Here is a 111,424-nt window from a genome sequence, read left to right on the forward strand (position 1 = left end):
GGGCAAGCTGCGCTACCGCGAGCACGACGGCGCACCGCTGCGCGTGCTGGCCAAGGACCTGCCCGGGCTCAACTCGCTCGACTTCGACCGCCGTAACGGCAAGCTCTACGCCTCGCAGGTGTTCCTGGGCGACGCGCTGTGGGAAATCGACCGTGCGGGCCAGAAGCCGCCCCGGCTCATCAAGAAGGACATGGGCGGCTTCAACGGCTTCGAGGTCGGCCCCGACGGCATGCTCTACGGGCCGCTGTGGTTCAAGGGCCAGGTCGTGAAGATCGACCCCGCCGACGGCCGCATGGCGGTGATCGCGGATGGCTTCCAGGTGCCGGCCGCCGCCAACCTCGACGGCAAGGGCAACCTCTGGGTGGTCGATGCGCGCAGCGGCGAGCTGGTGCGGGTGGAGCTGGCCAGCGGGCGCAAGACCGTGGCCAAACAGCTGCGGCCCTCGCTCGACAACCTGGCCATCGCATCGGACGGCACGATCTACGTGTCGAACATGGCCAACAACGAGATCCAGGCCTTCGACCCCGCCACCGGTGCGCTGCGCACGCTCACCAGCGGCAAGGTGGCGGTGCCGGCGGGCATGAAGATCGACGGCAACGACCTCTGGGTGGCCGACGTCTTCGGCTTCCGCCGGGTCGACGTGCGCACGGGCGAGGTGCAAGACGTGTTCCGCATGCAGCGCGACCCGGAGCTCGACTATCCATTCGCGGTCGGCCTGTCGCCCAGGCTGTTCGCGCTGAGTTCGTGGTTCACCGGCTCGGTGCAGCTGGTCGACCGCCAGACGCTCAAGACCGTGGAAGTGATCCACGGCCTGAAGGCGCCCTTCGACGCCATCCCCATGCCGGACGGCAGCGTGATCTACGCCGAGATCGCCACCGGCAGCATCACCCGCGCCAGCGGGCCGAAGTTTGCCGAAAAGTCAGTGCTTGCCAGCGGCCTGAGCGGCCCGGTGCAGATGGTGCTGGGCCAGGACGGTGCGCTCTACGTGACCGAGGCGGCCGGCAAGCTGCTGCGCATTCCGCTGGACGCCAGCGCGCCGCTGCGCACCGTGGCCGACGGACTGGCGCTGCCCGAGGGCCTGGCGCAGACCCCGTGGGGCAGCTTCATCGTGGCCGAAAGCGCGGCGCGCCGGCTGGTCGAGATCGACCCGGCCGACGGCAGCCGACGCACCGTCGCGGACAACCTGCCGATCGGCCTGGCGCCCGGCCCGGGCCTGCCGCCGCCTTATGTGGTGACGGGCGTTGCCGTGGGCGCCGACGGCACCGTCTACATGGCGGCAGACCGCAACAACGCGATATATCGAATTCGCGCCGCAAGGTAGGTAACAAGAAGTGTAATTTCCCTGTTTACTTTTTAAAACAAACATTACAAACTGATCGGGACGTCCCAACGGCGTCCCGATCGCATCCGGTTGTCGGGGTCTGCGAGGCGTTTTCTTCTTGAAAGGGAGCTGCATGACTCCGCTTGTCGCAGGCCAATTGCTCTCGCCCGAATACACCCCGGGCATGGTCGCCCTCTCCTTCCTCATCTCCTTCGCCGGCTCGCTGGTGGCCTTGATCTGCGCGCGGCGCATGATCGGGGCCGACGGCAAGCCCAACCTCGCCGTCGTGGCCTGCGCCGCCGTGGCGCTGGGCGGCATCGGCATCTGGTCGATGCATTTCATCGGCATGCTGGCGTACCGGCTGCCGGTGCCCGTCTCTTACAACATGCCGCTCACGGTGGTGTCGCTGGTGGCGGCCATCCTGATCTCGGGCATTGCGCTCTACATGGCCGGCGGACGGCGCCACTTCAGCCGCTCGGGCTGGCTGGCGGGCAGCCTGCTGGCCGGGCTCGGCGTGTGCGTGATGCACTACATGGGCATGTACGCCATGAACATGCGCGCATCGATTTCCTTCGACATCGCGACGGTGGGGCTGTCGGCGCTGATCGCCGTCACCGCTGCCGCCGCCGCGCTGTGGCTGGCGTTCAACCTGCGCAAGTTCACGCACCAGGTCGCGGCCGCCGCGGTGATGGGCGTGGCGGTGTGCACCATGCACTACGTAGGCATGAGCGCGGCCAGCATGATCTGCACCGCGAGCGCACCCGCCGACGCATTGGCCATCGGCGGCAGCTACATGGGCCTCATCGTGTTCGGCACGGCCGGCGCGGTGCTGATCTTCATCTACTGGGTGGTCACCGGCAACAGCCTCGACACGCCGGTCGCCGCCGGGCGGCGCCCGCACCCGGGCTGACGCGCGCCGGCTGACCAGCCAATTGGCGCAAGCGGGCGCGAGGGCCCGCTTCTACAGTCTGTGCAGAACGAAAACACACGATCCGCACAGACTCCCATGCCCGTCATCGAATCCCGGCTGCACGCGGCCAGCGACACCTTCCAGGCCAACCGCACCGGCATGCTCGCGCTGCTCGAACAGGTGCTGGCGCACGAGGCCCGCGCCGCGGCGGCGTCGGGCGCGTCGGCCGAGCGCTTCGCAAGGCGCGGGCAGCTGCTGCCGCGCGAACGCCTCGCGCTGCTGCTGGACACAGGCGCGCCCTTCCTGCCGCTGGCCACGCTCGCGGGGCTGGGCCACGACAACCCTGATCTGTCGAAGAGCGTGCCCGGCGGCGGCCTGCTGTCGGGCATCGGCCAGGTGTCGGGCGTGCGCTGCATGGTCAACGCCTCCGACTCGGGCATCGACGCCGGCGCGCTGCAGCCCATGGGCCTGGACAAGCAGCTGCGCGTGCAGGAGATCGCGCTGGAGAACAAGCTGCCCTATGTGCAGCTGGTGGAAAGCGCCGGCGCCAACCTGATGCAGTACCGCGTGCAGGACTTCGTGCGCGGCGGCAACATCTTCCGCAACCTCGCGCGGCTCTCGGCCGCCGGGCTGCCGGTGGTGACGGTGACGCACGGCTCCTCGACCGCCGGCGGCGCCTACCAGACCGGCCTGTCCGACTACATCGTGATGGTGCGCGACCGCACCCGCGCCTTCCTGGCGGGCCCGCCGCTGCTGAAAGCCGCCACCGGCGAGATCGCCACCGAAGAAGAACTGGGCGGCGCCGTGATGCACACCCACATCTCGGGCCTGGGCGACTACCTGGCCGAAGACGACCGCGACGCCATCCGCATCGCGCGCTCGATCCTCGGCGGCATCGACTGGGCACGCGACGAAGCGCCGCGCCAGTTCGCGCCGCCGCGCTACGACGCCGAAGACCTGCTGGGCATCATGCCCAGCGACGGACGGCGGCCGGTGGACATGCGCGAGGTCATCGCGCGCATCGCCGACGGCTCGGAGTTCCTGGAGTTCAGCGAACACTACGGCAGCGCCACTGTCTGCGGCCACATCCGGCTAGAAGGGCATGCGGTCGGCATCGTCACCAACAACGGCCCGATCGACTCCGACGGCGCGACCAAGGCCACGCACTTCATCCAGGCCTGCTGCCAGTCGCGCACGCCCATCGTCTACCTGCAGAACATCACCGGCTACATGGTGGGCCGCGCGCACGAGGAGGCCGGCATCATCAAGCACGGCGCCAAGATGATCCAGGCCGTGACCAACGCCAGCGTGCCGCAGATCACGCTGCACTGCGGCGCCTCCTACGGCGCAGGCAACTACGGCATGTGCGGCCGTGGCTTCGCGCCGCGCTTCTGCTTCAGCTGGCCCAACGCGCGCACCGCGGTGATGGGCGGCGAACAGGCCGCGAAGACCATGGCCATCGTGGTGGAGGCCGGCATGGCGCGCAAGGGCGCCGTGGACCACGCGAAGATCGACGCGATGCAGCAGCAGGTCGTCGAGCGCTTCGACCGGCAGATGAGCGTCTTCACCACCAGCGCGCTGCTGCTGGACGACGGCGTGATCGACCCGCGCGACACGCGCGCGGTGCTGGCCGAGGTTCTCTCGGTATGCCGCGACGCCGATGCGCGCGTGCCGCAACCCATGCAGTTTTCGGTGGCACGGCCATGAGCACGAATTTCCGGAAGATCCTGGTTGCGAACCGCGGCGAGATCGCGGTGCGCGTGATGCGAACCGCGCGTGCCATGGGCTGGCGCACCGTTGCCGTTTACTCCACCGCGGATGCCGACGCCGAGCATGTGCGGCAAGCCGACGAGGCGGTGTGGATCGGCGAATCGCTGCCCGCGCAGAGCTACCTGAACATCGCCGCCATCATCGACGCGGCACGCACGAGCGGCGCCGATGCGGTGCACCCCGGCTACGGCTTCCTCGCGGAGAACGCCGCGTTCGCGCGGGCCTGCCGCGACGCGGGGCTGGTGTTCATCGGGCCTTCTCCGGAAGCCATCCGCGCGATGGGCGACAAGGCCGGCGCCAAGCGGCTGATGCAGGCGGCGGGCGTGCCGTGCATTCCGGGCTACCAGGGCGAAGACCAGGGCGCCGCCAGGCTAGCGGCGGAGGCTGAGCGCATCGGCTGGCCCGTGATGATCAAGGCGACGGCGGGCGGCGGCGGGCGCGGCATGCGGCTGGTCGCGTCAGCCGCAGGCTTCGCGGAGGCGCTGCAGAGTGCGCAGTCCGAGGCGCTCAATGCCTTCGGCGACGCGACGGTGATCCTGGAGCGCGCCATCGTCGCGCCGCGCCACATCGAGATCCAGGTGTTCGCCGACCGGCACGGCAATGCGATCCACCTCGGCGAGCGCGACTGCTCGGTGCAGCGGCGGCACCAGAAGGTGATCGAGGAAGCGCCCTCGCCCGCCGTGTCCGACACACTGCGCCAACGCATGGGCGCCACCGCCGTCGCCGCTGCCAAGGCCATCGCCTACGAGGGCGCGGGCACGCTCGAATTCCTGCTCGACGCCGACGGCCAGTACTGGTTCATGGAAATGAACACGCGCCTGCAGGTGGAGCACCCGGTGACAGAGGCGGTGACCGGCCTGGACCTGGTCGAGCTGCAATTGCGCGTGGCGTCAGGCGAGCCCCTGCCGCTGGCGCAGCAGGACGTGCGCATCGCCGGCCACGCCATCGAAGTGCGGCTGTGCGCCGAAGACCCGTTGCAGGGCTTCATGCCGCAGAGCGGCACGCTTGCCGCATGGCGGCCTTCACCGGCGCTGCGCACCGAACATGCGCTGCGCGACGGCGCGGCCGTGCCTCCGTTCTACGACTCGATGATCGCCAAGCTCGTGGCGAGCGGCCGCACGCGCGACGAAGCCCGCCGCAAGCTGATCGCCGGCCTGGCCGACACCGTGGCGCTGGGTGTCGCGACCAACCAGCAGTTGCTGCAACGCGCGCTTTCGCACGAGGTGTTCGCCGGCGGCGGTGCGACGACCGCCTTCATCGCCGATCACCTCGATGCGCTGCTTGCGCCCGATGCGGCTACCGACACACAGGCTGCCTTGCTGGCCGCGCTGCTTCTGCAACTGGGCGAGCGCGGATGGCCCTCCCCGCTCGCGCACACGCTGCCGAACGCGCTGCGCTTTTCGCTCGACGACGCGGTGCATGCCGCCCGCGTGACGCCACGCGGCGCGGGCCGCTTCGACATCGCGCTCGACGAGACGGCGCCGGCACAGGTCGCATTGCTCGCGCCGCCCGGCGACGGCACGGTGCGCTTTTCATGCGGCGGGCTTTCGGAGCAGGCCTTCGTCGTGCGGGACGAGGGCCGCGTGAGTTTCCATTTCCGCGGCCGGGCCTTCCAGCTGGACGACCTCACGCATGCCGCCGTCGCGCGCGCCGATGCGGCGGGCGGCGACGGCCTGCTGCGCGCGTCGATGAACGGCCGCGTCATCGCGCTGCTCGCGGCCGAGGGCGACACCGTCGCCGCCGGGCAGCCGCTCGTCACGCTGGAGGCCATGAAGATGGAGCATGTGCATTGCGCCCCGCGCGCCGGCCGCGTCGCCGCGCTGCACGTGGCGGTGGGCGCGCAGGTCGCGGCCCGCCACGTGGTGGCCGAGATTGCCGACGCCTGATGAAACCGGTCGCAGCCATTTACGCAGTTTCCAGAAAGCAATTCGAATGAACGCATCTCCTGCGAGCTACCGCTCGATCTTCACGCCCGGCCTCTTCGGCGGGCAGGTCATCGTGGTGACGGGCGGCGGCTCGGGCATTGGCCGCTGCACGGCGCACGAACTCGCATCGCTCGGCGCGCAGGTCGTGCTGGTCGGCCGCAAGCCGGAGAAGCTGGAAGCGGTGAAGGCAGAGATCGAGGCCGCGGGCGGCAAGGCCGCCACGCAGGCCTTCGACATCCGGCAGGAAGACGCGGTGCAGGGCGCCGTGGCCGCCATCGTCACGGCGCATGGCCGCATCGACGGACTGGTGAACAACGCGGGCGGCCAATACATCACGCCGCTGGCGGACATCTCGGCCAAGGGCTGGGAGGCGGTGATCCACACCAACCTCACGGGCGGCTTCCTGGTCGCGCGCGAGTGCTTCGTGCAGAGCATGCGCGCGCACGGCGGCGCCATCGTCAACATCGTGGCCGACATGTGGGGGTCGATGCCCAACATGGGCCACAGCGGCGCGGCGCGCGCGGGCATGGTGAGCTTCACCGAGACCGCCGCGCTCGAATGGGCCGCGAGCGGCGTGCGCGTGAACGCCGTGGCGCCGGGCTACATCGCGTCGAGCGGCATGGACCACTACCCGCCAGAGGCCGGCGACATGCTGCGCGCCATGCGCAAGACCGTGCCCGCGGGCCGCTTCGGCACCGAGGCCGAGACCTCCGCCGCCATCGCGTTCCTGCTGAGCCCCGCGGCCAGCTTCATCAGCGGCAGCGTGCTGCGCGTGGACGGCGCACGGCCGCAGGTGCGCATGGGTTGGCCGATGGCGCTGCCGGACGCGCAGGCACGGCAGCGCCCCGCCGTGAAGCCCTTCGACGGATTCCACCTCGCGCAGACGCCGCGCGTGTTCCAGGACAAGTGAAGAACGAAAGACCGGAGACACACCTCATGCAGTACACGCACGAACACCTCGAGATCCAGAAAACGCTGCGCCGCTTCATCGACGAAGAAATCAACCCGCGCGTGGACGAATGGGAAGAGGCCGAGATCTTTCCCGCGCACGAGGTCTTCAAGAAGCTCGGCAACCTCGGCCTGCTGGGGCTGAACAAGCCCGAGGCCTTCGGCGGCGGCGGGCTCGACTATTCGTACGCGATGGCCATGGCCGAGGCGCTGGGCCACATCAGCTGCGGCGGCGTGCCGATGGCCATCGGCGTGCAGACCGACATGTGCACGCCGGCGCTCGCGCGCTTCGGCAGCGACGAGCTGCGCCGCGAGTTCCTGGCACCGGCCATCGCGGGCGACATGGTCGGCTGCATCGGCGTGAGCGAGCCCGGCGCGGGCAGCGACGTGGCGGGCCTGAAGAGCCATGCGCGCAAGGACGGCGGCGACTACCTCATCAGCGGCCAGAAGATGTGGATCACCAACAGCCTGCAGGCCGACTGGATGTGCATGCTGGTCAACACCAGCGACGGCCCCGTGCACCGCAACAAGTCGCTCGTGATGGTGCCGATGGACAGCCCCGGCATCGAGAAGGCGAAGAAGATCCGCAAGATCGGCATGAATTCGAGCGACACCGGGCTCATCTACTTCGACAACGTGCGCGTGCCGCAGCGCTACCGCGTGGGCGAGGAAGGCCAGGGCTTCGTCTACCAGATGCAGCAGTTCCAGGAAGAGCGGCTGTGGGCGGCCGCGAGTTCGCTGGAGCCGATGGAAGACTGCATCGCGCAGACCATCGAATGGGCGCAGCAGCGCGGCATGTTCGGCGCCACGCTGGCCGACCAGCAGTGGGTGCAGTTCAAGCTGGCCGAACTCAAGACCGAGGTGGAGGCGCTGCGCGCGCTCACCTACCGCGCCTGCGATCTGCATGTGCAGGGCCAGGACGTGCTCGAACTCGCGTCGATGGCCAAGCTCAAGACCGGGCGCCTCACGCGGCAGGTGGCCGACACCTGCCTGCAGTTCTGGGGCGGCATGGGCTTCACGCTGGAGAACCGCGTGTCGCGGCTGTACCGCGACGGCCGGCTGGGCTCCATCGGCGGCGGCGCGGACGAGGTGATGCTGGGCATCCTCGCGAAGACCATGGGCATCGCCAAGCGGCCGCCGCGCGGTTGAACACGGCATGGACGCCGAACTGCAGGCCGACCGCGCGGCGCTGGCCGACACCGTGCGGCGCTTCGCCGAGAACGAGATCGCACCGAACGTGCAGGCGTGGGACGACGCGGGCGAGTTTCCGCGTGCGCTGTACGCGCGCGCCGCCGAGCTGGGCTTGCTAGGGCTGGGCTACCCCGAAGCGCTGGGCGGCACGCCCGCCTCGTATGCGCTCAAGCTGCCCGCGTGGGTCGCGCTCGCGCGCCACGGCAAGAGCGGCGGAGTGCTCGCGAGCCTGTTCTCGCACAACATCGGCCTGCCGCCGGTGGTGCTGCACGGCAGCGAAGCGGTGCGCCAGGAAGTGGCGCCGCCGGTGCTGCGCGGCGAGAAGATCGCGGCGCTGGCCATCACCGAGCCCGGCGGCGGCTCCGACGTGGCCGCGCTGCGCACCACGGCGCGGCGAGTCCCGGACGGCGATGGCGATCACTACGTGGTGAACGGCGAGAAGACATTCATCACCTCGGGCATGCGCGCCGACTGGATCACCGTGGCGGTTCGCACCGGCGAAGGGCGCGGCGCGGGCGGCATCTCGATGCTGCTGGTGCCGGGCGATGCACCGGGCCTTTCGCGCACGCGCCTGTCGAAGATGGGCTGGCTGTGCTCCGACACCGCCACGCTGCACTTCGACAACGTGCGCGTGCCGGCGCGCTACCTGCTGGGCGACGAAGGTGCTGGCTTCCGCATGATCATGGGCAACTTCAACGGCGAGCGCATCGGCCTTGCCGCGGGCGCCCTGGGCTTCGCACAGGCCTGCCTCGACGAAGCGCTGGCCTGGGCGCGCGAGCGCAGGGCTTTCGGCATTGCGCTCATCGAGCATCAGGCGGTGCGCCACAAGCTGGTCGACATGCAGATGCGCATCGCCTCCACCGAGGCCTGGATCGAGGCGGTGTCGGCGGAAGGCGACGCGCTGGATGCCGCCGGGCGCTTCAACGCACCCGAATGGGTAGCGCAGATCTGCCTGCTGAAGAACCACGCCACGCAGACCATGCAGTTCTGCGCCGACCAGGCGGTGCAGATCCTCGGCGGCATGGGCTTCATGCGCGGCACGGTCAGCGAGCGCATCTACCGCGAGGTGAAGGTGATGATGATCGGCGGGGGTGCCGAGGACATCATGAAGGAGTTGGCGGCCCGGCAGCTGGGCTGGTAGGGGCCCCCCGCATCCTCTCTGTTCAGCCTTCGCTCTTGCCGCCGGCAGTGTCGCGTGCCGCGGCGCGCAGCTTGTCCTTCTTGCTCGGCCGCTTGCCCTTGATGCCGCCCGTGCCCGACGCATCGACCACCGGCGGCGCCACCTCCGTCGGCTCGAAGCCTTCGACCTGCTCGCGCGGCAGGCTCAGGCCCTGGCGCTTCTCGATCAGGCGGAAGTGCGCCTCGCTCGCCGCGCTCACGAAGCTGATCGCCAGGCCGCTTTCTCCCGCGCGGCCGGTTCTGCCGATGCGGTGGATGTAGTCGGTCGGCGAACGCGGCAGGTCGTAGTTGATGACCACCGGCAACTGCGCGATGTCGATGCCGCGCGCGGCCAGGTCGGTGGCGATCACCACGTCCCAGCGGCTCTGCTTGAACTGCGCAAGGATGTCGGTACGGGTGCCCTGCGCGATGTCGCCGTGGAAGGGCACGGCGTAGATGCCGTTCTTGTAGAGCTTCTCGGCCACGGTCTGCGCGGCATGCTGCGTGGCGACGAAGACCAGCACACGGTCCCACTCGCCTTCGTGCTGCTTGAGCAGGTGGCGCAGCAGCTGCGTGCGGCGCGCGGCGTCGACCTCGATCACGCGCTGCACGATGTTGGGCTCGGTACCGGGCTCGCCCTGCACGTCGATGACGGCGGGGTCGCGCAGCGTAGCGTCGGCCAGCGCCTGGATGGCGGGCGGAAAGGTGGCGGAGAACAGCAGGTTCTGGCGCTGCTTCGGCAGCATCGCGAGGATGCGGCCCAGCTCTTCGGCAAAGCCGAGGTCGAACAGGCGGTCGGCCTCGTCGAGCACCAGCGTGGCGACGGCGTCCAGCCGCAGCGCGTTGTGGTCGGCCAGGTCGAGCAGCCGGCCGGGAGTGGCGACGACGATGTCGGCGCCGCCGCGCAGGCTCATCATCTGCGGGTTGATCGACACGCCGCCGAAGGCGACGACGATCTTCAGCCGTTCGGGCAGGTGCTGCGCGAGGCTGCGCAGGGTCTCGCCGACCTGGGCCGCGAGTTCGCGCGTGGGCACCAGCACCAGGGCGCGCACGCGGCGCGAGGAGCCCTGCTGGCGCTCGGCGCCCAGGCGCTGCAGCAGCGGCAGGGAAAATGCGGCGGTCTTGCCGGAGCCGGTCTGCGCCGAGCCCCGCACGTCGCGGCCTTGCAGAATCGCGGGGATGGCCGCGGCCTGGATGGCGGTCGGTGCGGCATAGCCGCTTTCGGCGGCGGCGTGCACGAGCGCGGGGGCCAGGCCCAGTGAATCGAATGGCATGTGAGCAGACAGAGAGAGAAACCCGGTAACAGAGAAGAGATGGATCGAATGGCGACGACGAAAAGCAATCAGGCCGGCAGCACCCTGGTGTATTCCACCGAGGCGGGCGGGCGCATGTGCCCCGGCTGCGGGGCGCCGGTGGCGCAGTGCCGCTGCAAGGAACTCAAGGCGCGCCTGCCGGCCGCTGACGGCATTGTGCGTGTATCGCACGAGACCAAGGGACGCAAAGGCAAGGGCGTGACGGTGGTCAAGGGCGTCGCGCTCGACACGGCGGGCCTCACGGCGCTGGGCAAGCAGCTGAAAACGGCCTGCGGCTCGGGCGGCACGGTGAAGGACGGCGTGATCGAGATCCAGGGCGACCACCGCGAACTGGTGATCGCGGCGCTCGCCAAGCAAGGCTACACGGTCAAGCGCGCCGGCGGCTAGAAGGAGAAAACCGCCGATGAACCCCGAAGACCTGCAGCGGCTCGTGACGCTCCAAATGCCTTTCGGCAAGCACAAGGGCACGCTGATTGCCGATTTGCCCGGAAATTACCTGACCTGGTTTGCACGCGAGGGTTTTCCCTCAGGAGAAATTGGCCGGCTGCTCGCCTTGATGCATGAAATAGACCACAACGGGCTCTCGGACCTGCTCAAACCGTTGCGAAACCGCCCGTCGGGCCGCGATGTTTCTCAATAACACACGAATTTCCCACCCTTTTTGCAATTGCGCTGGATAATCCGGCTTACGTGTCTGTGAGCCTTGTCTCCCGTGCACGTATTTTGGTGATCGGTCAGTTTCGCGCCACAGCGCATTTTGTTTGTTGTGATTCTGGGACTCCATCGCTTTGTTTTGTTGGTTTGAATTAGGAGTCCCTCAATGGGCAAGAAACTCTACGTAGGCAACCTCGCCTACTCCGTGCGTGACAACGACCTGGAACAGGCTTTCGGCGAGTTCGGCTCGATCGTCAGCGCCAAGGTCATGATGGAACGTGACACCGGCCGTTCGAAGGGCTTCGGCTTTGTCGAAATGGGTTCGGATGCTGAAGCACTCTCCGCCATCGAAGCCATGAACGGCCACTCGCTGCAGGGCCGCGCCCTGACGGTGAATGAAGCCCGTCCGATGGAAGCTCGTCCCCCCCGCACCGGTGGTGGCGGCGGCTACGGCGGTGGTGGCGGCGGTGGCGGCTACGGCGGTGGTGGCGGCGGCTACGGCGGCGGCGGCGGTGGCCGCAGCGGTGGTGGCGGCGGCTACGGCGGCGGCGGCGGTGGCCGCGGCGGCTACTAAGCCCTCACCCACACTCCGAGAGCTCCGGCTCTCCGAATGAAAAGAAAGCTCCTTCGGGAGCTTTTTTCGTTTCAGGGCGAGCGAAGCCGGGACAACCCTTGCCCTGCGGTACGCATTTGTTCGTACCGTGCCGGTCAGCCAACGGTCAGGCCCGCAGAACGACCCTCGTCTCTCCATAACAAGAGGAGAGAGACAGTGCGCATCAAGAGCCAGGCAGACTTCTTTTCAGGAGTCATGTTCACCACCGTGGGGGGCGCATTCGCGATCGGCGCGACCACCTACACCATCGGCAACGGCGCCCGCATGGGCCCCGGCTACTTCCCGTTGATGCTCGGCATCCTGCTGGCCGTGCTCGGGATCATCATCATGTTCCAGGCGATGGTGGTGGAGACCACCGACGGCGACCCGATCGGCAAATGGGCCTGGAAGCCGCTGGCCTTCGTGCTCGGCGCCAACCTGGCCTTCGGCGTGCTGCTGGGCGGCCTGCCCAGCATCGGCGTGCCGGCCATGGGCATGATCATCGCGATCTACGCGCTCACGATCATCTCGAGCATGGCGGGCGAGCACTTCAAGCTGCGCGACGTGCTGATCCTCGCGACCATCCTGGCGGCCGGCAGCTATGTGGCCTTCATCTGGGCGCTGAAGCTCCAGATCCAGGTCTGGCCCACTTTCATTTCGGGCTGAGGAGAGAAACACCATGGACCTGATCCACAACCTCTCCATCGGTTTCGGCGTTGCCTTCACCTTCACCAACCTGCTGTATTGCCTGGTCGGCTGCATCCTGGGCACGCTGATCGGGGTGCTCCCCGGCATCGGCCCGGTCGCGACCATCGCGATGCTGCTGCCCGCCACCTATGCGCTGCCCCCTGTGTCGGCGCTGATCATGCTGGCCGGCATCTACTACGGCGCGCAGTACGGCGGCTCGACCACCGCCATCCTGGTCAACCTGCCGGGCGAGTCGTCCTCGGTGGTCACCTGCATCGACGGCTACCAGATGGCCAGGCAGGGCCGCGCGGGGCCGGCGCTTGCCGCGGCGGGCCTGGGCTCGTTCTTCGCGGGCTGCGTGGGCACGCTGATCCTGGCCGCCTTCGCGCCGCCGCTGACCGAGCTGGCCTTCAAGTTCGGCCCGGCCGAATACTTCTCGCTGATGGTGCTGGGCCTGATCGGCGCCGTGGTGCTGGCTTCGGGCTCGCTGATCAAGGCGGTGGCCATGATCGTGCTGGGCCTGCTGCTGGGCATCGTCGGCACCGACGTGAACTCGGGCGTGGCGCGCTACAGCTTCGACATCCCCGAGCTGACCGACGGTATCGGCTTCGTGGTCATCGCCATGGGCGTGTTCGGCTACGGCGAAATCATCGGCAACCTCTCGCAGCCGGACGACGAGCGCGAAGTGTTCACGCACAAGGTCAAGGGCCTGTGGCCGACCAAGGAAGACTTCAAGCGCATGACGCCCGCGGTGCTGCGCGGCACCGCGCTGGGTTCGGCCCTGGGCATCCTGCCGGGCGGCGGCGCGCTGCTGGCTTCGTTCGCCTCGTATGCGCTGGAGAAGAAGATCAAGATGCGCCCCGGCGAAGTGCCCTTCGGCAAGGGCAACATCCGCGGCGTGGCATCGCCCGAGTCGGCCAACAACGCCGGCGCGCAGACATCCTTCATCCCGCTGCTGACGCTGGGCATTCCGCCCAACGCGGTGATGGCGCTGATGGTGGGCGCCATGACCATCCACAACATCCAGCCCGGCCCGCAGGTGATGACCAGCAACCCGGAACTGTTCTGGGGCCTGATCGCCTCGATGTGGATCGGCAACGCGATGCTGATCATCCTGAACCTGCCGCTGATCGGCATGTGGATCAAGCTGCTGACGGTGCCCTACAAGTTCCTGTTCCCCGCCATCGTGCTGTTCTGCGCGATCGGCGTGTACTCGACCAACAACAACACCTTCGACGTGTGGATGGTGGCGGCCTTCGGCTTCATCGGCTACCTGTTCATCAAGCTGCGCACCGAGCCGGCGCCGCTGCTGCTGGGCTTCATCCTGGGGCCGATGATGGAAGAGAACCTGCGGCGCGCGCTGCTGCTGTCGCGCGGCGCATGGAGCGTGTTCGTCACGCGGCCGCTGTCGGCCGGCCTGCTGGTGGCAGCGGTGGCGCTGCTGGGCATCGTGCTTTTGCCCGCCATCAAAGCGAAACGCGAAGAAGCCTTCGTCGAAGACTGATCTTCTCCGCAGCCGGAACGAGCCTCCGCCCCGGCGGGGGCTTTTTCATTTGAGGAACGCGTCGTAGGCCGTCTTGAGGATCAGCGCGCTCACCACCACGATGAACACCACCCGCACGAAGCCCGCGCCGTGCCTGAGCGCCACGCGGGTGCCCAGCAGGCTGCCCGCCACGTTGGCCACCGCCATCACCAGCCCGTAGTGCCACCAGACGTGGCCCTTGGCGGCCAGCAATATCAGCGCGGCGGCGTTGGTCAGGGTGTTGATGATCTTGGCCGAGGCCGAGGCGTTGAGGAAGTCGTAGCCCATCCAGCGCACGAACAGGAACACCAGGAAGCTGCCGGCGCCCGGGCCGAAGAAACCGTCGTAGAACCCGATGGACAAACCGATGGTGCAGGCCGCCAGCGTCTCGGCGCGGCCGCTGAAGCGCGGCGCATGCAGCCGGCCCATGTCCTTGCGCGCCAGCGTGTAGAGCAGCACGCCCAGCAGAATGACCGGCAGCGCGCGGCGCAGGAAGTCGCCCGGAAACAGCGTGACGCCCCAGGCGCCCAGCATCGAGCCGACAAAACCGAGCAGCGCGGCCGGCCACAGGGCGCCCCAGCGCATCTGCACCCGCTGGCTGAATTGCGCGGCGGCGGCGGCCGTGCCCCATATCGACGCACTCTTGTTGGTGCCCAGCAGCGTGGCCGGTGGTGCACCTGGGAACACGGCAAACAACGCCGGCACCAGGATCAGCCCGCCTCCGCCCACGATCGAATCGACAAAACCCGCGAGCAGCGAGGCCCCCGTCACTACCAGCATTTCCATAGGGGGCGGATTCTCTCACCTGGTGGCGCTACCAAAACAGTAGCAGGAGACGGCGTCGTTTCAGGCCGTGCGGGCATAAAAAAGGCGCCGACCAGCGGCGCCTTTCAAACTCAAACACGGCATCTCGTACGGAGCCTTTGAAGCATTTTTTTCTAGTTGCTTGGAAACTGTCTCCTCGGACCCTCGGCAGCACGAGCAGGGCCCGTTCGCGAGTGGCGTGACTTTAGGGCGTGCACCGGCCCAGTGCATTAGGAATTACCCGCTTTGCATTAACTCGGGAGGCAGATTCGCAAACCAAAGTGTTTCTGCTAGTTAACGACGTGGCACGACTTGTGCACGTCCGGCCACAGTCCAACACTCGAAGAAGAAACGACCATGGCACTGGCATCGCAAGCCTCCATCAACGCGGCAGACACCGCCTGGATGATGACCTCGACCGCGCTGGTGCTGCTGATGACGCTGCCCGGCATCGCGCTCTTCTACGCGGGCATGGTGCGCCGCAAGAACGTGCTGGCCACGATGGCGGCCGTGGTGGCGGTCGCCGCGGCGGTGTCGCTGACGTGGTTCGCGGTGGGCTACTCGCTGGCTTTCACCGAGGGCTGGCCGTGGCTCGGCGGCGCGGGCCGCTTCTGGTTCTCGGGCTTCGAATACCTGAAGGACGCCGGCCAGGTGGCGGTGAGCCACGTCGCGCCCAACGTGCCGGAGTCGGTCTACGCGATGTTCCAGCTGACCTTCGCGATCATCACCACCGCACTGGTGCTCGGCGCCTTCGTCGAGCGCATGCGCTTCTCGGCGGTGCTGTGGTTCGCGCTGCTGTGGAGCGTGCTGGTCTATGCGCCGATCGCGCACTGGGTGTGGGAGCCGGGCGGCTGGCTCGCGCAGATGGGCGCGCTCGACTTCGCGGGAGGCTCGGTGGTGCACGTCAACGCGGGCATCGCGGGGCTGGTGTGCGCCTATGCGCTGGGCCCGCGCAAGGGTTACGGGCGCGAGGCCTTCGAGCCCTACAACCTGGCCTTCACCATGATGGGCGCGGGCCTGCTGTGGGTCGGATGGTTCGGCTTCAATGCGGGCTCGGCGGTGGCGGCCGACGGGCGCGCGGGCCTGGCGATGCTGGTGACGCACATCGCGGCGGCGGCCGGCGCCATGAGTTGGATGCTCGGCGAGTGGATCGTGCGGCGCAGCCCCTCGCTGCTGGGCCTGTGCTCGGGCCTGGTGGCCGGGCTGGTGGCCATCACGCCGGCGGCCGGCTTCGTCACGCCGCTGGCGGCGCTGGCCATCGGCGCCATCGCGGGGCTGGCCTGCTACTGGGGCGCAACCGGGCTGAAGCACATGCTGGGCGCGGACGACTCGCTCGACGTGTTCGGCGTGCACGGCATCGGCGGCATCGTGGGCGCGCTGCTCACGGGCGTGTTCGCCGACGCGCGAATCTCGGGCGCCACGGGCGACGTGCTGACGCAGGCGATCGCGGTCGGCAGCGTGGCGATCTACAGCGCAACGGGAACGGCGGTGGTGCTGTTCCTGGTGCATGTGATGGTCGGGCTGCGCGTGGAGGCCGACAGCGAAGTGCTGGGCCTCGATCTTGCACAGCACAAGGAACAACTGGGGAGTTGATCCACCGACGGAGGAACCATGCCATCCATGTCCGAAAGCGAACGCATCGCCCTCGCCGCCCGCCTTCACGTGGCGCTGCGGCGAAAGCATGGGCGCGTGACCGACACCGAGTGGATGGCGACCAACGCCGAGTACGCCGCCGAAATCGTGCGCATGACGCGCGCGCACGCGGCCGACACCAAGGACGAGGAGCTCTACCAGCTCGCCACGCGGCTGGAGCAGGCGATGGAGCCGCTGGCGCGCGCGGCCCGGCTGGCGGCGCGGCAGCCCGACGGCCAGCCGCCCACGCCGCCGCCGCGCTATGTGGGCGGGCTGCGCTGAGGCGCCCGCCGGCCCCGGCTCGTCAGCTCACTCGAGGGCTTCGCAGGCCGCCACGATGCGCTTGCAGGCCTCTTCCAGCTGCGGCATCGACGTCGCATAGGAGATGCGGAAGTACGGCGCCAGCCCGAACACGCTGCCCGGCACCACCGCCACCTCGAAGTCCTGCAGCAGGTAGCGGCAGAAGTCGCTGTCGCTTTGCAGCACGTCGCCGCCGCGGGTGCGCTTGCCGAGCACGCCGGCGCAGCTCGCGAAGGTGTAGAACGCACCTTCGGGCACGCGGCAGCCCAGGCCCGGCGCGCGGTTCAGCGCGGCCACCACGAAGTCGCGGCGCGCCTGGAAGTCGGCGCAGCGCTCGGCCACGATGTCCTGCGGACCGGTCAGCGCCTCGATGGCCGCGGCCTGGCTGATCGACGACGGGCATGAGGTCGTCTGGCTCTGCACCACGGCCATGGCCGCGATCAGCGCGCGCGGACCCGCGCCATAGCCGACGCGCCAGCCGGTCATGGCATAGGCCTTCGACACGCCGTTGACCGTCAGCGTGCGCCCGCGCAGGCAAGGCTCCACCACCGCCGGCGTCGCGAACGCGAGCCCGTCGTAGAGGATGTGCTCGTAGATGTCGTCCGCCAGCACCCACACGCGCGGATGGCGCAGCAGCACTTCGCACAGCGGCTCGAGTTGCGCGGCGCTGTAGGCCGCGCCGCTCGGGTTCGACGGCGAGTTCAGGAAGATCCAGCGCGTGCTCGGCGTGATCGCGGCTTCCAGCTGCGCGGCGTCGAGCCGGAAGCCGTTCGCCTCGGTGCAGGCCACCGGCACCGGCACGCCGCCGCAGACCTGCACGATGTCGGCGTAGGAGGTCCAGTACGGTGCGGGCAGGATCACCTCGTCGCCGGGGTCCAGGCTGGCCATCATCGCGTTGAAGATGACCTGCTTGGCGCCCGCGCTCACGCTGATCTCGTCGAGCGCGAATTCGAGCGCGTTGTCGCGCCTGAACTTGAGCTGCACCGCAGCCTTCATCGCCGGGCTGCCGTCGAGCACGGTGTAGCGCGTGTCGCCGCGGCCGATGGCGCGCACCGCGGCGTCGCGCACGTTCTGCGGCGTGTCGAAGTCGGGCTCGCCCGCGCCCAGCACGATCACCGGGCGGCCCGCGCGCTTCAGCGCGTTGGCATGGTCGGTGATGCGCAGGATCTCCGAGACGCCGATGGCGCGCACGCGCTGTGCCGGCTCGAAGACGCCAGGGGCCGTTGCTGCGGTGTCCGTGGTGGTCACTTGGCGTAGGCCTCGAGCGGCTTGTCGTTGGGCTCGGCCATCAGCTGCTTGAGCGTCGCGCTCATCGGCAGGTTCAGGCTGGTGTTCTTCGGCGGAATCGCGGCCACGAACCACTTGGTGTAGATCTTCTCGAGCTCGCCGCTCTTCATCATGCGGCGCAGCGAGTCGTCCACCGCGGCCTTGAAGGCCGGGTCGTCCTTGCGGAACAGCAGCGCGATCGGCTCCGAGCCCAGCGGCTCGCCGACGATGCGATACGAGGCGGGGTCCTTCGAATTGGCGATGATGCCGGCCAGCAGGTTGTCGTCGAGAGCGAAGGCGTCGACGCGGCCCGACTCCAGCAGCAGGAAGCTTTCCAGGTGGTCCTTGCCGAGCATGGTCTTGTACGACACGTTGTTCGCGCGCTCGCTCTTGCGCAGCAGCTGCACGGCGGTGGTGCCGGTCGATGCCGACACGTTGCGGCCGGCCAGCTGGTCCAGCGTGGTGATGCCCGAGCTGACCTTGGTGGCGATGCGCACTTCGCTCACGTAGGTGGTGAGGGCGAAGGCCACCTGCTGCTGGCGCGCGGTGTTGTTGGTGGTCGGGCCGCAGCCGATGTCGAGCGTGCCGTTCTGCACCAGCGGGATGGTGTTCTGCGCGGTCACGGCCATGTATTCGAGCCTGGCCTGCGGCGCGATGTCCTTCAGCACGCGTTCGCACAGCTCGACGTGGTAGCCCACGTACTTCTCGCCCGCGCCCAGCATGTAGGCCATGGGCGGCGAGGCTTCGCGCACGCCGAGCACGGCCTTGCCGCTGGCCTTGATCTTGTCGAGCGTGCCGGTGGCGGTCTGCGCGGCGGCGCCGAACGCGAGCGCGAGCAATGCGACGGCCGCGGCGGTCTTGAAGGGAATGTTCATGGGTCCTATCTCCTGTGGTTTTGTGATCTGCAAGGCGAAGGCTGCCCCCGGGCAGCGGACAGCCCATTCGCAAGACATCGCGCAAACCGGCTTTGCCGGGCCGGCGATGTCGCCCCCCGGTGAGGGGGTTGGCGCCGCGACACGAAGTGCGCGGAGCCTGGGGGGGACCGACTCAGCCTTCGATGTCGAAGGTGACGCCCTGGGCGAGCGGCAACGCGGTCGAATAGTTGATGGTGTTGGTGGCGCGGCGCATGTAGGCCTTCCAGCTGTCGGAGCCGGCTTCTCGGCCGCCGCCGGTTTCCTTCTCGCCGCCGAAGGCGCCACCGATCTCGGCGCCGCTCGGACCGATGTTGACGTTGGCAATGCCGCAGTCGGAACCGGCGCTCGACATGAAGCGCTCGGCCTCGCGCACGTTGAGCGTGAAGATCGACGACGACAGGCCCGCGCCCACCGCGTTGTGCCATTCGATGGCCTCGTCGAGCGAGCTGTAGCGCACCACGTACAGGATGGGCGCGAAGGTTTCGCGCAGCACCGGGCCGTCGTGCGACTTGAGCTCGACCAGCGCGGGGCGCACGTAGTAGGCGTCCTGGGTGCCGATGCCTTCCACGCGCTGGCCGCCGTGCACCGTGGCGCCGATCTCGCGGCTTTCGCCCAGCGCCTTCTGCATGCCGTCGAAGGCGGCGCGGTCGATCAGCGGGCCGACCAGCGTGCCGGCCTCGCGCGGATCGCCGACCCGCACGTTGCCGTAGACCTTGGCGAGCTTGGGCACCAGCTGGTCGTACACGCTGTCGTGCACGAACAGGCGGCGCAGCGTGGTGCAGCGCTGGCCGGCCGTGCCCATGGCCGCGAAGGCGATGCCGCGCAGCGTGAGGTCCAGGTCGGCCGAGGGCGTGACGATGGCGGCGTTGTTGCCGCCGAGTTCGAGGATGGCGCGGGCAAAGCGCGCGGCCAGCTTCGGCCCCACCTGGCGGCCCATGGCCGTGGAGCCGGTGGCCGAGAGGATCGGCACGCGGTGGTCGTCGACCAGCACTTCGCCGATGTCGCGCTGGCCCAGCAGCAGGCCCAGCAGGCCTTCGGGCGCGTCGCCGAAGCGTTCGATGGCGCGCTGCGCGATGGCATGCACGGCCAGCGCGGTCAGCGGTGTTTTCTCGGACGGCTTCCACACCACCGAGTCGCCGCACACCAGCGCCAGCGCCGCGTTCCACGACCACACGGCCACCGGAAAGTTGAAGGCCGAGATCACGCCGCACACGCCCAGCGGATGCCAGGTTTCCATCATGCGGTGCTCGGCGCGCTCGGTGGCCAGCGTGAGGCCGTAGAGCTGGCGCGAGAGGCCGACCGCGAAGTCGCAGATGTCGATCATTTCCTGCACTTCGCCCGCGCCTTCGGACGGGATCTTGCCGGCCTCGAGCGTGACGAGCAGGCCGAGCTCGCGCTTGGCGGCGCGCAGCTCTTCGCCCAGCAGCCGCACCAGTTCGCCGCGGCGCGGCGCGGGCACGTTGCGCCAGGCCTTGTAGGCCTCGTGCGCGCGGCCGATGGCGTCGGCGGCCTCGGCCGGCGTGGTCTGCGGCACCTGCGCGATCACCTCGCCCGTCACCGGCGAGCGCACCGCCAGCGCGCCGCCGGTGTACGCCTCGCGCGGCACGCCCAGGCGTTCCAGCAGGCGTTCGATTTCGGCGGGCAGGGAGGTGTGGGTTTCGGACATGTGCGCTCCAGCGGAGAAGAAAAAGAAAGGCAACAGGGCAAGGCTCGAAGCGGCCAATGTCTGCGAATTCCGCGCGGTTGCCTAATGAAAATATGGAAGGACTTGATGCGTTTCGCGAAGGAACTGTGCCACGCCACCTGCGCTCAGCGCACGAGCCGCACGGCCGCCGACACCCACAGCATCACCAGCACGCCGTTGCTCGCGGCGAACAGCACGAGCCGGTGGATCACGTGGTTGTACGTCAGGTGCACCACGCTGTGCAGCACGCGCAGGGCGACGTAGGCCCAGGCCAGGGCAACGGCCGCCGTGGAAGGCGCTGCCGCCATATAAGAGAGCAGGCACACCACATAGAACAGCACCGGGATTTCCAGCAGGTTCATGTAGTTGCGGTTCGGAAGGCGCACCGCATCGGGCACGGCCGCCGATTCGCCGAGCCTGAAGTCGTGCGGCCCCACCTCGCGGCGCATGGCCGCGCGGATGCGCCTGAAGGGAATCAGCAACAGGACGAGGCTGGTCCAGCCGGCGAGGGCGAAGACGGGGTAGAGGATGGAAGGGTTGTTCATGAGGCCCTCATTCCGAGGCCTCGGGCACGCCGATGCGCTGCCCCGCCGGCGAACTCGCCAGGCTCTGCGCCGGCCTTCTCAGCGTCGCGTCGAACGGATTGATCTTCGGCCCGATGGCGGTGGCCTCGCGCTTGAGCAGTTCGACCACCGTCGGCATGCGGTCGGCATTGAGCCGGTCTGCGATGGTGCCCACGCTCAGCGCGGCCACCGCGCGGCCTTCGCGGTCGAGGATCGGCACCGCCACGCCGGCCATGCCTTCGAGCAGGCCGGTGTTGCGCCCCGCGTAGCCCTGCTGCCGAACGCGCTCGATCTCGGTGCGCAGGTAGACCTCGTCGTACACGCCGTACTCGCGCACGCGCGACAGGTTGAAGCGGATCACTTCCTCGCGCTCGGCCTCCGGCAGGAACGCGAGGATCGCCAGCGCGCCCTGCCCCACGCCCAGCGCGATGCGCCCGCCGATGTCGCCGGTGAAGGAGCGGATGGGAAACGGGCCTTCGCTGCGGTCCAGGCACACCGCGTCGAAGCCGCTGCGCGCCAACAGGAAGATGCTGTCGCCCAGGCTCGCGCACAGCCGCAGCAGCACCGGCCGGCAAATGGAACGCAGGTCGCCGGGGTTGCCAGCGCTCGCGGCCAGCGCGAAGAAGTCGATGCTGAGCCGGTAGAGCTTGCTGCGCTCGTCCTGCTCGACCATGCCCTCGGCCATGAGCGACTGCAGCAAACGGTGCGTGGTGGCCTGGGTGAGGCCCACGGAACGTGCGATCTGGGTCACGCGGCCGCCCTCGGCCTGCACCGCGCCGAGCGCGCGGATCACCGAGAAGACGCGCGGCACGCCGCCGCTGGCCGCCGATGGGGTTTCCATACCTTCTTCCTTTGGAATTTCAATGATGCCTTCAGCGCATGATATTCCATTGAACGGAATAAATTAAAGAAAGATTCTGATTAATGGAATACCCGAGGCGATCTGGCTCAATGGTTGCAATAGAGTGAATTGAAAGACGCAAGCTGTCCATGGCATGCACCAAGCTGAGACAAGCTGCCCGCAGCCATCTTTTTCGCCACCGCAGAAAGGCCTGTTCCATGTCATTCCTCCGGCTCGCCGACGTGACCAAGTTCTACGGCGCCACCCGCGCGGTGTCGGCCATGAACCTGGCGGTGGAAAAGGGCGAGTTCGTCTCGCTGCTCGGCCCCTCGGGCTGCGGCAAGACCACCACGCTGCAGATGATTGCGGGCTTCGAGGCCGTGAGCAGCGGCCGCATCGAGCTCGCGGGCAAAGACATCACGCATGCCAAGGCCAACACGCGCGGCCTGGGCATCGTGTTCCAGACCTATGCCCTGTTCCCGCACATGACGGTGGCCGACAACGTGAGCTTCGGCCTGGAGATGCGCAAGATGCCCAAGGTCGAGCGCACCGAGCGGGTGAAGCAGGCGCTGGCGCTGGTGCACTTGGAGGCGCACGCCGGGCGCTATCCGCGCGAGCTTTCGGGCGGCCAGCGGCAGCGCGTGGCGCTGGCGCGCGCGCTCGTCATCGAGCCGCCGGTGCTGCTGCTCGACGAGCCGCTGTCCAACCTCGACGCCAAGCTGCGCGAGGAAATGCAGTTCGAGCTGCGCCAGATCCAGCGCAAGGTCGGCACCACCACGGTGATGGTCACGCACGACCAGAGCGAGGCCATGTCCATCAGCGACCGCGTGGTGGTGATGGAAGGCGGCCGCGCCACGCAGATCGACCATCCGCAGCGGGTGTACGAGCATCCGAGCACGCGCTTCATCTCCACCTTCGTGGGCAAGGCCAACCTGCTCGACTGCCGCGTGTCGAACAGCAGCGCCACGCGCACCTGCGTGGAGGTCGGCGCGCTCTCGCTCGACGTGGACGACACCGGCTTCGGCATCGACGCCGCCGCGCTGCTGAGCGTGCGGCCCGAGAAGCTGCAGTTAGTGCCGCCGGGCCGGGGCCGCGTCGACGGCGAGGTGCAGGAGCGCTTCTTCCTCGGCAGCCAGTGGCTCTACCGTATCGCCACGCCGGTCGGCGACCTCACGGTGCTGTGCCCCAACGACGGGCGCGACGCGCTGGAAGAAGGCAGCCGCACCGGCATCGACTGGCCGGCGCACTGCATGCGGCTGCTGCCGGCCGAAGAAAAGGCTGTCGCAGCATGAGTGCCTTGAAAAGCAAAGCCACCCCGTGGTGGCTCTCCGGCCCCGCGCTGCTGTTGTTCACCGCGCTGCTGCTGGTGCCGCTCGCGCTCACCGCCGTGCTGTCGTTCAACGTGTACGACCCGGCCACCGGCCCCAAGTCGGGCGAGTTCACGCTCGCGCACTACGCGCTGGTGTTCTCCGATTCGTACTACCTCGGCATCTTCTGGCGCACCTTCTGGGTCTCGGCGCTGGTCACGGTGATCTGCGTGGTGGTCGGCGCGCCCGAGGCCTATGTGCTCAGCCGCATGCGCAACCCGTGGCGCTCTGTGCTGCTGCTGGTGGTGCTGGCGCCGCTGCTGGTTTCGGTGGTGGTGCGGGCCTTCGGCTGGAGCATGCTGCTGGGCCCCGAGGGCGCGGTGAACGGGCTGCTGGGCCTGCTCGGCATCGGGCCGGTGAAGATCCTCTACACCAACGCGGCCGTGGTCATCGCGCTGGTGCACGTGATGCTGCCCTTCATGGTGATCCCGGTGTGGACATCGCTGCAGAAGCTGGACCCGGGCGTGGAGAACGCGGCGCTGTCGCTCAACGCCACGCCCTTCACCACGCTGCGGCGCATCGTGCTGCCGCAGGTGATGCCGGGCATTCTTTCCGGCAGCCTGATCGTGTTCGGCCTGGCCGCGAGCTCGTTCGCGATTCCGGGGCTGCTGGGCGGGCGGCGGCTGAAGATGGTCGCGACCATCGTCTACGACGAATACCTCAGCGAGCTCAACTGGCCGCTGGGTGCGGCTGTTGCGCTGGTTCTGCTGGTAGCGAACCTCGTGGTGATGCTCAGCTACAACCGCCTAGTAGAAGGCCGCTACAAGAAAGCGCTGGGCTGAAGCGATGAACAAGAACGGCCCCATCGCCCTCGCGTTCAACGCGCTCGTCATCGTCTTCATGCTCGCGCCGCTGGTGGTGGTGTGCATCGTGGCGTTCACGCCCGAGAACACGCTGACCATCCCGACCACGCACTTCTCGCTGCGCTGGTTCGAGGCGGTGTTCGCGCACCCCGACTTCATGCAGTCGTTCTGGAACAGCCTGTGGCTGGCGCTCGGCTCGGCCACCATCGCGACGCTGCTCGCGGTGCCGGCTGGCATGGCGATCACGCGCTACGAGTTTCCGGGGCGCGATTTCCTCAACGGCCTGTTCCTGTCGCCGCTGATCGTGCCGCACCTGGTGCTGGGCGTGGCGCTGCTGCGGCTGTTCGCGCTGGTCGGCGGAACCGGCAGCTTCGGCTGGCTGGTGATGGCGCATGCGCTCATCGTCACGCCCTACACGCTGCGGCTGGTGGTGGCGGCGCTGGTAGGCTTCGACCGCAGCGCCGAGCAGGCCGCGCTGTCGCTGGGCGCGAGCCAGGCCACGGTGTTCCGCCGCATCACGCTGCCGATGATCCTGCCGGGCGTCACGGGCGGCTGGATGCTGGCCTTCATCAACAGCTTCGACGAAGTGACGATGTCGATCTTCGTTACCGCGCCAAGCACGGTGACGCTGCCGGTGCGCATGTACATGTATGCCACCGAGTCGATCGATCCGCTGATGGCGGCGGTGTCGGCGCTGATGGTGGCGGTGACGGCCTTCGCGATGGTGCTGCTGGACCGCATCTACGGCCTGGACCGCGTGCTGGTGGGGCGCAGATAAATGACGAGAACTTCAAACGCCCTGCTTCACCGCGTGGCCGAAACCACCGGCCGCGAGGCCGTGCACTTCACGCTCGACGGCGCTCCCGCCAGCGCGCTGGCCGGCGACACCGTGCTGACCGCCGTGCTCACCCAATGCGCCCAATTGCGCCGCAACGAATTCAGCGGCCTGCCGCGCGCGGGCTTCTGCATGATGGGCGCATGCCAGGACTGCTGGATCTCCAAGGACGACGGCGAGCGGCTGCGCGCCTGCTCGACCTTCATCGCGCCCGGCATGGCGCTCGTCACCGGAAAGAACGACGCATGACGACGACAGGCGAACTCCGACCCGCGATCGTCGGCGCCGGCCCGGCCGGCGTGCGCGCGGCGCAGACGCTGGTGGCGCACGGCCTGCGGCCGGTGGTGATCGACGAGGCGCCGCGCGCCGGGGGCCAGATCTACCGGCGCCCGCCCGCTGGCCTCGCGCAGCGAACCGCGCGAACGCTCTACGGCTTCGAGTCGAAGCGTGCCGATGCGCTGCACCAGGCCTTCGACGCATTGCAGGGCCGCATCGACCACCGCCCCGACAGCCTGGTGTGGAATGCGCAGGACCACCAGCTCGACGTGCTGCACAACCCGACGCGCGGCACCAGCCGCGTGCCCTACAGCCATCTGATCGTGGCGACGGGCGCCACCGACCGCGTGCTGCCGGTGCCGGGCTGGACGCTGCCGGGCGTGTACACGCTGGGCGGTGCGCAGGTCGCGCTCAAGTTCCAGGGCTGCGCCATCGGCCGGCGCGTGGTGTTCATGGGCACCGGGCCGCTGCTGTATCTGGTGGCGTACCAGTATGCGAAGGCCGGCGTGCAGGTGGCGGCGGTGCTCGACACCGCGCGCCTGGCCGACCAGCTCGCCGCCACGCCCGCGATGCTGGCGCAGCCGGCGGTGTTCGCCAAGGGCGTGTACTACGTCGGCTGGCTGCGCGCGCACGGCGTTGCGCTGCACGGCGGCGTGCGCCCGTTGCGCGTGCTGGGCGACGAGGCGCAAGGCCGCGTCACCGGCGTGGCATGGCAGGACGGCAATGAAGAGCGCACGCTGGCCTGCGATGCCGTCGGCTTCGGCTACGCGCTGCGCTCCGAAACGCAACTGGCCGACCTGCTCGGCTGCCGCTTCGACTACGCGCCGCTGCACCGCGCGCATCTGCCGGTGCGCGACGCGGCGGGCCGCGCGAGCGTCGAGGGCGTGTACCTGGCCGGCGACGGCGCCGGCATCATGGGCGCGGACGCGGCCGAGTGGGCCGGCGAGCGCGCGGCGCTGGCGCTGCTTTCGGACAACGGCGTGGCGGTCGACACCGCGCGCGCCGCCGACCTCGAGCGCAGGCTCGACCGGATCACCGGCTTTCGCCACGGCCTGGAGCGCGCCTTCCCAGTGCCCGGCGACTGGGCCGCGCACGCGCCCGACGAGCTCGTGATCTGCCGCTGCGAAAACGTCACGGCCGGCAGCCTGCGCCAGACGATCGCCGATGCCGGCGCCAGCGAGATGAACCGGCTCAAGGCCTTGTCGCGCGTCGGCATGGGCCGCTGCCAGGGCCGCATGTGCGGCGTGGCCGCAGCCGAGATCCTGGCGCATGCCACGCAGCAGCCGCTGCGGCAGGTCGGACGGCTGCGCGGGCAGGCGCCGATCAAGCCGATACCGATCCGGCTCGTGCCTGCGGAAGGAGCCGGCACATGAGCGGCATCAGGAAATTGCAGACCGAGGTCGCCATCGTCGGCGGCGGCATCGTCGGTTCTTCCGCCGCGCTGGCGTTGCGGCGCATGGGCGTCGACGTGGTGCTGCTGGAGCGCGACTTTTGCGGTTCGCGCTCCAGCGGCGTGAATTTCGGCGGCGTGCGGCGCCAGGGCCGGCCCCTGAGCCAGTTGCCGCTGGCGCAGCGCGCGCACCGCATCTGGGGCCGGCTGCCCGAGCTGCTGGGCACCGACGGCGAATACGTGCGCTCGGGCCATTTCAAGATCGCGCGCAGCGAGGCCGACATGGCGTCGCTGGAGCGCTACCGCGCGCTCAGCAGCGACTTCGACCTGGGCCTGGAGCTGATCTCCGCCGCGCGGCTGCGCACCGAGTGCCCCTGGCTCGGCACGCGCGCCGTGGGCGGCTCGCTGTGCATCGAGGACGGGCAGGCCAATCCGCGCCTGGTGTCGCCGGCCTTCGCGCTGGCGGCGCGCCGCGCGGGTGCGCAGGTCTTCGAGCGCCACAAGGTCGACGAGGTGACGCACGACGGCGCGCTGTTCACGGTGCGCTCGGGCAACGAACTCGAAGTGCGGGCGCCGGTACTGCTCAACTGCGCGGGCGCCTGGGCCGGTGCCATCGCCAGCCAATTCGGCGAGACGCCGCCGATGCGCTCGCGCAGCCCGCTGATGGCCGTGACCGAGCCGGTGCCGCGCTTCATGACATGGAGCCTCGGCGTCGAGGGCGGCGGCATCTACTGCCGGCAGGTGGAGCGCGGCAACCTCGTGCTCGGCGGCGGCACCGGCATCACGCTCGATGCCGACCGCGCACGCGCCGAGCGCGACGGCATCGCCACGCTCGCGATGCAGGCGGTGGAACTGCTGCCCGCGCTGCGCCATGCGCACATCATCCGCACCTGGGGCGGCACCGAGGGCTACCTGCCCGACCGCGAACCGGTGCTGGGGCCCAGCCGCACCACGCCCGGCCTGTTCCACGGCTTCGGCTTCGCGGGCGCGGGCTTCCAGATCGGCCCGGCCGCTGGCGAGGTGCTGGCCGAGCTGGCGCGCGACGGACGCAGCGACACGCCCATCGACGCCTTCGCCATCGAGCGCTTCGACGAACAACCCGTTTCTTCACCCGTCCCCACCTGAACCTGATTGGAGAGCATCACCATGTCCCGCACCGCCAAGTCCCCGACCTCCGTCCTTCTCCTGGCCGCCCTGCTCGCGGCTGCCGGCAGCGCCGGCGCACAGACCAAGACCATCTACATCGGCATGAACGGCGGCACCATGGAGAAGGCGTACACGCAGTACGTGTTCCCCGCCTTCGAGAAAGCCTACGGCGCCAAGGTGGTGGTGGTGCCCGGCACCTCGTCCGACATCCTCGCGAAGGCGCAGGCCAACAAGGACAAGCCGCAGATGCACGTGATGTTCCTGGACGACGGCATCATGGTGCGCGCCATCGGCATGGGCCTGTGCCAGAAGCAGAAGCCCAGCCAGTCGCTCAGCGAGATCTATCCCGCGGCGCGCTTCAAGGACGACATGGCCAGCGGCGTGAGCCTGGGCATGACCGGCCTGGCCTACAACGCCAAGATGTTCAAGGAGAAGGGCTGGGCGCCGCCCACTTCGTGGATGGACCTGGCCGACCCCAAGTACAAGAGCAAGGTGGTGTTCCAGTCGATGTCGTCCTCGTCCTTCGGGCTGCACGGCTTTCTGATGTTCAACCGCATCCAGGGCGGCAACGACAGGAACGTGGAGCCGGGCTTCAAGGCCTGGCCCACCACCATCGGGCCGAACGTGCTGGAGTACATCCCGAGCTCGGCCAAGCTGTCGGAGATGGTTCAGACCGGCGAGGCGGCCATCTTCCCGCTGACGCCCACGGCCGTGGCCGCGCTCAAGACCAAGGGCATTCCGGTGGAGTACGCGCCGCCCAAGGAAGGCGCAGTGGTGCTGATGGTGGGCCAGTGCGTGATCGCCAACAACAGCGAGCCCGAGCTGTCGCAGAAGCTCGCCGAGTTTTTGCTGAGCCCGGTGGCGCAGGCCAACGTGCTGCAGTACGGCGCGCAGATCCCGACCAACCCCAAGACCCCCGCCGAGGGTGAAGGCGCGGCGCAGGTGGCGGACATCAACAAGTGGATGAAGACCGCGGTGACCATCGACTGGGAGAGCATCAACGCCAATCGCCCGGCGTGGAACGCCCGCTGGAACAAGACGATCGAAAAATAGGGCTCGCCCCCAGGCTACGCGCACTTCGTGTCGCTGCGCCAACCCCCTACCGGGGGCAACACCTGAGGCCCGGCAAAGCCGGTTCCTCGGTGTTTCTGGTGTTGGACGGGAGCTATTGCCGGGCCGTCCTGCGCAGCAGCACCGGCAGGCACAGCAGATAGAGCGATGCACCCGCCAGCCACACGATGCCCGGGAAGCGCGTGCGGAACGCGAAGTAGAGGGGGCTGATGAGCAGCGGGCCGAACACCGCGGCCAGGCTGGTGATGCTCGCGAGCACGCCCTGCAGCCGCCCCTGCTGCGCCTCGCCCACGCGCGCCGACAGCGTGGCCTGCAGCGCCGGAGCGCAGACGCCGCCCATGCACAACAACGGCAGCATCGCGATGGCCATCCAGCCCTGCGTGGCGAAGGCGATCAGCGCATAGCCCGTGCCGTCGGCGATGGTGCCGATGGCGATGGCCGCGCGCTCGCCCCAGCGCTCGACCACCGGGCCGGCGACGAAGCCCTGCACCAGCGCATGCAGCAGGCCGAAGACCGCGAGCGAGAGGCCGACCATGGTGCCGTTCCAGGCGTAGCGGTCCTGGCCGTAGATCACCCAGGTCGTGCCGGCGACCTCGCCCACCAGCACCAGCAGCAGGAACACGCCGAGCAGGGGCAGCAGCGCCGGAAAGCTGTTGGCCCAGCGCAGCGGCGCGAGCGGATGCAGCACGCCGCGGTCGAAAGGTTTTGTGGCGAGCGCCGGCGGGCGCGACTCGCGCAGCACCAGCAGGCCGACGAGGAAGGTCACGCCGTTGAGCACCGCAGCCGCGATGAACGGCAGCCGCACGCCGTGGTCGCCGAGCACACCGCCGATGGCAGGCCCGGCGATGAAGCCCAGTCCGAAGCAGGCGCCCATGCGGCCGAACCAGCGCGCGCGCTGGTTCTCGGGCGTGAGGTCGGCAATGGCGGCGGAGGCCACGGCGGTGCTCGCGCCCGTCATGCCCGCGATGGCGCGGCCCACGAACAGCATCCACAGCGAGGGCGCGAAGGCCATGAAGAGCGCGTCGATGGCCGCGCCCGCCACCGAGATGAGCAGCACCGGCCGGCGGCCGAAGCGGTCGCTGAGCGCGCCGAGCACGGGCGCGCAGAGGAACTGCATCAGTGCGTAGAGCGAGAGAAAGGCGCCGAAGCGCCAGCCGAGATCGCCGGTGTGGCCGACCTCGCGCAGCAGGCCCGGCACGATCGGCATGACCAGGCTGATGCCGATGGCGTCGAGCGTGACGATCGCCAGGATCACTGCATGCGCATGGCGGCCCTTCGCGGCGGAAGGCGTCGGGAGCGTGGCGGAATTTATCATTGATAAGGAATTATCAGCGATAAATTCCGGGCTGTGAAGTACCCTCCCGAATCGACATCGGCATGCACATCTGAATGAAACTGGACCGCGAAGTGATCCTCGAGACCGCCCTGGGGCTGCTCGACGAGGTCGGAATGGACAAGCTCAGCACCCGGCTGCTGGCCGAGCGGCTGGGCGTGCAGCAGCCGGCGCTGTACTGGCATTTCAGGAACAAGCGCGCGCTGCTCGACGCAATGAACAGCGAACTGCTGCGCCGCGCCCACAAGCGGCAGCTGCCGCTGCCCGACGAATCGTGGGAAACCTTCCTGCGCGAGAACGCGCGCAGCTTCCGGCGCGCGCTGCTGGCGCGGCGCGACGGCGCGCGGCTGCACGCCGGCACCGAGCCCGATCCGGGCGACCTGGAAATGGTGGAGGCCCAACTGGCGGCCGTGGTCGACCGCGGCGTGCCGGCAACGCAGGCCATGACGCTGCTGATCGCGCTGGGCCGCTACACGGTGGGCTGCGTGCTGGAAGAACAGGCGGCGCCGCCCGACGCCGAGGCGCGCCAGCAGGCGCTCGATGCCTCCGCGGCCTCGCGCCCGCTGCTGGCCGAAGCCTTCGCGAGCTACCGCGAGGCCGGGCCGGACGCGATGTTCGACATCGGCGTGGACCTGATGATCGAGGGCGCCAAGGCGCGCCTCGAAAACATGGAGGCGGCCGGGGCTAGTCCTGCGCCTCGCCGCAAATCCAGCCGGCGGCCTTCTCCGCCATCATCAGCGTAGGGCTGTTGGTGTTGCCGCTGGTGATGGTGGGCATCGCGCCCGCATCCACCACGCGCAGGCCCCGCACGCCGCGCACGCGCAGCTTCGAGTCGAGCACCGCCATCGGGTCGCCGTCGGCGCCCATCTTGGTGGTGCCCACCGGGTGGAAGATGGTGGTGGCGATGTCGCCGGCCAGGCGGGCCAGGTCTTCGTCGGTCTGGTACTGCACGCCGGGCTTCCATTCCTCGGGCTTGTACTTGGCCAGCGCGGGCTGCGACGCGATGCGGCGCGTCACGCGCAGCGAGTCGGCCGCCACCTTGCGGTCTTCGTCGGTGCTCAGGTAGTTGGGGGCGATGGCCGGCGCGTCCTGGAAGCGCCCGCTCTTGATGCGCACGGCGCCACGGCTGGTGGGGTTGAGGTTGCACACGCTCGCGGTGAACGCCGGAAAGCTGTGCAGCGGATCGCCGAAGGCATCGAGCGACAGCGGCTGCACGTGGTACTGCAGGTTCGGCCATTCGTGCTCCGGCGAGCTGCGCGTGAAGGCGCCGAGCTGCGAGGGCGCCATGCTCATCGGCCCGCTGCGCTTGAGCATGTACTCGAGCCCGATCTTCGCCTTGCCGACCATCGACGAGGCCAGCACATTGAGCGTGGGCGCGCCGCTGATCTTGTAGACCGCGCGGATCTGCAGGTGGTCCTGCAGGTTGGCGCCCACGCCGGGGGCATCGAGCACCACGTCGATGCCGTGCTGGCGCAGCAGCGCGGCCGGGCCGATGCCCGAGAGCTGCAGGATCTGCGGCGAGCCGATGGCGCCCGCGCTCAGGATCACCTCGCGCGAGGCTTGCGCGGTGACCGTCTCGCTGCCGTTCCACACCTCGGCGCCGGTGCAGCGGCGCGTGCCGTCGGGCAGCGTCTCGAACAGCAGGCGCGACACCTGCGCGCCGGTCCACAGCTCGAAGTTGGGCCTGCCATAGCAGGTTGGACGCAGGAAGGCCTTGGCGGTGTTCCAGCGCCAGCCGTTCTTCTGGTTGACCTGGAAGTAGCCCACGCCCTCGTTGCTGCCGCGGTTGAAGTCGGTGGTGTGCGGCACGTCGGCCTGGGCCGCGGCTTCGGCGAAAGCGTCGAGGATGTCCCAGCGCAGCCGCTGTTTCTCGACGCGCCATTCGCCGCCGGCGCCGTGCATTTCGTCGGCGCCCAGATAGAAGTCTTCGTGTTTCTTGAAGGCCGGCAGCACGTTCTGCCAGCGCCAGGATTCGTCGCCGGTGAGCTGCGCCCACTGCTCGTAGTCGCGCGACTGGCCGCGCATGTAGATCATGCCGTTGATGCTGGAGCTGCCGCCCAGCGTCTTGCCGCGCGGATAGCGCAGCACGCGGCCATTGAGGCCGGCGTCGGGCTCGGTGCTGTAGAGCCAGTCGGTGCGCGGATTGCCGATGCAATACAGGTAGCCGACCGGAATGTGGATCCAGTGGTAGTCGTCCTTGCGGCCGGCCTCGATGAGCAGCACGCGCTTGCTCTTGTCGGCGCTGAGCCGATTGGCCATGAGCGAGCCGGCGGTGCCGGCCCCGATGATGATGTAGTCGAATTGGGTCTCGCTCATGGCGTTTGACTTGTCTCTCTTTTTTGTTCGACGAAATTACTGGCCGGGATGGCGGCGCCCCTCGCGCCGCACCGCATGCTACTTGGCTGTAGGCATGACGAACTCGGCACCCTTGCCGATGCTCTCCGGCCAGCGCTGCATGACCGACTTCTGCTTGGTATAGAAGCGCACGCCCTCTTCGCCGTAGGCGTGCATGTCGCCGAACAGCGAACGCTTCCAGCCGCCGAAGCCGTGCCAGGCCATGGGCACCGGGATCGGCACGTTGATGCCGACCATGCCCACCTGGATGCGGCGGCTGAATTCGCGCGCCACGTTGCCGTCGCGGGTGAAGCAGCTCACGCCGTTGCCGAACTCGTGCGCGTTGACCAGGTCGACCGCGTCCTTGAAGTTGGCCACGCGCACGCAGCTGAGCACCGGGCCGAAGATTTCTTCCTTGTAGATGCGCATCTCGGGCGTGACGTGGTCGAACAGCGTGCCGCCCATCCAGAAGCCGTCGCCGCAGCCTTCGCCCGCCTTGTTGCCGTCGAACTGGCGGCCGTCCACCAGCAGCTTCGCGCCCTCCTTCTCGCCCAGGTCGATGTAGCCGGTGATGCGTTCATGCGCGGCGCGCGTGACGATCGGGCCCATCTCGGCCGCGAGGTTGGTGCCGTTGAGCACCTGCAGCGTCTTCGTGCGCTCGATGAGCTTGGGGATGATCTTGTCGGCCACATCGCCCACCAGCACCGCCACGCTGATGGCCATGCAGCGTTCGCCGGCCGAGCCGTAGCCCGCGCCGATCAGCGCGTCGACCGTCTGGTCGATGTCGGCGTCGGGCAGCACCACCATGTGGTTCTTCGCGCCGCCCAGAGCCTGCACGCGCTTGCCGTGGCGTGCGCCGGTTTCGTAGATGTAGTTGGCGATGGGCGTGGAGCCGACGAAGCTGATGGCCTTGACGTCGGGGTTCTCCAGCAGCGCGTCGACCGCGGCCTTGTCGCCCTGCACCACGTTGAACACGCCGTCGGGCAGGCCGGCTTCCTTCAGCAGCTCGGCCATGCGCAGCGAGGGCGTCGGGTCGGTCGGGCTGGGCTTGAGCACGAAGGTGTTGCCCGCGGCGATGGCCACCGGGAACATCCACATCGGCACCATCACCGGGAAGTTGAAAGGCGTGATGCCGGCGACCACGCCCAGGGGCTGGCGCAGCGTCCAGTTGTCGATGCCGGTGCTCACCTGGTCGGTGAAGTCGCCCTTGAGCAGCTGCGGAATGCCGCAGGCGAACTCGACGATGTCGATGCCGCGCGAGACCTCGCCCTGCGCGTCGGTGAAGACCTTGCCGTGCTCGGCGGTGATCATGCGGGCCAGCTCGTCCTTGTGCTCGTTGAGCAATTGCAGGAACTTGAACATGACGCGCGCGCGGCGGATCGGCGGGGTGTCGGCCCAGGCCGGGAAGGCGGCCTGCGCGGCAGCCACGGCGGCGGAAACCTGCGCTGCATCGGCCAGGCCGACCTTGCCGGTGACGGCGCCGGTGGCGGGGTTGGTCACGTCCTGCGTGCGGCCGGAAGTGTTGGCGGCAGGCTGGCCGCCGATGAAGTGGTCGATGTTGGTGGTGGGCATGGGACTGTGCTTTCGCGTGACGGGTCGAGAGGGGGAATGCGGCCAGTTTAGGCAGCGTGCCCCGTCGCGCCTAGACACGAAACTTGAATTTATTGTTCACCATGGCGAACAATAGATGGATGAAACCCCAAAATATCGAGTCGCTCTGGACCCACCTGCACTGGCTCACGGTGCTGGCGCAGCAGGGCAGCTTCACCGCCGCCGCGCTGCGCCTGGGCGTGAGCAAGGCGGCCATGAGCCAGCGCATCGCCGAGCTGGAGCACGCGGCCGGCGCGCCGCTGGTGCAGCGCACGACGCGCAGCGTGCGGCTCACCGAGGCGGGCCGGCGGCTGGTGGACGACATGCGCGCGCCCTTCGAGCAGATCGCGCACAGCTTCGCGGGCGTGCGCGACCTTGCCGGCATGCCGCGCGGGCTGGTGCGGGTGACGGCGCCGGTGGCCTTCGCGCGCCAGCAACTGGTGCCGCGGCTGGCCGACTTCCTGCGCGCGCAGCCCGAGGTGCGCATCGAGCTCGACCTGTCGGACCGGCTCAGTTCGCTCGCGATGGAAGGCTTCGACCTCGCGATCCGCCACACGGCGGCACCGCCCGACACCCACGTGGCCTGGACGCTGTGCGAAACCCAATCGGTGCTGGTGGCCAGCCGCGCCTACCTGCGCCGCCGCGGCACGCCGCGCGAACCGCAGGCGCTGGCCGACCACGACTGCCTGCACTACCCGCGCGCGCAGGAAACGCCGACCTGGCACTTCGAGGCCAAAGCCTCGGCGCCGCGCATCACGGTGCCGGTGTCGGGGCCGCTGGTGGCGAACAACAGCGAGGCGCTGCGCGACGCGGCGCTGACCGGGCTGGGCATCGCGCTGGTGCCCGACTTCAGCGCGCAGTCGGCGCTGCAGTCGGGCAAGCTGCAGCAGGTGCTGCCGCAATGGCGATCGGTGGGCGCTTTCGGCGAACGGCTGTATGCAATACGGCCCTATGCCACGCACGTGCCGCAGGCGGTGACGGCGTTCGTGGCATGGCTGCGCGAGGCGCTGGCGGAGGGGTTCGCGGCCTGAGCGGGTGGGCGTTCCAGTGAGAGCCTGCAGCCTCGACGCGCCCGAGGTGTTAATTAAGAAAAGCTGAAGAAACGGCGTGGTGCCCTACGCGAACGAGGGGTCTGCAAGACGTGCACACCGGATGCACCCGGTTACGATGCGCGATTCGCACCCTGGCTTTCGTTAACTTTCCTGCTCGTCCGCCCTATGTCCCCTGCCCACCCGCCTGCCGACGCTCCAGCCGCCGACAGCGCGTGGCCCCGCGTCGGGCAGCATGAGCAGGACGGCCGTCAGTGGACCGTGGCCTCCGGCCGCTGGACCACGCTGGCGATGTCTTCCAAGCCGGCCTGGCAGGCGCTGTCGAAGAGCCTGGAAGCAGCCCCGGCGGCCGACGACCGCGCCTGGGACCTGCGCCCGATCGAGCAACTCGACCACATCGGCGCGCAGCTGCTGTGGGACCACTGGCGCCACGCCTGGCCCGCCACGCTGGAGATGGCGCCGCAGCACAAGGCGGTGCTCGACCAGGTGGCGCAATACACCGTCGCCACGCCCGAGGAGCCCTCGCCCACGCTGAACGACCGCATACGGGCGTTTTCGCACAACGGCCCGCGCGCGATGATCGTGATGCGCGACTTCACCAGCCTGCTCGGCCAGCTCGCGATCGACCTCTGCGCGCTGATCCGCGCGCCGCACCGCGGGCCGTGGCGCGACTTCTCCGGGCACCTGTACCAGTTCGGCGCCACGGCGCTGCACATCACGGCGCTGGTGGGGCTCCTGATCGGCGTGGTGCTGGCCTACCTGATCTCGCAGCAGCTGCGGCAGTACGGCGCCGAGACCTTCGTGGTGAACATCCTCGGCCTCTCGCTGATCCGCGAGCTGGGGCCGGTGCTGGCGGCGGTGCTGATCGCCGGGCGCTCGGGCTCGGCCATCACCGCGCAGATCGGCGTGATGCGCGTGACCGAAGAGCTCGACGCGATGCGCGTGATGGGCATTCCCCACGGCTTCCGGCTGGTGATGCCGCGCGTGCTGGCGCTGGCCATCGCGATGCCGCTGATCAGCCTGTGGACCTCGATGGCGGCGCTCGCGGGCGGCATGCTGGCGGCCGACGCGGCGCTCAATATCTCGCCGTCGTACTTCCTGTCGGCGCTGCCGCGCGCGGTTCCTATTTCCAACCTGTGGCTGGCCATGGCCAAGTCGGCTGTGTTCGGCGTGCTGATCGCGCTGATCGGCTGCTACTTCGGCATGAAGGTCAAGCCCAACACCGAGAGCCTAGGGCGCGGCACCACCTCGTCGGTGGTGACCTCGATCACCGCGGTGATCCTGGTGGATGCGCTCTTCGCCGTGCTCTTCAAGGGCATCGGCTTCCGGGGATGACACGATGAGCATGCCCGTGCGCCCCGACACCGACCAGACCGTGGTGGACATCCGCGGCCTGTGGACGGTGTTCAAGAACGCCGAAGGCGAGCAGGTGGTGCATCGCGACCTGCGGCTGCACATCGACCGCGGCGAGGTGCTGTCGCTGGTCGGCGGCTCGGGCACCGGCAAGACGGTGCTGCTGCGCCAGATCCTCGGGCTGGAGAAGCCGACGCGCGGCAACGTCGAGGTGCTGGGCCAGGAGCCCGGCGAACTCAGCGCCTCGGGCGCGGCCAACGTGGGCATGCTGTTCCAGCACGGTGCGCTGTTCTCGGCCTTCAGCGTGCTGGAGAACATCGCGTTTCCGCTGCGCGAGCTGAAGCTGCTGCCCGACGAGCTGATCCGCCATGCGGCGCTGGTGAAGCTGCAGATGGTGGGCCTGGAGCCCCGGCACGCCAACATGAGCCCTTCGGACCTGTCGGGCGGCATGATCAAGCGCGTGGCGCTGGCGCGCGCGCTCATCATGGACCCGCCGCTGCTGCTGCTGGACGAGCCCACGGCCGGCCTCGACCCCGAGGCCTCCGACAGCTTCTGCAACCTGCTGCGCGGCCTGCACCGCGAGCTGGGCCTGACGGTGGTGATGGTCACGCACGACCTGGACACGCTGTTCGACCTGAGCACCCGCATCGCGGTGCTGGCCGACCAGAAGGTGATCGTCACCGGCACGGCGCGCGAGGTCATCGCGTACCCGCATCCGTTCATCCACGAATATTTTCTCGGCGGGCGCGGCCAGCGCGCCCTGGAGGCCCTGCACGACAAGCCCGCCGACGCATCTCTCGCATCGCAGCCCGCCGCCGAGGCGAGCCGCTGAAAGGTAGGTAGCCATCATGGAAAACAAGGCCCATGCCCTCGCCGCCGGCGCCTTCGTGCTCGGCCTCATTGCCGCGCTCGTCGCGCTGGTGATCTGGTTCACGCGCGACAACACCGTGCGCAACGTCTACGAACTGTCCACGCGAGAGGCCGTGAGCGGCCTGCAGCCGCAGGCCATGGTGCGCTACCGCGGCATCGCGGTGGGCAAGGTGACGTCGATCGACTTCGACCCCAAGGTCAAGGGCAACGTGCGGGTGCGCATCACGGTCGACGAGCGCGTGCCGCTCACCACCTCCAGCTTTGCCACGCTGAGCTACCAGGGCGTGACCGGCCTGGCCTTCATCGCGCTGGACGACAAGGGCGAGTCGACGGTGTCGCTCAAGCCGGACAACGACGACCCGCCGCGCATTCCGCTCAAGCCGTCGATGCTGGCTCAGCTGCAGGACCGCGGCGAAGCCATCATCAACCAGGTCGAGGAAGTGACCAAGCGCGCCAACCAGCTGCTGAGCGACCCCAACCAGAAGCGCGCGGCCGACGCGCTGGAGAACATCGCGGCCGCCTCGGCCAGCGCCAACACGCTGCTCAAGACGCTCGACAACACGGTCAAGACCGGCCTGAACCCGGCGCTGACGAAGCTGCCCGACACCATGGCCTCGGTGAAGAAGGCGGCGGGCGACGTCTCGCGCGTGGCCAACAACTTCAACACCACCGTCGTGCGGCTGAACGCGCCCGACGGCCCGGTCGAGCGCCTGAGCGACGGCACCAAGGCGCTGGCGCAGGCGGTCGACTCGTTCAATTCGGCCACGCTGCCGCGCGTGAACCGCGTGGCGGACGACACCTCGCACGCCATCCGCCGGCTGGGCCGTGCGGCCGACAGCATCAACGACAACCCGCAATCGCTGCTGTTCGGCAACGGCGGCACGGCGGCCGGCCCGGGCGAGCCGGGTTTCAGCGCCCCCGCCGCGACGCGGCCCTGAGGGAGAGAAGAGGCCCATCATGACCATGAACGCCACCATCCACGCCATCCGATCCCTGGCGCAGCCGCGCCGCGCTGCCAGCGCGGCGGCGCTGGCCGTCGGCTTCGCGCTGCTGGCCGCCGGCTGCGGCGCGCTGCCCGACAAGCCCGCGCGCGCCGCGCTGTACGACTTCGGCCCCGGCCCCGCCGCCACCACGCAGGCCCCGGCATCGGCCCCGGCTCAGATGCGCCCCACCCTGGCGCTGGCCGAGTTCGAGAGCAACAGCCGGCTCGACGGCACGCAGATCCTCTATCGCCTGGGCTACGCCGACGCCAACGAGCTGCGGCCCTACGGCCAGTCGCGCTGGAGCCAGCCGCCGGCGCAATTGCTGCGCCAGCGGCTGCGCGACACGCTGTCGGAGCGCCGCACGGTGCTCGGCCCGGAAGAAAGCGCGACCATCTCGCGCAGCAAGGGCGAAGTGCCCGACACGCTGCGCATCTCGCTCGACGAGTTCACGCACTATTTCGATTCGGCCAGCGCCAGCGTGGGCCTGGTGCGCCTGCGCGCCACGCTGATCCGCGGTACCCCCGCCGGCGACCGGGTGCTGGGCCAGCGCCTGTTCACCGTGCGCAGCCCCGCCCCCAGCGCCGACGCGCCAGGCGGGGTGAAGGCGTTGATCTCGGCCAGCGACGCTGCAGTGGCCGATGTGGTGCAGTGGGTCGACCGGTTGCAGCAGCAACAGCCCCGGCAGTAACCTGCGGCTGGAACGGAGGAGCTACACCATGAACGCAACACGCATCGTCGGCATCCTGCTGATCGTGGCCGGCATCGCAGCCTTGGGCCTCGGCAGCTTCAGCTTCACCAAGGAAACCCACGAGGCCAAGCTCGGCCCGCTTGAGTTCTCGATGAAGGAGAAGCAGACCATCAACTTCCCCGCCTGGGCCAGCGTGGCCGTGATCGTGGTGGGCGGGGCGCTGGTGCTGCTGGGCGGCAGGAAGGGCTGAGCGGCCCGTTCAGCCCAGGCCCGCCAGCAACTTCGGCAACAGGTCTTCCGACGCTCCCCTCAGCACCACGGAAGCCGCATCGTCCAGGTGCGGCAGCGGCTCCAGGTTCAGCGTGATGAGCCGCGCCCCGTGCGCCAGCGCCGTCTGCGGCAACTCGGCCGCCGGGTAGACGATGGTGGTGCTCCCCACCACCATGAACAGATCGCACTCCTGCGCGGCCACCTGCGCGTCGAGCAGCACGCCGGCGTTCAGCATCTCGCCGAACATCACGACGTCGGGGCGCGCATGCGAGCCGCAGCGCAGGCAGCGATGGAAGGGCCAGGGGCCGCTGCGGTTGCCGCAGTGGTCGCAGCGCCAGCGGCGCAGCGAACCGTGCAGTTCGAGCACGTCCTGGCCGCCGGCCAGCGTGAGCAGGCCGTCGACGTTCTGCGTGACGAGCCGTGTAGCGGGGCGCAGCCGCTGCAGTGCCGCGAGCGCGGCGTGGCCCGGGTTGGGCTGCGCCGACTCGATCACCGACACGCGCTGCGCCCAGAACTTCGTGAAGCCGGCAGGGTCGCGCGCCAGGTCTTCGGCGTGGGAGAACTGCAGGGCGTTCCGGCTCTTCCAGAGGCCGTCGGCGTCGCGGTAGGTCGGAATGCCGGAGGCGCGGGACAGGCCGGCGCCGGAGAACACGACGATGCGCCGGGCATCGCGCAGCAGCCGTGCGGCCGCCTGTACTGCTTCGAAGGTAGAGGTGTTTTCTGGTGTGACGGGTGTCATCGCTCTGGTCTGGGGGAGTTCGCCGGGGCGGGAACGGCGGTGGCGCCCAGGCGCTGCGACACGGTGTCGGCGCAGGCCTTGAGCGCGCGGGAAATCTCGCCGTCCCACGCGGTGTCGAAGATGCCGGCCGGGCCGATGGCGGTGACGGCCAGCACGATGGCGCCAGTGTGATCGAACACCGGCGCGGCCATGGCGCTCACGCCCTCGATGACCTCGCCGTCGGAACGGCTGATGCCGTGGTCGCGCACTTCCTTTAGCTGGCGCTCGAAGTCGCTCCATGAAGGCAGCGGCTGCACCGGCGGCATGCCTGCGGGCGGCGGCGGCTCGCCGCCCTTGCGCTGCTTCTGGCGCTGGCGCTCTTCCTCGAGCAGGCGGCGCACCACCTCGGCATCGAGGTAGGTGGCGAAGACCCGGCCCGAAGCGGTGTTGGTCAGCGAGAACACCGTGCCGTGCCGCATGTTCACGTGCACCGGCGACGGCGACTCGGCCGTGCGGACGATGGTCGCGCCGCGCGCGCCCCATACGGCCAGCGCCACGGTGTGGCCGATCTGCTGCGCGAGCTGGCCGATCAGCGGCGTGGCGATGTGCACCGGGTCGGCCTGCTGCAGGCTGATGAGCCCCAGTTGCAAGGCGAGCGGGCCGAGCAGATAGTGGCCGCTGGCGCGGTCCTGCTCGATGAGGCCCAGGCGCCCGAAGCTGACCATGTACGGGTGCGCCTTGGCGGCCGTCATGTCGGCTTCCCGGGCCAGGTCCTTCAGCGCCATCGGCCGGCCGTGGTGCACCAGCGCCCGCAGCAACTGGCCGCCGACCTCGATGCTCTGGATGCCGCGCTGGGCGCGGTCGGTGTCAGTGGCCATGGCTGCCTTTGGCGTCCGGTTGTTCGTTCATGAAGAAGGGATTAGACATTAACTGATCCGGCGCTTACACTCCAAAAATTCGTTAACCGCGAATCCGTTCGATTTAGACGAACCCCGAATACCACCCCACCGAAGGAGACACCCGATGAGCCAAGCCAAGAAATTCGCCAGCCAGGCCGACATGGAAGAGAAGAAGATCACCTTCAGCCAGATCTCCGAACATGCCTGGGCCTACACCGCCGAAGGCGACCCCAACACCGGCATCGTCATCGGCGACGACTGCGTGCTGGTGGCAGACACCCAGGCCACCCCCGCCATGGCCGCCGACGTGGTGCGCCGCATCCGCGAAGTGACCGACAAGCCCATCAAGTACGTGGTGCTCACGCACTACCACGCCGTGCGGGTGCTGGGCGCGGCAGGCTACGGCGCCGAGCACATCCTGGCCAGCCAGGACACGCGCGACCTGATCGTCGAGCGCGGCGAACAAGACAAGGCCAGCGAGATCGGCCGCTTCCCCCGCCTGTTCCAGAACGTCGAGACCGTGCCCCCGGGCCTGACCTGGCCCACCATGACCTTCGCCGGCAAGATGACGCTTTGGCTGGGCAAGCTCGAAGTGCAGCTCATCCAGCTGGGCCGCGGCCACACCAAGGGCGACACCGTCGTCTGGCTGCCGCAGGAACGCACGCTGCTGTCGGGCGACCTGGTCGAGTTCGGCGCCACGCCGTACGCCGGCGACGCCTACTTCAAGGACTGGCCGCAGACGCTGGACAACATCGCCGCGCTCAAGCCCGTGGCGCTGGTGCCGGGCCGCGGCGCCGCACTCACCACGCCCGAAGCCGTGGCCGAGGGCCTGACCGGCACGCGCGACTTCATCTCCGACGTGTACGCCAGCGTGCAGGAAGGCGTGAAGGCCGGCCGCGACCTGAACGCGGTCTACAAGGAAACCTACGAAAAGCTCAAGCCCAAGTACAGCCAGTGGGTGATCTTCGACCACTGCATGCCCTTCGACGTGAGCCGCGCGTACGACGAGGCCTCGGGCCATGCCGATCCGCGCGTGTGGACGGCCGAGCGCGACATCGAGATGTGGAAGGCACTCGAAGGCTGATCCCGCATCGCTCCCTCCCCCGCTGGGGAGGGCTGGGGCGGGGGCAGGCAGAGCGTCCGAAGTGAACGCCGCGTGCCCCCATCCCAACCTTCCCCCAACGGGGGAAGGGGCAAGAAAAAGACAAATGCACGGAGACAACACGTGATCGACTATCAGAGCCTGCGCTTCGACTACAAACGCCACGCCGACCAGGACGCGGCGGCACCGGCGCACCACCCCGTCGTGATCGTCGGCGCCGGCCCGGTGGGCCTCACGCTGGCCATCGACCTCGCGCTGCGGCAGGTGCCGGTGGTGCTGCTCGACAACGACAACACCCTGTCCAGCGGATCGCGCGCGATCTGCTTCGCCAAGCGCACGCTCGAGGTGTTCGACCGCCTCGGCTGCGGCGACCGCATGGTCGACAAGGGCGTGTCGTGGAACGTGGGCAAGGTGTTCTTCCATGACGAGCAGGTCTACAGCTTCGACCTGCTGCCCGAGCCCGGCCACGAGCGCCCGGCCTTCATCAACCTGCAGCAGTACTACGTCGAGGGCTACCTCGTCGAGCGCGTGGCCGCGCTGCCGCTGATCGACCTGCGCTGGAACCACAAGGTGACCGGCATCGAGCAAGGCGACGACGGCGCGGTGCTGACGGTGGAAACGCCCGAGGGCGAGTACCGGCTGCGGGCCGGCTACGTCGCCGCCTGCGACGGCTCGCGCTCCAATACGCGCCAGATGCTGGGCCTGGAAGCGAAAGGCCGGATCTTCCGCGACCGCTTCCTGATCGCCGACATCACGATGGACGCGCACCTGCCCACCGAGCGCCGCTTCTGGTTCGACCCTTCGTTCCACCCCGGCCAGAGCGTGCTGCTGCACAAGCAGGCCGACGGCATGTGGCGCGTCGACTTCCAGCTCGGCTGGGACGCCGACCCGGCGGAAGAACGCAAGCCCGAGAACATCACGCCGCGCGTGCGCGCGCTGCTCGACAGCATCGGCTTCGAGGGCGTGCAGTTCCAGATCGGCTGGGCCAGCGTCTACACCTTCGCCTGCCAGCGCATGGAACACTTCCGCCACGGCCGCGTGCTGTTCGCGGGCGACTCGGCGCACGGCGTGTCGCCGTTCGGCGCGCGCGGCGCCAATTCGGGCGTGCAGGACGCGGACAACCTCGCCTGGAAGCTCGCGGCCGTGGTGCAGGGCCAGGCGCCGGGTGCGCTGCTCGACAGCTACGCCATCGAGCGCGAGTTCGCAGCCGACGAGAACATCCGCAACTCCACGCGCGCCACCGACTTCATCACGCCCAAGAGCGACGTGAGCCGGCTCTTCCGCGACGCGGTGCTGGAGCTGACCCGGCGCCATGCCTTTGCGCGCACGCTGGTCAACAGCGGGCGGCTGTCGGTGGCCACGGTGCTGCGCGATTCGCCGCTCAACACGCCCGATGCCGATGGCTTCGCCGGCACGATGGTGCCCGGCGCAGCGGCGGCCGACGCACCCGTGGCACGCGCCGACGGCGGCACCGGCTGGCTGCTGCGCGAATGCCATGTGGAGCGCTTCACCGCGCTGGTGTTCGGCCGCGGCGAGGCCGCCGAGCGCAGCCTGCAGGCATTGAAGGAATGCGACTTGCCGCTGCACGTGGTGCGCGTGGAAGACGCCACGCCCGACGGCGAACTCGCCACGCGGCGCTACGACGCGCAGCCCGGCACCGTCTACCTGCTGCGGCCCGACCAGCACGTGTGCGCGCGCTGGCGCAGCCCCACGCCCACCCTCATCCGCGCGGCCGTCGACCGCGCACTGGCCAAGGCATGAAAGCCATGCAAGCACCACAGCAACTGATCACCACGCCCAACCTCGAGGCGCCCGACGATTTCTACGAGGCGCTCATCGAGGCCCACCAGGGGCTTTCCAACGAAGAGAGCCACGCCTTCAACGCGCGCCTGGTGCTCGTGCTGGCCAACCACATCGGCTCGCTGGCCGTGCTGCGCGAAGCCTTCGACGCGGCGCGCGCCGGCTGAGCTCCCTGGCATCCACGCATTCCAACCTCATCGCGATTTTTCGAAAGAGAAAACCCATGACCCAAGCAACCCCGCCCTCCGAACGGCGCTACCAGAGCGGCTTCGGCAACGAATACGCCTCCGAGGCGGTGCCCGGTGCCCTGCCCCAGGGCCGAAACAACCCGCAGCGCGGCCCCTTCGACCTCTACACCGAGCTGATCTCCGGCACCGCCTTCACCGCGCCGCGCCACGAGAACCGCCGCACCTGGCTGTACCGCCGCCAGCCCTCGGTGGTGTCGGGCCGCTACCAGCCGTATGCGCAGCCGCACTGGACCACCGGCGCCGACCGCGAGATCGCGCTGCCGCCCGAGCCGCTGCGCTGGCATCCGCAGCCGCTGGACGGCGCGGCGGGCGTCGACTTCATCGACGGCATGCACACCATCGCGGCCAACGGCGACGCCGAGTCGCAGGTCGGCATCGGCTCGCTGATGTACCTGGCCGGCCGCTCGATGGAGCGCCGCGCCTTCGTCAACGCCGACGGCGAGATGCTGCTGGTGCCCCAGCAAGGCCGCCTGGTCGTCACCACCGAACTGGGCGTGCTCGACGTGAAGCCCGGCGAAATCGCGGTGCTGCCGCGCGGCATGGCCTTCAAGGTGGCGCTGCCCGACGGACTCTCGCGCGGCTACGTGTGCGAGAACTACGGCGCGCATTTCCGCCTGCCCGAACTCGGGCCCATCGGCTCGAACGGGCTGGCCAATGCGCGCGACTTCCAGGCGCCGGTGGCGGCCTTCGAATCGGAAGAAGGCGGCTACGAGATCGTCAAGAAATTCGGCGGCCGCTTCTGGCAGGCGCCGATGAAGCAGTCGCCTTTCAACGTGGTCGCCTGGCACGGCAACCTGTCGCCGGTGAAGTACGACACGGCGCACTTCATGGTGATCGGCTCGATCAGCTTCGACCATCCCGATCCGTCGATCTTCACCGTGCTGACCTCGCCCAGCGACACGCCCGGCACCGCCAACTGCGACTTCGTGATCTTCCCGCCGCGCTGGATGGTGATGGAGAACACCTTCCGCCCGCCGTGGTTCCACCGCAACCTCATGAGCGAGTTCATGGGCCTGGTGCTGGGCGAATACGACGCCAAACCGGGCGGCTTCAAGCCCGGCGGCGCGAGCCTGCACAACTGCATGGTGCCGCACGGGCCGGACGAGGAAGCCTTCGACAAGGCCACGAATGCCGACCTCAAGCCGCACAAGCTGGACAACACGCTGGCCTTCATGTTCGAGAGCCGCTACCGGTTCATTCCCACCAACTTCGCGCTGAAAAGCAGCGCACTCGACACCGACTACGCCGACTGCTGGGCCGGCCTGAAAGATCAATTCAAAGCATGAAGACTGTTTTCACCCTCACCCGCCGCGCGGCGGCCGTCGCACTGCTGGCCGTGCCCTTCCTTGCGCACGCGGCCGACTATCCGTCGAAGCCGATCAGGTTCGTCGTGCCCTACACGCCCGGCGGCACCACCGACCTGGTGGCGCGCACCGTGGGACAGAAGGTGTCGGAGAAGCTTGGCCAGCCGGTGCTGATCGACAACCGCGGCGGCGCGGGCGGCAACATCGGAATGGACGCGGTGGCCAAGGCGGCGCCCGACGGCTACACCATCGGCTTCGGCGCCATTTCGACCAATGCGCTGAACCCGCACATCTACAAGTCGATGGCCTTCGACCCGCGCAAGGACTTCACCGCCATCAGCCTGCTGGGCACCTCGACCATCGTGCTGGAAGTGCCGGCGGCCTCGGCCATCAAGACCGTGCCCGACCTGATCGCGGCCGCCAGGAAGAACCCGGGCATGCCCTACGCCACCGCGGGCGCCGGCACCTCGATGAACCTGGCCGGCGTGATGTTCGCGCAGATGACCGGCACCGACCTCGTGCACGTGGCCTACAAGGGCAGCGGTCCGGCCATCACCGACATGCTGGGCAACAACATCGGCGTGATGTTCGACAACCTGCCGGCCTCGCTGCCGCACATCCAGGCCGGCAAGCTGCGCGCGCTGGCGGTGGCGGGCCCGGCGCGCTCGCCTTCGCTGCCCGACGTGCCGACCATGGCCGAGGCGGGCCTGAAAGGCTATGCGCTGGAGCCGTGGTTCGGCGTGTACGGCCCGGCCAACCTGCCGGCGCCGGTCGTCAAGGCGCTCAACGAAGCCTTCGTCGAAGCGCTTGCCATGCCCGACGTGAAGGCCAAGCTGGCACAGGCCGGCTTCTCGCCGCGCGGCTCGACGCCGCAGGAGCTCGCGAAGCTGAGCGATACCGAATACAAGCGCCTGGGCGACGTCGCCAAGAAGGCCGGCATGAGCGCCGAGTAAGGCTCGCCCCCAGGCTTGCCCACTTCGTGTGGCTGCCAACCCCGTACCGGGGGCAACACCTGCGGCCCGGCAAAGCCGGTTCCGCGGTGTTTCCCGAACGAACCCCAGGCTGCATAGAACATTTGCTTGAAAGACACACATGACCGCACTGAACGCCACCCATGACCCGAAGCTGCGCAGCTGGGTCGCCTCGGCCAACGAGGCCGGCAACGACTTCCCGATCCAGAACCTGCCCTTCGGCCGCTTCCGCGCCGCGGGCAGCAGCGAGGCCTTCCGCATCGGCGTCGCCATCGGCGACCAGGTGCTGGACCTGCGCGCCACCGGCCTCGTCGACACCGACGACATGAACGTGCTGATGAACGCCAGCGTGAAGGACCGCCAGGCCCTGCGCGCCGCCATCTCGGCCGGCCTGGCCGAAGGCAGCGACAGGCAGGCCGCATGGTCGAAGGCGCTGCTGGCGCAGGCCAAGGCCGAGATGACGGTGCCCTGCCGCATCGGCGACTACACCGACTTCTACACCGGCATCCACCACGCGACCACCATCGGCAAGCTGTTCCGCCCCGACCAGCCGCTGATGCCCAACTACAAGTGGGTGCCCATCGGCTATCACGGCCGCGCCTCGTCGATCGGCATCAGCGGCCAGAGCTTCAAGCGCCCGCAGGGCCAGACCAAGGCGCCGGACGCGGAAACGCCCAGCTTCGGCCCTTGCAAGCGGCTCGACTACGAACTGGAGCTGGGCTTCCTGGTCGGCCAGGGCAACGCGCAGGGCGAGCCCATTGCCATCGGCGAGGCGGAAGACCACCTGTTCGGCGTGACGCTGCTCAACGACTGGTCGGCGCGCGACATTCAGGCCTGGGAATACCAGCCGCTCGGCCCCTTCCTGTCGAAGAATTTCGCGAGCACGCTGTCGCCGTGGATCGTGACGGCCGAGGCGCTGGCGCCGTTCCGCGCGAAGTTCGAGCGGCCTGCCGGCGACCCGCAGCCGCTGCCCTACCTCGACTCGCCCGCCAACCGCGAAAGCGGCGCACTCGACATCACGCTCGAAGTGCTGCTGCAGACCGCGAAGATGCGCGCGGCCGGCGAGGCGCCCGTGCGTCTCACGCGCAGCAACACCACCCAAGCCGCCTACTGGACCGCCGCTCAGCTCATCGCGCACCACACGGTGAACGGCTGCAACCTGCAGCCGGGCGACCTGCTGGGTTCGGGCACGCTGTCGGGCCCCGGGCCCGGCGAGGCGGGCTCGCTGATCGAGCTGACGCTGGGAGGCAAGCAGCCGATCACGCTGGCGAACGGCGAGAAGCGCACGTTCCTGGAAGACGGCGACACGCTGGTGATCCGCGGCTACTGCGAGCGCGCCGGAGCCGTACGCATCGGCCTGGGCGAAGTCAGCGGCACGGTGGTTTGATGTCTCAGGGCGCGGTGGCGGGCGTTGTCGTTGCCGCCGCCGGCCACGCCACTTCGCTCGCCACGCGGGGCTTGCCGATCGGCGCGGTCGCCTTGCCGATCTTCAGGGCCGCCATGTCGGCCTCGCTCGGGTACTGGTCGGCGAGCCAGTAGTCGAACACCCGGCGCGCGATGGGCGCCGCGGCGCCCGCGCCCCAGCCCGCGTTCTCGACGATCACGGCAATGGCGATCTTCGGGTCGTTCACCGGCGCGAAGCCCATGAACAGCGCGTGGTCCCGCTGGTGCTCTTCGAGCGCGCGGGCGTTGTACTTGGTGTTCTGGGCCTGCGTCACGGCCTGCGCCGTGCCGGTCTTGCCGGCCGCCTGGTAGAGCGCGCCCGCGAACACGCCGCGCGCCGTGCCGCTGGTGACCACGCTGGTCAGGCCCTCGCGGATCACCGAAATGGCCGACGCCGTGTAGCCGAGGTTTTCCGCCGGCGGCTGCGGCATCGGCACCACCTGCCCGCTCACCGTGTTGCGCGTGGCCAGCACGAGGTGCGGCTTGTGCTTGAGGCCGCCGTCCGCCACGATGGCCGTGGCCTGCGCCAGCTGCAGCATCGTGAAGCTGTTGTAGCCCTGCCCGATGCCCAGCGAGATGGTCTCGCCCGCGTACCACTTCTTGGCCTCGGGGCGCTTGTAGGCGTTGCGCTTCCACTCGGTGCTCGGCAGCACGCCGCGCACTTCGCCGCCCAGGTCGATGCCGGTGATCTGGCCGAAGCCCAGCGGCTTCATGGAGTCGTGGATCAGGTCCACGCCCATCTCGTTGGCGAGCGAATAGAAATAGATGTTGCTCGACAGCTGGATCGCGCGGCGCATGTCGACGCCGCCCAGGTTGCCTTCGGGGCTGCCGAAGCGGTGGCCGCCGAAGTTGAAGTAGCCGGGGTCGTTCACCACCACGCTGGGGCCGCGCTTGCCGGTCTGCAGCGCCGCCAGCGCCATGAAGGGCTTGTAAGTGGAGCCGGGCGGATAGGTGCCGCGCAGGGCACGGTTCAGCAGCGGCTTGTCGATCGATTCGGTCAGCGCGGCCCAGCTCTCGTTGTCGATGCCCTCGACGAACAGGTTGGGGTCGAATGTGGGCTTGCTCACGAAGGCCAGCACCTCGCCGGTCTTGGGGTCGATGGCCACCACCGCGCCGCGGCGGTCGCCGTACATGTCCTCGATCAGCTTCTGCAGCTTGATGTCGAGCGACAGCATCACGGTGTTGCCCGGCGTGGCCGGATGGCTGGCCAGGCGGCGCACGGCGCGCCCGCCGGCGGAGGTTTCCATCTGCTCGACGCCGGTCTGGCCGTGCAGCGTCTTTTCGTAGCTCTGCTCGATGCCGAGCTTGCCGATGTAGTCGGTGCCCTTGTAGTTGGCCTGCTCTTCCTCGTCCCAGTCTTCCATCGCGGTCTTCTCGCGCTGGTTGATGCGGCCGATGTAGCCGAGCACGTGCGAGGCCAGCTCGCCCTGCGGATAGTTGCGGAACAGCCGCGCCTTGATTTCCACGCCCGGGAAGCGGTAGCGCTGGGCCGCGAAGCGCGCGACTTCCTCGTCGCTCAGGCGGGTGCGGATGGGGATGGAGTCGAAGCTGCGCGAGTCTTCGCGCAGGCGCTTGAAGCGGCGGCGGTCGCGCGGCGACACTTCGAGCACCTGGGTCAGGCTGTCGATGGTTTCCTCGACGTCGTTGACCTTGGAGGGCGTGATCTCCAGCGTGTAGGCCGAATAGTTGGACGCCAGCACGATGCCGTTGCGGTCGAGGATCAAGCCCCGGTTCGGCACCACAGGCACCACCGCCGTGCGGTTGCTCTCGGCCTGCTCGGCCAGGTCTTCATGCCGCGTGACCTGCAGGTACACCAGCCGCGCGCACAGCAGGCTAAACGCGAACAACACCGCCAGCCCGATGACGATCACACGGCGCTTGAAGCGCGCGAGGTCGGCGGCGACGTTGCGGATTTCGGTCATGGCGGTGGGAGCTTAGGCGCGCGCAGGTGCGATGGCAAATAGGAGCCGAATGCCGCACGAAAGCAGGACGGATTGACTGGGGAACACCGCGGAACGGGCTTTGCCCGGCCGCCGGTGTTGCCCCCGGCGAGGGGGTTGGCGAAGCGACACGAAGTGCGCGGAGCCTGGGGGCGAACTCATAGCGGGCGGTTCTCGTCCGGTTCCGGGGTGCGGCGCTGCGGGGCGAGTAACAGTGCGGTGACCAAGGGCCAGAGCGCTGCCTCGACGGCTGGCGAAATCAGCACCGTCCAGCCCGGGAACACCCCGCCGCCGATCATCCGCGTGACGACCTCGATCAGCTGCGACAGCGCAAAGAGCGGCAGCACCTGCAGCGCCTGCGAGAACACCGGATACCAGAGCAGGCGCCGGTGGATAGTGATCGCGAAGAAGCCCAGCGTGGTGTAGGACAGCGCATGCTGGCCCAGCATCGACGACTGGTGCACGTCCATGCACAGGCCGAAGACGAAGGCCGCGCCTATGCCCACGCGCATGGGCTGGTGCACGCCCCAGAACACGATCACCAGTGCCAGCAGGTCGGGCATCCAGACGGCCCGGCCGATCGGCACCATGTTGACGAGCAGCGCCACCACGAGGCTGGTCCACATGAAGAAGGGGCTGACGGGCAGCAGGAGCTGCTGCTGGCCGGGACGCTTGATCATCGACGTTCTCCCGGCTTCTTTTCGTTCTTGCCCGCGCCGGGCTTGCCTTCCGGCCGCTTGCGCTGGGTGGTGGCGGGCGGCGCGGGCGGCGGCGCGGTGGGTGCGCCGGTGGGCTCGAGCACCAGCACGTAGCGCGCGGCCGTCACATGGGCCAGCGGCACGCAGTAGATGCGGGCGAAGGCCGAATCGGCGCGGCGCTCGATGCGCTCGATCTTCGCGACCGGCAGGCCGGTGGGATAGATGCCGTCGACGCCGCTGGTGGAGAGCAGGTCGCCCTCCTGCAGGTCGGCATTGGCGGCCATGAAACGCAGCTCCAGGCCGCCGCCATGGGCCGAGGCGTCGCCGAAAGCCACGCTGCGCACGCCGGTGCGGGTGTTCTGCACGGGAATGGCCAGGTCGCGGTCGATCACCAGCGTGACCTCGCTCGTGAAGGGCAGCACCTGCGTGACCTGGCCAAGCACGCCGCGCGCGTCGATCACCGGCGAGCCGGCCACCACGCCCTGGGTCATGCCCTGGTCGATCACGATCTTGCGGGTGTAGGGGTCGGCCGCGTCGTACAGCACCTCGGCCGCGCGGCCCGGGGTGGTCGTGGCCTGGCGCAGTTCGAGCAATTCGCGCAGGCGGGCGTTGTCCTGGGCCAGCGTGTCGGCCTGGGCGGCGCGCTCGGCCTGCATCATGAGCGCCTTGCGGGCGTCGGCCTCGTTGCGCTGGGCGGTCTGCAGGTCTTCGAGGTAGCGGCTGCCGCCCAGCAGGGCCTGCACCGGCTTCAGCGCCACCCATTGCACCGGGTACAGCACCGCGCCGATGCCAGCGCGGATGGGCTGCACGATGTGGAAGCGCGCGTCGGCCACCATGAGGAACAGGGACAGCGCGCTGAAGAGGATCAGCTTGCTGAGTGCCGACTGCCCCTGGTTGAACAGGGGTGGCGCTGTGCGATCGAGCGTGCCCAGAGGCATGAATTCAGACCCGGCGGTGGTGCGGAATCAAATAACAAAAAGCCGGCCTGCGCAAGCAGAGGCCGGCCGATGATGCAGCTGCCTGCTTACTCGCTCGTGAAAATGCTGCCCAGGCGGTCCATGCGCTCGAGGGCGATGCCGCAGCCGCGCACCACGCAGGTCAGCGGGTCTTCGGCCACCAGCACCGGCAGGCCGGTTTCCTCGGCCAGCAGGCGGTCGAGGTCGCGCAGCAGCGCGCCGCCGCCGGTCAGCATCATGCCGCGCTCGGCGATGTCGGCACCCAGTTCGGGCGGCGTCTGTTCCAGCGCGTTCTTCACGGCCGAGACGATGTTGTTGAGCGGATCGGTCAGGGCTTCCAGCACTTCGTTGCTGCTGATGGTGAAGCTGCGCGGCACGCCTTCGGAGAGGTTGCGGCCCTTGACTTCCATTTCCTTGACTTCGGAGCCCGGGAAGGCCGAGCCGATGTTCTTCTTGATGACTTCGGCCGTCGGCTCGCCGATCAGCATGCCGTAGTTGCGGCGGATGTAGTTGATGATGGCTTCGTCGAAGCGGTCGCCGCCCACGCGGACCGAGCCCTTGTAGACCATGCCGCCCAGCGAGATGACGCCCACTTCTGTGGTGCCGCCGCCGATGTCCACCACCATCGAGCCCGAGGCTTCGCTGACGGGGAGGCCGGCGCCGATGGCCGCGGCCATGGGTTCTTCGATGAGGTAGACGGAGGTGGCGCCAGCGGCCTCGGCCGCGTCCTTGATGGCGCGGCGCTCGACCTGGGTGGAGCCGCAGGGCACGCAGATGATGATGCGCGGGCTCGGCGTGAGCAGCGTGCGCGGGTGCACCATCTTGATGAACTGCTTGATCATCTGCTCGGTGATCACGAAGTCGGCAATGACGCCGTCCTTCATCGGGCGGATCGCCTCGATGTTGCCGGGCACCTTGCCCAGCATGGCCTTGGCCTCGCGGCCGACGGCCTGGATCACCTTCTTGCCGTGCGGGCCGCCTTCATGGCGGATCGCCACGACGGACGGCTCGTCCAGCACGATGCCCTTGTTGCGGGCGAAGATCAGGGTGTTGGCGGTGCCGAGGTCGATCGCAAGGTCGGTGGAAAAGTACCGACGGAAAGCTCCAAACATGTGCGGAATCCTCTGAGCACGGCCTGCGCATCGGCAGGTCGTCGCTCTATTTTTTGGGTCGTTTGACGGGGTGAATTGATCGTTTTTGGCGCAAAAGCCGGCGCGTTCGCGGGGGTTGCGGCAAAGGCGGGATAATAACCGAATCCCCTCTGATTCCCGTATTAGCACCGGCTTCGCGGTGCGATTCCCCCTGCTTTTTTTAGCGTTTCGACCCTATGGCACTTTCTGCTTCCGATATTGCGCGCATCGCCTCGCTGGCGAGGCTGCAGCTTGCTCCCGACGAAAGCGAGCGCATGCTCAGCCAGCTCAACGGCTTTTTCGACGTAGTCGAACGCATGCGTTCGGTGGACACCTCCGGCGTCGAGCCGCTGGCCCACCCCGTGGCGGCCATCGAAGACATCACGCTGCGTCTTCGTGACGACGTGGCGAGCGAGCCCAACAATCGCGAAGCCAACCAGAAGAGCGCCCCGGCCGTCGAAGCCGGTCTTTTCCTCGTGCCCAAGGTGATCGAATAATGAGCAGCAACACCGAACTGCACCAGATGGGCGTGGTCGCGCTGGCCCAGGCGCTGGCCGACCGCAAGGTTTCGGCCGTCGAGGCCTCCCAGGCATTCCTCGGCCGCATGAAGGCCCATGAATCGCTCGGCACCTTCGTCGACGTCAACGAAGAGGTCACGCTGGCCCAGGCCCGCGCCGCCGACGCGCTCATCGCCGCCGGCAACGCCCCGGCGCTGGCCGGCGTGCCCATTGCGCACAAGGACATCTTCGTCACCACCGATTTCGCCACCACCGCCGGCTCGAAGATGCTCGCGGGCTACCGCTCGCCCTTCGACGCGACCGTGGTCAAGCGCCTGGCCGAGGCCGGCGCGGTCACGCTAGGCAAGCTGAGCTGCGACGAATTCGCGATGGGCTCGGCCAACGAGAACATTGCCGTGCCCGCCGTGGGCCACGACAAGGCCGTGCCCGTGCAGAACCCCTGGAACCGCGAGCGCATTCCGGGCGGCTCCTCGGGCGCCAGCGCGGCTGCGGTCGCGGCGCGCCTGGCCCCCGCGGCCACCGGCACCGACACCGGCGGCTCGATCCGCCAGCCAGCGTCGTTCTGCGGCGTGACCGGCATCAAGCCCACCTACGGCCGCGCTTCGCGCTACGGCATGGTGGCCTTTGCATCGAGCCTGGACCAGGCCGGCCCGATGGCCCGCTCGGCCGAAGACTGCGCGCTGCTGCTGTCGGCCTTCTGCGGCCCCGATCTCGACCGCGACTCCACCTCGCTCGACAAGCCTGCCGAGAACTTCGGCCGCTCGCTGAATGACTCCCTCGAAGGCCTGCGCATCGGCGTGCCGAAGGAGTTCTTCGGCGAAGGCGTGGCACCCGGCGTGCGCGCGGCCATCGATGCCGCGCTCGCTCAGTACGAGAAGCTCGGCGCCAGGCGCGTCGAGGTGACGCTGCCGCGCACCGAGCTGTCGATCCCCGTGTACTACATCATTGCCGCGGCCGAGGCCTCGAGCAACCTGAGCCGCTTCGACGGCGTGAAGTTCGGCCATCGCGCCAAGGACTTCATCGACCCCGCGAGCAAGAAGAGCGCGCTCACGCAGATGTACGAACGCACGCGCGCCGAAGGCTTCGGCGACGAAGTGAAGCGCCGCATCATGATCGGCACCTACGTGCTCTCGCACGGCTACTACGACGCCTACTACCTGCAGGCGCAGAAGGTGCGCCGCATGATCGCCGACGACTTCCAGCAGGCCTTCAAGCAGTGCGACGTGATCGTCGGCCCCGCCGCGCCCACCACCGCATGGAAGCTCGGCGAACACGGCGGCGACCCCGTGGCCGACTACCTTGCCGACATCTTCACGCTGCCCGCATCGCTGGCCGGCCTGCCCGGCATGAGCGTGCCCGCGGGCTTCGACGGCGGCATGCCCGTGGGCCTGCAGCTGATCGGCAACTACTTCGCCGAAGCGAAGCTGCTCAACGCAGCGCACCGCTTCCAGCAGGCCACCGACTGGCATGCACGCACGCCGGAGGGTTTTTGAGATGAGCGAGACCGTGAACACATTCGAAGCACAACAACAGGGCCGCCCGACCGGCCCGCTGGTGCGCGGCTATGAAGTCATCATCGGCTTCGAGACGCACGCCCAGCTGTCGACCGCGAGCAAGATCTTCAGCCGCGCCTCCACCGCTTTCGGCGCAGAGCCCAACACGCAGGCCTGCGCTGTCGACCTCGCGCTGCCCGGCACGCTGCCCGTGATGAACAAGGGCGCGGTCGAACGCGCCATCAAGCTCGGCCTGGCGCTGGGCTCGCACATCGCGCCGCGCAGCGTGTTCGCGCGCAAGAACTACTTCTACCCCGACCTGCCCAAGGGCTATCAGATCAGCCAGTTCGAGATCCCCGTGGTGCAGGGCGGCTCGGTGTCGTTCTTCGTGGGCGAAGAGCAGAAGACGGTGCGCCTGGTGCGCGCCCACCTCGAGGAAGACGCGGGCAAGTCGCTGCACGAGGACTTCATCGGCCAGAGCGGCATCGACCTGAACCGCGCCGGCACGCCGCTGCTGGAGATCGTGACCGAGCCCGACATGCGCTCCACCGCCGAGGCCGTGGCCTATGCGAAGGAACTGCACAAGATCGTCACCTGGATCGGCATCTGCGACGGCAACATGCAGGAAGGCAGCTTCCGCTGCGACGCCAACGTGTCGGTGCGCCGCCCCGGCGACAAGCTCGGCACGCGCCGCGAGATCAAGAACCTGAACAGCTTCAAGTTCATGCAGCAGGCGATCGACTACGAGATCCGCTGGCAGATCGAGGAGATCGAGGACGGCCGCGCGATCGAACAGGCCACCGTGCTGTTCGACCCCGACACCGGCGAGACGCGCGCGATGCGCGCCAAGGAAGACTCGGCCGACTACCGCTACTTTCCCGATCCGGACCTGCCGCCATTGGTGATTGCCGCCGACTGGATCGAGCGCGTGAAGACCACCATGCCCGAGCTGCCGCGCGCGATGGCCGAGCGCTATGTGCGCGACCACGGCCTGTCGGAATACGACGCCGCCCAGCTCACGCAGAGCGCCGCGCTCGCCGGCTACTTCGACGAAGCCGTGAACGCAGGCGCGACGCCCAAGCTCGCGAGCAACTGGATCACCGGCGAAATGGCGCGCCGCCTGAACGCCGCGGAAATCGGCATCGAGGCCGCGCCGGTGAAGGCGCAGCAACTGGCCCAGCTGGTGAAGCGCATCGCCGACGGCACGCTGCCCAACAACGCCGCGCGCCAGGTGTTCGAAGCGCTATGGACCGGTGAAGGCAGCGATGTCGACGCCATCATCGAAGCCAAGGACCTGAAGCCGATGGCCGACACCGGCGCGCTCGACAAGATCCTCGACGAGGTGATCGCGAAGAACGCCAAGAACGTCGAGGAGTACCGCGGCGGCAAGGAGAAGGCGCTCAACGCCCTCGTGGGCCAGGTCATGAAGGCCAGCGGCGGCAAGGCGAACCCGGCACAAGTCACCGAGCTGCTGAAGGCCAAGCTGGCCTGATCGAATGAAGCCGGGGCCTTGCGCAAGGCCCCGGTTGCTTCAGCGGTTGGTGCCGCCGTTCTGGGGCGACCAGAGCAACTTGAGGCGCACGCGCTCTTCGTCGAAGCGCGCATTCACCCGCTTCTTCTCTTCTTCCTGCTCGCCGATGAAGCGGTTCTGCACCGCCACGCTCTGCGTGTTGTCATCGAGCCTGCGCCGCACCGAGCCGGGCGCCTTGCTCGGGTCCTGCTTGTAGAACTCCATCTCTTCGTCGATCTTCTTGCGCTCTTCGCCCAGCTCGGCAATGCGCTTGCGCGCCGCCTGCGTCACCGCGTCGATCTGCGAAAGCGCCTCGGCACGTTCGCGGTCGTGCGTGGCGGCGTTCGGGTAGCGCACCAGCAAGGCCCGCTCGCGCCGGCGCTCGTCTGTCAGGCGGGCGGCCTGGATGGCGGCTTCGCGGGCGCGGTCTTCGCGCTCCTGCAGTTCACGCGCCGTGTAGGTCGGCTCGACCTTGCGGCGCACGGAGCCGCTCGGGTTCAGCTCGCGCTGCTCGCGGTCGCTGCACTCGGCGATCGGACGGTCGGCCGTCAGCGTGCGGCCGCGGGCGTCGGTGCAGGTGAAGATGCCGGGGGCGGCGCCTTCCGGTTTCTGCGATTGCGCATGCAAGGCGCCGCAGAAGCCCGAAGCCGCCATGATCGATGCCGCCGCCAGCAGGCGAATCGGCTTGCCGTTGTCGCGTGCGTCGTGCATTGGCTGTGCGCCTCAGCTCGCGCCGTAGCGCGTGCGGTAGGCCAGCACGCGTTCGCGGTGCGTGCCCAGGTCGGCCGCCGCGCTGCCCGACAGATAGCTCAGCAGGTCGTCCAGCGTGGCGATGGCGATCACCGCCAGGCCGAGCTGGTTGCGCACGTACTGCACGGCGCTGTGGTCCACGTCGACGCCGTTCTCGGTCGCCTTCTCCTGGCGGTCGAGCGCGATGGCCACGGCATGCGGCGTGGCGCCGGCGGCCTGGATGGCGGCGATCGACTCGCGCACTGCCGTGCCGGCCGACATCACGTCGTCGACGATCAGCACGCGGCCCTTGAGCGGCGCGCCGACCAGGTTGCCGCCTTCGCCGTGCGCCTTGGCTTCCTTGCGGTTGTAGGCAAAGGGGTAGTTGCGGCCCCGGCGGGCCAGCTCGGCGGCCACCGTGGCGCCCAGCGGAATGCCCTTGTAGGCGGGGCCGAAGATCATGTCGAATTCGAGCCCGCTCTCGATCAATCGGTCTGCATAGAATCCCGCGAGACGGGCGATCTTGCCGCCGTCGTCGAAGAGCCCCGAATTGAAGAAATAAGGACTCATTCGGCCGGCTTTTGTCTTGAATTCGCCAAAACGCAGCACGCCGGCATCCAACGCGAACTGGACGAAGTCCTGTGCGACCGCGCTGCTTTTCTGACTATCTACAGCCATCGGAATTTCCTTGTGTTCAAACTGACCAGTCTCAATCTCAATGGCCTGCGTTCGGCCGCTACCAAAGGCGTGGCCGACTGGGTGGCCGAACTTGCGCCGGATTGTATTTGCATGCAGGAGATCCGCGTCCAGGCCAGCGACGTCGAAGGCCGCTTCGAAGAGATGGCGGGCCTGAAGGGCCACTTCCACTTCGCCGAGAAAAAAGGCTACGCCGGCACCGCCATCTACACCAAGCACGCTCCGAGCCAGGTCGTGGTGGGCTGGGGCGATGCCGAGTTCGACGCCGAGGGCCGCTATCTGGAACTGCGCTTCGACACGCCCGAGCACAAGTTCTCCGTCATCAGCTGCTACTTCCCGAGCGGCAGTTCCGGCGAGGAACGGCAGGAAGCCAAGTTCCGCTTCCTCAAGGGCTTCTTCCCTCACCTGGTGGCGCTCAAGAAGGAGCGCGAGTTCGTCCTGTGCGGCGACATCAACATCGCCCACCAGCAGATCGACCTGAAGAACTGGCGCGGCAACCAGAAGAACAGCGGCTTCCTGCCGGAGGAGCGCGCCTGGATGACCCGCCTGCTCGACACCGGCACCGAAGGCGCGGGCCTGGTCGACGTGTATCGCAAGCTCAAGCCCGACACCACCGACGAGGCCTACACCTGGTGGAGCAACCGCGGCCAGGCCTACGCCAACAACGTGGGATGGCGGCTGGACTACCACCTGGCCACGCCGGCCATCGGCGCGCTGGCGCGCACCGAGCAGATCTACAAGACCGTGAAGTTCTCGGACCACGCGCCGATCACGGTGGAATACGACTTCACGCTGTAAGCCATCATTCCATTCAGGCCTGATGCCGCTGCCACCGCCCACCGCCAGTTCCCCTTCCACGGCCGCCTACCTGCCGCGCGACGTGCTCAACGCGCCCGAGGTCAAGGCCGCGATCGCGCGCCGCAGCTCTGAGCGCGGCGACGACGCCGACATGGCGGCCTGGCTGCGCAACCACTTCTTCCGCTGGGCCATCGGCAGCTTCGAGCATGTGCTGCCGGTGCAATCGGTGGCCGACTACCAGGCCGCGGCCGGCTCCGGCAAGCCCGTGCCCGAATGGCTGGCGAGGCTGCTGCAGCCGCGCGCCGACGCGGCGGCCAGGATTTGCTGGTACCTCGACCCCGAGCACCTGCTGCTGATCGAGCGCGAGCGCGTGCTGGTCGAATTCCTGCGCTCGCGGCGCGGCACGCGGCTGGAGCAGAAGCTGCAGCGCATCAACTGCTTCATGGCGCTCGCGATGTGGGAGCAGGAACACCAACGCATGCAGGCCCGGCGCAGCAAGGGCTGGGTGCCCAGCAGCGGGCTCGCGCTGCGCGAGGTGCTGCGCACGCCCAACGGCGTGATCTTCGAGTTCGACGGCCAGCATGCGGCGCTGCGCGAGGAAATGGCCTACGAGTCGTACCACATGCAGCATTGCCTGGGCCAGTTCGCCAGCCTCAAGAAGCTCAGCGGCGGCTACGGCGAGCAGTACGCGCAGGCCACGCAAGACGGCCGGCTTCGCCTGTTCACGCTGCGCAGCGCCGGCAACCTGCCGCACGTGACCATCAGCCTCACGGTGCATGCGGACGGCCTGCGCGTGGACCAGATCAAGGGCAAGCAGAACCGCCACCCGATACGCAGGTACGCCGACGACGTGCTGCAGTTCCTGCGCACCGTGCCGCCGCGTGGCGAGCGCCATGCCGATTGCGAAGGCATGGGGCTGGTTTTCGAGCCCGAGGCCGCCGGAGCCGCCTGCGGCCAGTGGAAGTTCGTCACCGACGTGGCCGACGCCAATCACCTGCTCAGCGTGATGAGCGCCAACTTCCACCTGATCGAGCATTTCGAGCAGCCGCCGCCCGCGCTGCAATGGCTGCTGCTGCGCATAGCGCCGGGCGAACTGGCACGGCTGCGGCAGGTCGATCCCGCGGTGGCCGCGGCCGCGCGGCTCATGCGGGCGCACGCCGCGCCACCGGCCGATGCGGCATACGGCATCGAGGGCATTCCGCTCGACTTCGTACCGGAGAACGCCGCATGCTGAGCGCGCTGCTGTGGCTCGCGGGCCTGGTGGTGCTGTTCTTCGTGTACCGCGCCGTGGTCATCCTGCGCGGCGTGATGGGCGAGGGCAACGACGGAGAACATCGTGCGGACGCGGCAACGCCGGCAAGGGAAGACCCGGCCCTGCGCGCCGCCCGCGCCAAGGCGGAGAACGCCCCGCCCAATCGCCGCCGGTGGGCAATCGCGCTGGGCGACATCCTGCTGGTCCGCAACGGCCTGCCGTGCAACGGCGACACGCTCGCGCTCGACCTGCCCGCCGACAGGCGCGAGCGGCTCGCGCGCCAGGTGCTGCGCGAGATGAACCTCGCCGCCGACCTGCCCGACGCCGACATCTCCACCCGCATGCGCGCCGCGCTCACCGGCTGGGTGGGCGGGCTCGGCCGCTCGCACGACGGCTTCTACGAGCAGCTCGCGGCGCAGGGCCGCGTGCGCGATGCGCTGGCCTTCGACTGCGCGCGCACCGCCTTCCTGGTCCGCTGCATCGCCCTGCTCGGATGGGTGCCCGAAACACAAGCCTGGATGGTGCTGTTCCTCAATGCGCAGCGCGCACAGGACAGCTTCGAGAGCTGGGAAGACTTCGGCATGGCCTACGCGCGGGCACGCGAGCACTGGCTGCGCATCAGCACCCAGGACGGCCCCGCCTCGACGCGCGCCGCCATGGAAGTGCGCGAGCACCTGCGCAACGCCGACGGCAGCTGGCTCGCGCTGCCCTGGAAGCGCTACCGCATCTTCGACCCGCAACCGCTGCCGCCCGCCTGACACCGGCCCGGCGTTTTCACTCTTCCTTCCCGCCATGACCATGATCCCGCCCGCTCCCTCGCCCTGGCAAGTCTGCGACGCCGACACCTTGCTGCGTGCAGAGGACTACGCCACGCTCGACCGCCTGTTCGACGAGGCGCTTGCCGCGAGCTTCCACGACCGCGACGCCGAAGAGCGCTACTACGGCGCGCTGCCCGCCGACATGAAGCGCTGCACCGAGGCCGGCGCCGAGGGGCTGGCGCTGCTGCGCGCCTGGCAGGCCGCCAGTCCGCGCTCCGCGCACGCCTGGCTGTGCGAGGCGCACTACTGGTTCCACTGGGCCTACGAATACCGCGGCTCCGGCTGGGCGGACTCGGTGACCCAGCTGGGCTGGACCTGTGCCCACGCCTGCGCCACGCACACGGCCGCCTGCGCCATGCAGGCACTGGAACGCGAACCCACGTTGTGGAGCGCGACCGCGCTGCTGATGCAGAGCGTGTCTGCGTTCGAAGAGCCCGAATGGCTGTCGGAAATGGTACGCAGCGGCCGCGGTCCGGCCGACGCACCGACGCACGACCTGCCCACCGACGCGCGCGAAGAACTGCTGGCCATGTTCGCCCGCTCCGGCCTGCGCGTCGACGAACGCATCGCCTGTCCGCCGAACGCACCGTCCGCCCTGCCCTCGCCGATGCAGGGCAAGAAGCTGCTGGCCGGCAAGCAGTACTGGATGCACGCCACGATGCAATTGCATCCGCGTCTGTTCTTCTTCCTGCGCAACTGCGTCTGGTTCATGCAGCCGCGCTGGGGCGGCAGCCACGACCGGGTGCGCGCCTTCATCGCCTCGCCCGCCTGCGCGCACCTCGACGAGGTCGAGAAAGACCGCCTGCGCCACGAGATCTGGCGCGACGACTATCTGGAGAACAAGGTCGACGAAGACGACGACCCCGAAGACGTTCGCCGGTGGATCGCCGCCACCCGCCAGCGCGCCGACGAAGCGCTGTACGCCTATCACCGCTGGGAGACGCTGTACTGGATCTCCAGCGCCCACTACGGACGCGACGACCGGCCGCAGGCGCTCGCCTTCCTGAAGGAAGCCGAGACGCACTGGCCCATCGACGACAACGAGGCGATGGCCCGCGCGGTGCTGTTCGCCTGCCAGGTAGAGCCGCACGACCTGTCGTGGCTGGGTCAGGCCATCGTGCGAAGCGCCAATGCCCGCAAGTGCACGGCCGCGATGATCCTGCACGGCTACTGCAGCCTGAAGGGCGTGCTGGGCTTCGTGCCCAACGCGGCGGCCGGCGAGGCCTGGCTCGACGCCGCACGCCTTCATGATCCCGGCTCGCTCGCATGGAACAAGGTGGCCTACGCCTTGCGGCGGGGCGGGCGCGAGGCCGACGCCTTCGAGGTGGCCACCATGGGCCTGGCCGCGGGCGGCGATTCATGCGGCTACCTGCTCGGGCTGTTCCACGAAGAGGGCGTGCACGTGGCACCCGACCTGAAGAAGGCTATTCCGTATTACCGCGAGACCGCCGAGGCCGGCGGCAACATGGGCGCCTACCAGTTGGGCTACGCCTGCTACAACCTCGGCCGGGCCACCGAAGAGCCTGTAGAGCGGGCCCGCCTGCTGCGGGAGTCCGTGGAAGCGGCAGCCAAGGCGCACGAGATGGGCCACACCGAGGGCCTCGAAAGCATGCTGATGTTCATCGGCGATCTGGAAGACATTCCCACGCGCCACGACTACGTCGAACTGGTGCGCGAGCACGCGCAGCAAGGCAACGTGGTCGCAATGGCAACGATGTCGGCGCTGCTGGGCGACAGCAGCGACAAGAAGCTCCATGACTACCGCGAAAGCGTGCGGTGGATCATGGGCGCTCAGGCCGTGGACCCCGAGAGGGAGTACGTCAAGAACGTGACGAAGCAGACCCACCAGGACGGCTTCCTCGCGTCCACGCTCTACAAGCTCACGCGCCGCCAGATCAAGGCGCACGAGATTCCGGGCGCCGACAACGCGATGGTCTGAACGCCAGTCAGCGCGACAACTCGGGCAGCGCCTTCACCAGCGTGGCGACGAAGGCCTGCATGGCTTCGGTCTCGTGCGCGCCGCGCTTGGTGATGCGGTAGAAGTCGAGCCCCACCTTCGGCTTGGTCAGCACGTCGGTGCGCACCCGGTGGCGGCGGCAGGCCGCGAGCGCGAAAGTCGGCATCACGGCGGTGCCGAAGCCGGCCTCCACCATCGAGATCAGCGTGCCGAAGAAGTTGAACGCGGGCCGCTGCGCGTCGGCGCGTCCGATGGTGGCCAGGTGCTGGTCGATCACCTTCTGGATCGGGTTGCCGGGCGGCAGGCCGACCAGTTCCGCGCCGCGCAAGGACGACCACGGCGCGGTGCCGACGCCTGGCGCCGCATCGGCATCGTCATCGAGGCGGGCCACCCGCATCAGCTGGAAGCGGCCGACCGGCGTGCGCTCCAGCCCGGGCGCTGCCTTGAAGAAGAAGCCCAGGCCCATGTCGGCATCGCCGGCCGCGACCATCGCCTCCACGTCGCGCAGGTCGGCGTCGAACAGCCGCAGGCTGACCTGCGGATGCGCCGCGCGGAAGGTGGCGAACACCTGGGGCAGCAGGTGCGACGAAACCAGCGGCGTGGCCGCGATGCGCAGCGTGCGGCGCGCCGCGTCGCCCGCCGCGCCCAGTTCGGCGGCCACGTCGTCGAGATCGGTCATGAGCCGCTCGACCACCGGCAGCAGCCGCCGGCCTTCGGGCGTGAGGCTCACCACGCGCGTGGTGCGCTCGAACAGCCGGCAGCCGAGCTGCTTTTCCATCTCGCGGATCAGGATGCTGAGGCCGGCCTGGGTGATGTGCGCCTGCTCGGCCGCGCGGGTGAAGTTGCCGATGCGCGCCACGTGCAGGAACGCGCGCATCTGGCGGGTCGAGAGGTTCATAAGGATTCATGATAAATCCATATCACATCTAAATTTCCCAAATGGTTTGACTGCGTTCCTAATGCGCGCCGAGGCACAACGCAACACCACGAACGACCATGAGCAACGAAGTCATCATCCTGGGCGCCGGCATCGGCGGCCTGACCCTGGCGCTGAGCCTGCACCAGGCCGGCATCCCCTGCCGCGTGTACGAGGCCGTGCCCGAGCTGAAGCCGCTGGGCGTAGGCATCAACCTGCTGCCGCACGCGGTGCGCGAGCTCAGCGAGCTTGGCCTGCTGCCCGCGCTCGACAAGGTAGGCGTGCGTACCCAGGAGGCGGTGTTCTTCACCGAGCACGGCCAGCTGGTCTTTCGCGAGGCGGCGGGGCAGCACGCGGGCTACGACTGGCCCCAGTTCTCGATCCACCGCGGCGACCTGCAGACCGTGCTGCACGAAGAGACGCTCGCGCGCCTGGGGCCCGACAGCGTGGTATGCGGCCACCGCTGCACCGGCGTGACGCAGGACGCCGACGGCGTCACCGTGCACTTCGCCGATGCGCCTGCGGTGCGCGGCGCAGTGGCTGTCGGCTGCGACGGCATTCACTCGGCATTGCGCAAGCAGCTCTATCCGAACGAAGGCGCGCCGCGCTACTCGGGCATCAACATGTGGCGCGGCACCGCGCGCTGGAAGCCCTTTCTCTCGGGCGGCAGCATGGTGCGCGCGGGCTGGCTCGCGGTCGGCAAGATGGTGATCTATCCGATCCGCAACGACATCGACGCCGAAGGCCACCAGCTCGTGAACTGGGTCGCCGAGATCCACGCGCCGCAGCCCGCCATGCGCGACTGGAGCCGCGCCGGCCGGCTCGAAGACTTTTTGCCCGCGTTTGCCGACTGGCACTTCGACTGGCTCGACGTGCCGGCGCTGATCGTCGCGTCGGACACCATCCTCGAATATCCGATGGTCGACCAGGACCCGCTGCCGCGCTGGACCCACGGCCGGCTCACGCTGCTGGGCGACGCCGCGCACCCGATGGTGCCGCGCGGCTCCAACGGCGCCGGGCAGGCGATCATCGACGCGCGCTTCCTGGCAGGCGCGCTCAAGGACCAGGGCGTGGGCACGGCCGCGCTGGAAGACTACGACCGCGTGCGCGTAAAAGCCACCACCGAGGTGGTGCTGACCAACCGCAGCAACCCGCCCGACGCGATCCTGCGCGAGGTGTTCGAACGCTCGGGCGGCAAGCGCTTCCAGAAGATCGAGGACGTCGTGCCCGTCGCCGAGTTGCAGGCCATCTCGGACAACTACAAGCGCGTGGCCGGCTACGACCCGGCAACGCTGAAGGCGCGCGCGTCCTACCTTTGAGCATCACTGAAAAAGAACACGGAGACACAACCATGCATTCGATTGTCAAGAAGACCCTTGCCGCCCTGCTGTTGGCAGCCGGCGCCACCGCCGCCTGCGCCTGGCCCGACCAGCCGATCACGCTGGTGGTGCCCTACACCCCCGGCACCGGCATCGACTTGGTGGCACGCCAGCTATCGGCCCGCCTGCCCGCGAAGCTGGGCCAGCCGGTGATCGTCGAGAACGTGGCCGGCGCCAGCGGCAACATCGGCAGCGAGCGCGTGGCGCGCGCCAAGCCCGACGGCTACACGCTGATGGTGCAGGTCAACACGCTGGTCATGAACCGCAGCCTCTACCGCTCGCTGAGCTACGACCCGGTGGCCGACTTCGCGCCGGTGTCGCTCACCTCGTGGGGCACGCTGCTGCTGGTGACCAACCCGAACGTGCAGAAGGCGACGACCGTGTCGCAGATGGTGAGCGCGGCCAAGGCGGCGCCCGGCAAGCTGACGTATGCCACGCCGGGCGTGGGCACGCCGCACCACCTGTCGATGGCGCTGTTCATGCAGGGCACGGGCACCGAGATGCTGCACGTGCCGTACAAGGGCACGGCCGGCGCGGTGACCGACCTGCTGGGCGGGCGTATCGACTACATGTTCCTGCCGGTGCACGTGGCGCTGCAGCACATCCAGGTCGGCAAGCTCAAGGCAATTGCCACCGGCAGCGGCAAGCGCCTGCCGCAGCTGCCCGACGTGCCCACGCTGGCCGAGGCCGGCGTGACCGCCGACAACGTCGACATGTGGTACGGCGTGCTCGCGCCCAAGGGCACGCCGCCTGACGTGGTGGCGCGGCTCAACAAGGAAATTGCGGCAGTGCTCAAGCAGCCCGAGGTAGCGACGTCCTTCGAGTCGCAGGGCATGGTGCCGGCAAGCTCGACGCCGGCGGAGTTCGGCGCGTTGATGAGGAAAGACGCAGACCGCTGGGCCGCAGTGGTGAAGCGCGGCAACATCACTGCTGACTGAAGCAGCAGCAGCAGGCTCAGCGCGGCGCCGAGGCCTTCCCCGCGTGCCGCGCCAGGTGCACCTGGTGCAGCGTGATCTTGCGCACCTCGGCCTGGCTGGTCTCGATGTGCGCGCGCAGCAGCATCGCGGCCTGGTCGCCGCGATTGGCGCGCACGGCCTTCAAAATCTTCGCGTGCTCGTCGTAGGTGGCGTCGATGCGCGGCTGCTTGGTGAAGTCGAGCCGGCGGATGATGCGGATGCGGTCGGTCACGTCGCCGTGTACGCGTGCCATCTCGGCATTGCCGGCCGCGGCCACGAGCGAGCAATGGAAAGCCTCGTCCCACTGCGCGACCTGCGCCATGTCGGCGCTGCGCTGCGCCGCCGGCACGAGCCAGATGCCGGCCAGCGTTTCCAGCATGCCGCGGTCGATGTGGCGGTCGGTTTCGCACAGCCGGTGCACGGCGGTGGTCTCCAGCACCATGCGCAGGTCGTAGAGCTGCTCGAACTGGTCGAAGTCGAATGGCAGCACGCGCCAGCCGCTGCGAAACAGCACCTCGACGAATCCCTCCTGCTGCAGCCGGAACAGCGCCTGGCGGATCGGCGTGCGCGACACGCCCAGGCGCTCGCTGATCTCGTTCTCGGTGAAGCGGTCGCCGGGCACGAGGATGAAGTCGGCCACGTCGCGCTTGAGCTGCGCGTAGACCTCGTCGGCGCGCGTGCGGAAAACGGTGGGGTCGGCGGGAGCGGCGGAGCTGGGTCGATCGGTAGACACGGAGGGGATGTTAGTCGCAGGAGGGTGCGTCACGACGGGCTGCGCAGCACCGAGAGCAGCGCCGCGCTCGGCGCGGTCCAGCCGACGATGCCGCCCTGGGCGCGCACCATGTCGAGCGTGGCCGCCTTGAACGCCGGGAAATAGCTTTCGGTGCAATCTTCCAGCAGCAGGCTGTCGTAGCCGCGGTCGTTGGCTTCACGCATGCTGGTCTGCACGCAGACCTCGGTCGTGACGCCGCCGAACAGCAGGTGGGTGATGCCGCGCTGCCGCAGCAGTTCATGCAGGCCGGTGGCATAGAACGCGCCCTTGCCGGGCTTGTCGATGACGATCTCGCCTTCGATGGGGGCGAGTGCTTCGATGATCTGGTTGCCGGGCTCGCCGGCCACGAGGATGCGGCCCATGGGTCCTTCGTCGCCGATGCGCAGCGTGGGGTTGCCGCGGTTGCGCTTGGCTGGAGGACAGTCGCCGAGGTCCGCTGCGTGTGCTTCCCTTGTGTGCACCACGAGGCCACCGGCTTGCCTCCACGCTTGCAGTGCTTGTTTGGTTGCGGGGACGATGGCTTCAAGCAGCGAGACATCGTTTCCCAGCGTTTCGCCGAAGCCGCCGGGTTCGATGAAGTCGCGCTGCATGTCGATCAACACCAGCGCGGTGCGGGCCACTTCGAACTCGTAGGGGAAAGGGTTTGCCTGTTCTATGCGCATGTGCTTGCTCGCTGTTTCTTCATGCCGCTGCCTTCAACGGCTCGTGATGTCCGCCGCCCATGTGCGCCCCGATCACATGCCGTTCGGCTCCGGCAGCCGGAGTCTCGAACACGATCTGGCCCTCGCTCATCACGACGATGCGGTCCGCCAGTTCGAGCAGTTCGTCGAGGTCTTCGCTGATCAGCAGGACGGCACCGCCCTTCTCGCGCACCTGCACGATGCGTGAGTGGATTTCGGCGACGGCCGCGAAGTCGAGGCCGAACACCGGATTCGCGGCGATCAGCACGTTGATGTCGCCGGCCAGCTCCCGCGCCAGCACCGCGCGCTGTACGTTGCCGCCCGAGAGGCTGCGAATCGGCGCGCCCTCGCCCTGCGTCTTCACGCCGTACTCCGCAATCCATTCGCGTGCGCGGCTGCGCCAGTACGGAAAGCTCAGCACGCCGCCGCGCGACAAAGGCGGCTGGTCGAAGTCCCGCAGCGCCATGTTCTCGGCAACGCTGAGGTCGCCGACACAGGCGTTGCGCAGCGGCTCTTCGGGAAGGCTGCGGACCTTGAGCTTGCGGTTCTCGGCGCGGTGCGCACCGTAGGGCTGCCCCATCACCGTGACCTTGCCCGCAAGGCGCGGACGCTGGCCGACGAGTGCCTCTACAAGTTCGCGCTGCCCATTGCCGGAGACGCCGGCCACGCCGAGGATTTCTCCCGCGCGCACGGACAGGCTCAGGTCGTGCAGCGCCAGCGTGCCGCGATCGCCCTGTGCCTTGAGCCCTTCGACCTTCAATGCAACCGGCGCATTGGCAGGCACGGGTTTCCTGGCAAAAGGCGTCGATGCCGATGCCTGCTCGCCACCCATCATGGCCTGCGCCAGTTGCGCCGGGCTGGTATCGGCCACGCGGCAGTGATGCACCGCCTTGCCCCGCCGCAGCACCGTCACGCCGTCTGCATACGCCATCACCTCGCGGAACTTGTGCGTGATGATGAGCACCGTGCACAGCCCGCTGCGCGCGAACTCGCGTACATGGCCCAGCACTTCGTCGGCCTCCTGCGGCGTGAGCACCGAGGTCGGCTCGTCGAGGATCAGCAGGCGCGGCTTCAGGTACAGCTGCTTGAGCAGTTCGAGCTTCTGCTTCTCGCCGGCCGCAAGCTCGGAGGGGCGCACATCGAGGTCGAGGCTGAACGGCGTGGTCGCAAGAAATTCCTTCAGCTCCGCGCGCTTCGTCTTCCAGTCGATCAGCGCCGGCGTCTTGCCACCCGCGAGCAGCAGGTTTTCCGCCACCGTCATGCCCGGCGCCAACGTGAAGTGCTGGTACACCATGCCGATGCCCAGCGCGCGCGCCACGATGGGGTTGGCGATGTCCTGCTCGCGTCCGTCGATCAGGATGCTGCCCTCCTCCGCGCGCTGGAAGCCGGCCACGCACTTCACCAGGGTGCTCTTTCCCGCGCCGTTCTCGCCGAGCAGCGCATGCACGGTGCCGGGCTCGACGCGCATGGTCACGCGGTCCATGGCCGTGAAGGCGCCGAAGCGTTTGGTGAGCTCGTAGGTATCCAGCGCGAGCGCACCTTTGCCTGCGGGGAGGCCGCCGATGGCGTGTGGGGATGGGGCGCTCATGTGTTTTCTCCTTCGCGTCTGTGCGTGTTCGGGGTGCGTGCACAGGCCACCGGGTACTCCCCTCCGCGAATGCCCCCCGGGCTTCGCCCTCCTCCTTTATTTAGCTGCGGGGAGCACCCGGCGCCCTGTGCACGACTAGCGCTGCCGTTGTGCTGGCTGATCAACAAGTGCTCTGAACAACGCTCACGCTGGCGGGGTGCCTTGCGCAGCGAAATAAAGGAGGAGCCCGAAGGGCGGGGGACATTCGCGGAGCAAGGTACCCCGTCGGCGGGAGCGCGCCCCGAACAAAACTGCCTCATAGGACAGCCAGCAACGCTTGCGAGGTGGCGTGCGCCCCGAACACCCCACCCTGCATGGTGATCATCTTCAGCGCCGCAAGATGATTGCCGTAGTCCGTCGCAGCCGTGCAGTCCGACAACAGCAGGCACTCGAACCCTCGGTCGTTGGCGTCACGCATCGTCGTGTGCACGCACACGTCGGTGGTAATGCCCGCAAGGATGATGTTCTCGATGCCGCGCGTACGCAGGATCAGCTCGAGATCCGTCGCATAGAACGAGCCCTTGCCAGGCTTGTCGATCACCACCTCGCCCGGCAGCGGCGCCAGCTCTGGAATGATTTTCCAGCCCGGCTCGCCGCGCACCAGAATGCGCCCGCACGGCCCGTCGTCGCCGATGCCCACGCCGTTCGCGCCGATCTGCCGCGAACGCCAGCGCTTGTTGGCCGGCAGGTCGCCGAGGTCGGGCCTATGCCCTTCGCGCGTGTGGATGATGTGATAGCCCAGCGGCCGCAGCGCCGCCAGCGTGCGCGCGATCGGCTTGATCGGCGCCTGCACCAGCGACAGGTCGTAGCCCATCACATCGACATACCCGCCCTTGCCGCAGAAGTCGGTCTGCATGTCGATGACGATGAGCGCAGTGTTGTCGGGCCGCAGCGCGCCGTTGTAGGGCCAGGCATAGGGCTCGGCGGCCACGTGGCGCTCGGTGGTGTTGGCGATGGTGGTGGTCATGGTCGTCATCCCGCGTAGTTGCGCTGCGGCGGCGCGAAGCCGCAACTCGTGCCGTCGGTCACCTTCACCTCGGCGCTCCACGGCAGCCTGTAGGTGCCTGCGGCCATGTCGTGCATGTAGGTGTAGGGGCAGTCCTGTGCGCCGCCCTTCACCGCAACGTAACCGCGGTGATAGAGCTGGTAGATGTTGTTCTCCACGCCCCAGCCGGTGCGGGCCTCGCGCACGAGGTCGGGGCGCAGCTCGGCGGTGATGATCTCGTCCACGCGGCCGCCGCCCTCGACCAGCACCGTGCCGTCGAAGTTGCAGAACATGCCCTCGCCCATCGAGTCGAAGCTGCCGTCGCTGCCGCACAGGCACACGCTCGCGGTGTATGCGAGATTGCAGAAGGCATTGGCCTGGTTGGTGATCTTCCACGCGTGGCGGATGGGCGCGGTGTAGCCGGCCGTGCGCAGGATGATGTCCGCGCCCTTGTACGCAGCCTCGCGCGCCATCTCGGGGAACATGCCGTCGTGGCAGATGATGAGCGACAGCTTGCTGCCGTTGGGGCCGTCGCACACCGGAATGCCGAGGTTGCCCGGCTCCCACGGCTCCACCGGCACCCACGGATGCAGCTTGCGGTAGTAGAGCCTGATCTCGCCGTGGTCGTCGATGATCAGGCCGCTGTTGTAGGGGTTGCCGCCGGGGTTGGCCTCCATGATGGAGAAGCAGCCCCAGATTCGGTGTTCGATGCAGGCCTGCCTGAAGGCCGCGACCTCGGGCCCATCGAGCGTGCACATGATCTCGGGGTTGGTGTCCATCGAGAGTCCGTGCAGCGCGTATTCCGGGAACACCACGAGGTCCATGGTCGACTGGTTGCGACGGGCCTTGCCCACCATCTCGCAGATGCGCTGCGTTTGTGCGGCGAGTTCGGCCGGCGTCTTCACGCTCGGCAGTTGCAGCTGCACCAGACCGACGACGACGCCGTGCGCCGATTTGTTGAGGCCTCCGAGACCGCTCATGACATTCAGCTCCTTGTGGACGAAAGTTCGCCGGGGCTGCCGACGGCCGCGCTGCCCGGCTTGCAGGTGAACACCAGGATCACCAGCGTGAGCACATAGGGCACGGTGTTGAAGAGGTGGTAGCCCCAGCCGATGCCGATGGATTGCAGCGCCGGGCCGATGGCGCCCGCGCCGCCGAAGAGCAGCGCCGCGCCAACACAGCGCAGCGGGCTCCAGCGCGCGAAGATCACGAGCGCGACGGCGATCAGGCCCTGCCCGCTGGAGATGCCCTCGTTCCAGCTGCCCGGATAGAACAGCGTGAGCGACGCACCACCGAGCCCCGCGATGAAACCGCCCGCCGTGGTGGCCGCGATGCGCAGGCCCGAGACCGAGTAGCCGAGCGCTCGCGTGGCCTGCGCCGAATCGCCGGCCATGCGCACCAGCAGGCCGGCACGCGTGCGCGCGAAGCCCCACCACAGCAGCACCGCGAGCGCCACGCCGATGGGCACCAGCGCGTTGAGCTGCAGTGCCGAGCGCACCACCGTGTTGTCGCTCCAGAAGCCCAGCGGAATCGCCGGGATCTGCGGTGCCTGCGGCTGGATGAGCGGCTTGCCGAGATAGAACGCGAGCCCCGTGCCCAGCAGCATCAGCGCGATGCCGGTGGCCACGTCGTTCACACGGTCGAGCGAGCACAGCAGGCCATGCAGCAATGCGAGCGCCGCGCCAGCCATCGCGCCGACCAGCACGCCCAGCCAGGCCGAATCGGTGAGGTACGCGCCGCCGAAAGCCGCCATGGCCGACAGCACCAGCACGCCCTCGAGGCCGAGGTTGATGCGTCCGGATTTTTCGGTGAGGCATTCGCCCAGGCTCACGAACAGGAACGGGGCGCCCACGCGCAGCGCGCCGCCGACGATGCCGGCCACCAGCGCGATCCATTGGTCGGCAGTCATGCGATGTAGCTCCTGTCGTAGTGCTTCGCCTCGGGCAGCATGCGGTCGCCGAACTTCTTCCAGTTGACCGTGCGCAATCCCTCGCTCGCGAGGATCAGCACGAAGGCGATGCCCTGCAGCACCAGCACCGATGCATCGGGCAGGCCGAGGCGCCGCTGCAGCAGGCTGCCCGCCGCGCCGAAGCCGCCGAACAAAATCGCCACCGGCACGATGGCAACCGGGTTGTGCCGCGCGATGAACGACACCAGGATGCCCGCGTAGCCGTAGCCCGCGATCAGCGAGGCGTTGGCGTTGGTGTGCACCGCCGCCACCTCGACCGCGCCCGCCAGCCCCGCGCACGCGCCGCCGAGTCCGCAGGCCGAAAGAATGAGCCGCGTGGCCGGCAGCCCCACCAGCTGCGCGGTGCGCGGGTTGCCGCCCACCACGCGCACCGAGAAGCCCGAGGCCGTGGCACGCAGCCACCAGCCGAGCCCCAGGCAGGCCACGACGCCGATCACCAGCCCCCAGTGCACGTCGGAACCGCCGATGCCGCCTATCAGCAGCCCGTCGTTCAATGCATGGGTCGAAGGCTTGTTCAGGCTCGCCGGGTCGCGCAGCGGCCCTTCGACCAGGTGCTTGAAGATGCCGATGGCGATGTAGGCCAGCAGCAGGCTGCTGATGGTTTCGTTGATGCCGCGAAACTGCCGCAGCCAGCCCGCGAGAACGATCCACACCGCACCGGCGATGGCGCCCGCAATGCACACGATCACCGTGCCGGCGGCATTGCCGGGCAGCGGCACCGCATGCGCCAGCGCCGCGCAGGCCAGCCCGCCCAGCACCAGCGCACCCTCGCCGCCGATGATGATGAGCCCCGCGCGCGCGGGCAACGCCACGCACAGCGCGGTGAGCATCAGCGGCGCGGCGCGCTGCAGCGTGTTCTGCCACGAGAACCAGTCGCCGAACGCGCCCTTGAACAGCGTGGCCCAGACCTCCACCGGATCGACGCCCGCGAAGGCCACCAGCAGGCCGAACACCAGCAGCGCCGCCGCGATGGCGAACACCGGCAGGGAGAACTCCTTGAGGACACTGCGCATGATGAAGCTCGCTTTCAGGCCAGGGCCGTCGCGGAACCGGCTTCGCCGGGCCGCTGACGGCGCCCCCTTGCAAAGGGGGTGGGCGAAGCGACACGCAGTGCGCGAAGCCTGGGGGATGTCATCCGATGCTTCCGACCACGCCCTCGACGAGGTAGTTCATCTTCTCGAGCTCCAGGTCGGTCTGCTTGAGCACCTTGCCGGCCGGCACCACGACCGCGCCCTTGTTGTCCTTGATGCCGTCCTTGAAGATGTCGAAGCTGCCCGCGATCATCTTCGCCTTGATGTCGTCGGCCTGCTTCTTCGCGGCATCCGGCACCATGGGGCCGTAGGCGGACATCTTCACGTAGCCTTCCTTCAGGCCGCCGCGCAGGAAGTTGGGATGCGGCTTGCCGGTTTGCGCGGCTTCGATGGCGGTCTTGTAGGCGGTGAGCCAGTTCCATTCGGCGCCGGTGAGGTACGCATTGGGTGCCAGCCTGGCCTGGCTCGCGTGGTAGCCGCAGACCATCTTGCCGCGCTTGGCTGCGGTCTCGACCACCACCTTGGGGCCGTCCACGTGCATGGTGAACACGTCGCAGCCCTGGTCGGCCAGGCTGTTGGTGGCTTCGGCCTCCTTCACCGCCATCGACCAGTCGCCCGTGAAGATCACGCTGCAGGTGATGTTCGGCTTGACCGAGCGCGCGCCCAGCGTGAAGGCGTTGATGTTGCGCAGCACCTGCGGAATGGGCTTGGCCGCGACGAAGGCGATCTTGTTGCTCTTCGTCATGTGCGCGGCGATCACGCCGTTGAGGTACTGGCACTCGTCGATGTAGCCGAAGAAGCTGCCGACGTTCTTCGGGTGCTTGCCCTCGGTCCAGAGGCCGCCGCAATGCGAGAAGCGCACGTCGGGGTACTTGGGGGCCACCGCGAGGATGTGCGGATCGAAGTAGCCGAACGACGTGGGAAACAGCAGCCCGGCGCCGTCCTGCGAGATCATGCCGGCCATGGTCTTCTGAACGGCGGCCGTCTCGGGCACGTTTTCTTCTTCCACCACCTTGATGCCGGGCAGCTTCTTGATCTCTGCGGCGGCCATGGCGTGTGCCTGGTTGTAGCCGTAGTCGTCGCGCGCACCGACGTAGATCACGCCGACGGTGAGCGGCTTGGGCTTGGCCTGCGCGCTGGCAAGGGCGCTCCAGCTTCCGAGCGATCCGGCGGCGCCCAGCGCGGCCAGGGTCTTGAGGGAATCGCGGCGATTGAGAGGGCTGGTCATGACGTACTCCGTTGCTGGAAAACAGGTTGAAGGACTGAAGGAAAAAGAAGTGCCTGGGGGTTCAGCCGAGCAGGCTGACGTGCGCCGAGACCACGCGCCAGCCCTCGGGCGTGCGCATCCAGGTCTGGCTCTGGCGGCCGGTGCGCTCGGCGCCTTCGCGGCGGAACTCGCAGTTTGCGGTGGCGAAGTCGCGCCCGTAGGTGGTGATGACGGTGACGAGCAGTTCGCGCGCAAGACCCTGCGAGGGGCGCGATGCGCGAAAGGCCCGGATCTCGTCGTAGCCGTAGAGGTTTTCGGTGGCGCCGTAGCGCAGCGTGGTCGGGCTGTTCCAGAACAGCTCGTCGAGCAACTCGACCTTGTTGTTCACCAGCGCATCCTCGTAACGGGCGAAGGCGGCCTGCACCTCGGCCAGCACGTCGGGCAGGTTGATGTCGCTTGCGTTCATGCGGGTGCTTTCTCCGAATTCAGTGCGGCGACGGGCGCATGCGCCACGCCCGCGGCTTCGAGTGCCGCGGCCACGCGCAACACGAGGTCTTCGCGCCAGGGCGCGGCGATCACCTGCACGCCGATCGGCAGGTTGGGCAGATCCGGCGGGTTGGCGTGGGCGCTCCAGACCGGCACCGCGCACACCGGCAGGCCGATGCATGAGAAGGGCTGGGTCAGCAGGCCCATGTTGGGCCGCACCGGCAGCACGTGGCCGTTGACCTCGAAGCTCTCCGCGCCGATCGGCGTGGCCGCGCTGGGCGTGGCCGGGGCCAGCAGGATGTCGTAGCGGGCGAACAGGCGCGCCACCGCCTCGGCATACACCCGGCGCACGCGCTGCGCGCGCGCCACCCAGGCGGCAGGCAGCAGCGCACCGGCCAGAAAGCGGTCGCGCGACAGCGGCTCGAAGTCGTGCGCGCGGCGGCGCAGGTCGTCCAGGTGCAGCGCGGCGCCTTCGGCGTTGGTGATGAGGAAGGCGGCGGCGCGCCCGGCCTCGACCAGCGGCAGTTCGACGCTGGCCTGCGAGACGCCCGAGCCCAGCGCATCGGCGACCAGATCGACGGCGGCCAGCGCCTGGGCGCCGGCGCGCTGGTGAAAGTAGCCGCCGAGCACGCCGATGCGCAGGCCTCGCGTGCCCTGCGCCAGCACGCCCGACACGGGTTCGACGGCACGCTGGGCGCAGCCGGGGTCGTGCGGGTGGCCCGCGTCCTCGGGCCCCTGCAGCGCGTCGTAGACCAGCGCCAGGTCGCGCGCCGAACGGGCGAAGGGGCCGAGATGGTCCAGGCTGGACACGAACGGAAAGCTCCCGGTGCGCGGCAGCCGCCCGAAGGTGGGCTTGAGGCCGAACACGCCGCACAGCGACGCGGGCACGCGGATCGATCCGTTGGTGTCGGAGCCCAGCGTGAGCGGCACCTGCCCGGCGGCCACCGCGGCGCCCGAGCCGCCCGACGAACCGCCCGCGATGCGTGTGAGGTCATGCGGGTTGCGCGTGGGGCCTTCATGGCTGTTCTCGGTGGTGAAGCCGTAGGCGTACTCGTCCATGTTGAGCGCGCCCACCAGTACGGCGCCTGCGCGCTCCAGCCGTCGCACCAGCGCGGCGTCGGCGCGTGCGGGTGCGGTCTGGCGCTCGATCTTCGAGCCCGCGAGCGTGGGCAGGCCGGCAATGTCGAACAGATTCTTCACCGCGAAGGGCACGCCGAGCAGCGGCAGTTCGCGGGTGCGCGCGCCGTTCGTCGACGCCAGCGAGGCATCGACCTGCGCCGCGCGGCGCAACGCGCGTTCGGCCAGCACTGCGGTGAAAGCGTTGACCTGGCCATCGGTGGCGTCCACACGCTCGAGGCTGGCCTGCACCAGCGCGGTGGCGCTCGCGGCGCCGGAGCGCACCGCTTCGGCCATGGCGGTCGCATCGCGCCCGAGCAGATCCGCTGCGGTCATGCTTCCTTCTCCTCGGGCTCCACTGGCAGGAAATGCACTGCCGGCTCGGCTGACATGGCCAGCGGTACCGACTCGACCAGCGCGGCAAACTCGGCCGCGAGCGCAAAGTAACGCAGCACGCCGGGGCGGTGCGCGGGCGACAGGGGCAACGCGAGCGCCGCGGCGGCGGCGTCGACATAGCTTTCGATCTGCGTGGGTGTCATGGTCGGCTCCTTGTGTCGATGCCCTACCGACGGACTTCGCGCTGGAAGATGTCGAGGCTGAGCTTTTTCATGGCCACGAAGCTCTCGGTGCTCAGCGTTTCCACGGTGCGCGGGCGGGCATCGCCATAACGCAAGATCTCGGCCACCCGGGTGGGCCGCTTGGTCAACAGCAGTACTTCGTCGGCCAGGTACACCGCCTCTTCGAGGTCGTGCGACACCAGCAGCATGGTGGTGCCGGTCTGCATGAACACCTGCTGCAGCTTCTCGCGGATGAAGAGGGTCATCTCGAAGTCGAGCGCCGAGAAAGGCTCGTCGAGAAACAGCACCTCGGGGTTGGGTGCGAGCGCACGCATGATCGACGCGGTCTGCTGCTGGCCGCCCGAGAGTTCGTAAGGAAAGCGCTTGAGGTCGAACTTCACGTCGAAGGACGCCACCAGCTCTTCCATGCGCCGGTCGACCTCGGCCTTGCTGCGCCCTTCGAGCTTCAGCGGATAGGCGATGTTGTCGATGGTGCGCATCCAAGGAAACATCGCCTCGCGGTAGTTCTGGAACACGTAGCCGATCTTGGTGTCCAAGCGCCGCTTGCCGTCGAACAGGATCTCGCCCGAATCGATGGGAATGAGCCCCGCGATCATGTTGATGAGCGTGGACTTGCCGCAGCCGTTGGGGCCGAACACCGAGACGATGGCGTGCTTGGGAATGTCGAGGTCGAAGTTCTCGTACAGCGGCCAGCCAGCGAAATACTTGGTGAGACCGCGGATGGTGATGTGCGTGCCGGCCGGGCCGGGCTTGAAGGCAGGCTTGGGCACGTCGGCGTACACCGGGCCGTTGAGGACGATGTCAGTTGAAGCTCGCATGGATGCGCTCCTGTTGGGGTCTTTGCGTGAGCTGACACGGAACCGGCTTTGCCGGGCCGCAGGCAGCGCCCCATCGCAGGGGGTTGGCGGCTACGCGCAGCGAGCAAGCCTGGGGGTGGTCCATCACCTTCCGCTCCAGTGCACGATGCGGCGTTCGGCAATGAGAAAGAGGATGTTGAGCGCATAGCCCAGCGCACCGGCCGCAAGAATGGCCGCGTACATGCTCTTCACGTTGAGCACCTGCTGCGCGTCGATGATGCGGTGGCCGAGCCCCGTGTCGGAGCCGATGAACATCTCGGCCACGATGACGATCACCAGTGCCATCGACACCGCTGAGCGCAGGCCGACGAAGCTGGGCTGCAGGCTTTCCCACACCAGCACGTCCTTGAAGATCTGCCAGCGCGAGGCGCCCATGACGCGCGCGGCCATCACGCGCTGCTTGCGTGCGTTGATGACGCCGTAGGCGCTGTTGAACACCACGATGAGCAGCGCGCCGAAGGCCGCGATGGCCACCTTGTTGACGTCGCTCACACCGAAGATCAGCAGGAACAGCGGGATGAGCGCTGACGACGGCGTGGAGCGGAAGAAGTCGATCAGGAACTCCACGCTGCGGTACGCCTTCTCGTTGCTGCCGAGCAGCACGCCCAGCGGCACGCCGACGGCCGCCGCGATGACGAAGGCCTGCACGGTGCGCCACACGGTCATGGCGAAGTCGGTGAGCAGCGGACCGCCGGCCAGGCCGGTGATGAGCGCGGCGATGGTGTCGGCGGGCGTGGGCAGCAATATCGGCTTGATGAAGCCGAGCCGCACCACCAGGTCCCACACGATGAACAGCACCACCGGGCCTATGAAGGGCAACATGCGGTCGCGCAGCGGCGGCCTGGGCGCGGCAGTAGCGGCACTGGCCGGCGGGGTCCACGGCGCGGCCGTGGTCGTGCTTGCTTCGGCCATGGTCTTCAAGCCTTGTAGAGCAGGCCGTCCACCGGCACCTTCTTCTCGAAGATGCCTTTCTCGGTGAACAGGTCGTAGAACTTCTGGAAGTACGCGACGTCGCTGGGCTTGAACTCGTTGTAGAGCATGTACGACGCGAGCGGCACTTCGGCCGTGAGCTTGCCTTCGATGGCGGTGTAGCCCTTCATGAACTGGCGTGCCTCGTCGGGCTTGGTTCGCACCAGCTCCACGCCGCGCGCATAGGCGGCGATGTATTTCTTCGCGATCTCGGGGTTCTTCTTGATGAACTCGGTGGTGAGGCTGGCTGCCCCGCCGTGCCACGGCGCCATCGGGTCGCCGAGGATGTACTTCGCGACCACGCCGGCCTCGATGACGCGCGTGGTGCCGTTCATGCGGCCCACGGTGCCGGTGGGCTCCAGCGTGTAGCAGGCGTCGACCTGCCCCGCGACCAGTGCGGCCACGTGCTGGCCGATGGGCAGTTCGCTCACGGCCGCGCCCTTGGCGCCCGCGCGCTCCAGCATGGTCTTGCACAGCGTGACGTTCTGTATGCCGGGGCCCGAGGCGACCTTCTTGCCGGCCAGCTCGGCCATGGTCTTGATGGGGCTGTCCTTGGCGACGATGAATTCGTCGAGCACGTATTTCGCGTTGCTCGGGTTGGTGCAGAAGATCTTGAAGAGGCCGGGCTGCGCGATCTCGCCGATGGCGAGGTTGGCCGAGCCGGTGCCGTTGGCGCTGCCGTCGCAGCGGCCGGCGAGCATGCCTTCCATCACCTGCTGCGCGCCGGCGAACTTGAGCGGCTCGACCTCGAGGCCGGCTTCCTTGAAGTAGCCCTTGTCGACCGCCGCGAAGAACGGCAGGCCGGCGGCCACGGGCCAGAAGCCGATGCGCAGCTTTGCCGCGCCCTGCGCACGCACGATGGCGGGCGCGGCCAGCACGGCCAGTCCGGCGGCGCCGGCCTGCAGCAGCTGGCGGCGGCTGCTGGTGCTGCTCGACGCGGGAGGTTTTTCTTGGTTGCTCATCGGAACTCCTGATCAGTTGGAACTCGGTGTGGCGCGGCTCGCGACGTATGCGCGCCAGCCGCCATGGAGGGTCACGTCCTGCGCGCCGGCCAGGGCGTGGCCCTCGCAGATGAAGCCTTTCACCCAGCTGCCGTCGGCCAGCTCGACGCTGCCCAGGCCCAGGGGCGGTGGAATGAGAGCGAGAAAGCTGCCGACCTGCGCCAGGGGCACGGCCCAGACTTCGAGCGCGATGGCGGCGCCTTCATCGCCTTCGACCACGCGCTGCAGGCCGGGCTTGGGCGGCACGGTGCCGGGCAGTGCGTAAAGGCGGTAGGAGGGCGAGGTCGTCGTGGCACGCAGCAGCGTCGCCCCGCGTTCAGTGAGCTGGCTGTTGAGCGGCATGCCCGAGAGATGCGCACCGACCACGGCGATGGGCAGGGTGCCCGCTTCTGGCGCAGCGAGACCCGGAATGGCGCGCGGCGCGGGCAGCGGCTCGTCGGTCGCGCCAAGCGCAAGCCCGGTGGCGTGGTGGTAGCGCTGGCCCAGGTCGGCCAGCGCGAGGTCGCTGCCGCACGGACCGATCAGCGTGATGCCGAAGGGCAGGCCATCCGCGCGCAGGCTGCTGGGCACGGAGAGCGCGGCGTAGTCGAGCAGGTTGACGAAATTGGTGTACGCGCCGAGGTTGCGGTTGAGCGCCACCGGGTCGGCGCGCATCTGCTCGCGGGTGTAGTGCGTGGGCGTGGTGGGCACGAGCAGCACGTCGATGTCGCGCCACATCGGCTCGACCTGCTGCGCGATGGCGCGCAGCCGCGTCTGGGCTTCGAACACGTCGGCGGCGGTGTAGTTGCGCCCGCTCGCGAGGATGCCGCGCACGGGCTCGATCACCTCGTCGCCGTGCGCATCGAAGAACTCGCGCACCGCGGCGTAGCGTTCGGCGACCAGCGCGCTTTCATAAAGCAGCGCGGCGGCCTCGGCGAGCGGGGCATAGGCGATGGTGACGGGCGAGCCGCCCATGGCCAGCAGGCGCGCGGTCGCGTCGTTGAACGCCCGTTCGGCGGCGGTGTCGCCGAAGAAGCTCAGCCTGTCGGGCACGCCGAAACGGAAGTGCGCGGGCAGCGGATTGCGGCTCAGGGGGATGTCGCGGGAGTACGGATCGCGCGCGTCGTGGCCGACAGCGGCGAGAAGCACGTCGACCGCGGTAGCGACGGTGCGCGCGAAGATCGAGACGCAGTCGGCGCTCTGCGCAGCGGGCACCACGCCGAAGGTGCTCAGCAGGCCACGCGACGGCTTGAGGCCGACGATGTTGTTGAGCCCGGCCGGCACGCGGCCCGAGCCTGCGGTGTCGGTGCCCAGCGCGAAATCGACCTCGCCGGTTGCCACCACATAGGCCGAGCCCGAGCTGGAGCCGCCCGAAACGTATCGCGCGTCGAAGGCGTTCGGCACCTCGCCGTAGGGCGAGCGCGTGCCGTTCAGGCCGCAGGCGAACTGGTCGAGATTGGTCTTGCCGGCCAGCGATGCACCGGCTTCGAGCAGGCGCTGCACCACGGCCGCGTGGGCCTGGGGCAGGCGGTCGAACGCCGGGCAGGCGGCCGTGGTGGGCACGCCAGCCACGTCGATGTTGTCCTTGACCGCAAAGCTCAGTCCGGCGAGCGGCAGGGCAAAGCCCAGGGCCTTGCCAGCCGCGGCGTCCGCCACGGGAGCCGCGAATTTCGCGATCCAGGCGGCAGCGGGCGATCCGCTTTTTCCGTTTTCTTCATGCACCATCATTAGGCATCCAAACATGTGTACAAGTTGAGATGCAAACGGCGTGCCAGCGGCTGCCGACGTCGCGCAGCCCGCTCGATAGGTATCAGCCGTTGGGTGTCATGTCGTGAAACACCGCGGAACCGGCTTTGCCGGGCCGCAGGTGTTGCCCCCTGCAAGGGGGTTGGCGCAGCGACACGAAGTGCGCGAAGCCTGGGGGTGAGCTATTTTCTTGCGTCGCGGTAGAGCTTCTCGACCTTCGGCAGGTTCGCCTCGAGCTTCGTGATGCGATCCGGCCCGCTCGGGTGCGTCGAAAGGAAGCTCAGGCTGCCCTGGTTCTTGGACGCCGCGGCCATCTTCTGCCACAGCGACACCGACGCCTTCGGGTCATAGCCTGCGCGCGCCGCGAGTTCCAGCCCCACGAGGTCGGCCTCGGTCTCGTCGCTGCGGCTGAACTTGAGGGTGATGAGCTGCGTGCCCGCGCGCGCCGCCAGGTCGCCCACCTGGCCCCAGCCGAGCATCTGCGCACCGAGGGAAAGCACCGCGCCGGTGCCCGCGCTCTTGGCCATGCGGGCGCGCGCGTGTTCGCGCAGCGCGTGGGCCATTTCGTGGCCCATGACCATCGCGACCTCGTCGTCGGTGAGCTTGAGCTGGTCGAGGATGCCGGTGAAGAAGGCGATCTTGCCGCCGGGCATGCAGAAGGCGTTGATCTGCTTGCTGCCGATCAGGTTGACCTCCCACTTCCAGCTGCGGGCGCGTGAATTCCACGGCGTGGCAAACGGAATGAGGCGGTTCGCGGTGGCGCGCAGGCGCTGCAACTGCGGGTTGTTGTCGCCGGCGAGCGCGCCCTTGGCGCGGGCCTGCTCGAGCAGCTGGCCGTATTGCTGAACGCCGGCCGCCTCGATCTTGTCGGCGGGCACGAGGTTGCGCGCCACCGATGCATTGCCCACGTCGACCTGCGCCAGCGCCGGGCCGCCCAATGCCGCGCCGGCCGCGGCCAGCAGGAAGGCGCGCCGGGGATTCCAGGGCGATGCCGCGGAAGGAAGGACGGAGCCGGCGGCGGTGCCGGAGGAAGAGCGCTCGCATCGTATGCACATAGGGGCCGGATCATAGGAACAAATGAAGACAAAGGGGCCGCCCGAGGGCCTGCGCCGCTCATGGACAATCCGGGCACATGTCCGCCTCGCCCGTCGAAACACCCACCACCCCCTCCCCGCCCTGGCGCGACGCCCTCAAGGTCTACCTGGAGCCCGCCACGCTGCGCATGCTGGCGCTGGGCTTCTCGGCCGGGTTGCCGCTGCTGCTGGTGCTGGGCACGCTGAGCTTTCGCCTGCGCGAGGCCGGCATCGACCGCACCACCATCGGCTACCTGAGCTGGGTCGGGCTGGCCTACGGCTTCAAGTGGGTCTGGGCGCCGCTGGTCGACCGACTGCCGCTGCCGCCGCTGACCACGCTGCTGGGGCGCCGGCGCGGCTGGCTGCTGCTGGCGCAGGGGCTGGTGATCACGGGGCTGGTCGGAATGGCGATGAACGACCCGCGCCTGGGGCTCACGCCGCTGATCTGGTGCGCGCTGCTGGTGGCCTTCGGCTCGGCCACGCAGGACATCGCACTCGACGCCTTCCGCATCGAATCGGCCGAGCCGCGCAAGCAGGCCGCAATGGCGGCCGCCTACCAGACGGGCTACCGCCTCGCGATGATCTGGGCCGGCGCCGGCGTGCTGTGGGTCGCGGCCTGGGCCGAGGTGGCGCCCGCCGTGGCGGCCACCGGCGCAGCCGCCTACCAGGACGGCGCCTGGAAGACCGCTTACCTGGTGATGGCGGCTTCGATGGCGGTGGGCGTGTTCACGGTGCTGCTGTCCCCCGAGCCGGTGCCGCGCCTGCTGCCCAAGGCCCGCAACGCGGCCGAGTGGCTGCGCAGCGCGCTGATCGAGCCCTTTGCCGACTTCATCGGCCGCTACAAATGGCACGCGGTGCTGATCCTCTCGCTGATCGCCGTCTACCGCATCAGCGACGTGGTGATGGGCATCATGGCCAACCCTTTCTACGTGGACATGGGCTTCACCAAGGACGAAGTGGCCACGGTCAGCAAGATCTACGGCGTGATCATGACGCTGGTGGGCGCCTTCGTGGGCGGCGTGCTGTCGATGCGCCTGGGCGTGATGCGGGTGCTGATGATGGGCGCGGTGCTCAGCGCGGCGAGCAACCTGCTCTATGCCTGGCTGGCGACGCGCGGGCACGACACCACGGCGCTGATCGCGGTGGTCTCGGCCGACAACCTGGCCGGCGGCATCGCCTCGGCGGCCTTCATCGCCTACCTTTCGAGCCTCACCAACATCAGCTACTCGGCCACGCAGTACGCGCTGTTCAGCTCGCTGATGCTGCTGCTGCCGAAGTTCATCGCCGGCTATTCGGGCGTCTTCGTCGACGCCTACGGCTACAGCAACTTCTTCGTCGCCACCGCGCTGCTGGGCGTGCCGGTGCTGGTGCTGGTGGCGCTGGCCTCGCGGCTCACGATCATCACAAGCCCGGCGGAGCGTCAATAGGGCACGGGCCTTATAGGAATCCGCCGACGCGGCGCGGCGCAGGCAACTGTTAGGCTGTTCCACGTTTACATTCGCTCTTCCATAATTGTTTCCAGTTGTCAGCGAGCCCGCAAAAGATCGTGCCGTCCCGAATCCCCCCTCTACAAATCAGCGCCTTCACGGCGACCTCGGCCGTCGGCGTCGGCAAGGAAGCGCTCGCTGACGCGCTGGCGCAGTCGCGCAGCGGCCTGCGCGCCAACGACTTCGGCGACGACCCGCTGCCCACGTGGATCGGCCGTGTCGACGGCGTGGAAGAAATCCGCCTGCCCGAATCGCTCGCCCAATGGGACTGCCGCAACAACCGGCTCGCTTGGCTGGGGCTGCATGCCGACGGCTTCATCGAGGCGGTGGCGGCTGCGCGCGAGAAGTACGGTGCATCGCGCATCGCGCTGATCCTGGGCACCTCGACCGCGAGCATCGGCGAGACCGAGCTGGCTTACACCCGGCTCGACGCCGACGGCATGTTCCCGCTCGACCAGCGCCGCGGCAACGTGCACACGCCGCATTCGCTGGCCATGTTCACGCAGCAGGTGCTGGGCATCAGCGGCCCGAGCGAGACCATTTCCACGGCCTGTTCCTCGAGCGCCAAGGTGTTCGCCTCGGCCGAGCGGATGATCCGCCTGGGCCTGGCCGACGCGGCCGTGGTCGGCGGCGCGGACACGCTGTGCGGCAGCGTGCTGTTCGGCTTCAACTCGCTCGAACTGGTGTCGAGCGAACCGTGCCGGCCCTTCGACGCAGGCCGCAAGGGCATCAGCCTGGGCGAGGCCGCGGGCTTCGCGCTGGTGGAACGCGTGCAGACCGGCACCGATGCGTCCCCGCTGCACCTGCTGGGCTACGGCGAGGCGAGCGACGCGCACCACATGTCGACGCCGCACCCCGGAGGCCTGGGCGCCGAACGCGCGCTCGACGAGGCGCTGGCGCGCGCCGGCCTCGCACCCGACGCCATCGACTACATCAACATGCACGGCACCGCGAGCCAGAAGAACGACGAAGTCGAAGGCGCGCTGGTGGCGCGCCGCTTCCCGGCGCGCACCCATGCCAGCTCGACCAAGGGCTTCATGGGCCACACGCTGGGCGCGGCGGGCATCGTCGAGGCCGTCATCAGCCTGCTGGCCATCGAGCGCGGCCTGATGCCTGGCACCGTCAACACCCACACGCTGGACGAAGGCTTCGGCCCGCAGATCAGGCTGGAGCCCGTGCGCGGCGAAGTGCGCTATGCCCTGAGCAACTCCTTCGGTTTCGGCGGCAACAACTGCTCGCTCGTATTCGGAAAAGCGGCATGAGCGAAATGAACCGAGCCCCCACGCCCCCCACCCTGTACATCGAAGGCCCGGCCTTCTGGACGCCGACGCTGCCGGGCTGGGAAGCCGCGCGCGCCGCTTTCCGCGGAGAAGGCACGCTGACCGATCCGCCGGCCAAGCGCCCGTCGCCGCAGGTGCTTGCCCCGGCCGAGCGCCGCCGCGCGCCCGACACCGTGGCGCTGGCGCTCGAAGTGGCGGCCGCGGCCATGGCCGCCTCCGGCCGCAATGCCGCCGACGTGCCCTGCCTCTTCACCTCGGCGCACGGCGACCTGTCGATCAACGACTACATGTGCAGCACCCTCGCGACCGAGCCAAAGATGCTGTCGCCCACCAAGTTCCACAACTCGGTGCACAACGCCGCCGTCGGCTACTGGACCATCGGCACGGGCTGCATGGCCGCCAGCAACGCCGTCTCGGCCTTCGAGCACAGCTTTGCCGCCGGCTTGTTCGAGGCGGCGGTGCAATGCGCCGCCGACCACGACCCGGTGCTGCTGGTGGGCTACGACACGCCCACGCTGGGCCCGCTGGTTTCCGTGACCGACAGCCGCGGCCTGCTGGCCGTGGCGCTGGTGGTGGCGCCCGAGCGCACCGAGCGCACGGTGGCATCGTTCGAATGGTCGCTGGAAGTCGATGCGGCCCCGAAGCCGACCGCGCCGCGCTCCGCCGCCGCGCGCACGCTGGTGGGCATCAATCCGATGGCAGACGCCCTGAGCCTGTTCGAGGCGCTGGCGCAGGCCGAAGGCAGCGCCGGCGTGCCGATCGACCTGCCGCTGTCGAGCGCGCTGGCCCTGCGGCTGCGGCTGAGCCCTGCGGCATGACGGCGCGCCCGTGCAGGCGGGCGGGCGACGAAACGAATCCATGGCGCCCATGAACAGCGGGCGGGGCGCCATGGTTTTCGCAGCGCGCAAGGTTGACAGGCCGGCGCGAGGTTTACCCAACTTTACGGAGCGTTCAAGCCCGCTTGCTCCCTGTGGACGACCATGAAGCGCATGAGCACCCCCCAACTCCTGATGATCGAAGACGACACCCGCCTGGCACACATGGTGGGCGAATACCTGACGCAGTCCGGTTTCGGCTTCAGCCACGCCGGTGACGGCGCCGCCGGCCTCGAGCAGCTGCAGCAGCACGCGCCCGACCTCGTGATCCTCGACCTGATGCTGCCCGACACCGACGGCCTGGAGGTATGCCGCCGCATCCGCGCGCTGCCAGGCCAGATTTCCAAGGTGTCGGTGCTGATGCTGACGGCCAAGGGCGACCCGATGGACCGCATCATCGGCCTGGAGATCGGCGCCGACGACTACCTGCCCAAGCCCTTCGAGCCGCGCGAGCTGCTGGCGCGCATCCGCGCGGTGCTGCGCCGCCGCAGCGAAAACGCCACCGAGGCCGAGGTGTCCACCGTGATGCGCTTCGGCACGCTGGAAATCGACCGCAATGCGCGCACCGTGTCGGTGGCCGGCGCGCAGGCCGACCTCACCTCTTATCAGTTCGACCTGCTGGTGGCCATGGCCGAGCGCGCGGGCCGCGTGCTCACGCGCGACCAGATCATGGAAGCCGTGCGCGGCCGCGAGCTGGAAGCCTTCGACCGCTCGATCGACGTGCACATGGGCCGCATCCGCGCCGCCATCGAGGTGGACGCCAAGAACCCGAAGCGCATCCTGACGGTGCGCGGCGTAGGCTACGTTTTCGCCAAGCAGCAAGACTGAAGCAATGTTTGCCCCCCGGCTTTTCACTCGCTTCGCTCCGTGTAATTCGCCACCCCCCATGGGGGAGGCGCGGCTCGCCTTGGGGCGGCCCGGCGGCGGCCGCATCGCGCCATGCTGAAGAAGCTGTATTCCCGCCACCTCTACGTGCGCATCTGGCTCGCGGTGGTGGGCGGCGTCGTCATCCTCACGCTGATGGCCAACTGGATCGTGCGCGAAGCGGCACAGGCCGAGCGCGAACGGCTGGCACCTGTGCCGCGCGAGGTGATCGTGCTCGACGCGCAGGACAAGAAGATCGGCACCGGCACCGCGCTGCGCGTGCCGGGCCAGGGGCTGGAGTTCGACGTGACGCTCAGCGACGGCAAGGACATCACGCTGCGCGTGGCGCCGCGCGAGCGGCCCACGGGTGCATCCGGCTTCGCGCCGTGGCGCACGCCCTTCGGCCTGGGCTGGATGATCGCGCTGGTGGGGGTGGCGGTGGCGCTGGGCGTCTACCCGATCGTGCGGCGCATCACGCAGCGGCTGGAATCGCTGCAGCGCGGCGTGCAGCGGTGGGGCGAAGGCGATCTTTCGGTGCGGGTGACCGAAGAAGGGCAAGACGAAGTGGCTGATCTCTCCAAACGATTCAACGCGTCGGCGCAACGCATCGAACAGCTGGTGCGTTCGCACAAGTCACTGCTGGCCAACGCATCGCACGAGCTGCGTTCGCCGCTCACCCGCATCCGCATGGGCCTGGAGCTGATGGGCGAGCGCCCGAGCGCCACGGCGCGCGAGGAAATCTCGCGCAACATCGGCGAGCTCGACCAGCTCATCGACGAAATCCTGCTGGCCAGCCGGCTCGACGCCAGCGAGGCCGACATGGGCACCATCGAGCCTGTCGACCTGACCGGCCTGGCGGCCGAGGAATGCGCGCAGGTGAATGCCGAGCTCGACCTGGCCGAAGGCACCGACAACGCGAACCTCACGGTGCCGGGCGTGTCGCGCCTGCTGCGCCGTGCCATCCGCAACCTGCTGGAAAACGCCCGCCGCTACGGCGCCGGCGAAATCGCGGTGGAACTGGGCAGCGCCAACGGCTTTGCCACGGTGCGCGTGAACGACCGCGGACCGGGCGTGCCGGCCGCGCTGCGCGAACGCATCTTCGAGCCTTTCTACCGGCTGCCCGGCGCCAGCGAGCGCAACGGAGGCGTCGGGCTGGGGCTGTCGCTGGTGAAGTCGATCGCCGAGCGGCACGGCGGCACGGTGCGCTGCGAAGACCGCCCGGGCGGCGGCGCGAGCTTCGTCATCCGCCTGCCCACCGCGCGCGGGCACTGAATCCATTGAGCCCGGCACGGCCGGGGCAAAGTCAGGTCGCGCTGGCGGGGGCCACCTAAAATCCCGCCCCTATGCAGAGATCGCACATCGTTCGGCCCGCGGCCATGTTCTGGGGGCTGGTGGTGTTCATGCCGGTCGGCGTCACCTACCTCTCGGCCCTCCTGTTGCTCGCCACGATGCTGGTGGCCGGCGGAGGGCGGGAGCGCCTGACGCGGCTTCGCGCCAATCCGCTGTGGTGGCCGGTCGTGGCCTACCTGGCCTGGATGCTGATCGTGCTGGCCATCAGGCCGCACTACCCCGAAACCCCCTCCAACCTTTTCCACGGGCTGCGCATCGGCCTGACGATGCTGATGGCGATGGCGCTCACGCGCGAGGAAGCCCTCTGGGCGCTGCGCGGCTTCCTGCTGATCGCGGCGCTCAACTTGCTGCTGGTCATCTTCTTCTACGCGGTCGGCGGCTTCCACATCTGGTCACCGCTGCGCGCGGTGGTCATGGAAGTGGGCAACAAGTCGATCAGCAACGCGCTGCTGTTCAGCGTGGTGGCGTCCACGGCGGCGGTCTGGGGCATCGCGCAGATCGCGGCGCACCGTCCGCTGCGCGCCATTCCCGCCTTCGTGCTGGTGCTCGGGCTGGGCCTGGTGGTGGCCTTGCCGCTGACCTCGCGCACCTCGGTGCTCGCGCTGCTGCTGGTGATTCCGGCGGTGTGCGTCCACCAGTGGCGCAGCCACCTGAAGATGCTGGTGGGCGCGCTGGTGCTCGGCACCGTGGTGCTCGGCACCGGGCTCTACCAGCTGCCGCAGCTGCAGAAGAAGGTCGAGACCGGCGTGCAGGAACTCGAAGAGGCGCAGGCCGGCGCCGTCTTCAAGGGCAGCTGGGTCATCCGCTACTACATGTACCGCGACACCGGCCTCATGATCGCCGACCGCCCGCTCGCGGGCTGGGGCATCGGCGGCTGGACCGAGCAGTGGCACAAGCGCGGCCCCGCGCTCTTCGCCGACTCGAACATGCCGCACAACGACTTCCTGTGGGTGGGCGCGCAAGGAGGCGTGCCCGCGCTGCTCAGCTTGCTGGTCATCATGATGGCCGCCGTATGGCAGGCGTGGAAACGGCCGGACATGGCCGGCCGCTACGCGCTGGGCGCCACGCTGATCGCGCTCATCGCGTCGAGCGTCAACTCGGCGTTGCGCGACGCGCAGATCGGCCTGGCGCTGCTGTGGATCGCGATGATCTACCTGCGGCTGGCGCAGGAAAGACAAGACCCGGATCCGTGGCGCGGCCTGTGGCCGCGGCGCCGCGAGAAAGAAACCGCCCCTCAGGCTGGCTGAAGGGCGGTGGCGTCGGCTCGGCTCAGTGCCGCGACGACACCGTTTCGCCGGCCTTCAGGCGGTACACCGTGCCGCAGTACGGGCACTTGGCTTCGCCGGTGCGCGCCACGTCGAGGTAGACCTTCGGGTGGCTGTTCCAGAGCTTCATGTCGGCCTTGGGGCTGGGGCAGAACACGCCGCCCTGATGATTGAGCTCCTTGGCCAGGAGTTCGACGACTGCATTGGTGGACATGGGTTCTTTCAGACTTTCGTGAGCCAGTGGGCGTATTTGGGGTTCTTGCCGTTCACGATGTCGAAGAAGGCAGACTGGATTTTCTCGGTGATCGGGCCACGGGCGCCGCCGTCGCCGCGGTTGCCGATCTCGACGCGGTCGAGTTCGCGGATGGGCGTCACTTCAGCGGCGGTGCCGGTGAAGAAGGCCTCGTCGGCAATGTAGACCTCGTCGCGCGTGATGCGCTTTTGCACCAGCTCCAGGCCCAGGTCCTTGCAAACGTGCAGGATGGTGTTGCGCGTGATGCCGTTGAGCGCGCCGGCCGACAGGTCGGGCGTGTACACCACGCCGCCCTTGACCACGAAGATGTTCTCGCCCGCGCCTTCCGACACGAAGCCGCTCGCGTCGAGCAGCAGCGCTTCGTCGTAGCCGTCGTCCAGGGCTTCCATGTTGGCCAGGATCGAGTTGGTGTAGTTGCTCACCGTCTTGGCCTGCGTCATCGTGATGTTGACGTGGTGGCGGGTGTAGCTGGAGGTCTTCACGCGGATGCCGCGCTTCATGCCTTCTTCGCCCAGGTAGGCGCCCCAGGACCAGGCCGCGACCATGGCGTGGATCTTGTTGCCCTTGGGGCTCACGCCCAGCTTCTCGGAGCCGATCCAGATAAGGGGGCGCAGGTAGCAGCTTTCGAGCTTGTTCTCGCGAACCACCTGTTTCTGGGCCTCGTTGAGCTGTTCCTGCGTGAACGGGATCTTCATGCGCAGGATCTTGGCGCTGTTGAACAGGCGCTCGGTGTGCTCGGCCAGGCGAAAGATCGAGGTGCCGCCGTCCGCCGTCTTGTAGGCGCGTACGCCCTCGAAGGCGCCGCAACCGTAGTGCAGCGTGTGGCTCAGCACGTGGATCTTGGCGTCGCGCCAGTCCACGAGTTCGCCGTCCATCCAGATCTTGCCGTCACGGTCGTCCAGCGAGGGGGGGATCGAGCTCATTTCCTGATTCCTTTGGGAGCGATGGGGGAAGTCGCAAAAGCTTTCGATTTTACGGCCGGCCCCGGAACGGGGTGCCCGACAATGGCCGGTTGTCCAAACCAGTGGAAAAAGGGTTTCCGTGTCCGTATTCAAGAACGTCATCGTCTATCGCATCGAACCTGCCTGGTCCCAAACACTGGCCGAGGCGGAAGAAGGGCTCGGCAAGCAGCGCTTCGTGCCCTGCGGCCCCTCGCAGGAAAAGTCCGCCGGCTGGGTCGAGCCCCGCGGCGAGGCCAACGGCCCGCTGGTCGAATCCATCGACGGCCAGTGGCTGGTCGAATACATGATCGAGAGCAAGCAGGTGCCCGGCTCCGTGGTGCGCCGCAAGCTCGACGAGCGCTGCGCCAGCATCGAGGCCACCACCGGCCGCAAGCCCGGCAAGAAGGAAAAGAAAGAGCTCAAGGAAGACATCACGCTCGAGCTGCTGCCGATGGCCTTCACCCGCAGCGCGCGCGTGACGGTGTGGATCGACAAGGCGGAGAACCGCCTGGTCATCAACAGCGGCAATGCATCGCGCGCCGACGAGGTCGTCACCAGCCTCGTGAAGTCGCTCGACGGCTTCGCGGTGGCCCTCATCAACACCCAGATCGAGCCGGCTGCGGCCATGGCCAACTGGCTGCTGACGCAGGAGCCGCCGGCCGGCTTCACCATCGACCGCGAGTGCGAGCTCAAGGCCTCCGACGACTCCAAGGCCGTGGTGCGCTACGCCAAGCACCCGCTGGACATCGACGAAGTCAAGCAGCACATCACCGACGGCAAGCGCCCCACGCGGCTCGCGCTGACCTGGGACGACCGCGTGTCCTTCGAGCTCACGCACGGCCTGCTGATCCGCAAGATCACCTTCCTCGAAGGCACGGGCGACGGCGCCGCCGGCGGCAAGAAGGAAGACAACTTCGACGCCGACGTGGCCATCGCCACGGGCGAACTGGGCCAGTTGGTGCCGGCGCTGCTCGATGCGCTGGGCGGCGAGGCGGCGTTCTCGGCCGCGCCGCCGGACGACACGGTGAAGCCTGCAACCGCACCTGCAGCAGCACCCGCCACGACGGCACCGGCAGACGCAGCAGACGCGGCCGAGGAAGAAGACGCGCCTTTCTGACGCGGCGCGCAAAGCTCAGGCGACCAGGTAGGTCTGCGCGAGGCGCACCCAGCAGGCGGCTCCCAGCGGCAGCACCTGGTCGTTGAAGTCGTAGCCGGGGTTGTGCACCATGCAGCCTCCGAACTCGCCCTCCCCGTTGCCGAGCAGCAGATAGCAGCCCGGCAGCGCGTCGAGCATCCACGCGAAGTCCTCGCTGCCCGCGAAGCCGCGGGGCACCTGCGTGAGCACGCTCGCCTCGCCCACGATCTCGGTGCACACCTGCGCCATCAGCCGCGTCTCGGCCGCGGTGTTGACCACCGGCGGCACCAGCCGGCGGTAGTCGATCTCGGCCTCCACGCCGTGCGCCTGCGCGGTGAGGCTCACGATCTCGCGGATGCGCTGCTCGACCAGCGCGCGCGTCTCGGGCCGCGCCGCGCGCACGTTCAGGCCCAGCGTCACCGATTGCGGAATCACGTTGTGCGTGGCGCCGCCGCGGATGAAGCCGACCGACACCACCGCCGTGTCGTCGGGCGCCACGTTGCGCGCCACCACGGTCTGCAGCGCCGTCACCACCGCAGCGGCTGCGGCCACCGGGTCACGCGCGCGGTGCGGCATGGCGCCGTGCCCGCCCACGCCCTTGATGGTGACGTCGGCCACGTCGGACGACAGCGTGACCGGGCCCTCCACCGCCAGCACCGTGCCCACCGGCACGCCGGGCGCGTTGTGCAGCGCGTACACCGCATCGCAGGGGAAGCGCTCGAACAGGCCGTCTTCGATCATCGCGCGCGCGCCGCAGAGGTTTTCCTCGTCGGGCTGGAAGATCAGGTTCAGCGTGCCGTCGAAGCTGCGCGCCGCCGCCAGCGCCTTGGCCGCGGCCAGCAGGATGGCGGTGTGGCCGTCGTGCCCGCAGGCGTGCATGCGGCCGGGGTTGCGGCTCGCATACGGCAGGCCCGTGGCCTCGACGATGGGCAGCGCGTCCATGTCGGCGCGGATGCCGAGGCGGCGCGTGCCGCTGCCGAGCCTGAGCTGCGCCACGATGCCGGTCTTGCCGATGCCCGTGTGCACCTCGTAGCCCCAGCTGCGCAGCAGGTTGGCCACCAGTTCGCTGGTGGCGCTCACCTCGAAGCCCAGCTCGGGGTTGGCGTGGATCCGGCGGCGGATGTCGACGAAGGCCTGCGTGTCGATGTCGGCCTGCGGGAGCAGCCGGGACAGCAGCCTGTTGGTCTGGGGGCTGAGTTCGCGTGTCATTTGAAGGAAGTCGTTGTTTCGTGGGGAGGGTCAATCGGCCTTGTGCTCGCGCAGGCTCAGCAGCGCGCCGAGGCTCAGCAGCCCGCAGGCCATCATGTAGAAGGCCGGCGCCATCGGGTTGCCGGTGCTGGCGAGCAGCCAGGTCACGATGAACTGCGACGAGCCGCCGAACACCGTCACGCCGATGCTGTAGACCACCGAGATGCCGCTGGCGCGCACGCCGGCCGGCAGCATCTCCAGCAGCATCAGGAACATCGGCGTGGTGCCGATGTTCACGCTCGCCGTGAGCAGCGCCGACAGGCACAGCACCAGCGGCACGCTCGGGTAGTGGCTGATCAGCCAGAACGCGGGGTACACCGCGACCACGCTGAACAGCAGCGAGCCGACGACCAGCGGCTTGCGCGCCGGCAGCCGGTCGGCCAGCCGGCCCGCCACCAGCGACACCACGAACAGCGTGATGCCGGTGACGCAGCCCGACAGCAGCGACAGCGACGGCGGCATGTGCAGCACGCGGATCATGTAGGTGGGCATGAAGAACACCACGAGGTACATCGTCGCCGTGCCCGCCGTGGTGGCCAGGATGCCCTTGAGCACAAGGCCGCCGTGGTTGCGCATCAGCCGCCCGATGGGGCTGGACTCGTGGCTGTCGGCAACGTGCGTTTCCTCCAGCTGCGAGCGGATGTACAGGCCCACCGGCGCGATCAGCAGGCCAAGCAGGAACGGCAGGCGCCAGCCCCAGCTTTCGAGCGAAGCCTGCGGCAGCGCCGCATACAGCGCCGCGCCGGTGAGCGCGCCCAGCAGCGCCGACACGCCCTGGCTCGCGAGCTGCCAGCTCACGCGGAAGCCCCGGCCCTTCACGCCGCCGGACTCCATCAGCATCGAGGTGGCCGCGCCCACTTCGCCGCCGAGCGAGAAGCCCTGCAGCAGCCGGCCCGCCACGATCATCAGCGAGCCGAACACGCCGGCCGAGGCATAGCTGGGCGCCAGCGCGATGCACAGCGTGCCGAGCACCATGAGGCCGATGGTCAGCGTCATAGCAGCCTTGCGGCCCTTGCGGTCGGCGTAGTTGCCGATGATCACGCCGCCCAGCGGGCGCATCACGAAGCCGATGCCGAAGGTGGCCACCGCCAGCAACAGCGAGCCGTAGGGGCTGTCGGAGGGAAAGAACAGCTTGCCGATCAGCAGCGCGAAGAAGCTGTAGACGGTGAAGTCGTACATCTCCAGCGCGTTGCCCAGCGAGCAGGCGGCGATCAGGCGGAACTGGCTCTGCTTTCCCTTGCCTTGCACGGTGGTGGCCGGTGAAGGGGCCCGGATCGGGCTTGCGGGCAATGCGGCTTCGCTCATCTAATGTCACTCCACGAACAGGTTGCTGGGGGTCGGACCGGCCCCTTGGCGGCGGAGTATTCAGGCAAAGCGCCCTGGCAAAGAATCACAAATTTTCATGCTGATAACCAAATGGCATCCCCGTCATAAACAGGCACGAGAAGCCATCGGGACAACCACCAAGACGCACTTTTCCGTGAGACCGGCACCACGATGAAGCTGCAACAGTTGCGCGTCCTGCTGGCGGTGGCACAGCACGGCAGCATCCACGAGGCCTCGCGCAGCCTGCACACCACGCAGCCCGCGCTTTCGAAGACCATCTCCGAGCTGGAGCGCGAACTGGGCGTGACGCTGATGTCGCGCTCCACGCGCGGCGTGAGCCTCACGCCCTACGGCGTGGCGCTGGTCAAGCGCGCGAGCCTGGTCGAGCAGGAACTGCGGCACGCGCTCGAAGACATCGAGGCGATCCGCGGGCACGACGAGGGACAGTTGCACATCGGCTTCACCGCGGTAGCGTCGAGCGGGCCGCTGCCCGACGCGATGGCGTCGTTCCGCCAGCGCTTTCCCAACGTGACGATGCGCGGCTTCGAGATGCGCCCGCAGCAGATCTTCGAGGGCCTGCGCGAGGGCCGGCTCGACCTGGGGCTGATCTCCACCTGCAACGGGCCGGGCACCGGCGCCTTCCAGTGGGAGCCGCTGTTCTCGGTGGCAATGCACCTGTCGGTGCGCGCCGGCCACCCGCTGCGGCGCGTGCGCCGGCTGCAGCCGCTGTTGGACGCCGACTGGCTGGTGCTGGACCCGGTCGACGACGCCGGCAGCCCGCTGGTGAGCATGATGAACATGCACGGGCTGCAGATGCCCCGGCGCATGGTGCACAGCGCGTCGAACCTGCTGGGGCTGCAGTTGGCCACCCAGACCGACCTGATCAGCATGTGGTCGGACTTCGTGTTCCACGGCGCCGGGCCGCTGCGGCTGCAGCCCGGCCTGCTCGAGAAGCTGCCGATCACCGACGAGGTGCCGGACTTCGACGTGTTCCTGGTCTACCGATCGGCAGACCTCATGACGCACGTGTGCGCAGAGTTCGTGAAAGAGGCGCGCCACCACGCCAAGGCCAATCCGCCGTGGCGGCAGCCCAAGCGCAAGGGGAGCGCGGGAGCCTAGGGGGTCAGGCCGCGGGAGTGGCGCCGTCTTCGCCGTCGACCGGGTTCTCGGGCCGCGTCATGGACCAGCTCTGCAGCTTGCCGCCGTTGAACACCGCATCCACGTACGAGCCGCCGCCATCGGTCCAGCGGTACACCTCGGGCTGCGTGTCCTTGGGCGAGCGCAGTTCGCCGAGGGCGCGGGTCATGGCAATGACGTGCATCAGCGTCGCGTTCGGCTTGAGCTTGGCATTGAGCATCACCGCGCTGCCGACGTAACCCACCGGCCGCTCGGCCGCGCGCTTGAGCACTTGCATCGCCCGGTTGAAGTGCAGCAGCAGGAACATCACGATCGCGCCGCCGGCCAGGGCGACGCCGCCCCAGCCACCGCTGCGCCAGGCCAGCCCGAGAACGACGATGGCGCCCACGGGCACCAGAAATTTCTTGAAATTCATGGCGCGCATTGTCGCCGCCAAGCCGGGGGTGTCGGGCAAAAGGCCTCAGGCCGGGGCCGCACAGGCCGATGCGGTAGCCGCCCTGGCTACCGCCAGGCGCGCAAGGCGGTACTCGCCGCGAAAAGCGCTCCCCGCGACGGGCAGAGCCGGCACATTTCACCGCACGGGCATCTGCCCGGGCCACTGAAAAGCATATGAACATTCCGCGCTCCGTCACTTTCGTTCGTCTCACGCTCGTCACCGCGCTCGCGGGCACCGCGCTCAGCGGCTGCTACGTGGTACCGCTCGGCCAGCCCGCACCCGTGGCGCCGCCCTCGCAGGTGTACGCGGTGCCGCCGGGCCCGGTCGCACAGACCTTCAGCGCGCGGCTGTACCCGTCGAATGCCGAAGCCGCGCGCTACGGGACCATCGCCGGCACCGTGACCAACGACATGAACGGCCGCGGCCACTTCAGCGCGCAGATCGGCAATGAACAGTTTCAGGGAGAGGCAACACGGGTCGCGGGCTCACGGGGAGCAGGCCTGGCGAATGCCGCCGGCAGCCGCGGCGGCAACCTGAGTTGCCAGTACACGATGAACTCGGCCACGTTGGGCAGCGGTCAATGCGTGCTCAACGGCGGACCGGCGTTCACGATGCACATCGGGGGGTAGGGAGGGTAGGCCCGGCGCGCCTCGCTGGCGCGCCGGGCGCTTTTTTCCGGCGGCCCCGCCGGATCAGTCGAGGCGGCGGACCACGTCCATCGCCTCTTCGATGCGTTCGACGGCGTGGATCGTCAAACCTTCGATCTCTTTCGTGCCCTTGCGCGGCGCATTGGCCTTGGGCACCACAGCCACGCTGAAGCCCAGCTTGGCGGCCTCGCGCAGGCGCTCCTGCCCGCGCGGCGCGGGGCGCACCTCGCCGGCCAGGCCCACTTCTCCGAATGCGATGAAGCCCTTGGGCATCGGCTTGCCGCGCAGGCTGGAGGTGATGGCCAGCATCACGGCCAGGTCGGCCGCCGGTTCGCTGATGCGCACACCGCCCACCGCATTGACGAACACGTCCTGGTCCATGCAGGCCACGCCGGCGTGGCGGTGCAGCACCGCCAGCAGCATGGCCAGACGGTCGCGGTCCAGGCCCACCGACAGGCGGCGCGGGCTCGGGCCGCCGTTGTCTACCAGCGCCTGGATCTCCACCAGCATCGGCCGCGTGCCTTCGAGCGTGACCAGCACCACGCTGCCGGGCACCGGCTCGGCATGCTGGCTCAGGAAGATGGCGCTGGGGTTGGTCACACCTTTGAGGCCACGTTCGGTCATGGCGAACACGCCGATCTCGTTGACCGCGCCGAAGCGGTTCTTGATGGCGCGCACGAGGCGGAAGCTCGAATGCGTGTCACCTTCGAAGTACAGCACCGTGTCGACCATGTGCTCCAGCACGCGCGGGCCGGCCAGCGCGCCTTCTTTCGTGACGTGGCCCACCAGCACCACTGCCGTGCCGCTGGTCTTGGCAAAGCGCGTGAGATGGGCCGCGCATTCGCGCACCTGCGCCACGGAACCGGGCGCGGAGGTGAGCTGGTCGGAGTACACCGTCTGGATCGAGTCGATCACCGCGATGGCCGGGCGCGTGGCGTCGAGCGTGGCGACGATTTTTTCGAGCTGGATCTCGGCCAGCACCTGCACCTGCGAGTGGTCGAGTCCCAGCCGCTTGGAGCGCAGCGCGACCTGCGAGCCGCTTTCTTCACCCGTCACGTAAAGCGCGTTCTGCCCCGCCCGCTGCAGCGCATCGACCGCCTGCAGCAGCAGCGTCGACTTGCCGATGCCCGGGTCGCCGCCGATCAGCGTGACGCCGCCGGAGACGATGCCGCCGCCGAGCACGCGGTCGAGTTCGTCGAGCCCGGTGGGCGTGCGCGCGACATCGGTCGCCTCGATTTCCGACAGCGTGGCGAGCTCCGACGCCCCCGCGAGCGACGCGAACTGCGTGCCGAAGCGATTGTTGGCCGTGCCGCCGCCGGCGGGGCCCGCGACCTGTTCAATGAGTGTGTTCCAGGCGCCGCAGCTCGGGCATTTGCCGAGCCATTTGGGGCTGGTGCCGCCGCATTCACTGCAGACGAAAGTTGTTTTGTCCTTGGCCATCCTTCGAGTTTAGGTGGCCGGACAGTCGATGCTCAGTCGTTCGCCTGGAAGTTCACCGCCTTCATGATCGCCGCCCAGCGCGCCGTGTCCTCGCGCATTGTCTTCAGCAGTGTCTCGGGGCCGTCGCCCACCGGGTACATGCCGTTCTGGAGCAATTGCTGGCGCACCTCGCGCGAGTTCACGGCGCGCATGAATTCGGCGCGCAGCTGGTCTACCACCGGCTTGGGCGTCTTCACCGGCGCGTAGTAGGCGAACCATGCGGTAGCGACCACGTCCTTCAGGCCGTCCTCCACGAAAGTAGGCACGGCGGGCATCAGCGGCGAGCGCTTCTCGCCGCTGGTGGCGATCACCTTGACGCGGCCGCTCGGCAACATCTGCAGCGCACCACCCACGGTGTCGAAGTAGGCCGGTACGGTGCCTCCCATCACGTCCTGGCGTGCCGGCGTGGAGCCGCGATATGGCACGTGCACCATCGACAGGCCGGTAGCGCGGTTGAGCATCTCGCCGAGGAAATGCGAAGGCGTGCCCGCGCCGTACGACGCGAAACTCGCACCGCCTGGCTGCTTCCTGGCCCAGGCGATGAACTCGGACAGCGTGCTGGCCGGCACGTCCTTGTGCACCACCAGCGCGAGCTCGAAGCGCGCCGCGTTGACGATAGGCTGGAAATCCTTGATCGGGTCGTACGACAGATTCCTGTAGGCGCTCGGGAACATGGTCATCATGCTGGCCGTGCCCAGGAGCAACGTGCGGCCATCGGGCGCCGCGGTCTTCACGGCTTCGACCGCAATGCGCCCGGCGGCGCCGGAACGGTTGTCGACGATGAGCGGGCCGAGCGAGTCGCGCACTTCCTGCGCGATGGCCCGCGTAAGCACGTCCTGCGTGCCGCCGGCGGGCACGCCTATCAGCACGCGAATGGGGGTTCCCGGCGCGATCGCCGGTTGCGCCTGCTGCGCCCATGCCGCGGTGGCAAGCGGCGCGAGGGCCACGCCGCCGAGCGTGGCGAGCACGCTGCGGCGCCTCGGGTGATACAGGGGCTGTGGGATTGCTCTCATCCGTCTTGTCTCCGTTGTCGTCGGCTCTGAGTCTGCTGCAATGGGCGCGGCCACTGTAGAGCGCCGACAATTGATTCATCAAATCAATCATCGCCGGGACAAACCCTATGCACGCACCGCCGCGCACGCTCGACGACCTGCTGCTCTACCGCACCAGCCGGCTGCTTTCGGTGGCGGGCAGCCTGGTGATCCGGCTGTGCGAAGGGCGCTTCGGCATCACGCGGCGCGAATGGCGGCTCATCGCCACGCTCGCGGGCCACGGTGCGCTGGGCTCGTCGCAACTGGCAGAGCAAGCGCAGCTCGACCGGGCGCGCACGTCGCGCGCGGTGACTTCGCTGGTCGGCAAGGGGCTTGTTTCGCGCGAGCAGCCCGCGGGCGACCGGCGGCACGTGCTTCTCAGCCTCACCGCACCGGGCAGGAAGCTCCACGCGCAGCTCTATCCGCTGGTTTCGTCAATCAACGCAGAACTGCTGGACGCGCTGAAGGCCGACGAGGTGGCGCTGCTCGACGACATGCTGCAGCGCCTGCACGCGCGCGGCGAGGCGATGGTCGCAGCCGCGGCCGACCTGCCCAGGGCCGACCGGCGCCGCCGCGAAGCATCCGCCGCGCGCTGAAGCGCCGCGGTGCACAGCGGCGGCAGGCGCGCAGGCTGCACGCCTCATCCGTGCATACCCTAGGTTTTCGAATCGGGGGGAACCAGCCACTAGGAAAGCTCCGACGAATCATTTAACATGTTAAGTAATTTCGGAAGAGACAAGCCTTGAGCACGACATTCACGCACCGCAATTTGCCGCGCCTGCTGCTGCAGGCCCGCGAAGCCGTGATGGCACACACCCGGCCCAGCCTGCGCGAGCACGCCCTGTCCGACCAGCAATGGCGCGTACTGCGCGTGCTGGGCGAACACGGCGCGGTCGACACCGGCAGGGTCGCGCGCGAGGCCTTCATCCTCGGCCCCAGCCTTACCGGCGTGCTCGCGCGCATGGAGCGAGACAACCTCATCACCCGCGCCCGCGACCCGGCCGACCAGCGCCGCACCGTGGTCGAAGCCACACCGCACGGCATGAAGCTGGTGAAGCGGCTGTCGACCAGCATCGAGGCGCACTACGAGTGGATGGAAAAGTCGCTCGGCAAGGCCAGGCTCACGCAGCTCTACGGGCTGCTCGACGAACTGATCGCACTGGAGCAACCCTCGCCATGAGTACTCCCCATTTCCTGCCCACGGGCACGGTGTACGGCACGCTGCTGAACTTCCGCGCCGAAGTCGAGGCGCTAGCGCCGCAGATGACCCAGCCGCCCTACAAGGCACCGCCGAAGGCGCCCGTGCTCTATGTGAAGACGGCCAACACCTGGAGCCCGCACGGCAGCGCCATCACCGTGCCTGCAGCGGTGCCCGAGGTGGAGATCGGCGCCAGCATCGGCATGGTGATCGGCGCCGAAGGGGACGTCGAAGGCTTCGTGCTGATGAACGACCTATCGATTCCGCATGCCAGCTTCTTCCGGCCGCCGGTGAAGTTCAAGTGCGTCGACGGCTTCCTCGGCATCGGCCCGGCGCTGCGCGATGCGCAAGAGGTGGCAGACCCCGCCAACTTCCGCGTCGAGGTCCGCATCAACGGCGAGCTGAAGCAGTCGATCGACTTCTCTCGACTCGTGCGCCCCGCTCGACAGCTGCTGGCCGACGTCGGCGATTTCATGACGCTCGCGCATGGCGACGTGCTGATGCTGGGCTGCGGCCCGGGCCGCCCGCTGGCGCGCGCCGGCGACCGCATCGACATTTCCGCGCCGGGCTTCGAGACCCTGAGCAACACGCTGGTGAAGGAAGCCGCATGAAGCACGCACGCGTCATCTTCGAGGGCCGCGAACACACCGGCACCGCCTACGAACTGAACGGCCAGCAAGACGCCGCCGTGCGCCTGGAAGACGGCCGCATCGTGCCGCAGGAACAACTCACCTGGCTGCCGCCGCTCGCGCCCACGGCGCGCCCGCGCACCATCCTCGCGCTGGGCCTCAACTACGCCGACCACGCCAAGGAACTCGAGTTCAAGGCGCCCGAGGAACCGCTGGTTTTCGTCAAGGGACAGAGCGCGCTCATCGGCCACCGCCAGCGCACGCATCGCCCGGCCGACGTGCAGTTCATGCACTACGAATGCGAGCTGGCCATCGTGGTCGGCAAGACCGCCAGGAACGTGAAGCGCGACGACGCCTGCGACTTCATCGGCGGCTACACCGTGGCCAACGACTACGCCATTCGCGACTACCTCGAGAACTGGTACCGCCCCAACCTGCGCGTGAAGAACCGTGACACCTGCACGCCGCTGGGCCCGTGGTTCGTCGATGCGGCCGACGTGCCCGACCCGATGGCGCTCGCGCTGCGCACCACCGTCAACGGCACGGTCACGCAGCAGGGCAACACGCGCGACATGATCTTCGACGCGCCCTTCCTCATCGAGTACTTCAGCCGCTTCATGACGCTCTCGCCGGGCGACCTGATCCTCACCGGCACGCCCGACGGCGTGGTCGACTGCAAGCCGGGCGACGTCATCGTCACCGAGATCGAGCGCATCGGCGCGCTCATGAACACCATCGAGACCATCCAAGGAAAAGCATGAGAGTCGACCACCTGATCAACGGCAAGAGTGTCGGCGGCACCGACTACTTCGAGACCGTCAACCCCGCCACGCAGGAAGTGCTGGCCGAAGTCGCCTCGGGCGGCGAAGCCGAAGTGAACGCGGCCGTGGCCGCCGCCAAGGAAGCCTTCCCCAAGTGGGCCGGCATGCCCGCGCCCGAGCGGGCCAAGCTGATCCGCAAGCTCGGCGACCTGATCGCGAAGAACGTGCCCGAGATCGCGCAGACCGAAACCAACGACTGCGGCCAGGTGATCGCGCAGACCGGCAAACAGCTGGTGCCGCGCGCGGCCGACAACTTCTATTACTTCGCCGAGATGTGCACGCGCGTCGACGGCCACACCTACCCCACGCCCACGCACCTGAACTACACGCTGTTCCACCCGGTGGGCGTGTGCGCGCTCATCAGCCCGTGGAACGTGCCCTTCATGACGGCCACCTGGAAGGTCGCGCCCTGCCTGGCCTTCGGCAACACGGCCGTGCTGAAGATGAGCGAGCTGTCGCCGCTCACGGCCGCGCGGCTGGGCGAACTGGCGCTGGAAGCCGGCATTCCGCCCGGCGTGCTGAACCTGGTGCACGGCTACGGCAAGGAAGCGGGCGAGCCGCTGGTGGGCCACCCCGACGTGCGCGCCATTTCGTTCACCGGCTCCACCGCCACGGGAAACCGCATCGTGAAGAGCGCGGGCCTGAAGAAGTTCAGCATGGAGCTGGGCGGCAAGAGCCCCTTCGTGATCTTCGACGACGCCGACCTCGACCGCGCGCTCGACGCCGCCGTGTTCATGATCTTCAGCAACAACGGCGAGCGCTGCACGGCCGGCTCGCGCATCCTGGTGCAGCAGTCGATCTATGCCGACTTCGCGGCCAGGTTCGCCGAGCGCGCCAGGCGCATCGCCGTGGGTGACCCGCTGGACGAGAAGACCATCGTCGGCCCGATGATCTCGCAGGCCCACCTGGCCAAGGTGCGCAGCTACATCGAACTCGGCCCGAAGGAAGGCGCCACGTTGCTGTGCGGCGGCCTCGATGCGCCGGGCAACCTGCCCGACCGCGTGAAGAAGGGCAACTACGTGATGCCCACCGTTTTCGCCGACGTCGACAACCGCATGAAGATCGCGCAGGACGAAATCTTCGGCCCGGTCGCCTGCCTGATTCCGTTCAAGGACGAGGCCGATGCCATTCGCCTGGCCAACGACATCCAGTACGGCCTGAGCAGCTACGTGTGGACCGAGAACATCGGCAAGGCGCACCGCGTGGCCGCCGCCGTGGAAGCCGGCATGTGCTTCGTCAACAGCCAGAACGTGCGAGACCTGCGCCAGCCCTTCGGCGGCACCAAGGCCTCGGGCACGGGGCGCGAAGGCGGCACCTGGAGCTACGAGGTGTTCTGCGAGCCGAAGAACATCGCGGTGTCGCTGGGCTCGCACCACATTCCGCACTGGGGCGTGGCGTGAACACTCAACGACGCACGCTGCTGCAAGGCGCGGTCGCTCTCGCCGCCCTGCCCTCGCTGGCGCGCGCACAGGCGGCATGGCCCAACAAGCCGATCCGAGTGATCGTGCCCTTCACGCCCGGCGGCACCACCGATTTCGTCGCGCGGCTCGTGGGCGTGGAATTGTCGAAGACGCTCGGCCAGCCGGTGATCGTCGACAACAGGCCCGGCGCGGGCACGGTGATCGGCGTCGATGCCGCAGCCAAGGCCGCGCCAGACGGCTACACCTTCGTCTGCGTGGCCAACAGCTTCACGGCCAACAAGACGCTGATACGCAAGCTGCCGTACGACACGCAGAAAGACCTGCGCCCGGTAGCGCTCATGGGCATGTCGGAGCATGTGCTCGCCACCCACCCGAACAGCGGCCTGAAGACGCTGGCCGACCTGCGCAACGCGGCCAAGGCCAAGCCGGGCACGCTGAGCTTCGCCTCCTTCGGCAACGGCACATCGGCGCACCTGTCGGGCGAGCTGCTCAAGCAGCAGATGGGCCTGGACATCGTGCACGTGCCCTACAAGGGCCAGGGCCCGGCGCTGACCGACCTGCTCGGCGGCCAGGTGACGATGATGTTCGGCAACTGGCCCGAGTTCCGCAGCCACGTGCAGAACGGCAAGCTCATCGCGCTGGGCATGGCGGCCGCGCAGCGTTCGCAGTACGCGCCCGCCATACCCACACTGGCGGAACAGGGCGTGGCCATCGAGTCCAATTCATGGAATGGCCTGCTGGCGCCCGGCGGCACGCCCGATGCCATCGTGCAGCGCATGAACGCCGAGGTGAACCGAGCGCTCGCGGGGCAGGTGGTGACGGATGCCTTCCACAAGGGCGGCATCGCGTCGCTGTCGGGCACACCGGAGCGTTTTGCGGCCTTCATCCAGAGCGAGATCGCGAAGTACGGCGACGTGATCCGCAAGGCCAACATCCAGATCGAGGGCTGAGCGATGAGCCTCTATGCGATGCAGAAATTCCTGTTCGCGCTCAACCGCGAGCAAGAGGTGCAGCGGCGCTATGCCGAAGGCGGCGACACGCGCGCGGCGCTGCTCGCCGGCTACGACCTCGACGGCGAGGAGCGCGAAGCCATCGACGCCGGCGACATCGGCAAGCTCTACGTGCTCGGCTGCAACGGCCAGTTGCTGATGCACTTCGCGCCGCTGCTGGGCATTCCATGGGCCGGCTACCTGGAGGCCATGCGCGAAGGCGTGCGCAAGTACGGCCCGGTGCGCGCCGGCATCTACGCGATGACAACAGGCACAGACGAGAAGGTGGCAGGAATATGAAGACCCCCACGCTCCCCACTTCGTGTGGTTCGCTGCCCCCCGAGGGGGCGCTCGATGCCCTTCGGGCGGCCGGGCGGGCATCGAGATGAGCCTGGTTTTTGCAGGCGTGTGCAGCCACGCCCCCGGCATCACGGGCCGCGCCCATCTGGCCGACCCTGCCGTGAAGGACGAGTTCCACGCGCAGTTCCACCGCTTCGGCGAGGCGATGCGCGCCACGAAGCCCGACGCGGTGATCGTCATCGCGGCAGAGCACTTCGCGAACTTCTTCATGAACAACATGCCGGCCTATGCCATCGGCATGGCCGACAGCTACGAAGGCCCGATCGAGGACCCGAAGTGGCTGGGCATCGAGAAGACGAAGGTGCCCGGTGACGCAGCCCTCTCGCAGCGCCTGATCCGCGAAGTGATGCAGACGGTGGACGTGGCCTACGCGGAAGAATGGAAGTTCGACCACGGCATCATGGTGCCGCTGAACTTCCTCACGCCGAAGTTCGACACCAAGGTCATCCCCGTGAACATCAACTGCCAGGGCCCGCCGCTCACGCCGCTGCACCGCGCCTGGGCCTTCGGCGAGGCATTGCGCCGCGCCTGCGACAAGGCGCCCGAACGCATCGCGCTGGTGGGCACGGGCGGCATCTCGCACTGGCCGGCCACGCCCGATTCGGGCAAGGTCAATGCCGAGTGGGACGCCGAGTTCATGCGCCGCTGGTGCGCCAACGACCGCGAGGCACTGCTTTCGCAGACCGAATACAACGACGAGGCCACCTACCGCGAAGCGGGCCAGGGCGGCTTCGAGATCCGCACCTTCCTGAGCGTGGCCGCCGCCGCGCGCGGCAAGGGCGAGATCTTCCACATGAAGGCCATCCCGATCTTCGCGGTGACCTGCACGGCCGCCGTGATGTCGGTGGCATGAAGAAGAACGGAGCCACGACATGCCGCACCTGGTGATCCTGTACACGCCCAACATCGAGGCCGAGACCGACATGTCGGCGCTGTGCCGCACGCTGGCCGACACCATGCTCAAGCAGCGCGACGAGGCCGACAAGCCGGTGTTTCCCATCGGCGGCACGCGCGTGCTGGCTTACCCCGCCGCGCACTGCGCGGTGGCCGACGGCAAGGCCGACTACGCCTTCGTGTACCTCAACATCCGCATGGCCGCGGGGCGCTCCGAGGCGGTGAAGAAGAAGGCCGGCGACGAGCTTCTGGCGGATGTGCGCGCGCATTTCGCGCCCATCTTCGACAAGCGGCACATCGGCATCACGCTGCAGATCGACGAAAGCCCCGGGCAGGTGTACGACGGCAAGCACAGCAACCTGCATCCCCTGTTCAACAAGTCATAAGAAGCGAGCCGACATGCTGTCCAAAGCCACCATCGCCCAACTGGCCGCCGAACTGCACGAAAGCGAGAAGTCGCGCGTGCAGGTCGAGCATTTCTCCAAGCGCTTTCCCGAAATGACCATCGAGGACGGCTACGCCATCTCGCGCGAGTGGGTGAAGAACAAGATCGCCGAAGGCCGTGTCGTCAAGGGCCACAAGATCGGCCTGACCTCGCGCGCCATGCAGCAGGCCAGCCAGATCACCGAGCCCGACTACGGCACGCTGCTGGACGACATGTTCTTCGAGCAGGGCGGCGACATCCCGTTCAAGCGCTTCATCGCGCCGCGCATCGAGGTGGAGCTGGCCTTCATCCTCGGCAAGACGCTGCAGGGGCCGAACGTGACCATCTTCGACGTGCTGGCGGCCACCGACTACGTGGTGCCCGCCATCGAGATCATCGACGCGCGCATCGAGCAGTTCGACCGCAACACCAAGGCCATGCGCAAGGTGTTCGACACCATCGCCGACAACGCGGCCAATGCCGGCATTGTCATGGGCGGCCGGCCGGTGAAGCCTGACGCGGTCGACCTGCGCTGGGTGAGCGCGCTGCTCTACAAGAACGGCGTGATCGAGGAATCGGGCGTGGCCGCCGCCGTGCTGAACCACCCGGCCACCGGCGTGGCGTGGCTCGCGAACAAGCTCGCGCCGTGGGACGAGTGCCTGGAAGCCGGCGAGGTCGTGCTGGGCGGCTCGTTCACGCGTCCCACCAACGCCGTGCCGGGCGACACCTTCCATGCCGACTACGGCCCCCTGGGCTCCATCGCCTTCCGCTTCGTCTGAAAGCCATCTTCATGCAAACACCCACCAACACCTTCAAGCAGGCCCTGCAGGCCGGCAAGCCCCAGATCGGCCTGTGGGTCGGCCTGGCCGACGGCTATGCGGCCGAGATCCTGGCCGGCACCGGCTACGACTGGCTGCTGGTCGACGGCGAGCACGCGCCCAACGACGTGCGCTCGGTGCTCGCCCAACTGCAGGGCATCTCCAGCGCATGGTCGGCGCAGCCGGAGGCGGAGCGCTCGCACCCCATCGTGCGCATTCCGGTCGGCGACACCACGCTGATCAAGCAGTACCTCGACATCGGCGCGCAGACGCTGCTGGTGCCGATGGTCGACACGGCCGGGCAGGCGGCGCGGCTGGTGCAGGGCATGCGCTATCCGCCCGAAGGCATCCGCGGCATGGGCAGCGCGCTGGCACGCGCCTCGCGCTGGCAGGCCTACCCCAACTACCTGCACGAGGCCAACGCGCAGACCTGCCTGCTGGTGCAGGCCGAGACGGTGGAGGCGATGAAGAACCTCGACGCCATCGCGGCCACTCCGGGCGTGGACGGCGTGTTCATCGGACCGGCCGACCTGTCGGCCTCGATGGGCTTCGTGGGCCAGCCCAACCATCCGGAAGTGCAGGCCGTTATTGCCGACGCCATCGCGCGCATCCTCAAGGCCGGCAAGGCGCCGGGCATCCTGTCGACAACCGAGGAGCAGGCGCGAAAATGGCTCGCGGCCGGCGCGCTGTTCGTGGCGGTGGGCGTGGACACCATCGTGCTGGCGGCGGCGGCGAAGCAGCTGCTGGCCAGGTACAAGGCCGCACCCGGCGCGGCCTCGCCCAACGGCTACTGATTTCCTTCACACACAGGAGCACCCTTGATGCAACGCATGACTTTGGCGGCCGTGGCCGCGGCAACCACCCTGTTCCTCGCCGCCTGCGCACCGATGGGCGCCGGCAAGCAGGGCCCTACCGCCCAACAGGAAGCCAACCGCCAGGCCGTGCTCGCCTTCTACGAGAAGGGCCTGAACCAGAAAGACGCCGACGCGGCCCTGCAGTACGTGGGCAACCGCTATGTGCAGCACAACCCCACTGCGGCCGACGGCCCCGAGGGGTTCCGCAAGTTCGTCGCCTTCCTGCGCGAGAAGTTTCCGAAGTCGCACAGCGACATCAAGCGCAGCTTCGTCGACGGCGACTACGTGATCCTGCATGTGAACGCGGTGCGTGAGCCGGGCACGCGCGGCAGCGCCATCGTCGACATCTTCAAGCTGGAGAACGGCAAGATCGTCGAGCACTGGGACGTGGTGCAGCCCGTGCCAGAGACCGCCGCCAACAAGAACGGCATGTTCTGACGACACACCGCCGACAACCCAGCCAGCCCACGCCAGCCGAATGACCACGCCCACCGACCCGACCAAGCGCTTTCGCTCCGCCACCATCCGCGAGGGCACGATCCGCGCGACCACGCGCAGCTTCCTGCATGCGCTGGGCCAGGACGACGAGGACATCGCGCGTCCGCACATCGGCGTGTTCCACACCGGCGGCGAGATGAGCCCGTGCAACCTGAACCTGCGCGAGCAGGCGCAGCATGCCAAGACCGGCATCTACGCGGGAGGCGGCACGCCGCACGAATGCCCGGTGGTGTCGATCAGCGACGGGCTGACGATGGCGCATTCGGGCATGCGCTTCTCGCTGGTCTCGCGCGAGCTGATCGCCGACAGCGTGGAAGCCTCCACGCGCGGCCACCAGTGGGACGGCATCTTCGCCATCGGCGCCTGCGACAAGAACCTGCCCGGCCTGATGATGGGCATGGTCCGATGCAACGTGCCGAGCGTGTTCGTGCACGGCGGCTCCGCGCTGCCGGGGCAGATGCCGGGACCACATCCGGAAGTACGGGGCCGCGACCTGAACGTCGTCGACACCTACGAGACCATCGGCAAGGTGCTGGCCGGCACCGCCACGCACGACGAACTCGACGCCATGAGCCGCGCCTGCCTGCCCACGGCCGGTGCGTGCGCAGGGCAGTTCACGGCCAACACCATGGGCATGGTGTCGGAGGCGCTGGGCCTGGCGCCGATCGGTTCCAGCATGGTGCCTGCGGTGTTCAGCGAGCGAGCGCCGCTGATGCGCCGCGCCGCGAAGAACCTCATGAAGGCGGTGATGGGCGACAGCCCGCTGCCGCGCGACATCGTCACGCGCAAGGCGCTGGAAAACGCCTGCGCGGTGGTGTCGGCCACGGGCGGCTCGACCAATGCCGCGCTGCACCTGCCGGCGATCGCGCATGAGGCAGGCATCAAGTTCCACCTCGACGACGTGGCCGAGATCTTCGCCCGCACGCCGCTCATCGCCGACCTGCGCCCGGGCGGCCAGTACCTGGCGCGCGACGTGTTCTACATCGGCGGCGCGGGCGTCATCCTGCGCACGCTGCTGGAACAGGGCTTCCTGCACGGCGACGTGCTCACCTTCACCGGCCGCACGATGGCCGAGGAACTGGCCGGCGCCCTGGCGCCCGATGGCCGCGTGGTGCGCGAGGCCGGCAACCCGATCACGCGCGACGGCGGGCTGGCGGTGCTCAAGGGCAACCTGTGTCCCGACGGCGCGCTACTCAAGACGGCGGGCCTGAAGGGCCTGGTTTTCCGCGGGCCGGCACGCGTCTTCAACTCCGAAGAAGAAGCCCAGACCGCCGTGCAGAACCGACTGTACGAGGCCGGCGACGTGATCGTGATCCGCAACGAAGGCCCCAAGGGCAGCCCCGGCATGCGCGAGATGCTGGGCATCACCGCCCTGCTCTATGGCCAGGGCATGGGCGACAAGGTGGCGCTGCTGACCGACGGGCGCTTCTCGGGCGCCACGCGCGGGCTGTGCATCGGCTATGCGGGGCCTGAAGCGGCGGACGGCGGCCCGATCGCGGCGCTGCGCGACGGCGACGTGATCGCCATCGACGCGCGGGCCGAGGCCCGCTCGATTTCGGTCGAACTGAGCGCGGAGGAAATCGCCGCGCGGCTCGCCGGACGTGAGGTAAACGCGGGGGTCGCCCGAGGCGGCGTGCTGGAAAAATACGCGCTCACCGTGCGCCCTGCCCACCAGGGCGCCGTGACCCACTCGGGCGCGGTCACCTGGCTGCGCGACGAGTCTTGATCGACCCTCCATAACCAACGTCCGGAGAGAGACACATGAGCTTCACGCGCCGCCAGATCCTGCAGACCTCCAGTGCATCCGCCTTGATGGCCAGCCTTGGCCAGAACGTCTTCGCGCAGGCGGCGACGCACATCGAGACCGCGACCATCGTCACCGGCTTCGCGGCCGGCGGCACGTCGGACACCACCTGCCGGCGCCTGGCGACCAAGCTCAGCCCCGAATACGCGAAAACCGCCGTGGTCGAGAACCGCACCGGCGCGGGCGGCCAGATCGCAGTGGGCTACGTGAAGGGCCGCCCGGCCGACGGCAGCACCATCCTGCAGACGCCGACCTCGATCCTCACGATCTACCCGCACATCTACAAGAAGCTGCCGTACGACCCGGTGACCGACATCACGCCGGTGAGCCTTGCCTGCGTGTTCGACTTCGGCTTTGCCGTGGGCCCGGCCGTGCCGGCCAGCGTGAAGACCGTGCCCGAATTCCTGGCCTGGGCCAAGGCCAACCCGGCCGGCGCCAACTACGGCTCGCCGGCGTCCGGCTCCACGCCGCACTTCATTGGCGCGCTGCTGGGCAAGAAGGGCGGCGTCGAGCTCAAGCACGCGGCCTACCGCGGCACGCAGCCGGCCATGCTCGACCTGCTGGGCAGCAACATCTCCGCGGTGTCGGGGCCCATCGGCGACATCACGCAGCACCTGCCCACGGGCAAGGTGCGCATCCTGGGCGTGTCGGGCGCCAAGCGCAGCCGCTTCGTGCCCGACGTGCCCACCTTCGGCGAACAGGGCCTGAAGGACATGGCGCACAGCGAGTGGTTCGCCTTCTTCCTGCCGGCCAAGGCCTCGCCCGAGCTGGTGGCGAAGCTGAACACCGCGATGAAGAACGCGCTCGCGCAGAAGGACGTGATCGACGGCCTCGGCACCTTCGGCCTGGAAGCGATGTCTTCCACGCCCGCCGAGCTGACGGAACTGTTGAAGAAGGACACCGCCAAGTGGGGCCCGATCGTGAAGGACGTCGGCTTTACAGCGGAAGGTTGAAACACATGAAGGAACTGCCATGAACACTCTCGCCACCCCGACCGCCTCGGCGCTGGTCCATCCCTCGATCCACCCCGACGAGCGCGCCGCGCGCGAGGAGCTCGCGGCCTGCTATCGCGTGTTCGCGATGCTGGGCTGGGTCGAGATGATCTACAACCACATCACGGTGCGGCTGCCCGACAGCGTGACGGGCGGCGAGAAGCAGTTCCTCATCAACCCTTTCGGGCTGCACTACAGCGAGGTCACGGCCAGCAACCTGGTGAAGATCGACCTGCAGGGCAAGGTGCTCGATGGGTCGTCGTATCCGGTGAACCCGGCCGGCTTCGTGGTGCATGCGGCCATCCACGACGGCCTGCCCGGCGCGCACTGCGTGATGCACACGCACACCACGGCCGGCGTGGCGGTGGCCTGCCTGCAGGGCGGGCTGCAGCAGACCAACTTCTATACCGCCCAGCTGCACGGCATGGTGGCGTATCACGACTTCGAGGGCATCACCATCCATGCCGACGAAGGCCCGCGCCTGCTCAAGAGCATCGGCAACCGCAACGCGGTGATCCTGCGCAACCACGGCCTGCTGGCCTGGGGACAGACGCTGCCGCAGACCTTCGCGATCTTGTGGACGCTGCAGCGCGCCTGCGAGATCCAGATGGCCACTTTCTCGATGGGCGCGGCGATCCCCGTGAGCGAGGAGATCGCCCAGCGCTGTACGCGCGACGCGCTGCAGTTCAGCCCCGAGCATGGCGCCGGGCAGGACGTGTTCAATGCACTGGTGCGGCAGGTGGACCGCATCGACCCGAGCTACAGAAACTGAGGCGAGCTTTTCCATGAAGATTTGCATCTACGGCGCCGGTGCCATCGGCGGCTGGATCGGCGCCGGCCTGGCGCAGGCGGGCCAGCGGCTGAACGTGGTGGCGCGCGGCGCCACGCTCGAGGCGCTGCAGCGCGACGGGCTCTCGCTGATGCGCGGCGACGTGCGCACGCGCGTGCCGGTGAACGCGGTGGCCGACCCGGCCGAACTCGGCGTGCAGGACCTGGTGGTCATCGCCGTGAAGGCACCCGCGCTGGCCGGCGTGGCCGAGCGCATCGGACCGCTGATCGGCGCCGACACCATCGTGCTGGTGGCCATGAACGGCGTGCCGTGGTGGTTCCTCGAAGGCGGCTTCGGCGGCGAGATCACCGGCCACCGGCTCGCGGCGGTCGACCCCGAAGGCGCCATTGCCAAGGCCATTCCGGCGCGCAACGTGATCGGCTGCGTGGTGCACGCGAGCTGCTCGCTCGACGGTCCCGGCGTGGTGCGGCATCACTTCGGCAACGGGCTGATCGTGGGCGAGCCTTCGGGCGAAGCCA

Annotated in this window: 110 protein-coding genes (2 of these 110 running past the window's edge); 68 read left to right on the forward strand and 42 right to left on the reverse strand. The window is 68.6% G+C overall.

The window, feature by feature from the left end; genetic code table 11:
* The 7 genes from ACQY8B_RS22290 to ACQY8B_RS22320 all read left to right on the forward strand — a co-directional run.
* A protein-coding gene (locus ACQY8B_RS22290; RefSeq protein ID WP_422088699.1) for a hypothetical protein crosses the window boundary here: on the forward strand, positions 1–1,321 show its 3' portion. 392 nt of this gene lie to the left of the window's left edge; the window shows 1,321 of its 1,713 coding nt (coding positions 393–1,713); its start codon lies off the left edge, out of view; its stop codon occupies positions 1,319–1,321.
* 133 nt (positions 1,322–1,454) lie between these two features.
* Entirely contained in the window at positions 1,455–2,231 is a 777-nt protein-coding gene (locus ACQY8B_RS22295) for an MHYT domain-containing protein (protein WP_422088700.1), read from the forward strand.
* Positions 2,232–2,327: 96 nt separating this feature from the next.
* Positions 2,328–3,938, forward strand: a complete 1,611-nt coding sequence (locus ACQY8B_RS22300; RefSeq protein WP_422088701.1) for an acyl-CoA carboxylase subunit beta — start codon at positions 2,328–2,330, stop codon at positions 3,936–3,938.
* Positions 3,935–5,887 carry an acetyl/propionyl/methylcrotonyl-CoA carboxylase subunit alpha gene (locus tag ACQY8B_RS22305; RefSeq protein WP_422088702.1) on the forward strand — a complete coding sequence of 651 codons (1,953 nt, stop codon included), beginning with the start codon at positions 3,935–3,937 and terminating at the stop codon, positions 5,885–5,887. Before ACQY8B_RS22300 ends, ACQY8B_RS22305 begins: the two co-directional genes overlap by 4 nt.
* A 46-nt stretch (positions 5,888–5,933) precedes the next feature.
* The gene (locus tag ACQY8B_RS22310; RefSeq protein WP_422088703.1) at positions 5,934–6,836 is read left to right on the forward strand and encodes an SDR family oxidoreductase; all 903 of its coding nucleotides are present in this window, start codon (positions 5,934–5,936) and stop codon (positions 6,834–6,836) included.
* A 26-nt stretch (positions 6,837–6,862) separates the two neighbouring features.
* A complete protein-coding gene (locus tag ACQY8B_RS22315; RefSeq protein ID WP_422088704.1) occupies positions 6,863–8,023 on the forward strand; it encodes an acyl-CoA dehydrogenase family protein in 1,161 nt (386 codons plus the stop codon).
* A gap of 7 nt (positions 8,024–8,030) precedes the next feature.
* A complete protein-coding gene (locus tag ACQY8B_RS22320; protein ID WP_422088705.1) occupies positions 8,031–9,206 on the forward strand; it encodes an acyl-CoA dehydrogenase family protein in 1,176 nt (391 codons plus the stop codon).
* A gap of 22 nt (positions 9,207–9,228) precedes the next feature.
* Here ACQY8B_RS22320 and ACQY8B_RS22325 read toward each other — a convergent pair whose 3' ends face one another.
* Positions 9,229–10,497, reverse strand: coding sequence for a DEAD/DEAH box helicase (locus ACQY8B_RS22325; protein WP_422088706.1), 1,269 nt, complete (start codon positions 10,495–10,497; stop codon positions 9,229–9,231).
* Positions 10,498–10,545: 48 nt separating this feature from the next.
* Here ACQY8B_RS22325 and ACQY8B_RS22330 point away from each other — a divergent pair, with 48 nt between their 5' ends.
* From ACQY8B_RS22330 to ACQY8B_RS22350, 5 genes are all read left to right on the forward strand, one after another.
* On the forward strand, positions 10,546–10,923 hold the full coding sequence (locus ACQY8B_RS22330; protein WP_422088707.1) for a translation initiation factor Sui1: 378 nt from the start codon (positions 10,546–10,548) through the stop codon (positions 10,921–10,923).
* 16 nt (positions 10,924–10,939) lie between these two features.
* Positions 10,940–11,176 (forward strand): DUF3820 family protein, encoded by a 237-nt coding sequence (locus ACQY8B_RS22335; protein WP_422088708.1) that lies wholly within the window; start codon positions 10,940–10,942, stop codon positions 11,174–11,176.
* A 180-nt stretch (positions 11,177–11,356) separates the two neighbouring features.
* Positions 11,357–11,764, forward strand: a complete 408-nt coding sequence (locus ACQY8B_RS22340) for an RNA recognition motif domain-containing protein (protein ID WP_081270674.1) — start codon at positions 11,357–11,359, stop codon at positions 11,762–11,764.
* A 195-nt stretch (positions 11,765–11,959) separates the two neighbouring features.
* Positions 11,960–12,448: a tripartite tricarboxylate transporter TctB family protein gene (locus ACQY8B_RS22345; RefSeq protein WP_422088709.1), complete on the forward strand. Its 489-nt coding sequence runs from the start codon at positions 11,960–11,962 to the stop codon at positions 12,446–12,448.
* 13 nt (positions 12,449–12,461) lie between these two features.
* Positions 12,462–13,973 (forward strand): tripartite tricarboxylate transporter permease, encoded by a 1,512-nt coding sequence (locus tag ACQY8B_RS22350; protein ID WP_422088710.1) that lies wholly within the window; start codon positions 12,462–12,464, stop codon positions 13,971–13,973.
* A 45-nt stretch (positions 13,974–14,018) separates the two neighbouring features.
* Here the strand turns inward: ACQY8B_RS22350 and ACQY8B_RS22355 are convergent, their stop codons facing one another.
* On the reverse strand, positions 14,019–14,777 hold the full coding sequence (locus ACQY8B_RS22355; RefSeq protein WP_422088711.1) for a TSUP family transporter: 759 nt from the start codon (positions 14,775–14,777) through the stop codon (positions 14,019–14,021).
* A gap of 375 nt (positions 14,778–15,152) precedes the next feature.
* Here ACQY8B_RS22355 and ACQY8B_RS22360 point away from each other — a divergent pair, with 375 nt between their 5' ends.
* Positions 15,153–16,388 carry an ammonium transporter gene (locus ACQY8B_RS22360; RefSeq protein WP_422088712.1) on the forward strand — a complete coding sequence of 412 codons (1,236 nt, stop codon included), beginning with the start codon at positions 15,153–15,155 and terminating at the stop codon, positions 16,386–16,388.
* An 18-nt stretch (positions 16,389–16,406) separates the two neighbouring features.
* Positions 16,407–16,709 (forward strand): hypothetical protein, encoded by a 303-nt coding sequence (locus tag ACQY8B_RS22365; protein ID WP_106936043.1) that lies wholly within the window; start codon positions 16,407–16,409, stop codon positions 16,707–16,709.
* Between the two features lie 27 nt (positions 16,710–16,736).
* On the opposite strand, the gene ACQY8B_RS22370 is transcribed toward ACQY8B_RS22365, so the two are convergent.
* The 5 genes from ACQY8B_RS22370 to ACQY8B_RS22390 form a co-directional block, all read right to left on the reverse strand.
* Positions 16,737–17,975 (reverse strand): pyridoxal phosphate-dependent aminotransferase, encoded by a 1,239-nt coding sequence (locus tag ACQY8B_RS22370; protein ID WP_422088713.1) that lies wholly within the window; start codon positions 17,973–17,975, stop codon positions 16,737–16,739.
* Positions 17,972–18,868, reverse strand: a complete 897-nt coding sequence (locus ACQY8B_RS22375) for an amino acid ABC transporter substrate-binding protein (RefSeq protein WP_422088714.1) — start codon at positions 18,866–18,868, stop codon at positions 17,972–17,974. The genes ACQY8B_RS22370 and ACQY8B_RS22375 overlap by 4 nt, the downstream gene beginning before the upstream one ends.
* A gap of 172 nt (positions 18,869–19,040) precedes the next feature.
* Positions 19,041–20,573, reverse strand: coding sequence for an L-piperidine-6-carboxylate dehydrogenase (gene amaB / locus ACQY8B_RS22380; RefSeq protein ID WP_422088715.1), 1,533 nt, complete (start codon positions 20,571–20,573; stop codon positions 19,041–19,043).
* A 143-nt stretch (positions 20,574–20,716) separates the two neighbouring features.
* Positions 20,717–21,136: an MAPEG family protein gene (locus tag ACQY8B_RS22385; protein ID WP_422088716.1), complete on the reverse strand. Its 420-nt coding sequence runs from the start codon at positions 21,134–21,136 to the stop codon at positions 20,717–20,719.
* A 7-nt stretch (positions 21,137–21,143) separates the two neighbouring features.
* Positions 21,144–21,995, reverse strand: a complete 852-nt coding sequence (locus tag ACQY8B_RS22390) for an IclR family transcriptional regulator (RefSeq protein ID WP_422088717.1) — start codon at positions 21,993–21,995, stop codon at positions 21,144–21,146.
* Positions 21,996–22,213: 218 nt separating this feature from the next.
* Between ACQY8B_RS22390 and ACQY8B_RS22395 the strand changes: the two genes are divergently transcribed.
* From ACQY8B_RS22395 to ACQY8B_RS22425, 7 genes are read left to right on the forward strand one after another with little or no spacing between them, the layout of a single operon-like run.
* Positions 22,214–23,287: an ABC transporter ATP-binding protein gene (locus ACQY8B_RS22395; RefSeq protein ID WP_422088718.1), complete on the forward strand. Its 1,074-nt coding sequence runs from the start codon at positions 22,214–22,216 to the stop codon at positions 23,285–23,287.
* Entirely contained in the window at positions 23,284–24,144 is an 861-nt protein-coding gene (locus ACQY8B_RS22400) for an ABC transporter permease (protein ID WP_422088719.1), read from the forward strand. Before ACQY8B_RS22395 ends, ACQY8B_RS22400 begins: the two co-directional genes overlap by 4 nt.
* 4 nt (positions 24,145–24,148) lie before the next feature.
* Positions 24,149–24,943: an ABC transporter permease gene (locus ACQY8B_RS22405; protein ID WP_422088720.1), complete on the forward strand. Its 795-nt coding sequence runs from the start codon at positions 24,149–24,151 to the stop codon at positions 24,941–24,943.
* On the forward strand, positions 24,944–25,249 hold the full coding sequence (locus ACQY8B_RS22410) for a (2Fe-2S)-binding protein (protein ID WP_422088721.1): 306 nt from the start codon (positions 24,944–24,946) through the stop codon (positions 25,247–25,249).
* On the forward strand, positions 25,246–26,649 hold the full coding sequence (locus tag ACQY8B_RS22415; RefSeq protein ID WP_422088722.1) for an FAD-dependent oxidoreductase: 1,404 nt from the start codon (positions 25,246–25,248) through the stop codon (positions 26,647–26,649). The genes ACQY8B_RS22410 and ACQY8B_RS22415 overlap by 4 nt, the downstream gene beginning before the upstream one ends.
* Positions 26,646–27,791: an NAD(P)/FAD-dependent oxidoreductase gene (locus ACQY8B_RS22420; RefSeq protein WP_422088723.1), complete on the forward strand. Its 1,146-nt coding sequence runs from the start codon at positions 26,646–26,648 to the stop codon at positions 27,789–27,791. Before ACQY8B_RS22415 ends, ACQY8B_RS22420 begins: the two co-directional genes overlap by 4 nt.
* Positions 27,792–27,812: 21 nt before the next feature.
* Entirely contained in the window at positions 27,813–28,865 is a 1,053-nt protein-coding gene (locus tag ACQY8B_RS22425) for an ABC transporter substrate-binding protein (protein ID WP_422088724.1), read from the forward strand.
* Positions 28,866–28,977: 112 nt separating this feature from the next.
* Here the strand turns inward: ACQY8B_RS22425 and tet are convergent, their stop codons facing one another.
* On the reverse strand, positions 28,978–30,198 hold the full coding sequence (gene tet / locus ACQY8B_RS22430; protein ID WP_422088725.1) for a Tet(A)/Tet(B)/Tet(C) family tetracycline efflux MFS transporter: 1,221 nt from the start codon (positions 30,196–30,198) through the stop codon (positions 28,978–28,980).
* Between the two features lie 74 nt (positions 30,199–30,272).
* Here tet and tetR point away from each other — a divergent pair, with 74 nt between their 5' ends.
* A complete protein-coding gene (gene tetR, locus ACQY8B_RS22435; protein ID WP_422088726.1) occupies positions 30,273–30,959 on the forward strand; it encodes a tetracycline resistance transcriptional repressor TetR in 687 nt (228 codons plus the stop codon).
* Here tetR and ACQY8B_RS22440 read toward each other — a convergent pair.
* Positions 30,901–32,532 (reverse strand): GMC family oxidoreductase, encoded by a 1,632-nt coding sequence (locus ACQY8B_RS22440; RefSeq protein ID WP_422088727.1) that lies wholly within the window; start codon positions 32,530–32,532, stop codon positions 30,901–30,903. The two genes, tetR and ACQY8B_RS22440, sit on opposite strands and share 59 nt — an antisense overlap.
* 78 nt (positions 32,533–32,610) lie before the next feature.
* Entirely contained in the window at positions 32,611–34,122 is a 1,512-nt protein-coding gene (locus tag ACQY8B_RS22445; RefSeq protein ID WP_422088728.1) for a CoA-acylating methylmalonate-semialdehyde dehydrogenase, read from the reverse strand.
* 119 nt (positions 34,123–34,241) lie between these two features.
* On the opposite strand from ACQY8B_RS22445, the gene ACQY8B_RS22450 reads away from it, so the two are divergent.
* The 6 genes from ACQY8B_RS22450 to ACQY8B_RS22475 all read left to right on the forward strand — a co-directional run bounded on the left by ACQY8B_RS22450 (position 34,242) and on the right by ACQY8B_RS22475 (position 39,333).
* Positions 34,242–35,171, forward strand: a complete 930-nt coding sequence (locus ACQY8B_RS22450) for a LysR family transcriptional regulator (protein ID WP_422088729.1) — start codon at positions 34,242–34,244, stop codon at positions 35,169–35,171.
* Between the two features lie 186 nt (positions 35,172–35,357).
* Entirely contained in the window at positions 35,358–36,524 is a 1,167-nt protein-coding gene (locus ACQY8B_RS22455; protein ID WP_422088730.1) for an MlaE family ABC transporter permease, read from the forward strand.
* Between the two features lie 4 nt (positions 36,525–36,528).
* Complete coding sequence (locus ACQY8B_RS22460; RefSeq protein WP_422088731.1) at positions 36,529–37,374, forward strand: ABC transporter ATP-binding protein; 846 nt, start codon at positions 36,529–36,531, stop codon at positions 37,372–37,374.
* Positions 37,375–37,390: 16 nt separating this feature from the next.
* Positions 37,391–38,350: an MlaD family protein gene (locus tag ACQY8B_RS22465; protein WP_106936057.1), complete on the forward strand. Its 960-nt coding sequence runs from the start codon at positions 37,391–37,393 to the stop codon at positions 38,348–38,350.
* A 19-nt stretch (positions 38,351–38,369) separates the two neighbouring features.
* Positions 38,370–39,083, forward strand: coding sequence for an ABC-type transport auxiliary lipoprotein family protein (locus tag ACQY8B_RS22470; protein ID WP_422088732.1), 714 nt, complete (start codon positions 38,370–38,372; stop codon positions 39,081–39,083).
* A gap of 28 nt (positions 39,084–39,111) precedes the next feature.
* A complete protein-coding gene (locus tag ACQY8B_RS22475; RefSeq protein WP_422088733.1) occupies positions 39,112–39,333 on the forward strand; it encodes a hypothetical protein in 222 nt (73 codons plus the stop codon).
* A gap of 9 nt (positions 39,334–39,342) precedes the next feature.
* Here ACQY8B_RS22475 and ACQY8B_RS22480 read toward each other — a convergent pair whose 3' ends face one another.
* Entirely contained in the window at positions 39,343–40,092 is a 750-nt protein-coding gene (locus ACQY8B_RS22480; protein WP_422088734.1) for an SIR2 family NAD-dependent protein deacylase, read from the reverse strand.
* A complete protein-coding gene (locus ACQY8B_RS22485; RefSeq protein ID WP_422088735.1) occupies positions 40,089–40,949 on the reverse strand; it encodes an IclR family transcriptional regulator in 861 nt (286 codons plus the stop codon). The genes ACQY8B_RS22480 and ACQY8B_RS22485 overlap by 4 nt, the downstream gene beginning before the upstream one ends.
* A 145-nt stretch (positions 40,950–41,094) precedes the next feature.
* Here ACQY8B_RS22485 and ACQY8B_RS22490 point away from each other — a divergent pair, with 145 nt between their 5' ends.
* From ACQY8B_RS22490 to fahA, 6 genes are all read left to right on the forward strand, one after another.
* The gene (locus tag ACQY8B_RS22490; RefSeq protein WP_422088736.1) at positions 41,095–42,054 is read left to right on the forward strand and encodes an MBL fold metallo-hydrolase; all 960 of its coding nucleotides are present in this window, start codon (positions 41,095–41,097) and stop codon (positions 42,052–42,054) included.
* Between the two features lie 141 nt (positions 42,055–42,195).
* Positions 42,196–43,833, forward strand: coding sequence for an FAD-dependent oxidoreductase (locus ACQY8B_RS22495; protein WP_422088737.1), 1,638 nt, complete (start codon positions 42,196–42,198; stop codon positions 43,831–43,833).
* Positions 43,834–43,838: 5 nt separating this feature from the next.
* A complete protein-coding gene (locus ACQY8B_RS22500) occupies positions 43,839–44,039 on the forward strand; it encodes a DUF2783 domain-containing protein (protein WP_081267002.1) in 201 nt (66 codons plus the stop codon).
* A 56-nt stretch (positions 44,040–44,095) separates the two neighbouring features.
* Positions 44,096–45,406, forward strand: coding sequence for a homogentisate 1,2-dioxygenase (hmgA, locus tag ACQY8B_RS22505; protein ID WP_422088738.1), 1,311 nt, complete (start codon positions 44,096–44,098; stop codon positions 45,404–45,406).
* Positions 45,403–46,377: a Bug family tripartite tricarboxylate transporter substrate binding protein gene (locus ACQY8B_RS22510; protein WP_422088739.1), complete on the forward strand. Its 975-nt coding sequence runs from the start codon at positions 45,403–45,405 to the stop codon at positions 46,375–46,377. Before hmgA ends, ACQY8B_RS22510 begins: the two co-directional genes overlap by 4 nt.
* 139 nt (positions 46,378–46,516) lie before the next feature.
* Positions 46,517–47,782: a fumarylacetoacetase gene (gene fahA, locus ACQY8B_RS22515; RefSeq protein WP_422088740.1), complete on the forward strand. Its 1,266-nt coding sequence runs from the start codon at positions 46,517–46,519 to the stop codon at positions 47,780–47,782.
* A 4-nt stretch (positions 47,783–47,786) separates the two neighbouring features.
* On the opposite strand, the gene mrdA is transcribed toward fahA, so the two are convergent.
* The 4 genes from mrdA to ACQY8B_RS22535 form a co-directional block, all read right to left on the reverse strand.
* A complete protein-coding gene (gene mrdA, locus ACQY8B_RS22520; RefSeq protein ID WP_422088741.1) occupies positions 47,787–49,760 on the reverse strand; it encodes a penicillin-binding protein 2 in 1,974 nt (657 codons plus the stop codon).
* Between the two features lie 176 nt (positions 49,761–49,936).
* On the reverse strand, positions 49,937–50,458 hold the full coding sequence (mreD, locus tag ACQY8B_RS22525) for a rod shape-determining protein MreD (protein WP_422088742.1): 522 nt from the start codon (positions 50,456–50,458) through the stop codon (positions 49,937–49,939).
* Positions 50,455–51,414 (reverse strand): rod shape-determining protein MreC, encoded by a 960-nt coding sequence (gene mreC / locus ACQY8B_RS22530; RefSeq protein WP_422088743.1) that lies wholly within the window; start codon positions 51,412–51,414, stop codon positions 50,455–50,457. Before mreC ends, mreD begins: the two co-directional genes overlap by 4 nt.
* An 86-nt stretch (positions 51,415–51,500) precedes the next feature.
* Positions 51,501–52,544 carry a rod shape-determining protein gene (locus ACQY8B_RS22535; protein WP_007833435.1) on the reverse strand — a complete coding sequence of 348 codons (1,044 nt, stop codon included), beginning with the start codon at positions 52,542–52,544 and terminating at the stop codon, positions 51,501–51,503.
* 215 nt (positions 52,545–52,759) lie between these two features.
* Between ACQY8B_RS22535 and gatC the strand changes: the two genes are divergently transcribed.
* The 3 genes from gatC to gatB are packed head-to-tail and all read left to right on the forward strand — an operon-like array spanning position 52,760 to position 56,065.
* Complete coding sequence (gene gatC / locus ACQY8B_RS22540; RefSeq protein WP_081266987.1) at positions 52,760–53,059, forward strand: Asp-tRNA(Asn)/Glu-tRNA(Gln) amidotransferase subunit GatC; 300 nt, start codon at positions 52,760–52,762, stop codon at positions 53,057–53,059.
* A complete protein-coding gene (gatA, locus tag ACQY8B_RS22545) occupies positions 53,059–54,573 on the forward strand; it encodes an Asp-tRNA(Asn)/Glu-tRNA(Gln) amidotransferase subunit GatA (RefSeq protein ID WP_422088744.1) in 1,515 nt (504 codons plus the stop codon). Before gatC ends, gatA begins: the two co-directional genes overlap by 1 nt.
* 1 nt (position 54,574) lies before the next feature.
* Positions 54,575–56,065: an Asp-tRNA(Asn)/Glu-tRNA(Gln) amidotransferase subunit GatB gene (gene gatB / locus ACQY8B_RS22550; protein ID WP_422088745.1), complete on the forward strand. Its 1,491-nt coding sequence runs from the start codon at positions 54,575–54,577 to the stop codon at positions 56,063–56,065.
* Positions 56,066–56,104: 39 nt separating this feature from the next.
* Here the strand turns inward: gatB and ACQY8B_RS22555 are convergent, their stop codons facing one another.
* Both ACQY8B_RS22555 and pyrE read right to left on the reverse strand, forming a co-directional pair.
* Positions 56,105–56,794 carry a DUF4124 domain-containing protein gene (locus tag ACQY8B_RS22555; RefSeq protein WP_422088746.1) on the reverse strand — a complete coding sequence of 230 codons (690 nt, stop codon included), beginning with the start codon at positions 56,792–56,794 and terminating at the stop codon, positions 56,105–56,107.
* Positions 56,795–56,806: 12 nt separating this feature from the next.
* Positions 56,807–57,490 carry an orotate phosphoribosyltransferase gene (pyrE, locus tag ACQY8B_RS22560; RefSeq protein WP_081266990.1) on the reverse strand — a complete coding sequence of 228 codons (684 nt, stop codon included), beginning with the start codon at positions 57,488–57,490 and terminating at the stop codon, positions 56,807–56,809.
* Positions 57,491–57,502: 12 nt separating this feature from the next.
* On the opposite strand from pyrE, the gene ACQY8B_RS22565 reads away from it, so the two are divergent.
* Genes ACQY8B_RS22565 through ACQY8B_RS22580 form a run of 4 tightly spaced genes read left to right on the forward strand, consistent with a single transcriptional unit; the run spans position 57,503 to position 62,315 of the window.
* The gene (locus ACQY8B_RS22565; RefSeq protein ID WP_422088747.1) at positions 57,503–58,306 is read left to right on the forward strand and encodes an exodeoxyribonuclease III; all 804 of its coding nucleotides are present in this window, start codon (positions 57,503–57,505) and stop codon (positions 58,304–58,306) included.
* Positions 58,307–58,328: 22 nt separating this feature from the next.
* The gene (locus ACQY8B_RS22570; RefSeq protein ID WP_422088748.1) at positions 58,329–59,540 is read left to right on the forward strand and encodes a hypothetical protein; all 1,212 of its coding nucleotides are present in this window, start codon (positions 58,329–58,331) and stop codon (positions 59,538–59,540) included.
* Positions 59,534–60,316 carry a DUF1266 domain-containing protein gene (locus tag ACQY8B_RS22575; RefSeq protein ID WP_422088749.1) on the forward strand — a complete coding sequence of 261 codons (783 nt, stop codon included), beginning with the start codon at positions 59,534–59,536 and terminating at the stop codon, positions 60,314–60,316. Before ACQY8B_RS22570 ends, ACQY8B_RS22575 begins: the two co-directional genes overlap by 7 nt.
* A 34-nt stretch (positions 60,317–60,350) precedes the next feature.
* Entirely contained in the window at positions 60,351–62,315 is a 1,965-nt protein-coding gene (locus ACQY8B_RS22580; RefSeq protein WP_422088750.1) for a DUF4034 domain-containing protein, read from the forward strand.
* Between the two features lie 7 nt (positions 62,316–62,322).
* On the opposite strand, the gene ACQY8B_RS22585 is transcribed toward ACQY8B_RS22580, so the two are convergent.
* Positions 62,323–63,231: a LysR family transcriptional regulator gene (locus ACQY8B_RS22585; RefSeq protein WP_422088751.1), complete on the reverse strand. Its 909-nt coding sequence runs from the start codon at positions 63,229–63,231 to the stop codon at positions 62,323–62,325.
* 98 nt (positions 63,232–63,329) lie between these two features.
* Here ACQY8B_RS22585 and ACQY8B_RS22590 point away from each other — a divergent pair, with 98 nt between their 5' ends.
* Together ACQY8B_RS22590 and ACQY8B_RS22595 are read left to right on the forward strand one after the other, a co-directional pair.
* On the forward strand, positions 63,330–64,568 hold the full coding sequence (locus ACQY8B_RS22590) for a flavin-dependent oxidoreductase (RefSeq protein ID WP_422088752.1): 1,239 nt from the start codon (positions 63,330–63,332) through the stop codon (positions 64,566–64,568).
* A 32-nt stretch (positions 64,569–64,600) separates the two neighbouring features.
* Positions 64,601–65,566, forward strand: a complete 966-nt coding sequence (locus ACQY8B_RS22595; RefSeq protein WP_422088753.1) for a tripartite tricarboxylate transporter substrate binding protein — start codon at positions 64,601–64,603, stop codon at positions 65,564–65,566.
* A 16-nt stretch (positions 65,567–65,582) separates the two neighbouring features.
* Here ACQY8B_RS22595 and ACQY8B_RS22600 read toward each other — a convergent pair whose 3' ends face one another.
* From ACQY8B_RS22600 to ACQY8B_RS22675, 16 genes are all read right to left on the reverse strand, one after another.
* The gene (locus tag ACQY8B_RS22600) at positions 65,583–66,317 is read right to left on the reverse strand and encodes a GntR family transcriptional regulator (RefSeq protein ID WP_422088754.1); all 735 of its coding nucleotides are present in this window, start codon (positions 66,315–66,317) and stop codon (positions 65,583–65,585) included.
* A gap of 29 nt (positions 66,318–66,346) precedes the next feature.
* Positions 66,347–67,018: a cysteine hydrolase family protein gene (locus ACQY8B_RS22605; protein WP_422088755.1), complete on the reverse strand. Its 672-nt coding sequence runs from the start codon at positions 67,016–67,018 to the stop codon at positions 66,347–66,349.
* A 19-nt stretch (positions 67,019–67,037) separates the two neighbouring features.
* Positions 67,038–68,624, reverse strand: a complete 1,587-nt coding sequence (locus tag ACQY8B_RS22610; protein ID WP_422088756.1) for an ABC transporter ATP-binding protein — start codon at positions 68,622–68,624, stop codon at positions 67,038–67,040.
* A gap of 295 nt (positions 68,625–68,919) precedes the next feature.
* The gene (gene biuH / locus ACQY8B_RS22615) at positions 68,920–69,630 is read right to left on the reverse strand and encodes a biuret amidohydrolase (RefSeq protein ID WP_422088757.1); all 711 of its coding nucleotides are present in this window, start codon (positions 69,628–69,630) and stop codon (positions 68,920–68,922) included.
* A 5-nt stretch (positions 69,631–69,635) separates the two neighbouring features.
* Entirely contained in the window at positions 69,636–70,628 is a 993-nt protein-coding gene (locus tag ACQY8B_RS22620; protein ID WP_422088758.1) for a formamidase, read from the reverse strand.
* Positions 70,629–70,633: 5 nt separating this feature from the next.
* Positions 70,634–71,557 carry an ABC transporter permease gene (locus tag ACQY8B_RS22625; RefSeq protein WP_422088759.1) on the reverse strand — a complete coding sequence of 308 codons (924 nt, stop codon included), beginning with the start codon at positions 71,555–71,557 and terminating at the stop codon, positions 70,634–70,636.
* Complete coding sequence (locus ACQY8B_RS22630; RefSeq protein WP_422088760.1) at positions 71,554–72,630, reverse strand: ABC transporter permease; 1,077 nt, start codon at positions 72,628–72,630, stop codon at positions 71,554–71,556. Before ACQY8B_RS22630 ends, ACQY8B_RS22625 begins: the two co-directional genes overlap by 4 nt.
* Before the next feature lie 118 nt (positions 72,631–72,748).
* Positions 72,749–73,876, reverse strand: coding sequence for a BMP family ABC transporter substrate-binding protein (locus ACQY8B_RS22635; protein WP_422088761.1), 1,128 nt, complete (start codon positions 73,874–73,876; stop codon positions 72,749–72,751).
* 61 nt (positions 73,877–73,937) lie between these two features.
* Positions 73,938–74,321, reverse strand: a complete 384-nt coding sequence (gene hpxZ / locus ACQY8B_RS22640; RefSeq protein ID WP_422088762.1) for an oxalurate catabolism protein HpxZ — start codon at positions 74,319–74,321, stop codon at positions 73,938–73,940.
* Positions 74,318–75,793: an AtzE family amidohydrolase gene (locus tag ACQY8B_RS22645; protein WP_422088763.1), complete on the reverse strand. Its 1,476-nt coding sequence runs from the start codon at positions 75,791–75,793 to the stop codon at positions 74,318–74,320. Before ACQY8B_RS22645 ends, hpxZ begins: the two co-directional genes overlap by 4 nt.
* Positions 75,790–75,996 (reverse strand): AtzG-like protein, encoded by a 207-nt coding sequence (locus ACQY8B_RS22650; protein WP_422088764.1) that lies wholly within the window; start codon positions 75,994–75,996, stop codon positions 75,790–75,792. Before ACQY8B_RS22650 ends, ACQY8B_RS22645 begins: the two co-directional genes overlap by 4 nt.
* A 23-nt stretch (positions 75,997–76,019) precedes the next feature.
* Entirely contained in the window at positions 76,020–76,853 is an 834-nt protein-coding gene (locus tag ACQY8B_RS22655) for an ABC transporter ATP-binding protein (RefSeq protein ID WP_422088765.1), read from the reverse strand.
* A gap of 123 nt (positions 76,854–76,976) precedes the next feature.
* Positions 76,977–77,804, reverse strand: a complete 828-nt coding sequence (locus ACQY8B_RS22660) for an ABC transporter permease (protein ID WP_422088766.1) — start codon at positions 77,802–77,804, stop codon at positions 76,977–76,979.
* Positions 77,805–77,809: 5 nt separating this feature from the next.
* The gene (locus ACQY8B_RS22665) at positions 77,810–78,823 is read right to left on the reverse strand and encodes an ABC transporter substrate-binding protein (protein ID WP_422088767.1); all 1,014 of its coding nucleotides are present in this window, start codon (positions 78,821–78,823) and stop codon (positions 77,810–77,812) included.
* Between the two features lie 12 nt (positions 78,824–78,835).
* On the reverse strand, positions 78,836–80,569 hold the full coding sequence (gene atzF / locus ACQY8B_RS22670) for an allophanate hydrolase (protein WP_422089095.1): 1,734 nt from the start codon (positions 80,567–80,569) through the stop codon (positions 78,836–78,838).
* A 200-nt stretch (positions 80,570–80,769) separates the two neighbouring features.
* Complete coding sequence (locus tag ACQY8B_RS22675; RefSeq protein WP_422088768.1) at positions 80,770–81,642, reverse strand: M48 family metallopeptidase; 873 nt, start codon at positions 81,640–81,642, stop codon at positions 80,770–80,772.
* 77 nt (positions 81,643–81,719) lie between these two features.
* On the opposite strand from ACQY8B_RS22675, the gene ACQY8B_RS22680 reads away from it, so the two are divergent.
* The 6 genes from ACQY8B_RS22680 (at position 81,720) to ACQY8B_RS22705 (ending at position 88,763) form a co-directional block, all read left to right on the forward strand.
* Positions 81,720–83,087, forward strand: coding sequence for an AmpG family muropeptide MFS transporter (locus ACQY8B_RS22680; RefSeq protein WP_422088769.1), 1,368 nt, complete (start codon positions 81,720–81,722; stop codon positions 83,085–83,087).
* A 119-nt stretch (positions 83,088–83,206) separates the two neighbouring features.
* Positions 83,207–84,409 carry a beta-ketoacyl-[acyl-carrier-protein] synthase family protein gene (locus tag ACQY8B_RS22685; protein WP_422088770.1) on the forward strand — a complete coding sequence of 401 codons (1,203 nt, stop codon included), beginning with the start codon at positions 83,207–83,209 and terminating at the stop codon, positions 84,407–84,409.
* Positions 84,406–85,245 (forward strand): beta-ketoacyl synthase chain length factor, encoded by an 840-nt coding sequence (locus ACQY8B_RS22690; protein WP_422088771.1) that lies wholly within the window; start codon positions 84,406–84,408, stop codon positions 85,243–85,245. The genes ACQY8B_RS22685 and ACQY8B_RS22690 overlap by 4 nt, the downstream gene beginning before the upstream one ends.
* Positions 85,246–85,407: 162 nt before the next feature.
* Positions 85,408–86,130, forward strand: coding sequence for a response regulator (locus ACQY8B_RS22695; protein WP_422088772.1), 723 nt, complete (start codon positions 85,408–85,410; stop codon positions 86,128–86,130).
* A 111-nt stretch (positions 86,131–86,241) separates the two neighbouring features.
* Positions 86,242–87,438, forward strand: coding sequence for an ATP-binding protein (locus ACQY8B_RS22700; RefSeq protein ID WP_422088773.1), 1,197 nt, complete (start codon positions 86,242–86,244; stop codon positions 87,436–87,438).
* A 71-nt stretch (positions 87,439–87,509) separates the two neighbouring features.
* Complete coding sequence (locus tag ACQY8B_RS22705) at positions 87,510–88,763, forward strand: O-antigen ligase family protein (protein WP_422088774.1); 1,254 nt, start codon at positions 87,510–87,512, stop codon at positions 88,761–88,763.
* A 22-nt stretch (positions 88,764–88,785) separates the two neighbouring features.
* Here ACQY8B_RS22705 and ACQY8B_RS22710 read toward each other — a convergent pair whose 3' ends face one another.
* Entirely contained in the window at positions 88,786–88,995 is a 210-nt protein-coding gene (locus ACQY8B_RS22710; RefSeq protein WP_007836801.1) for a zinc-finger domain-containing protein, read from the reverse strand.
* 8 nt (positions 88,996–89,003) lie between these two features.
* Positions 89,004–89,957 (reverse strand): branched-chain amino acid transaminase, encoded by a 954-nt coding sequence (locus ACQY8B_RS22715; RefSeq protein WP_422088775.1) that lies wholly within the window; start codon positions 89,955–89,957, stop codon positions 89,004–89,006.
* A 118-nt stretch (positions 89,958–90,075) separates the two neighbouring features.
* On the opposite strand from ACQY8B_RS22715, the gene ACQY8B_RS22720 reads away from it, so the two are divergent.
* Positions 90,076–91,092 (forward strand): recombination-associated protein RdgC, encoded by a 1,017-nt coding sequence (locus tag ACQY8B_RS22720; protein WP_422088776.1) that lies wholly within the window; start codon positions 90,076–90,078, stop codon positions 91,090–91,092.
* Positions 91,093–91,107: 15 nt separating this feature from the next.
* Here the strand turns inward: ACQY8B_RS22720 and ACQY8B_RS22725 are convergent, their stop codons facing one another.
* Positions 91,108–92,319 carry a M20 aminoacylase family protein gene (locus ACQY8B_RS22725; protein WP_422088777.1) on the reverse strand — a complete coding sequence of 404 codons (1,212 nt, stop codon included), beginning with the start codon at positions 92,317–92,319 and terminating at the stop codon, positions 91,108–91,110.
* Between the two features lie 30 nt (positions 92,320–92,349).
* A complete protein-coding gene (locus ACQY8B_RS22730) occupies positions 92,350–93,663 on the reverse strand; it encodes an MFS transporter (RefSeq protein WP_422088778.1) in 1,314 nt (437 codons plus the stop codon).
* Between the two features lie 192 nt (positions 93,664–93,855).
* On the opposite strand from ACQY8B_RS22730, the gene ACQY8B_RS22735 reads away from it, so the two are divergent.
* On the forward strand, positions 93,856–94,803 hold the full coding sequence (locus tag ACQY8B_RS22735; protein ID WP_422088779.1) for a LysR family transcriptional regulator: 948 nt from the start codon (positions 93,856–93,858) through the stop codon (positions 94,801–94,803).
* A gap of 4 nt (positions 94,804–94,807) precedes the next feature.
* On the opposite strand, the gene ACQY8B_RS22740 is transcribed toward ACQY8B_RS22735, so the two are convergent.
* Positions 94,808–95,245, reverse strand: coding sequence for a glycerate kinase (locus ACQY8B_RS22740; protein ID WP_422088780.1), 438 nt, complete (start codon positions 95,243–95,245; stop codon positions 94,808–94,810).
* 185 nt (positions 95,246–95,430) lie between these two features.
* Here ACQY8B_RS22740 and ACQY8B_RS22745 point away from each other — a divergent pair, with 185 nt between their 5' ends.
* A complete protein-coding gene (locus ACQY8B_RS22745) occupies positions 95,431–95,886 on the forward strand; it encodes a hypothetical protein (protein WP_422088781.1) in 456 nt (151 codons plus the stop codon).
* Between the two features lie 63 nt (positions 95,887–95,949).
* Here ACQY8B_RS22745 and radA read toward each other — a convergent pair whose 3' ends face one another.
* On the reverse strand, positions 95,950–97,344 hold the full coding sequence (gene radA, locus ACQY8B_RS22750; protein ID WP_422088782.1) for a DNA repair protein RadA: 1,395 nt from the start codon (positions 97,342–97,344) through the stop codon (positions 95,950–95,952).
* Between the two features lie 32 nt (positions 97,345–97,376).
* Positions 97,377–98,396 carry a Bug family tripartite tricarboxylate transporter substrate binding protein gene (locus tag ACQY8B_RS22755; RefSeq protein WP_422088783.1) on the reverse strand — a complete coding sequence of 340 codons (1,020 nt, stop codon included), beginning with the start codon at positions 98,394–98,396 and terminating at the stop codon, positions 97,377–97,379.
* 107 nt (positions 98,397–98,503) lie between these two features.
* Here ACQY8B_RS22755 and ACQY8B_RS22760 point away from each other — a divergent pair, with 107 nt between their 5' ends.
* From ACQY8B_RS22760 to ACQY8B_RS22835, 16 genes are all read left to right on the forward strand, one after another.
* Positions 98,504–99,010 carry a MarR family winged helix-turn-helix transcriptional regulator gene (locus tag ACQY8B_RS22760; protein ID WP_422088784.1) on the forward strand — a complete coding sequence of 169 codons (507 nt, stop codon included), beginning with the start codon at positions 98,504–98,506 and terminating at the stop codon, positions 99,008–99,010.
* Positions 99,011–99,156: 146 nt separating this feature from the next.
* Entirely contained in the window at positions 99,157–99,594 is a 438-nt protein-coding gene (gene hpaR / locus ACQY8B_RS22765; RefSeq protein WP_422088785.1) for a homoprotocatechuate degradation operon regulator HpaR, read from the forward strand.
* Positions 99,591–100,223 (forward strand): fumarylacetoacetate hydrolase family protein, encoded by a 633-nt coding sequence (locus tag ACQY8B_RS22770; protein ID WP_422088786.1) that lies wholly within the window; start codon positions 99,591–99,593, stop codon positions 100,221–100,223. Before hpaR ends, ACQY8B_RS22770 begins: the two co-directional genes overlap by 4 nt.
* Positions 100,220–101,002, forward strand: a complete 783-nt coding sequence (locus ACQY8B_RS22775) for a fumarylacetoacetate hydrolase family protein (protein WP_422088787.1) — start codon at positions 100,220–100,222, stop codon at positions 101,000–101,002. The genes ACQY8B_RS22770 and ACQY8B_RS22775 overlap by 4 nt, the downstream gene beginning before the upstream one ends.
* Positions 100,999–102,462 carry a 5-carboxymethyl-2-hydroxymuconate semialdehyde dehydrogenase gene (gene hpaE / locus ACQY8B_RS22780; protein WP_422088788.1) on the forward strand — a complete coding sequence of 488 codons (1,464 nt, stop codon included), beginning with the start codon at positions 100,999–101,001 and terminating at the stop codon, positions 102,460–102,462. Before ACQY8B_RS22775 ends, hpaE begins: the two co-directional genes overlap by 4 nt.
* Positions 102,459–103,433 carry a Bug family tripartite tricarboxylate transporter substrate binding protein gene (locus ACQY8B_RS22785; protein WP_422088789.1) on the forward strand — a complete coding sequence of 325 codons (975 nt, stop codon included), beginning with the start codon at positions 102,459–102,461 and terminating at the stop codon, positions 103,431–103,433. The genes hpaE and ACQY8B_RS22785 overlap by 4 nt, the downstream gene beginning before the upstream one ends.
* Before the next feature lie 3 nt (positions 103,434–103,436).
* A complete protein-coding gene (locus ACQY8B_RS22790) occupies positions 103,437–103,772 on the forward strand; it encodes an aromatic ring-opening dioxygenase subunit LigA (RefSeq protein ID WP_422088790.1) in 336 nt (111 codons plus the stop codon).
* An 85-nt stretch (positions 103,773–103,857) separates the two neighbouring features.
* Positions 103,858–104,685: an extradiol ring-cleavage dioxygenase gene (locus ACQY8B_RS22795; RefSeq protein WP_422088791.1), complete on the forward strand. Its 828-nt coding sequence runs from the start codon at positions 103,858–103,860 to the stop codon at positions 104,683–104,685.
* Positions 104,686–104,704: 19 nt separating this feature from the next.
* Positions 104,705–105,112: a 5-carboxymethyl-2-hydroxymuconate Delta-isomerase gene (locus ACQY8B_RS22800; protein ID WP_422088792.1), complete on the forward strand. Its 408-nt coding sequence runs from the start codon at positions 104,705–104,707 to the stop codon at positions 105,110–105,112.
* Positions 105,113–105,125: 13 nt separating this feature from the next.
* Positions 105,126–105,929, forward strand: coding sequence for a 2-oxo-hept-4-ene-1,7-dioate hydratase (hpaH, locus tag ACQY8B_RS22805; RefSeq protein WP_422088793.1), 804 nt, complete (start codon positions 105,126–105,128; stop codon positions 105,927–105,929).
* A gap of 11 nt (positions 105,930–105,940) precedes the next feature.
* The gene (gene hpaI / locus ACQY8B_RS22810; RefSeq protein WP_422088794.1) at positions 105,941–106,762 is read left to right on the forward strand and encodes a 4-hydroxy-2-oxoheptanedioate aldolase; all 822 of its coding nucleotides are present in this window, start codon (positions 105,941–105,943) and stop codon (positions 106,760–106,762) included.
* Between the two features lie 27 nt (positions 106,763–106,789).
* The gene (locus tag ACQY8B_RS22815) at positions 106,790–107,260 is read left to right on the forward strand and encodes a nuclear transport factor 2 family protein (protein ID WP_422088795.1); all 471 of its coding nucleotides are present in this window, start codon (positions 106,790–106,792) and stop codon (positions 107,258–107,260) included.
* Positions 107,261–107,300: 40 nt separating this feature from the next.
* Positions 107,301–109,046, forward strand: coding sequence for a dihydroxy-acid dehydratase (gene ilvD / locus ACQY8B_RS22820; RefSeq protein ID WP_422088796.1), 1,746 nt, complete (start codon positions 107,301–107,303; stop codon positions 109,044–109,046).
* Between the two features lie 35 nt (positions 109,047–109,081).
* Positions 109,082–110,077 carry a Bug family tripartite tricarboxylate transporter substrate binding protein gene (locus ACQY8B_RS22825; protein ID WP_422088797.1) on the forward strand — a complete coding sequence of 332 codons (996 nt, stop codon included), beginning with the start codon at positions 109,082–109,084 and terminating at the stop codon, positions 110,075–110,077.
* Between the two features lie 19 nt (positions 110,078–110,096).
* Positions 110,097–110,888 (forward strand): class II aldolase/adducin family protein, encoded by a 792-nt coding sequence (locus ACQY8B_RS22830; protein WP_422088798.1) that lies wholly within the window; start codon positions 110,097–110,099, stop codon positions 110,886–110,888.
* 13 nt (positions 110,889–110,901) lie between these two features.
* Positions 110,902–111,424: the 5' portion of a 2-dehydropantoate 2-reductase gene (locus ACQY8B_RS22835; protein WP_422088799.1), read on the forward strand. The gene runs 455 nt beyond the window's last position; 523 of the gene's 978 nt are visible here — the first part of the coding sequence; it begins with the start codon at positions 110,902–110,904; the stop codon falls past the right edge of the window.

The organism is Variovorax sp., assembly GCF_965279555.1.
GTDB lineage: Bacteria > Pseudomonadota > Gammaproteobacteria > Burkholderiales > Burkholderiaceae_C > Variovorax.

Bases quoted from the DNA above. Each gene is read 5' to 3' on its own strand.
- ACQY8B_RS22295 (WP_422088700.1), top strand. From the start codon at position 1,455: ATGACTCCGCTTGTCGCAGGCCAATTGCTCTCGCCCGAATACACCCCG.
- ACQY8B_RS22300 (WP_422088701.1), top strand. From the start codon at position 2,328: ATGCCCGTCATCGAATCCCGGCTGCACGCGGCCAGCGACACCTTCCAG.
- ACQY8B_RS22305 (WP_422088702.1), top strand. From the start codon at position 3,935: ATGAGCACGAATTTCCGGAAGATCCTGGTTGCGAACCGCGGCGAGATC.
- ACQY8B_RS22310 (WP_422088703.1), top strand. From the start codon at position 5,934: ATGAACGCATCTCCTGCGAGCTACCGCTCGATCTTCACGCCCGGCCTC.
- ACQY8B_RS22315 (WP_422088704.1), top strand. From the start codon at position 6,863: ATGCAGTACACGCACGAACACCTCGAGATCCAGAAAACGCTGCGCCGC.
- ACQY8B_RS22320 (WP_422088705.1), top strand. From the start codon at position 8,031: ATGGACGCCGAACTGCAGGCCGACCGCGCGGCGCTGGCCGACACCGTG.
- ACQY8B_RS22325 (WP_422088706.1), bottom strand. From the start codon at position 10,497: ATGCCATTCGATTCACTGGGCCTGGCCCCCGCGCTCGTGCACGCCGCC.
- ACQY8B_RS22330 (WP_422088707.1), top strand. From the start codon at position 10,546: ATGGCGACGACGAAAAGCAATCAGGCCGGCAGCACCCTGGTGTATTCC.
- ACQY8B_RS22335 (WP_422088708.1), top strand. From the start codon at position 10,940: ATGAACCCCGAAGACCTGCAGCGGCTCGTGACGCTCCAAATGCCTTTC.
- ACQY8B_RS22340 (WP_081270674.1), top strand. From the start codon at position 11,357: ATGGGCAAGAAACTCTACGTAGGCAACCTCGCCTACTCCGTGCGTGAC.
- ACQY8B_RS22350 (WP_422088710.1), top strand. From the start codon at position 12,462: ATGGACCTGATCCACAACCTCTCCATCGGTTTCGGCGTTGCCTTCACC.
- ACQY8B_RS22355 (WP_422088711.1), bottom strand. From the start codon at position 14,777: ATGGAAATGCTGGTAGTGACGGGGGCCTCGCTGCTCGCGGGTTTTGTC.
- ACQY8B_RS22360 (WP_422088712.1), top strand. From the start codon at position 15,153: ATGGCACTGGCATCGCAAGCCTCCATCAACGCGGCAGACACCGCCTGG.
- ACQY8B_RS22365 (WP_106936043.1), top strand. From the start codon at position 16,407: ATGCCATCCATGTCCGAAAGCGAACGCATCGCCCTCGCCGCCCGCCTT.
- ACQY8B_RS22375 (WP_422088714.1), bottom strand. From the start codon at position 18,868: ATGAACATTCCCTTCAAGACCGCCGCGGCCGTCGCATTGCTCGCGCTC.
- amaB (WP_422088715.1), bottom strand. From the start codon at position 20,573: ATGTCCGAAACCCACACCTCCCTGCCCGCCGAAATCGAACGCCTGCTG.
- ACQY8B_RS22385 (WP_422088716.1), bottom strand. From the start codon at position 21,136: ATGAACAACCCTTCCATCCTCTACCCCGTCTTCGCCCTCGCCGGCTGG.
- ACQY8B_RS22390 (WP_422088717.1), bottom strand. From the start codon at position 21,995: ATGGAAACCCCATCGGCGGCCAGCGGCGGCGTGCCGCGCGTCTTCTCG.
- ACQY8B_RS22395 (WP_422088718.1), top strand. From the start codon at position 22,214: ATGTCATTCCTCCGGCTCGCCGACGTGACCAAGTTCTACGGCGCCACC.
- ACQY8B_RS22400 (WP_422088719.1), top strand. From the start codon at position 23,284: ATGAGTGCCTTGAAAAGCAAAGCCACCCCGTGGTGGCTCTCCGGCCCC.
- ACQY8B_RS22405 (WP_422088720.1), top strand. From the start codon at position 24,149: ATGAACAAGAACGGCCCCATCGCCCTCGCGTTCAACGCGCTCGTCATC.
- ACQY8B_RS22410 (WP_422088721.1), top strand. From the start codon at position 24,944: ATGACGAGAACTTCAAACGCCCTGCTTCACCGCGTGGCCGAAACCACC.
- ACQY8B_RS22415 (WP_422088722.1), top strand. From the start codon at position 25,246: ATGACGACGACAGGCGAACTCCGACCCGCGATCGTCGGCGCCGGCCCG.
- ACQY8B_RS22420 (WP_422088723.1), top strand. From the start codon at position 26,646: ATGAGCGGCATCAGGAAATTGCAGACCGAGGTCGCCATCGTCGGCGGC.
- ACQY8B_RS22425 (WP_422088724.1), top strand. From the start codon at position 27,813: ATGTCCCGCACCGCCAAGTCCCCGACCTCCGTCCTTCTCCTGGCCGCC.
- tet (WP_422088725.1), bottom strand. From the start codon at position 30,198: ATGATAAATTCCGCCACGCTCCCGACGCCTTCCGCCGCGAAGGGCCGC.
- tetR (WP_422088726.1), top strand. From the start codon at position 30,273: ATGAAACTGGACCGCGAAGTGATCCTCGAGACCGCCCTGGGGCTGCTC.
- ACQY8B_RS22440 (WP_422088727.1), bottom strand. From the start codon at position 32,532: ATGAGCGAGACCCAATTCGACTACATCATCATCGGGGCCGGCACCGCC.
- ACQY8B_RS22445 (WP_422088728.1), bottom strand. From the start codon at position 34,122: ATGCCCACCACCAACATCGACCACTTCATCGGCGGCCAGCCTGCCGCC.
- ACQY8B_RS22450 (WP_422088729.1), top strand. From the start codon at position 34,242: ATGAAACCCCAAAATATCGAGTCGCTCTGGACCCACCTGCACTGGCTC.
- ACQY8B_RS22455 (WP_422088730.1), top strand. From the start codon at position 35,358: ATGTCCCCTGCCCACCCGCCTGCCGACGCTCCAGCCGCCGACAGCGCG.
- ACQY8B_RS22460 (WP_422088731.1), top strand. From the start codon at position 36,529: ATGAGCATGCCCGTGCGCCCCGACACCGACCAGACCGTGGTGGACATC.
- ACQY8B_RS22465 (WP_106936057.1), top strand. From the start codon at position 37,391: ATGGAAAACAAGGCCCATGCCCTCGCCGCCGGCGCCTTCGTGCTCGGC.
- ACQY8B_RS22470 (WP_422088732.1), top strand. From the start codon at position 38,370: ATGACCATGAACGCCACCATCCACGCCATCCGATCCCTGGCGCAGCCG.
- ACQY8B_RS22475 (WP_422088733.1), top strand. From the start codon at position 39,112: ATGAACGCAACACGCATCGTCGGCATCCTGCTGATCGTGGCCGGCATC.
- ACQY8B_RS22480 (WP_422088734.1), bottom strand. From the start codon at position 40,092: ATGACACCCGTCACACCAGAAAACACCTCTACCTTCGAAGCAGTACAG.
- ACQY8B_RS22485 (WP_422088735.1), bottom strand. From the start codon at position 40,949: ATGGCCACTGACACCGACCGCGCCCAGCGCGGCATCCAGAGCATCGAG.
- ACQY8B_RS22490 (WP_422088736.1), top strand. From the start codon at position 41,095: ATGAGCCAAGCCAAGAAATTCGCCAGCCAGGCCGACATGGAAGAGAAG.
- ACQY8B_RS22500 (WP_081267002.1), top strand. From the start codon at position 43,839: ATGCAAGCACCACAGCAACTGATCACCACGCCCAACCTCGAGGCGCCC.
- hmgA (WP_422088738.1), top strand. From the start codon at position 44,096: ATGACCCAAGCAACCCCGCCCTCCGAACGGCGCTACCAGAGCGGCTTC.
- ACQY8B_RS22510 (WP_422088739.1), top strand. From the start codon at position 45,403: ATGAAGACTGTTTTCACCCTCACCCGCCGCGCGGCGGCCGTCGCACTG.
- fahA (WP_422088740.1), top strand. From the start codon at position 46,517: ATGACCGCACTGAACGCCACCCATGACCCGAAGCTGCGCAGCTGGGTC.
- mrdA (WP_422088741.1), bottom strand. From the start codon at position 49,760: ATGACCGAAATCCGCAACGTCGCCGCCGACCTCGCGCGCTTCAAGCGC.
- mreD (WP_422088742.1), bottom strand. From the start codon at position 50,458: ATGATCAAGCGTCCCGGCCAGCAGCAGCTCCTGCTGCCCGTCAGCCCC.
- mreC (WP_422088743.1), bottom strand. From the start codon at position 51,414: ATGCCTCTGGGCACGCTCGATCGCACAGCGCCACCCCTGTTCAACCAG.
- ACQY8B_RS22535 (WP_007833435.1), bottom strand. From the start codon at position 52,544: ATGTTTGGAGCTTTCCGTCGGTACTTTTCCACCGACCTTGCGATCGAC.
- gatC (WP_081266987.1), top strand. From the start codon at position 52,760: ATGGCACTTTCTGCTTCCGATATTGCGCGCATCGCCTCGCTGGCGAGG.
- gatA (WP_422088744.1), top strand. From the start codon at position 53,059: ATGAGCAGCAACACCGAACTGCACCAGATGGGCGTGGTCGCGCTGGCC.
- gatB (WP_422088745.1), top strand. From the start codon at position 54,575: ATGAGCGAGACCGTGAACACATTCGAAGCACAACAACAGGGCCGCCCG.
- ACQY8B_RS22555 (WP_422088746.1), bottom strand. From the start codon at position 56,794: ATGCACGACGCACGCGACAACGGCAAGCCGATTCGCCTGCTGGCGGCG.
- pyrE (WP_081266990.1), bottom strand. From the start codon at position 57,490: ATGGCTGTAGATAGTCAGAAAAGCAGCGCGGTCGCACAGGACTTCGTC.
- ACQY8B_RS22570 (WP_422088748.1), top strand. From the start codon at position 58,329: ATGCCGCTGCCACCGCCCACCGCCAGTTCCCCTTCCACGGCCGCCTAC.
- ACQY8B_RS22575 (WP_422088749.1), top strand. From the start codon at position 59,534: ATGCTGAGCGCGCTGCTGTGGCTCGCGGGCCTGGTGGTGCTGTTCTTC.
- ACQY8B_RS22580 (WP_422088750.1), top strand. From the start codon at position 60,351: ATGACCATGATCCCGCCCGCTCCCTCGCCCTGGCAAGTCTGCGACGCC.
- ACQY8B_RS22585 (WP_422088751.1), bottom strand. From the start codon at position 63,231: ATGAACCTCTCGACCCGCCAGATGCGCGCGTTCCTGCACGTGGCGCGC.
- ACQY8B_RS22590 (WP_422088752.1), top strand. From the start codon at position 63,330: ATGAGCAACGAAGTCATCATCCTGGGCGCCGGCATCGGCGGCCTGACC.
- ACQY8B_RS22595 (WP_422088753.1), top strand. From the start codon at position 64,601: ATGCATTCGATTGTCAAGAAGACCCTTGCCGCCCTGCTGTTGGCAGCC.
- ACQY8B_RS22605 (WP_422088755.1), bottom strand. From the start codon at position 67,018: ATGCGCATAGAACAGGCAAACCCTTTCCCCTACGAGTTCGAAGTGGCC.
- ACQY8B_RS22610 (WP_422088756.1), bottom strand. From the start codon at position 68,624: ATGAGCGCCCCATCCCCACACGCCATCGGCGGCCTCCCCGCAGGCAAA.
- biuH (WP_422088757.1), bottom strand. From the start codon at position 69,630: ATGACCACCACCATCGCCAACACCACCGAGCGCCACGTGGCCGCCGAG.
- ACQY8B_RS22620 (WP_422088758.1), bottom strand. From the start codon at position 70,628: ATGAGCGGTCTCGGAGGCCTCAACAAATCGGCGCACGGCGTCGTCGTC.
- ACQY8B_RS22625 (WP_422088759.1), bottom strand. From the start codon at position 71,557: ATGACTGCCGACCAATGGATCGCGCTGGTGGCCGGCATCGTCGGCGGC.
- ACQY8B_RS22630 (WP_422088760.1), bottom strand. From the start codon at position 72,630: ATGCGCAGTGTCCTCAAGGAGTTCTCCCTGCCGGTGTTCGCCATCGCG.
- ACQY8B_RS22635 (WP_422088761.1), bottom strand. From the start codon at position 73,876: ATGACCAGCCCTCTCAATCGCCGCGATTCCCTCAAGACCCTGGCCGCG.
- hpxZ (WP_422088762.1), bottom strand. From the start codon at position 74,321: ATGAACGCAAGCGACATCAACCTGCCCGACGTGCTGGCCGAGGTGCAG.
- ACQY8B_RS22645 (WP_422088763.1), bottom strand. From the start codon at position 75,793: ATGACCGCAGCGGATCTGCTCGGGCGCGATGCGACCGCCATGGCCGAA.
- ACQY8B_RS22650 (WP_422088764.1), bottom strand. From the start codon at position 75,996: ATGACACCCACGCAGATCGAAAGCTATGTCGACGCCGCCGCCGCGGCG.
- ACQY8B_RS22655 (WP_422088765.1), bottom strand. From the start codon at position 76,853: ATGCGAGCTTCAACTGACATCGTCCTCAACGGCCCGGTGTACGCCGAC.
- ACQY8B_RS22660 (WP_422088766.1), bottom strand. From the start codon at position 77,804: ATGGCCGAAGCAAGCACGACCACGGCCGCGCCGTGGACCCCGCCGGCC.
- ACQY8B_RS22665 (WP_422088767.1), bottom strand. From the start codon at position 78,823: ATGAGCAACCAAGAAAAACCTCCCGCGTCGAGCAGCACCAGCAGCCGC.
- atzF (WP_422089095.1), bottom strand. From the start codon at position 80,569: ATGATGGTGCATGAAGAAAACGGAAAAAGCGGATCGCCCGCTGCCGCC.
- ACQY8B_RS22675 (WP_422088768.1), bottom strand. From the start codon at position 81,642: ATGTGCATACGATGCGAGCGCTCTTCCTCCGGCACCGCCGCCGGCTCC.
- ACQY8B_RS22680 (WP_422088769.1), top strand. From the start codon at position 81,720: ATGTCCGCCTCGCCCGTCGAAACACCCACCACCCCCTCCCCGCCCTGG.
- ACQY8B_RS22690 (WP_422088771.1), top strand. From the start codon at position 84,406: ATGAGCGAAATGAACCGAGCCCCCACGCCCCCCACCCTGTACATCGAA.
- ACQY8B_RS22695 (WP_422088772.1), top strand. From the start codon at position 85,408: ATGAAGCGCATGAGCACCCCCCAACTCCTGATGATCGAAGACGACACC.
- ACQY8B_RS22700 (WP_422088773.1), top strand. From the start codon at position 86,242: ATGCTGAAGAAGCTGTATTCCCGCCACCTCTACGTGCGCATCTGGCTC.
- ACQY8B_RS22705 (WP_422088774.1), top strand. From the start codon at position 87,510: ATGCAGAGATCGCACATCGTTCGGCCCGCGGCCATGTTCTGGGGGCTG.
- ACQY8B_RS22710 (WP_007836801.1), bottom strand. From the start codon at position 88,995: ATGTCCACCAATGCAGTCGTCGAACTCCTGGCCAAGGAGCTCAATCAT.
- ACQY8B_RS22715 (WP_422088775.1), bottom strand. From the start codon at position 89,957: ATGAGCTCGATCCCCCCCTCGCTGGACGACCGTGACGGCAAGATCTGG.
- ACQY8B_RS22725 (WP_422088777.1), bottom strand. From the start codon at position 92,319: ATGACACGCGAACTCAGCCCCCAGACCAACAGGCTGCTGTCCCGGCTG.
- ACQY8B_RS22730 (WP_422088778.1), bottom strand. From the start codon at position 93,663: ATGAGCGAAGCCGCATTGCCCGCAAGCCCGATCCGGGCCCCTTCACCG.
- ACQY8B_RS22735 (WP_422088779.1), top strand. From the start codon at position 93,856: ATGAAGCTGCAACAGTTGCGCGTCCTGCTGGCGGTGGCACAGCACGGC.
- ACQY8B_RS22740 (WP_422088780.1), bottom strand. From the start codon at position 95,245: ATGCGCGCCATGAATTTCAAGAAATTTCTGGTGCCCGTGGGCGCCATC.
- ACQY8B_RS22745 (WP_422088781.1), top strand. From the start codon at position 95,431: ATGAACATTCCGCGCTCCGTCACTTTCGTTCGTCTCACGCTCGTCACC.
- radA (WP_422088782.1), bottom strand. From the start codon at position 97,344: ATGGCCAAGGACAAAACAACTTTCGTCTGCAGTGAATGCGGCGGCACC.
- ACQY8B_RS22755 (WP_422088783.1), bottom strand. From the start codon at position 98,396: ATGAGAGCAATCCCACAGCCCCTGTATCACCCGAGGCGCCGCAGCGTG.
- ACQY8B_RS22760 (WP_422088784.1), top strand. From the start codon at position 98,504: ATGCACGCACCGCCGCGCACGCTCGACGACCTGCTGCTCTACCGCACC.
- ACQY8B_RS22770 (WP_422088786.1), top strand. From the start codon at position 99,591: ATGAGTACTCCCCATTTCCTGCCCACGGGCACGGTGTACGGCACGCTG.
- ACQY8B_RS22775 (WP_422088787.1), top strand. From the start codon at position 100,220: ATGAAGCACGCACGCGTCATCTTCGAGGGCCGCGAACACACCGGCACC.
- hpaE (WP_422088788.1), top strand. From the start codon at position 100,999: ATGAGAGTCGACCACCTGATCAACGGCAAGAGTGTCGGCGGCACCGAC.
- ACQY8B_RS22790 (WP_422088790.1), top strand. From the start codon at position 103,437: ATGAGCCTCTATGCGATGCAGAAATTCCTGTTCGCGCTCAACCGCGAG.
- ACQY8B_RS22795 (WP_422088791.1), top strand. From the start codon at position 103,858: ATGAGCCTGGTTTTTGCAGGCGTGTGCAGCCACGCCCCCGGCATCACG.
- ACQY8B_RS22800 (WP_422088792.1), top strand. From the start codon at position 104,705: ATGCCGCACCTGGTGATCCTGTACACGCCCAACATCGAGGCCGAGACC.
- hpaH (WP_422088793.1), top strand. From the start codon at position 105,126: ATGCTGTCCAAAGCCACCATCGCCCAACTGGCCGCCGAACTGCACGAA.
- hpaI (WP_422088794.1), top strand. From the start codon at position 105,941: ATGCAAACACCCACCAACACCTTCAAGCAGGCCCTGCAGGCCGGCAAG.
- ACQY8B_RS22815 (WP_422088795.1), top strand. From the start codon at position 106,790: ATGCAACGCATGACTTTGGCGGCCGTGGCCGCGGCAACCACCCTGTTC.
- ilvD (WP_422088796.1), top strand. From the start codon at position 107,301: ATGACCACGCCCACCGACCCGACCAAGCGCTTTCGCTCCGCCACCATC.
- ACQY8B_RS22825 (WP_422088797.1), top strand. From the start codon at position 109,082: ATGAGCTTCACGCGCCGCCAGATCCTGCAGACCTCCAGTGCATCCGCC.
- ACQY8B_RS22830 (WP_422088798.1), top strand. From the start codon at position 110,097: ATGAACACTCTCGCCACCCCGACCGCCTCGGCGCTGGTCCATCCCTCG.